Annotated in this window: 100 protein-coding genes, 1 tRNA gene, 2 pseudogenes and 3 CRISPR repeat arrays (2 of these 106 cut by a window edge); of the genes and pseudogenes, 65 read left to right on the top strand and 38 right to left on the bottom strand. The window is 63.8% G+C overall.

Annotated elements, in window-relative coordinates; genetic code table 11:
- From cas1c to ACZ5PP_RS16635, 10 genes are all read left to right on the top strand, one after another.
- Positions 1-485, top strand: the 3' end of a protein-coding gene (cas1c, locus tag ACZ5PP_RS16590; RefSeq protein WP_464826306.1) for a type I-C CRISPR-associated endonuclease Cas1c. 493 nt of this gene lie to the left of the window's left edge; only the last 485 of its 978 coding nucleotides appear in the window; its start codon lies beyond the left edge, outside the window; its stop codon occupies positions 483-485.
- A 40-nt stretch (positions 486-525) separates the two neighbouring features.
- Positions 526-843, top strand: a complete 318-nt coding sequence (gene tnpA / locus ACZ5PP_RS16595; protein WP_012584785.1) for an IS66 family insertion sequence element accessory protein TnpA — start codon at positions 526-528, stop codon at positions 841-843.
- A complete protein-coding gene (gene tnpB, locus ACZ5PP_RS16600) occupies positions 843-1,202 on the top strand; it encodes an IS66 family insertion sequence element accessory protein TnpB (protein WP_012584784.1) in 360 nt (119 codons plus the stop codon). Before tnpA (ACZ5PP_RS16595) ends, tnpB (ACZ5PP_RS16600) begins: the two co-directional genes overlap by 1 nt.
- Before the next feature lie 22 nt (positions 1,203-1,224).
- A complete protein-coding gene (tnpC, locus tag ACZ5PP_RS16605; protein WP_012584783.1) occupies positions 1,225-2,970 on the top strand; it encodes an IS66 family transposase in 1,746 nt (581 codons plus the stop codon).
- A gap of 23 nt (positions 2,971-2,993) precedes the next feature.
- On the top strand, positions 2,994-3,119 hold the full coding sequence (locus ACZ5PP_RS16610; RefSeq protein ID WP_464826307.1) for a hypothetical protein: 126 nt from the start codon (positions 2,994-2,996) through the stop codon (positions 3,117-3,119).
- Positions 3,120-3,128: 9 nt separating this feature from the next.
- Positions 3,129-3,419 carry a CRISPR-associated endonuclease Cas2 gene (gene cas2 / locus ACZ5PP_RS16615; protein WP_004299425.1) on the top strand — a complete coding sequence of 97 codons (291 nt, stop codon included), beginning with the start codon at positions 3,129-3,131 and terminating at the stop codon, positions 3,417-3,419.
- A gap of 187 nt (positions 3,420-3,606) precedes the next feature.
- Positions 3,607-5,049: a CRISPR direct-repeat array (repeat unit 32 nt; unit sequence GTCGCGCCCCCCGTGGGCGCGTGGATTGAAAC).
- Between the two features lie 394 nt (positions 5,050-5,443).
- A complete protein-coding gene (locus tag ACZ5PP_RS16620; RefSeq protein WP_464826142.1) occupies positions 5,444-5,788 on the top strand; it encodes a hypothetical protein in 345 nt (114 codons plus the stop codon).
- 98 nt (positions 5,789-5,886) lie between these two features.
- On the top strand, positions 5,887-7,338 hold the full coding sequence (locus tag ACZ5PP_RS16625; RefSeq protein WP_464826143.1) for a DDE-type integrase/transposase/recombinase: 1,452 nt from the start codon (positions 5,887-5,889) through the stop codon (positions 7,336-7,338).
- Entirely contained in the window at positions 7,335-8,180 is an 846-nt protein-coding gene (locus ACZ5PP_RS16630) for an ExeA family protein (protein ID WP_464826144.1), read from the top strand. The genes ACZ5PP_RS16625 and ACZ5PP_RS16630 overlap by 4 nt, the downstream gene beginning before the upstream one ends.
- A 20-nt stretch (positions 8,181-8,200) precedes the next feature.
- Entirely contained in the window at positions 8,201-8,428 is a 228-nt protein-coding gene (locus tag ACZ5PP_RS16635; RefSeq protein ID WP_464826145.1) for a hypothetical protein, read from the top strand.
- Positions 8,429-9,193: 765 nt separating this feature from the next.
- Positions 9,194-10,439: direct repeats of the CRISPR family, unit length 32 nt; unit sequence GTCGCGCCCCCCGTGGGCGCGTGGATTGAAAC.
- A gap of 105 nt (positions 10,440-10,544) precedes the next feature.
- Here ACZ5PP_RS16635 and istB read toward each other — a convergent pair.
- The 3 genes from istB to ACZ5PP_RS16650 all read right to left on the bottom strand — a co-directional run bounded on the left by istB (position 10,545) and on the right by ACZ5PP_RS16650 (position 15,812).
- Positions 10,545-11,333, bottom strand: a complete 789-nt coding sequence (gene istB / locus ACZ5PP_RS16640; RefSeq protein ID WP_004299423.1) for an IS21-like element helper ATPase IstB — start codon at positions 11,331-11,333, stop codon at positions 10,545-10,547.
- Positions 11,333-12,553: an IS21 family transposase gene (gene istA, locus ACZ5PP_RS16645; protein WP_043746394.1), complete on the bottom strand. Its 1,221-nt coding sequence runs from the start codon at positions 12,551-12,553 to the stop codon at positions 11,333-11,335. Before istA ends, istB begins: the two co-directional genes overlap by 1 nt.
- Positions 12,554-12,680: 127 nt before the next feature.
- A CRISPR array of direct repeats spans positions 12,681-14,652; the repeat unit is 32 nt; unit sequence GTCGCGCCCCCCGTGGGCGCGTGGATTGAAAC.
- A 143-nt stretch (positions 14,653-14,795) separates the two neighbouring features.
- On the bottom strand, positions 14,796-15,812 hold the full coding sequence (locus ACZ5PP_RS16650; RefSeq protein ID WP_464826308.1) for a nucleoid-associated protein: 1,017 nt from the start codon (positions 15,810-15,812) through the stop codon (positions 14,796-14,798).
- 268 nt (positions 15,813-16,080) lie between these two features.
- Here ACZ5PP_RS16650 and ACZ5PP_RS16655 point away from each other — a divergent pair, with 268 nt between their 5' ends.
- On the top strand, positions 16,081-17,187 hold the full coding sequence (locus ACZ5PP_RS16655; protein ID WP_043744299.1) for a glycoside hydrolase family 5 protein: 1,107 nt from the start codon (positions 16,081-16,083) through the stop codon (positions 17,185-17,187).
- On the opposite strand, the gene ACZ5PP_RS16660 is transcribed toward ACZ5PP_RS16655, so the two are convergent.
- Positions 17,173-18,981, bottom strand: a complete 1,809-nt coding sequence (locus ACZ5PP_RS16660) for an ABC transporter ATP-binding protein/permease (RefSeq protein ID WP_464826309.1) — start codon at positions 18,979-18,981, stop codon at positions 17,173-17,175. The genes ACZ5PP_RS16655 and ACZ5PP_RS16660 overlap by 15 nt on opposite strands.
- Before the next feature lie 411 nt (positions 18,982-19,392).
- Between ACZ5PP_RS16660 and ACZ5PP_RS16665 the strand changes: the two genes are divergently transcribed.
- From ACZ5PP_RS16665 to ACZ5PP_RS16690, 6 genes are all read left to right on the top strand, one after another.
- Entirely contained in the window at positions 19,393-20,628 is a 1,236-nt protein-coding gene (locus ACZ5PP_RS16665; RefSeq protein ID WP_464826310.1) for a tyrosine-type recombinase/integrase, read from the top strand.
- A gap of 109 nt (positions 20,629-20,737) precedes the next feature.
- Complete coding sequence (locus tag ACZ5PP_RS16670; RefSeq protein WP_464826311.1) at positions 20,738-21,424, top strand: hypothetical protein; 687 nt, start codon at positions 20,738-20,740, stop codon at positions 21,422-21,424.
- Between the two features lie 95 nt (positions 21,425-21,519).
- Positions 21,520-21,747 carry a helix-turn-helix domain-containing protein gene (locus ACZ5PP_RS16675; RefSeq protein ID WP_464826312.1) on the top strand — a complete coding sequence of 76 codons (228 nt, stop codon included), beginning with the start codon at positions 21,520-21,522 and terminating at the stop codon, positions 21,745-21,747.
- Between the two features lie 10 nt (positions 21,748-21,757).
- Positions 21,758-21,895, top strand: a complete 138-nt coding sequence (locus ACZ5PP_RS16680; RefSeq protein WP_464826313.1) for a hypothetical protein — start codon at positions 21,758-21,760, stop codon at positions 21,893-21,895.
- Complete coding sequence (locus ACZ5PP_RS16685; protein WP_464826314.1) at positions 21,892-24,438, top strand: DUF3987 domain-containing protein; 2,547 nt, start codon at positions 21,892-21,894, stop codon at positions 24,436-24,438. The genes ACZ5PP_RS16680 and ACZ5PP_RS16685 overlap by 4 nt, the downstream gene beginning before the upstream one ends.
- On the top strand, positions 24,435-24,947 hold the full coding sequence (locus ACZ5PP_RS16690) for a hypothetical protein (RefSeq protein WP_464826315.1): 513 nt from the start codon (positions 24,435-24,437) through the stop codon (positions 24,945-24,947). Before ACZ5PP_RS16685 ends, ACZ5PP_RS16690 begins: the two co-directional genes overlap by 4 nt.
- Positions 24,948-25,035: 88 nt before the next feature.
- Here the strand turns inward: ACZ5PP_RS16690 and ACZ5PP_RS16695 are convergent, their stop codons facing one another.
- Complete coding sequence (locus ACZ5PP_RS16695) at positions 25,036-25,389, bottom strand: terminase gpP N-terminus-related DNA-binding protein (RefSeq protein ID WP_464826316.1); 354 nt, start codon at positions 25,387-25,389, stop codon at positions 25,036-25,038.
- On the opposite strand from ACZ5PP_RS16695, the gene ACZ5PP_RS16700 reads away from it, so the two are divergent.
- Complete coding sequence (locus tag ACZ5PP_RS16700; RefSeq protein WP_464826317.1) at positions 25,388-26,521, top strand: hypothetical protein; 1,134 nt, start codon at positions 25,388-25,390, stop codon at positions 26,519-26,521. The genes ACZ5PP_RS16695 and ACZ5PP_RS16700 overlap by 2 nt on opposite strands.
- On the opposite strand, the gene ACZ5PP_RS16705 is transcribed toward ACZ5PP_RS16700, so the two are convergent.
- Positions 26,518-26,754, bottom strand: a complete 237-nt coding sequence (locus tag ACZ5PP_RS16705) for an IS66 family transposase (RefSeq protein WP_464826318.1) — start codon at positions 26,752-26,754, stop codon at positions 26,518-26,520. The genes ACZ5PP_RS16700 and ACZ5PP_RS16705 overlap by 4 nt on opposite strands.
- Positions 26,755-26,815: 61 nt before the next feature.
- Between ACZ5PP_RS16705 and ACZ5PP_RS16710 the strand changes: the two genes are divergently transcribed.
- The gene (locus ACZ5PP_RS16710) at positions 26,816-27,163 is read left to right on the top strand and encodes a hypothetical protein (RefSeq protein WP_464826319.1); all 348 of its coding nucleotides are present in this window, start codon (positions 26,816-26,818) and stop codon (positions 27,161-27,163) included.
- A gap of 138 nt (positions 27,164-27,301) precedes the next feature.
- Here ACZ5PP_RS16710 and ACZ5PP_RS16715 read toward each other — a convergent pair whose 3' ends face one another.
- The 8 genes from ACZ5PP_RS16715 to ACZ5PP_RS16750 all read right to left on the bottom strand — a co-directional run bounded on the left by ACZ5PP_RS16715 (position 27,302) and on the right by ACZ5PP_RS16750 (position 33,493).
- Positions 27,302-27,673, bottom strand: a complete 372-nt coding sequence (locus tag ACZ5PP_RS16715) for a hypothetical protein (protein WP_464826320.1) — start codon at positions 27,671-27,673, stop codon at positions 27,302-27,304.
- 71 nt (positions 27,674-27,744) lie between these two features.
- A complete protein-coding gene (locus tag ACZ5PP_RS16720; RefSeq protein WP_464826321.1) occupies positions 27,745-28,386 on the bottom strand; it encodes an HAD domain-containing protein in 642 nt (213 codons plus the stop codon).
- Positions 28,387-28,463: 77 nt separating this feature from the next.
- The gene (locus ACZ5PP_RS16725) at positions 28,464-29,159 is read right to left on the bottom strand and encodes a hypothetical protein (protein ID WP_464826322.1); all 696 of its coding nucleotides are present in this window, start codon (positions 29,157-29,159) and stop codon (positions 28,464-28,466) included.
- A 3-nt stretch (positions 29,160-29,162) separates the two neighbouring features.
- On the bottom strand, positions 29,163-29,747 hold the full coding sequence (locus ACZ5PP_RS16730; protein ID WP_464826323.1) for a hypothetical protein: 585 nt from the start codon (positions 29,745-29,747) through the stop codon (positions 29,163-29,165).
- Positions 29,734-30,534 carry a hypothetical protein gene (locus ACZ5PP_RS16735; protein ID WP_464826324.1) on the bottom strand — a complete coding sequence of 267 codons (801 nt, stop codon included), beginning with the start codon at positions 30,532-30,534 and terminating at the stop codon, positions 29,734-29,736. Before ACZ5PP_RS16735 ends, ACZ5PP_RS16730 begins: the two co-directional genes overlap by 14 nt.
- Before the next feature lie 26 nt (positions 30,535-30,560).
- Positions 30,561-32,102, bottom strand: coding sequence for a type IV secretory system conjugative DNA transfer family protein (locus tag ACZ5PP_RS16740; RefSeq protein ID WP_464826325.1), 1,542 nt, complete (start codon positions 32,100-32,102; stop codon positions 30,561-30,563).
- A 60-nt stretch (positions 32,103-32,162) separates the two neighbouring features.
- Positions 32,163-33,299 carry a hypothetical protein gene (locus ACZ5PP_RS16745; RefSeq protein WP_464826326.1) on the bottom strand — a complete coding sequence of 379 codons (1,137 nt, stop codon included), beginning with the start codon at positions 33,297-33,299 and terminating at the stop codon, positions 32,163-32,165.
- A 59-nt stretch (positions 33,300-33,358) separates the two neighbouring features.
- Positions 33,359-33,493 (bottom strand): hypothetical protein, encoded by a 135-nt coding sequence (locus ACZ5PP_RS16750; protein WP_464826327.1) that lies wholly within the window; start codon positions 33,491-33,493, stop codon positions 33,359-33,361.
- Between the two features lie 1,070 nt (positions 33,494-34,563).
- Here ACZ5PP_RS16750 and ACZ5PP_RS16755 point away from each other — a divergent pair.
- Positions 34,564-34,974, top strand: a complete 411-nt coding sequence (locus tag ACZ5PP_RS16755; RefSeq protein ID WP_464827061.1) for a very short patch repair endonuclease — start codon at positions 34,564-34,566, stop codon at positions 34,972-34,974.
- Here the strand turns inward: ACZ5PP_RS16755 and ACZ5PP_RS16760 are convergent.
- Positions 34,931-35,962, bottom strand: a complete 1,032-nt coding sequence (locus tag ACZ5PP_RS16760; protein WP_464827062.1) for a DNA cytosine methyltransferase — start codon at positions 35,960-35,962, stop codon at positions 34,931-34,933. The genes ACZ5PP_RS16755 and ACZ5PP_RS16760 overlap by 44 nt on opposite strands.
- A gap of 195 nt (positions 35,963-36,157) precedes the next feature.
- On the opposite strand from ACZ5PP_RS16760, the gene drmD reads away from it, so the two are divergent.
- The 9 genes from drmD to drmC all read left to right on the top strand — a co-directional run bounded on the left by drmD (position 36,158) and on the right by drmC (position 55,279).
- Complete coding sequence (gene drmD, locus ACZ5PP_RS16765; protein ID WP_464826328.1) at positions 36,158-39,307, top strand: DISARM system SNF2-like helicase DrmD; 3,150 nt, start codon at positions 36,158-36,160, stop codon at positions 39,305-39,307.
- Positions 39,304-40,803 carry a hypothetical protein gene (locus tag ACZ5PP_RS16770; protein ID WP_464826329.1) on the top strand — a complete coding sequence of 500 codons (1,500 nt, stop codon included), beginning with the start codon at positions 39,304-39,306 and terminating at the stop codon, positions 40,801-40,803. Before drmD ends, ACZ5PP_RS16770 begins: the two co-directional genes overlap by 4 nt.
- A gap of 42 nt (positions 40,804-40,845) precedes the next feature.
- Positions 40,846-42,168 carry an IS1182 family transposase gene (locus ACZ5PP_RS16775; RefSeq protein ID WP_004301215.1) on the top strand — a complete coding sequence of 441 codons (1,323 nt, stop codon included), beginning with the start codon at positions 40,846-40,848 and terminating at the stop codon, positions 42,166-42,168.
- Positions 42,169-42,422: 254 nt separating this feature from the next.
- Entirely contained in the window at positions 42,423-45,254 is a 2,832-nt protein-coding gene (locus ACZ5PP_RS16780) for an Eco57I restriction-modification methylase domain-containing protein (RefSeq protein ID WP_464826330.1), read from the top strand.
- A complete protein-coding gene (locus ACZ5PP_RS16785; RefSeq protein ID WP_464826331.1) occupies positions 45,251-45,484 on the top strand; it encodes a hypothetical protein in 234 nt (77 codons plus the stop codon). Before ACZ5PP_RS16780 ends, ACZ5PP_RS16785 begins: the two co-directional genes overlap by 4 nt.
- A gap of 1 nt (position 45,485) precedes the next feature.
- Complete coding sequence (locus ACZ5PP_RS16790) at positions 45,486-48,482, top strand: RNA-directed DNA polymerase (RefSeq protein ID WP_464826332.1); 2,997 nt, start codon at positions 45,486-45,488, stop codon at positions 48,480-48,482.
- 119 nt (positions 48,483-48,601) lie between these two features.
- Positions 48,602-52,654, top strand: coding sequence for a DISARM system helicase DrmA (drmA, locus tag ACZ5PP_RS16795; protein ID WP_464826333.1), 4,053 nt, complete (start codon positions 48,602-48,604; stop codon positions 52,652-52,654).
- A gap of 2 nt (positions 52,655-52,656) precedes the next feature.
- On the top strand, positions 52,657-54,516 hold the full coding sequence (drmB, locus tag ACZ5PP_RS16800) for a DrmB family protein (protein ID WP_464826334.1): 1,860 nt from the start codon (positions 52,657-52,659) through the stop codon (positions 54,514-54,516).
- A 1-nt stretch (position 54,517) separates the two neighbouring features.
- A complete protein-coding gene (gene drmC, locus ACZ5PP_RS16805) occupies positions 54,518-55,279 on the top strand; it encodes a DISARM system phospholipase D-like protein DrmC (RefSeq protein WP_464826335.1) in 762 nt (253 codons plus the stop codon).
- Between the two features lie 374 nt (positions 55,280-55,653).
- Here drmC and ACZ5PP_RS16810 read toward each other — a convergent pair whose 3' ends face one another.
- Complete coding sequence (locus ACZ5PP_RS16810) at positions 55,654-56,145, bottom strand: hypothetical protein (protein WP_464826336.1); 492 nt, start codon at positions 56,143-56,145, stop codon at positions 55,654-55,656.
- Between the two features lie 688 nt (positions 56,146-56,833).
- On the opposite strand from ACZ5PP_RS16810, the pseudogene ACZ5PP_RS16815 reads away from it, so the two are divergent.
- The 3 genes and pseudogenes from ACZ5PP_RS16815 to ACZ5PP_RS16825 form a co-directional block, all read left to right on the top strand.
- Positions 56,834-56,974 (top strand): annotated as a pseudogene (locus ACZ5PP_RS16815) (transposase family protein); the annotation flags it as partial.
- Between the two features lie 86 nt (positions 56,975-57,060).
- Positions 57,061-58,257 (top strand): RtcB family protein, encoded by a 1,197-nt coding sequence (locus ACZ5PP_RS16820; protein WP_464826337.1) that lies wholly within the window; start codon positions 57,061-57,063, stop codon positions 58,255-58,257.
- A gap of 11 nt (positions 58,258-58,268) precedes the next feature.
- Positions 58,269-58,436 (top strand): annotated as a pseudogene (locus ACZ5PP_RS16825) (NAD-dependent deacetylase); the annotation flags it as partial.
- Positions 58,437-58,592: 156 nt separating this feature from the next.
- Here the strand turns inward: ACZ5PP_RS16825 and ACZ5PP_RS16830 are convergent.
- A complete protein-coding gene (locus tag ACZ5PP_RS16830) occupies positions 58,593-59,915 on the bottom strand; it encodes an IS1182 family transposase (RefSeq protein WP_004301215.1) in 1,323 nt (440 codons plus the stop codon).
- 125 nt (positions 59,916-60,040) lie between these two features.
- Here ACZ5PP_RS16830 and ACZ5PP_RS16835 point away from each other — a divergent pair, with 125 nt between their 5' ends.
- A complete protein-coding gene (locus tag ACZ5PP_RS16835; RefSeq protein ID WP_464827063.1) occupies positions 60,041-60,667 on the top strand; it encodes an SIR2 family NAD-dependent protein deacylase in 627 nt (208 codons plus the stop codon).
- Between the two features lie 266 nt (positions 60,668-60,933).
- On the opposite strand, the gene ACZ5PP_RS16840 is transcribed toward ACZ5PP_RS16835, so the two are convergent.
- The 6 genes from ACZ5PP_RS16840 to ACZ5PP_RS16865 all read right to left on the bottom strand — a co-directional run bounded on the left by ACZ5PP_RS16840 (position 60,934) and on the right by ACZ5PP_RS16865 (position 65,267).
- A complete protein-coding gene (locus tag ACZ5PP_RS16840; RefSeq protein WP_004300513.1) occupies positions 60,934-62,295 on the bottom strand; it encodes an IS1380 family transposase in 1,362 nt (453 codons plus the stop codon).
- Positions 62,296-62,869: 574 nt separating this feature from the next.
- Positions 62,870-63,145 (bottom strand): H-NS histone family protein, encoded by a 276-nt coding sequence (locus tag ACZ5PP_RS16845; RefSeq protein ID WP_464826338.1) that lies wholly within the window; start codon positions 63,143-63,145, stop codon positions 62,870-62,872.
- Between the two features lie 73 nt (positions 63,146-63,218).
- Positions 63,219-63,608 carry a LexA family protein gene (locus tag ACZ5PP_RS16850; RefSeq protein ID WP_464826339.1) on the bottom strand — a complete coding sequence of 130 codons (390 nt, stop codon included), beginning with the start codon at positions 63,606-63,608 and terminating at the stop codon, positions 63,219-63,221.
- A gap of 116 nt (positions 63,609-63,724) precedes the next feature.
- Positions 63,725-64,570 carry a DinB/UmuC family translesion DNA polymerase gene (locus ACZ5PP_RS16855; protein ID WP_464826340.1) on the bottom strand — a complete coding sequence of 282 codons (846 nt, stop codon included), beginning with the start codon at positions 64,568-64,570 and terminating at the stop codon, positions 63,725-63,727.
- Positions 64,571-64,612: 42 nt separating this feature from the next.
- Entirely contained in the window at positions 64,613-65,014 is a 402-nt protein-coding gene (locus ACZ5PP_RS16860; protein ID WP_464826341.1) for a Y-family DNA polymerase, read from the bottom strand.
- A gap of 16 nt (positions 65,015-65,030) precedes the next feature.
- Positions 65,031-65,267, bottom strand: coding sequence for a hypothetical protein (locus ACZ5PP_RS16865; protein WP_464826342.1), 237 nt, complete (start codon positions 65,265-65,267; stop codon positions 65,031-65,033).
- 398 nt (positions 65,268-65,665) lie between these two features.
- Between ACZ5PP_RS16865 and ACZ5PP_RS16870 the strand changes: the two genes are divergently transcribed.
- On the top strand, positions 65,666-66,187 hold the full coding sequence (locus tag ACZ5PP_RS16870; protein WP_464826343.1) for a hypothetical protein: 522 nt from the start codon (positions 65,666-65,668) through the stop codon (positions 66,185-66,187).
- Between the two features lie 328 nt (positions 66,188-66,515).
- Here ACZ5PP_RS16870 and ACZ5PP_RS16875 read toward each other — a convergent pair whose 3' ends face one another.
- The 3 genes from ACZ5PP_RS16875 to ACZ5PP_RS16885 all read right to left on the bottom strand — a co-directional run bounded on the left by ACZ5PP_RS16875 (position 66,516) and on the right by ACZ5PP_RS16885 (position 69,162).
- Positions 66,516-66,959 carry a DUF411 domain-containing protein gene (locus tag ACZ5PP_RS16875; RefSeq protein WP_320368375.1) on the bottom strand — a complete coding sequence of 148 codons (444 nt, stop codon included), beginning with the start codon at positions 66,957-66,959 and terminating at the stop codon, positions 66,516-66,518.
- Positions 66,960-67,075: 116 nt separating this feature from the next.
- Complete coding sequence (locus ACZ5PP_RS16880; protein ID WP_454454867.1) at positions 67,076-68,479, bottom strand: heavy metal sensor histidine kinase; 1,404 nt, start codon at positions 68,477-68,479, stop codon at positions 67,076-67,078.
- 2 nt (positions 68,480-68,481) lie between these two features.
- On the bottom strand, positions 68,482-69,162 hold the full coding sequence (locus tag ACZ5PP_RS16885; protein WP_320368373.1) for a heavy metal response regulator transcription factor: 681 nt from the start codon (positions 69,160-69,162) through the stop codon (positions 68,482-68,484).
- 186 nt (positions 69,163-69,348) lie between these two features.
- Between ACZ5PP_RS16885 and ACZ5PP_RS16890 the strand changes: the two genes are divergently transcribed.
- From ACZ5PP_RS16890 to tnpC (ACZ5PP_RS16965), 16 genes are all read left to right on the top strand, one after another.
- Positions 69,349-69,798: a hypothetical protein gene (locus ACZ5PP_RS16890; protein ID WP_012586273.1), complete on the top strand. Its 450-nt coding sequence runs from the start codon at positions 69,349-69,351 to the stop codon at positions 69,796-69,798.
- A 371-nt stretch (positions 69,799-70,169) separates the two neighbouring features.
- The gene (locus ACZ5PP_RS16895) at positions 70,170-71,582 is read left to right on the top strand and encodes a TolC family protein (protein WP_075146731.1); all 1,413 of its coding nucleotides are present in this window, start codon (positions 70,170-70,172) and stop codon (positions 71,580-71,582) included.
- A 17-nt stretch (positions 71,583-71,599) separates the two neighbouring features.
- Positions 71,600-73,003, top strand: a complete 1,404-nt coding sequence (locus ACZ5PP_RS16900; protein ID WP_464826344.1) for a multicopper oxidase family protein — start codon at positions 71,600-71,602, stop codon at positions 73,001-73,003.
- A 73-nt stretch (positions 73,004-73,076) separates the two neighbouring features.
- Entirely contained in the window at positions 73,077-73,577 is a 501-nt protein-coding gene (locus ACZ5PP_RS16905) for a cupredoxin domain-containing protein (protein WP_464827064.1), read from the top strand.
- A gap of 102 nt (positions 73,578-73,679) precedes the next feature.
- The gene (locus ACZ5PP_RS16910) at positions 73,680-74,027 is read left to right on the top strand and encodes a copper-binding protein (protein ID WP_464826345.1); all 348 of its coding nucleotides are present in this window, start codon (positions 73,680-73,682) and stop codon (positions 74,025-74,027) included.
- Between the two features lie 194 nt (positions 74,028-74,221).
- Positions 74,222-75,469, top strand: a complete 1,248-nt coding sequence (locus ACZ5PP_RS16915) for a TolC family protein (RefSeq protein ID WP_464827065.1) — start codon at positions 74,222-74,224, stop codon at positions 75,467-75,469.
- A gap of 14 nt (positions 75,470-75,483) precedes the next feature.
- Positions 75,484-77,022: an efflux RND transporter periplasmic adaptor subunit gene (locus ACZ5PP_RS16920; RefSeq protein ID WP_464826346.1), complete on the top strand. Its 1,539-nt coding sequence runs from the start codon at positions 75,484-75,486 to the stop codon at positions 77,020-77,022.
- 16 nt (positions 77,023-77,038) lie between these two features.
- Complete coding sequence (locus tag ACZ5PP_RS16925; protein ID WP_464826347.1) at positions 77,039-80,263, top strand: efflux RND transporter permease subunit; 3,225 nt, start codon at positions 77,039-77,041, stop codon at positions 80,261-80,263.
- Between the two features lie 242 nt (positions 80,264-80,505).
- Positions 80,506-80,754 (top strand): DUF2933 domain-containing protein, encoded by a 249-nt coding sequence (locus ACZ5PP_RS16930; RefSeq protein WP_464826348.1) that lies wholly within the window; start codon positions 80,506-80,508, stop codon positions 80,752-80,754.
- Between the two features lies 1 nt (position 80,755).
- Entirely contained in the window at positions 80,756-81,151 is a 396-nt protein-coding gene (locus ACZ5PP_RS16935) for a c-type cytochrome (protein WP_464826349.1), read from the top strand.
- A 27-nt stretch (positions 81,152-81,178) separates the two neighbouring features.
- Positions 81,179-83,527 (top strand): heavy metal translocating P-type ATPase, encoded by a 2,349-nt coding sequence (locus ACZ5PP_RS16940; protein WP_464826350.1) that lies wholly within the window; start codon positions 81,179-81,181, stop codon positions 83,525-83,527.
- Positions 83,528-83,644: 117 nt separating this feature from the next.
- The gene (locus ACZ5PP_RS16945; protein ID WP_464826351.1) at positions 83,645-83,899 is read left to right on the top strand and encodes a DUF2933 domain-containing protein; all 255 of its coding nucleotides are present in this window, start codon (positions 83,645-83,647) and stop codon (positions 83,897-83,899) included.
- 17 nt (positions 83,900-83,916) lie between these two features.
- On the top strand, positions 83,917-84,546 hold the full coding sequence (locus tag ACZ5PP_RS16950; protein ID WP_012586262.1) for a methyltransferase family protein: 630 nt from the start codon (positions 83,917-83,919) through the stop codon (positions 84,544-84,546).
- A gap of 89 nt (positions 84,547-84,635) precedes the next feature.
- Positions 84,636-84,953, top strand: a complete 318-nt coding sequence (gene tnpA / locus ACZ5PP_RS16955) for an IS66 family insertion sequence element accessory protein TnpA (protein WP_012584785.1) — start codon at positions 84,636-84,638, stop codon at positions 84,951-84,953.
- Positions 84,953-85,312, top strand: a complete 360-nt coding sequence (tnpB, locus tag ACZ5PP_RS16960; protein WP_012584784.1) for an IS66 family insertion sequence element accessory protein TnpB — start codon at positions 84,953-84,955, stop codon at positions 85,310-85,312. Before tnpA (ACZ5PP_RS16955) ends, tnpB (ACZ5PP_RS16960) begins: the two co-directional genes overlap by 1 nt.
- Positions 85,313-85,334: 22 nt before the next feature.
- A complete protein-coding gene (tnpC, locus tag ACZ5PP_RS16965) occupies positions 85,335-87,080 on the top strand; it encodes an IS66 family transposase (protein ID WP_012584783.1) in 1,746 nt (581 codons plus the stop codon).
- Positions 87,081-87,340: 260 nt separating this feature from the next.
- Here the strand turns inward: tnpC (ACZ5PP_RS16965) and copK are convergent, their stop codons facing one another.
- The 3 genes from copK to ACZ5PP_RS16980 form a co-directional block, all read right to left on the bottom strand.
- Positions 87,341-87,619 (bottom strand): periplasmic Cu(I)/Cu(II)-binding protein CopK, encoded by a 279-nt coding sequence (copK, locus tag ACZ5PP_RS16970; RefSeq protein ID WP_004265708.1) that lies wholly within the window; start codon positions 87,617-87,619, stop codon positions 87,341-87,343.
- A 112-nt stretch (positions 87,620-87,731) separates the two neighbouring features.
- Complete coding sequence (locus ACZ5PP_RS16975; RefSeq protein ID WP_324545075.1) at positions 87,732-88,127, bottom strand: CzcE family metal-binding protein; 396 nt, start codon at positions 88,125-88,127, stop codon at positions 87,732-87,734.
- A gap of 458 nt (positions 88,128-88,585) precedes the next feature.
- Positions 88,586-89,221: a cation efflux transmembrane domain-containing protein gene (locus ACZ5PP_RS16980; RefSeq protein WP_454458191.1), complete on the bottom strand. Its 636-nt coding sequence runs from the start codon at positions 89,219-89,221 to the stop codon at positions 88,586-88,588.
- Between the two features lie 103 nt (positions 89,222-89,324).
- Between ACZ5PP_RS16980 and cadR the strand changes: the two genes are divergently transcribed.
- From cadR to ACZ5PP_RS17005, 5 genes are all read left to right on the top strand, one after another.
- Positions 89,325-89,759, top strand: a complete 435-nt coding sequence (gene cadR, locus ACZ5PP_RS16985; RefSeq protein ID WP_002924844.1) for a Cd(II)/Pb(II)-responsive transcriptional regulator — start codon at positions 89,325-89,327, stop codon at positions 89,757-89,759.
- Positions 89,749-90,207 (top strand): hypothetical protein, encoded by a 459-nt coding sequence (locus tag ACZ5PP_RS16990; protein WP_464826352.1) that lies wholly within the window; start codon positions 89,749-89,751, stop codon positions 90,205-90,207. Before cadR ends, ACZ5PP_RS16990 begins: the two co-directional genes overlap by 11 nt.
- 142 nt (positions 90,208-90,349) lie before the next feature.
- Positions 90,350-90,775 (top strand): disulfide bond formation protein B, encoded by a 426-nt coding sequence (locus tag ACZ5PP_RS16995; protein ID WP_225433332.1) that lies wholly within the window; start codon positions 90,350-90,352, stop codon positions 90,773-90,775.
- Positions 90,772-91,428, top strand: a complete 657-nt coding sequence (locus ACZ5PP_RS17000) for a DsbA family protein (RefSeq protein WP_454458193.1) — start codon at positions 90,772-90,774, stop codon at positions 91,426-91,428. Before ACZ5PP_RS16995 ends, ACZ5PP_RS17000 begins: the two co-directional genes overlap by 4 nt.
- A complete protein-coding gene (locus tag ACZ5PP_RS17005) occupies positions 91,425-91,763 on the top strand; it encodes a YnfA family protein (RefSeq protein ID WP_464826353.1) in 339 nt (112 codons plus the stop codon). The genes ACZ5PP_RS17000 and ACZ5PP_RS17005 overlap by 4 nt, the downstream gene beginning before the upstream one ends.
- Before the next feature lie 48 nt (positions 91,764-91,811).
- On the opposite strand, the gene ACZ5PP_RS17010 is transcribed toward ACZ5PP_RS17005, so the two are convergent.
- The 8 genes from ACZ5PP_RS17010 to ACZ5PP_RS17045 form a co-directional block, all read right to left on the bottom strand.
- Positions 91,812-92,309 carry a hypothetical protein gene (locus tag ACZ5PP_RS17010; RefSeq protein ID WP_442770987.1) on the bottom strand — a complete coding sequence of 166 codons (498 nt, stop codon included), beginning with the start codon at positions 92,307-92,309 and terminating at the stop codon, positions 91,812-91,814.
- A 122-nt stretch (positions 92,310-92,431) separates the two neighbouring features.
- Positions 92,432-92,833, bottom strand: coding sequence for an ArsR/SmtB family transcription factor (locus ACZ5PP_RS17015; protein WP_454458194.1), 402 nt, complete (start codon positions 92,831-92,833; stop codon positions 92,432-92,434).
- 164 nt (positions 92,834-92,997) lie between these two features.
- A complete protein-coding gene (locus tag ACZ5PP_RS17020) occupies positions 92,998-93,384 on the bottom strand; it encodes a hypothetical protein (protein ID WP_320368359.1) in 387 nt (128 codons plus the stop codon).
- Between the two features lie 41 nt (positions 93,385-93,425).
- Entirely contained in the window at positions 93,426-96,545 is a 3,120-nt protein-coding gene (locus tag ACZ5PP_RS17025; RefSeq protein ID WP_464826354.1) for an efflux RND transporter permease subunit, read from the bottom strand.
- A 15-nt stretch (positions 96,546-96,560) separates the two neighbouring features.
- Positions 96,561-97,673, bottom strand: a complete 1,113-nt coding sequence (locus tag ACZ5PP_RS17030; protein ID WP_002924861.1) for an efflux RND transporter periplasmic adaptor subunit — start codon at positions 97,671-97,673, stop codon at positions 96,561-96,563.
- Positions 97,670-98,233 carry a hypothetical protein gene (locus ACZ5PP_RS17035; protein WP_021249916.1) on the bottom strand — a complete coding sequence of 188 codons (564 nt, stop codon included), beginning with the start codon at positions 98,231-98,233 and terminating at the stop codon, positions 97,670-97,672. The genes ACZ5PP_RS17030 and ACZ5PP_RS17035 overlap by 4 nt, the downstream gene beginning before the upstream one ends.
- A 16-nt stretch (positions 98,234-98,249) precedes the next feature.
- Complete coding sequence (locus ACZ5PP_RS17040) at positions 98,250-99,518, bottom strand: TolC family protein (protein WP_464826355.1); 1,269 nt, start codon at positions 99,516-99,518, stop codon at positions 98,250-98,252.
- Positions 99,519-100,132: 614 nt separating this feature from the next.
- Positions 100,133-100,471 (bottom strand): DUF4148 domain-containing protein, encoded by a 339-nt coding sequence (locus tag ACZ5PP_RS17045; RefSeq protein WP_004248732.1) that lies wholly within the window; start codon positions 100,469-100,471, stop codon positions 100,133-100,135.
- A 169-nt stretch (positions 100,472-100,640) separates the two neighbouring features.
- On the opposite strand from ACZ5PP_RS17045, the gene ACZ5PP_RS17050 reads away from it, so the two are divergent.
- The 8 genes from ACZ5PP_RS17050 (at position 100,641) to ACZ5PP_RS17085 (ending at position 109,669) form a co-directional block, all read left to right on the top strand.
- Complete coding sequence (locus ACZ5PP_RS17050) at positions 100,641-101,327, top strand: heavy metal response regulator transcription factor (protein ID WP_002924878.1); 687 nt, start codon at positions 100,641-100,643, stop codon at positions 101,325-101,327.
- Positions 101,328-101,329: 2 nt separating this feature from the next.
- On the top strand, positions 101,330-102,667 hold the full coding sequence (locus tag ACZ5PP_RS17055) for a heavy metal sensor histidine kinase (RefSeq protein WP_454458197.1): 1,338 nt from the start codon (positions 101,330-101,332) through the stop codon (positions 102,665-102,667).
- Positions 102,668-102,809: 142 nt separating this feature from the next.
- Positions 102,810-103,685: a tyrosine-type recombinase/integrase gene (locus tag ACZ5PP_RS17060; protein WP_021250131.1), complete on the top strand. Its 876-nt coding sequence runs from the start codon at positions 102,810-102,812 to the stop codon at positions 103,683-103,685.
- A 7-nt stretch (positions 103,686-103,692) separates the two neighbouring features.
- Positions 103,693-104,898: an IS91 family transposase gene (locus ACZ5PP_RS17065; RefSeq protein ID WP_464826356.1), complete on the top strand. Its 1,206-nt coding sequence runs from the start codon at positions 103,693-103,695 to the stop codon at positions 104,896-104,898.
- Between the two features lie 1,114 nt (positions 104,899-106,012).
- Positions 106,013-107,092 (top strand): tetratricopeptide repeat protein, encoded by a 1,080-nt coding sequence (locus ACZ5PP_RS17070; protein ID WP_464826357.1) that lies wholly within the window; start codon positions 106,013-106,015, stop codon positions 107,090-107,092.
- Between the two features lie 19 nt (positions 107,093-107,111).
- Positions 107,112-107,642 carry a hypothetical protein gene (locus tag ACZ5PP_RS17075; protein ID WP_464826358.1) on the top strand — a complete coding sequence of 177 codons (531 nt, stop codon included), beginning with the start codon at positions 107,112-107,114 and terminating at the stop codon, positions 107,640-107,642.
- A gap of 25 nt (positions 107,643-107,667) precedes the next feature.
- The gene (locus tag ACZ5PP_RS17080; RefSeq protein WP_464826359.1) at positions 107,668-108,360 is read left to right on the top strand and encodes an SOS response-associated peptidase; all 693 of its coding nucleotides are present in this window, start codon (positions 107,668-107,670) and stop codon (positions 108,358-108,360) included.
- A gap of 340 nt (positions 108,361-108,700) precedes the next feature.
- Complete coding sequence (locus ACZ5PP_RS17085; protein WP_464826130.1) at positions 108,701-109,669, top strand: IS1595 family transposase; 969 nt, start codon at positions 108,701-108,703, stop codon at positions 109,667-109,669.
- Positions 109,670-109,823: 154 nt separating this feature from the next.
- On the opposite strand, the gene ACZ5PP_RS17090 is transcribed toward ACZ5PP_RS17085, so the two are convergent.
- A tRNA-Met gene (locus ACZ5PP_RS17090) sits at positions 109,824-109,900 on the bottom strand.
- A 176-nt stretch (positions 109,901-110,076) separates the two neighbouring features.
- On the opposite strand from ACZ5PP_RS17090, the gene ACZ5PP_RS17095 reads away from it, so the two are divergent.
- The gene (locus ACZ5PP_RS17095; RefSeq protein WP_012584684.1) at positions 110,077-110,517 is read left to right on the top strand and encodes a hypothetical protein; all 441 of its coding nucleotides are present in this window, start codon (positions 110,077-110,079) and stop codon (positions 110,515-110,517) included.
- A 58-nt stretch (positions 110,518-110,575) separates the two neighbouring features.
- Positions 110,576-111,821: the 5' portion of a tRNA (N6-isopentenyl adenosine(37)-C2)-methylthiotransferase MiaB gene (gene miaB / locus ACZ5PP_RS17100; protein WP_464826360.1), read on the top strand. Its footprint extends 119 nt past the window's final position; the window shows 1,246 of its 1,365 coding nt (coding positions 1-1,246); its start codon is at positions 110,576-110,578; the stop codon falls past the right edge of the window.

Below are 111,821 nucleotides of genomic sequence, written 5' to 3' on the forward strand. Positions count from 1 at the left end.
TGCGGGGCCTAGAAGGTGAAGCGGCCCAGGCCTATTTCGGGGTGTTCGACCATCTGATCCGCGTGCCGGACGCCGCGATGCGGTTTGCTGGACGTAGCAGGCGCCCCCCAACGGATGCGGCCAATGCCCTGCTGTCATTTCTATACACCCTACTGACACACGATTGCCGCTCGGCGCTCGAAACCGTTGGGCTGGATCCCGCCGTGGGGTTTCTACATCGTGACCGTCCCGGCCGCCCCAGCCTGGCGCTCGACCTCGTCGAGGAGTTCCGCCCCGCGTTTGCCGACCGATTGGCCCTGTCGCTGATCAACCGCAAGCAGGTTTCCGCACGGCACTTCACGCACATGGACAACGGCGCCGTACTGCTCAAGGATGATGCGCGCAAGACCGTGCTCACGGCCTATCAAGAACGCAAGCGGGAACAGCTACGCCACGCCTTTCTCGTAAGCGCTCCACGAACCCCATCCTTACGTAGCCCCCGTTGAGCCCTCATGCTTCGGCTTCCGTTTTTCGGGGAGCACGAGCATGTCGGAGCGCAGTACGTTCTGGTTGTCGCACCTGTCGGCAATCGAAGCCGAGGGCATCACCACGAAGGCGTACGCCGAGCGCGAGGGGCTGTCGCCGCAGGCGCTCTACCAGTGGCGCAAGCGCCTGGTGGCCGGTGGCCGTCGTAGCCGCGCCAAGCTTGGCGGATTCGTCCCGATCCAGATCGAACCCTCGATGACGCCCCGCGCGGGCTGCACGGTGGTGATCGACGCGCAGTTGCGGCTCGAATGCGCGATGCTGCCCGGCGTCGACTGGCTGGCCGCGCTGTCGGTGGCCCTTGCCGAGCGGGGGCGCTGATGCACCCGGGGCATTCGATCGGTGCGGTGTATCTGTACCGGCCGGCGATCGACTTTCGCAAATCCATCGGCGGACTGTCGGCACTGGTCGAGCAGGAGCTGGGGCTGAACCCGTTCGGCGACGCACTGTACCTGTTCATCAACCGTCGCCGCGACAAGCTCAAGGCGCTGTACTGGCACCGCAACGGCTTTTGCCTCTGGTACAAGCGGCTCGAAGCCGAGCGCTTCGCCTGGCCGGCGGCCGAGGCGGGCGAGCCCACCTGCGTACTGACGATGAAGGAGCTCGAATGGCTGCTTGAGGGCTTCGATCTGTGGGCGGCAAGGCCGCATAAAACGCTGCAATACCAATCAGTTACGTAGCGTGATCGGGTATAATTCCGGCATGCCGCAACGTACCGCCGCCCCTCGCTCGAACCCTTCCGTTGGCGTGTGCGCATCCGTCCTGGCCGAGCTGTTGCCCGACGATCCAGCAACGCTCAAAGCCTTGTTGCTGGCACAGCAGCGTGCCTTCGAGACGCGTGAAGCCGAACGGCAGGCAGCCTTCGAGGCCCGTGAGGCCGCACTCCAGAAAGTCTTCGATGCGCGGGAGGCTGAACGCCAAAGAGCCTTCGATGCGCGGGAGGCTGAACTGCAAAAGGCCTTCGAGGCACGCATCCTCGAGCTCTACGAGCAGCTTCGCCTGGCGCGTCGGCGCATGTTCGGGCCCAGCAGCGAATCGCACGCGGGCCAGGCCTGGCTCTTCGACGAGGCCGAGGCGCTGGCCGAGTCCGCACCCGAGGCGCTCGACACCGCAACCTTGCCGCCGCCGGCCACCGAGACGACGGGTGAGGCGTCCGCCGACACCGGCAAGAAGAAGGCGCGTGGTAAGCGCAAGCCCTTGCCCATCGAGCTGCCGCGCATCGACGTCGTCCATGACGTCCCCGAGGCCGAGCGCACCTGCGCCTGCGGCACGCCCATGGTCGAGATCGGCCAGGACGTCAGCGAACAGCTCGACATCGTCCCGATGCAGGTGCGTGTGCTGCGCCATATCCGCAAGCGCTACGGCTGCCCCGAGGGCGACCAGGCGCCGGTCACCGCCCGCGCCCCGGCGCAGGTGCTGCCCAAGAGCAACGCCAGCAACGACCTGCTGGCCTTGCTGATCGTCATCAAGTACGTCGATGGGCTGCCGCTGGCGCGTTTCGAGTACGTGCTCGCTCGCGCAGGCGTGCTTGTGCCGCGCCAGACCCTGGCGCGCTGGGTGATCGGTACCGCCCAGGCGCTGCAGCCGCTCGCCAACCTGATGCGCGACGTGCTGCTCGGGCACGACGTCATCCACATGGACGAAACCCCGGTGCAGGTGCTCAAGGAGCCTGGCCGGGCAGCCACGAGCAAGAGCCAGATGTGGGTGCAGCGCGGCGGACCGCCGGGCAAGCCGGTGGTCCTCTTCGAGTACGATCCGAGCCGCGCGCAGGCGGTGCCCTTACGCCTGCTCGAAGGCTGGAAGGGGCATCTGATGGCCGACGGGCTCGAGAGCTACGGCGCAATTGCCTTCACCGAAGGGGTGACCCGGCTCGGTTGCTGGGTGCACGCGCGACGTCGTTTCGTCGATGCCAGCAAGGTGCTGCCTGCCGGCAAGCGCGGCCGCGCCCACGAAGCGCTGGCCCTGATCGGCAAGCTCTACGCCATCGAGAAGGACGCGCGCGAACTGAACGACGCCCAGCGCCTGGCGCTACGCCAGAGCAGAAGCCGCGCCGTCATCGACGAACTGCGCCGTTGGCTCGACCAAGTGCTCCCCACCGTGCCGCCCACCTCGGTGCTCGGGGGTGCCCTGGGCTACCTGCATCGGCAGTGGCCGCGTCTGACGCGCTACCTCGAGCGCGGCGATCTGCCGATCGACAACAACCCCGCCGAAAACGCCATCCGTCCCTTCGTGGTCGGGAGAAAGGCATGGCTCTTCTCGGACACTCAGGCCGGTGCGCGTGCCAGCGCACTCCTCTACTCGCTGGTCGAAACCGCCAAGGCCAACGGCTTCGAGCCGTATCTGTGGCTGCGCCACGTGCTGCGCGCCTTGCCCACCGCGACCAACGTCGAACATTTCGAGGCCCTCCTGCCCTGGAATCTCAAGGCTGAGCAGTTGATCACGGCGTAAAGAGCCCGGGAAGGATGGGGTTCGTGGAGCGCTTACCCTTTCTCGATGAGAAGGTCGAGATCGGACTGTTCCCGGTGATCCAGGCCCAGTTGCTCGCCCGGCACCTTCGTGGCGATCTTGACGCCTATCCGCCATTTGTCTGGAAGTAGGGCAGCGTCATGATGATTCTCGTCAGCTACGACGTCAGTACGAGCAGCACAAGTGGCCAGAGGCGACTGCGTCGCCTAGCCAAGACGTGTCGCGACTACGGGCAGAGGGTGCAGTACTCGGTGTTCGAGATCGAGGTGGACTCCGCGCAGTGGACCTTTCTAAAGAATCGGCTGTGCGAACTGATCGACCCGGAGCAGGACAGCCTGCGGTTCTACTATCTCGGCAGAAACTGGCAGAACAAGGTCGAACACGTGGGCGCGAAACCTGCGCTCGATTTGAACGGCCCGTTGATACTTTGACCGTCGCCCGGTGCGAACCCCAAGCATCCTGCCCAGCCCCCGGTTGTTCGCAGCGGCAACAAACGCTTGTTGCGTATGGTGAGTGCCAAGCAAGTGGTCATTTGGTGGCCGCTTGACGTGACACGTGGCACTTGGTTCGCAGATCTGGGGTATTTTCACCGTGTCTTCAAGCGGTTGTGGAGACAGAGTCGCGCCCCCCGTGGGCGCGTGGATTGAAACGCGGCCCACACACCCGGCCCTCACTCGGCCCTGTTTGTCGCGCCCCCCGTGGGCGCGTGGATTGAAACTTCCAGCCTCTCGGAGAGCCGGCGCAGCCATTCCGTCGCGCCCCCCGTGGGCGCGTGGATTGAAACATTTCGGCGATGCCAGTCTGAACGTCTGGGAAGAGTCGCGCCCCCCGTGGGCGCGTGGATTGAAACGGTAAAGGTCATCCACCAGCCGGATAGCGTATCCATGTCGCGCCCCCCGTGGGCGCGTGGATTGAAACAGGCAATCAAATGGCTGCAACGTGCGGCCGGCGCAACCGTCGCGCCCCCCGTGGGCGCGTGGATTGAAACGCGTAAAGCTCACCGCCGACACCTCCGGGCTGCAGTCGCGCCCCCCGTGGGCGCGTGGATTGAAACGCCCCGGCGGTGCAGCTCATCAATCCGTCGTACCAGGTCGCGCCCCCCGTGGGCGCGTGGATTGAAACTCGCAACCGCTTTTCGACCCCCCGCCACGCGCTGGGTCGCGCCCCCCGTGGGCGCGTGGATTGAAACCGTTTCCGCTCCGTCCGTCCATCTATCACACCTGGGTCGCGCCCCCCGTGGGCGCGTGGATTGAAACGTCGCCCATGCGGGCAAACTCGGCACCGTTGCCGGTCGCGCCCCCCGTGGGCGCGTGGATTGAAACCGCAGACGCTGGAGCAGTACGAGGCGCTGGTGCGTCGCGCCCCCCGTGGGCGCGTGGATTGAAACCACAGCTTGCGGTAATCCCCGACCGTGCGCGGCTGTCGCGCCCCCCGTGGGCGCGTGGATTGAAACGCCTATCTCGAGAAGCTTGCCGACAAGGATCCGGTCGCGCCCCCCGTGGGCGCGTGGATTGAAACCGCGATCTGCGCGCCAAGGCCGCCAGCGATGTCGAGTCGCGCCCCCCGTGGGCGCGTGGATTGAAACCAAGCTCAACAATCATGCTTGCCGCCTCACAGCAGTCGCGCCCCCCGTGGGCGCGTGGATTGAAACTTCCGGACAGCATACCCCGTTCCGCTTTGGTGACGTGTCGCGCCCCCCGTGGGCGCGTGGATTGAAACTGCTCTTGAATGGGCATTGGATCAGACCTCGGTGAGGTCGCGCCCCCCGTGGGCGCGTGGATTGAAACGACGCCTACGCCGACCGCGTGATCGAGGCGAACAACGTCGCGCCCCCCGTGGGCGCGTGGATTGAAACTTCGATCTCGCCGGCCGCGTGACCATAGCTGCGCGCCGTCGCGCCCCCCGTGGGCGCGTGGATTGAAACCTGCAACTGATGTTGGTTGGCGAGACCCCCGTCATGTCGCGCCCCCCGTGGGCGCGTGGATTGAAACACCTAGCGCGGCGGCGGCGGCGCCGCCCTTGGCGCCCAGTCGCGCCCCCCGTGGGCGCGTGGATTGAAACGCATCCACACCAGCGCAGGATACTCGGTGAGCATGGTCATTGCTGCTGATGGCTTTTGCCGGCGGGATGGTCACGCAGCGTGATGGCGGAGGGGGGATCCCCCTCAGGGAACTTGAACAAACGAACCCCTCGGGGGAGTCTCTGGTTACCAAGCCAAGAGACCGTTCAAGTGTGCCATGTTGACCCGCAGCATTCGCAGTTTTTCCTGTTTCTGATTCGCCTCGACGAAGAGCTCGCTGCCCAGGCGCAGGGTGCAGGGTGCCCATGCGGCGGCGTGCTCCATCGTGCCAACTATCCCCGCAAGCCCCGTGGTTGCCCGACCCTCGCGATCCGCGAGGCGTTCTCGTCACGGCTGAGCTTTTGCTGCAGCCGTTGCCGCCGGCGCACGACCTCGATGTCGGTGCGCTTTCTGGGCCGGCGCGTGTATCTGGGCTTGGTAGTGGTGCTGTGTTCTGCCCGGCATGCCGGGCAGAACACAGCGGCGGCGAGGCTGTGCGAGGCGCTCGCGGTGCCGCTGCGCACGCTCACCCGCTGGCGACGGTGGTGGCGTGAGGGCTTCATGCACACGCCGCTGTGGCAGGCGATGTGCGCCCGCTTCATGCCCCCGGTGTCGCCCCAGGGGCTGCCGGGCGAACTGCTCGCACGCTTTGCCGGCGAGGCCACCGAGGCGCTGCAGCGGCTGCTGCGCTTTCTGGCGCCGCTCACGGTGCGCGCGGTCACGCTGCCCGAGGGGCGTTGAGTTCCCGCAGAGGATGCAGATCGCCACCGAACCCGAGGCTTCGTAGCCTGCACTCCCAGTGGCGCCACCCCCCGGTGCGCCCGAACCGGGAGACCCTCTTGAGCACACCGACCGATCCCCCGCAACGCGACCGCTGGGCGCGGCTGCGCTTCTCGATCATCGGCCCCTTGCTGGCCGCACCGCCCGCGCCGGGCGAGGTGCACGGTGCGCTGACCACGCTCTCCGCCCACACCTGGCGCCATCCCATCAGCGGCCAGGACGTACGCTTCGGGCTGTCGACGATCGAGCGCTGGTACTACGCCGCGCGCAGCGCCGCCGACCCGATCGCGGCGCTGCGCGACCGGCCACGCCCCCGGGGCCGCTTCGCGAGCCTGGCGCCGGGCGTCATCGACGCCCTGGTGCAGCAGTACCGCGAACACCCGGGCTGGACCGCGCAACTGCACTTCGACAATCTGCGCGCCGCGCTCTCGGGCAGCGGGCTGACCGTGCCGTCCTACCCAACGGTGCGCCGCTACCTCAAGGCCCAGGGGATGTTCCGTCAGGCGGCCCCGAAGCGCACGAGCGCGGGCGCGGTGCTCGCGCGCGACCGGCTCGAGCACCGCGAGGTGCGCAGCTTCGAGCTCGACCATGTCTCGGCGCTGTGGCACCTGGACTTCCACCACGGCGCGCGCCGCGTGCTCACCCGCGCCGGCACCTGGGAGAAGCCCTTCCTGCTGGGCATCCTGGACGATCGCTCGCGCCTGGTCTGCCACCTGCAGTGGTATCTGGACGAGAGCGCGCAGAGCCTCGTCCATGGTCTGTCCCAGGCCTTCATGAAGCGTGGGTTGCCGCGTGCGCTGATGACCGACAACGGCGCGGCCATGCTCGCCGACGAGACGGTATCGGGCCTGAACCGCCTGGGGGTGCTGCACCAGACGACGCTGCCGTACTCGCCCTACCAGAACGCCAAGCAGGAGTCGTTCTGGGGCCGCGTCGAGGGGCGGCTGATGCCCATGCTCGAGGGCGAGCCCGCGCTCACGCTGGCGCTGCTCAACCAGGCGACCCAGGCCTGGGTCGAGCAGGAATATCACCGTACCGAGCACAGCGAGATCGGCGCCACGCCGCTCGCGCGCTATCTGGTCGGCCCCAACGTGCGCCGCGACTGTCCCACCCCCACGGTGCTCGCCGACGCCTTCCGCATCGAGGCGCCACGACGCCAGCGGCGCGCCGACGGCACCGTGACCCTGCACGGGCAGCGCTTCGAGATCCCGGCGCGCTACCACGCGCTGGCCGTGGTGCACCTGCGCTACGCGCGCTGGGATCTGACCCGGGTCGATCTCGTCGATCCGCACACCGGCGCCGTGCTGTGCCCGATCACCCCGCTCGATAAATCCGCCAACGCCGAGCGTACGCGCCGGCCGCGCGCACCGAGCACGGTCGATCTGTCGCCGCTGCCGCCTGCGGGCATGGCGCCATTGCTCACTCAGTTGCTCGCCGACTACGCCGCCACCGGCTTGCCGCCAGCCTATCTGCCTGTCCCCACTTCCCCCGCCGCACAGGACCTCGCATGAACACCAAACTGCTCGCCCTCTACGGGCTCAAGTGGCACCCCTTCACGACCGAGGTGCCTACCGAGGCGATTCATGTGCCCGCGCGCCTCGAGCACTTCTGCTGGCGCATCGCGCAGGGGCTGATCGGCGAGGGTGGCTTCGCGATGATCCACGGTGACCCGGGCACCGGCAAAAGCGTGGCGCTGCGTCTGCTGGCCGAGCGCCTGGCACGGCTGCCCGATCTCACCGTCGGCGCGATCACCCATCCGCAGAGCAACCTCGCGGACTTCTATCGCGAGATGGGCGATCTTTTTGGCGTGCCGCTGCGTCCGCACAACCGCTGGGGCGGCTTCAAGGCGCTGCGCGAGGCCTGGTTCGCCCATCTGGAATCGACCCGGCGCCGCCCGGTGCTACTCATCGACGAGGCCCAGGAGATGAGCCCGGCGGTGCTCTCGGAGCTGCGCCTGATGGCCAGCGCGAAGTTCGATTCGCAAGCGCTCCTGTGCGTGGTGCTCGCCGGCGACGCGCGCCTGCCCGAGAAGCTGCGCCGCGAGGAGCTCATCCCGCTCGGTTCGCGCATCCGCACCCGGCTCGCCACCGAGGCGGCCAGTCGCGAGGAGCTGTTCGCCTGCCTGCAGCATCTGGTGAGTGCGGCGGGCAATGCCAGCCTGATGAGCACCGCCCTCATGCACACCCTGTGCGATCACGCCGTCGGCAACTACCGCATCCTCACCACGATGGCCGCCGAGCTGCTCGCGGTGGCCGCCCACCGCGACCTGCCTCAGCTCGACGAGAAGCTCTACCTCGACGTCTTTGCCCCGCCCGAGATCGTCGCCCCACGCCGTGCCTCGGCCCGGCGCTGACCCCCCACCGGAACGTCATCATGCACAACCACCCCCCGAGCGCACCGCTGTCGTGGCCCGAATTGCCCGATGAGGCGGCCGTGGCCCTTCAGGGCGTACTCCACGACTTCGTCATGCTCTTCGAGTCCCACTACCTCGGCCAGATCGAGCGCTACTACCACGAGCGATCGCGCGAGCACCTCGTCGCACCCGACTTCGTCCAGCCCGACCTGTTCCGCTCGGCCTACCCGGACGATCCACCGTTCTGAACCGTGCTCAATCGGGATAGGGGCGGCCAGATTATCTGGCCGACCCCTCCCACACCACCCGGCATGCGGGTCCGCACCGGGCGGTTGGAATAGTTGAGGTCGAGACACAGGAGCAAATTCCTGCACCCCGCCTGAAGCCGCTTGTCTTTGATCCGCCGGAAACGGTTTCTCGCTGCCTACAAGCCTTGGGTTTCACCCTTGGCAACCTATGGGCGAGCTTCGCAAAGCGAACATCTGAGACACTCCGCCTCCGAGAACCACAGGGCACCTTCTCCTGTTCCTTTGGCCCTTCGCTCCTGACAGGCAGCTACTATGGCCGCTGCTGACTCCTCGCTCCGGCTCAACACCGTTGGCCTTTCAGCCACAAGGCGAGGTCTCCCCAGGTAAGAACGCGATCCTTCCCCGCACGACCGCCGGATTTACGCCACCTCGCTTTGACCACGAGGGCTTTGCGGTTCGTTGCCCGCTCGCCCTGCTCGGCATCGCCTCATATCCGGTTCTTGTCCATCGGCCCGCGGTTTCGCTCCACGCTTCCTCCCCACACTCGGTCACCCTCATGCAGTTGCGCTTCGCTTCATTCGCCGTGGTCAGCTTGTGGGAGGACTTTCACCTCCAAGATCGCGCCCATGCTGGGCGCACAGCACAAACGCCGCCCCTCAGCGTCACCGGGCGGCGTTTCCATTCGACGGCGTGCCTCGACACGCCATCGCGCTACGTGATCATCGGAACATCAAATTGGGTGACCACACTCACTCGGCCGACGATGTCGCGCCCCCCGTGGGCGCGTGGATTGAAACGTCCAATGGCGCCGCAGCCGAGCGTCCCGCACAATCGTCGCGCCCCCCGTGGGCGCGTGGATTGAAACAACGGTCGGCGGCAGTGCGCGCAGATCATGCCGGTGTCGCGCCCCCCGTGGGCGCGTGGATTGAAACTCCGCATAGGACTGGAACGCGCGCTGCAGGTCGGGTGTCGCGCCCCCCGTGGGCGCGTGGATTGAAACCATTCCCGGCGACACGACGACCAGTACGACCAGGTCGCGCCCCCCGTGGGCGCGTGGATTGAAACGGTGACTTCTCGGAAGAGGATCTTGCGAAGGGTGTCGCGTCGCGCCCCCCGTGGGCGCGTGGATTGAAACGAGCACGGGATTTGGCGAATGACGGACGTTGCGACGGTCGCGCCCCCCGTGGGCGCGTGGATTGAAACGTGACGCTGTGGGGGTTGCTGGTATTGCCGGCGTGTCGCGCCCCCCGTGGGCGCGTGGATTGAAACCACCTGGCCGTCGACCGTGAGCTTGTAGTAGCTGAGGTCGCGCCCCCCGTGGGCGCGTGGATTGAAACTGCGCCCCCTGATCGAAGGCGCGCGCGTGGTTGAGGGTCGCGCCCCCCGTGGGCGCGTGGATTGAAACGGCCACGGTGTCGCAGTCCCAGGCTGACACATACGTCGCGCCCCCCGTGGGCGCGTGGATTGAAACGGTGATGCCGGCGGTGCGGCCGTAGGTTCGCCAGCGTCGCGCCCCCCGTGGGCGCGTGGATTGAAACCGGCGTGCTGCGTAAAAGTCGGGAAAGGGCCGGTGGTCGCGCCCCCCGTGGGCGCGTGGATTGAAACTTGAGTGCCACCAGTAGTTTTCCTCCGCGCGCTGCGTCAGGTCGCGCCCCCCGTGGGCGCGTGGATTGAAACTTGAGCGTCTCAAGCACGGGCGTGCCGAGCTTGATCGTCGCGCCCCCCGTGGGCGCGTGGATTGAAACCATGTCGGATTCGACGGGCAACCAGTCAAATTCGGTCGCGCCCCCCGTGGGCGCGTGGATTGAAACGCGCCCATCGCCAGCACGTCAGCGACGCGGCCGGGTCGCGCCCCCCGTGGGCGCGTGGATTGAAACGGCAGCGAAGTGAAATCCAGCGCCATCGTTGGTGATCGTCGCGCCCCCCGTGGGCGCGTGGATTGAAACCTGCTCGAGCTGCGCAACTGCCCGTTCGACCAGGTCGCGCCCCCCGTGGGCGCGTGGATTGAAACAAATTCAGATAGGTGAGGCTGAATCCCTTGCGGCGTCGCGCCCCCTGTCAAGCGACACGAAGATTTAACCCCCTGACGACATCTGGAATTGACCCCCTGGGTTAATCAACTCTCCGACGTGATCGGGGTGGGGGCAGCGGCCTTCTGCAGAAGGCCGCTGCGGCGCTTGTCGCGCAGCCGGTAGCTGTCGCCCCGGATCGTGATGACCTGGCTGTGATGGAGCAGCCGATCGAGGATGGCGGTGGCGGCCACCGCGTCGCCGAACACCTGCCCCCACTCGCCAACGGGCCGGTTGCTGGTGATCAGCATGCTGGCCCGCTCGTAGCGTCGCGACACCAGCTGGAAGAACAGGTGCGCAGCGGCCGGCTCGAGCGGCAGGTAGCCCAGCTCATCGATGATCAGCAGCTTGGGCTTGGAGAGCTGCAGCAGCTTCTCCTCGAGCCGTCCGTCGGCGTGCGCCTTCGTGAGCCCGGCCATCAGCGCCGCTGCCGAGGTGAAGAGCACCGTGTAGCCGCGATCCACCGCTTCGCGCCCGAGGGCGACCGCCAGGTGCGTCTTGCCTACGCCCGGCGGGCCGAGCAGCAACAAGGCCTGACCGTGCCCGATCCAGCGACCGGAGGACAGATCCCGGATCTGCCCTGGATCGATCGAGGGCTGCGCGTCGAAGTCGAAGCCTTCGAGCGTGCGCACGCACGGGAAACGGGCGAGCTTCATGCCCATCTGGATGCGTCGGGTGTCGCGCCGGGCGACCTCGCGCTCGGCCAGGAAGAGCAGCGCTTCGCGCAGTGTCATCTGCGCCCGGCTGGCTTCGTCGAGCAGGCTGTCGAGCTGGTCGCGGATCGCCGTGAGCCGCAGCCGGGTGAGCAGTTCGTCGAGTCGGTCGGCATCGATCATCACCAGCCTCCTCCGACGAGCGCTTCGTACTCGGCCAGCGGACGCAGCAGCGCATCGGTGGGCGGCGGCGCCTCGATCTGGGCCGGCGGCAGCGACCCACCCAGCAGGTGGCTGCGCTCGATGCTGCGACCGCGACTGCCGGCGAGCTCCGCATGGCGGGCGACTTCCTCGCCGGCGTACTCGACCACCACGGTGTCGGCGCTGACCACGACCGTCACCGTCTCGCCAATCAGCCGCCACGGCACGCTGTAGGCGTTGGTGTCGAGCTCGATGCAGCCCTCCGCATTGACTCGGCGCACGAGCTCGCGCACCTGCAGGAAGGGGGCGATCCCGGCAACCGGACGCAGGTGTTCACGCTCCAAGTCGAAGCGCTCAGCGGGCGTGACACCGGTCGTACCGTGGATGCGCACATCGGCCACCTCGCGCTGCCAGCGCGCCAGGTGCGCCTCCATCGCCGTCCAGCTCTCGAAAGCATGGCCGGCGATGGCGTTCTTCTTCACGTAGCCCACGCCGTTCTCGGTCTTGCCCTTGGTGCGCGCGCGAAACGGCGCGCACGCCTTGGCACGGATATCCCAGTGCCGGCAGAACGCCTCGAAGCGGCTGTTGAGTCGGACCTGGCGCGTCTGCGTGTCGTGTTTGTCGACCAGCGCCTTGGCGTTGTCGATGAGCAGCGTCTGCGGCCGTCCGCCGAAGTGGACAAACGCCGCCTCGATCCCAGCGAACCACGCACTCTGGCGCTCGTGCCGGAACGCACAGGCAAACCCCCGGCGCGAATAGCCCAGCGTCGCCACGAACAGGAACACTCGCACCGACTCGCCGCCGATCAGCACACGTGTCTGGCCGAAGTCGATCTGCATCTGTTCGCCCGGTCCGGTCTCGAAGCGGATCGTCGCACGGCGACTCGCCTCCAGTTCCTGGCGGAACCCTCGACACGCGCGCTCGACCGTGCGCAGGCTCGTCTCGATCCCCAATTCCTTGCTCAACTGCTGACGCACCACGTCGCAGTTGCCCCGGTGCTGCAGGAAACGCTCCCGCAGCCATGCGTCGTGACCGCCCAGCACGCTGGCACGCTGCGGCTGCCGGTACGCCACCGGCCCGCCCGCGTTCAGATACCGCCGCACCGTGTTGCGCGCGATGCCCAGCACCTTCGCAATCCGCTTCGCACCCCAGCCCGATTGCCCCAACCGAACGATCGTCGTGACCGCCTCCGGCTCCAACATCTCCTGCACTCCGCAAACCAGACGGCGTACAGGATTCACCTCGATGTGCTTCGTTTCCAATGATGGCCTCCTCGCGAACGAGGGGGTCAGTTCCTCGTGTCGCTAGGGGGTCAATTTACGGTGTCGCCTGACACCCCCCGTGGGCGCGTGGATTGAAACCACCTCACGACGATCCACCTCGGCGCGGGCGAACTCGTCGCGCCCCCCGTGGGCGCGTGGATTGAAACTGCAGAAATCCACCCGTAGTATTTTGACGGGCGAGTCGCGCCCCCCGTGGGCGCGTGGATTGAAACCCAGGGCAGCAGGGGGTAGCGCGGGAGGATGCGCGTCGCGCCCCCCGTGGGCGCGTGGATTGAAACACCGCAAGGTCGGCCACGCCGGAAGCGACACGCTCGTCGCGCCCCCCGTGGGCGCGTGGATTGAAACACCACGACGGACGGCACGTCGCCCTTGCCGATCGGTCGCGCCCCCCGTGGGCGCGTGGATTGAAACATCGGTGACAGCCGCAGTCGCTACGGGTACAGGACGGTCGCGCCCCCCGTGGGCGCGTGGATTGAAACGGCGACATCGGCGAATCGTGGTGGGACGAGACCGTGTCGCGCCCCCCGTGGGCGCGTGGATTGAAACCGTTGACGGTGGCGATGAGCTCGACCGGCTCGCCGTCGCGCCCCCCGTGGGCGCGTGGATTGAAACTGGATCGCGTCGAGATCAAGGAGGCAGCGTGATCGTCGCGCCCCCCGTGGGCGCGTGGATTGAAACTCGTAGGGGCAGGCCCAGAGGAGCTTGCGCAGCGCGGTCGCGCCCCCCGTGGGCGCGTGGATTGAAACTCACGGTAGACGGGACGTGACGCCTTGACAAGTGCGTCGCGCCCCCCGTGGGCGCGTGGATTGAAACCGTACGGTGAACGCGGCGGGCGTCGGGCAGGTGATCGTGTCGCGCCCCCCGTGGGCGCGTGGATTGAAACCGCCGATCATCCCGATCCAGCACGAACAGCACCTGTCGCGCCCCCCGTGGGCGCGTGGATTGAAACGACCGCCTGGGGGTGCTGCGCATGGGGCGGCTGGTCGCGCCCCCCGTGGGCGCGTGGATTGAAACTCGAGCAGGATCGGAAAGTCGCCGGTGCCCTGCGGTCGCGCCCCCCGTGGGCGCGTGGATTGAAACGGACACGGGGGCCCGGTTATGGATGACGAGCGCGGGTCGCGCCCCCCGTGGGCGCGTGGATTGAAACAAGACCGTCGACGCCCTGGTGTATGACCTCATCGCGTCGCGCCCCCCGTGGGCGCGTGGATTGAAACGCCGCGAGCTTGTCGGCCGGCGCAGTGAGCGCGTGTCGCGCCCCCCGTGGGCGCGTGGATTGAAACCCACCGCCGCCCACCGTCCGCGTAGTACGGCATCGTCGCGCCCCCCGTGGGCGCGTGGATTGAAACTGGTGCACGATGCGCTGGCCGAGCGGGTGTGCGGGTCGCGCCCCCCGTGGGCGCGTGGATTGAAACGTCGTCGAATAGTGATATCCGACAGAGAGGATCGGTCGCGCCCCCCGTGGGCGCGTGGATTGAAACGGTCAGAGATGAGGCGTCGTAGACCGAGAACAGAGGTCGCGCCCCCCGTGGGCGCGTGGATTGAAACTGCACGACGCTCTTGGCGAGCTCATCGAGGTCCATGTCGCGCCCCCCGTGGGCGCGTGGATTGAAACTTCCTTTTTGTGCGGCCGTCATGCCGCAACGCTGAGTCGCGCCCCCCGTGGGCGCGTGGATTGAAACGATACCTACACGACCGAGGACGCTCCGAGCGAGTGTCGCGCCCCCCGTGGGCGCGTGGATTGAAACAGCACGTCGAACTGGCGCTGCACGCTCACCAGGCGACGTCGCGCCCCCCGTGGGCGCGTGGATTGAAACGCCGTCGCTCGGGTCCGATTTATGACTGGCCGGATGGTCGCGCCCCCCGTGGGCGCGTGGATTGAAACAGTTCGTCGAGCGTGCAGCGGGCGGGCGCGGTGGATTGTCGCGCCCCCCGTGGGCGCGTGGATTGAAACGTAAAGAGCGAAGTCGACCCGATGCTGCGGGACGTGTCGCGCCCCCCGTGGGCGCGTGGATTGAAACCCAGAATACACAGCATAGGCGCCGACGAATGCATACTGTCGCGCCCCCCCGTGTGTCAAGCGACACGGGGATTTGACCCCCTATGCGATATCTGGGCGTGCCCCCGGATTGCGCAATTCTTCGATGTGATGGGGTAACGGGTCTTAGGCCGGGTCTTCCTCGTCCAGCATGCGCTTGAGGTAATCCGGCACGCCCGACAGCACCAGGGTGTCGGTGGCGCGGTCGTAGTGCACGGCGCCGGAATGCAGGCCGCTGCGCTCGAACTCCAGCTTCCAGTTCTCCGCGCTGGCGCTGAAGCGTACCAGCGGGCGGATGGCGCGCCGGTTGGGCACGAAGCCGGGGGCGATCTTCGTCTCCTCGGCGCGCAGCAGCGCGTCCAGGCGCTCGGGCTGTTCGGGGAAGACCTCGCGCGCGAGCTCCTCGAACACCACCGGGGCGCCGGCCTCGCCGAGGGTGTCGAGGTAGTCGTGGGCGCGTTCGAGCACGGTGTCGCGGGTGGCGGGGGCGAGGCGCTCGGTGTCGACGAAGCGGTCGAGCGTGGCGACCAGCTTCTTGGTCTCCTGCAGCGCCACCATCACGTCGCTGCAGCCGAGCACGCGCTTGAACCAGGCGCCGCCCTTGCCGCGCCCGCGCAGGAAGCCGAGGTAGCGCTCGTCGCCGCGCCGCCAGCCGGCGAGGTCGACGCGCCCGGCGGCGTGCAGCGCGGAGAAGTCCACATGGGTGCAGTCGAGCGGTGCGAGGTCGCCGCCGATCGCCACCCCGTCGCTGCTGCCGAGCAGCGCCACCCACAGGCTGTCGCCCTCGCCCTCGCGGATGCGCGCGAGCACGAGATGGCCGCCTTCTTCCAGCTCTTCCTCGTCGGCGATCGCCTGCACGCGCTCGGCGAGCTGGCGGGAGAGGGCGGTGAAGTCGAGGGTCTCGTCGACGAGGTGCTCGCGCAGCCAGCGCGCGAGCGGGAAGCGCTCCTCGTCCTCCTCGAAGCGGCCGAAGCCCTTGGCGCTGCGGCTCTCGTACTGCGCGCACAGGCGCTCGGCCAGGCGCAGCGTCGCCGCGTCGAGTGCGCAGGGCGCCTCGCGCAGCACCAGGCGCGAGGGTGCGCCGGGCTCGCGCACCAGGGCGTGGAGGATCAGATGGGTGACGACGTGTTCGACGGTGCGCATGGGGCGGGCTCGGGCGGGGCGGGGGGCGGGGGGCGGGGGGCGGGGGGCGATTCTGCCACGTGTGTCGCCGTGTCGAGTCACGATCGCGACTTGCGTCGCTCCTACGAGAATCACATTGCCGCCGCGGCGTGGGCCGGCCCGTGGGAGCGACGCAAGTCGCGAAAGGGCGGCGCACGGTGGGCGCGAGCTTTTTCACGGTCGGGCGAGGCGTTTGACTGCCAGAATGAGCCATGTCCATCACGCCCGATCCGGGCAAGGGGAGGTTCTCATGGAAACGACGCGTACCAAGCTGCGCGGGGTGAACCTGGGTAGCTGGCTGCTGCTGGAGAAGTGGATGGTGCCCAGCCTGTTCGAGGGCCTGGAGGCGACCGACGAGACCACCTGGTGCGCCGAGCTCGGTCCCGCCGCGGCCGAGCGCCTGCGCCGGCACTGGGCGAGCTTCGTGACCCGCGAGGACTTCGCCTGGATCGCCGCACGCGGCCTCAACGCGGTGCGCATCCCGATCGGGCACTGGATCTTCGGCCCCGACTACCCTTACCACCCCAAGTACGGCGCCCACCGCCACCCCTTCGTCACCGGCGGCATCGAGGTGCTCGACCGCGCCCTCGACTGGGCGCAGGAGTTCGGCCTGCGCGTGATCATCGACCTGCACGCCGCGCCCGGCTGCCAGAACGGCTTCGATAACGGCGGCATCAAGGACGTGGTGGAGTGGCATACGAAGAAGGAATACCTCGAGCACTCGCTCGCCGTGCTCGAGCGCCTGGCCGAGCGCTACCGCGCGCACCCGGCGCTGCACGGCATCGAGCTGCTCAACGAGCCGCGCTGGGACGTGCCGACCGACTACCTGAAGTCCTACTACCTCAAGGCCTACGCGCGCATCCGCAAGCACTGCGCGCCGGAGACGGTGGCAGTGGTGTTCCACGACGGCTTCCGCAGCTTCCGCGAGTACCTCGGCTTCATGCAGGCGCCGGCCTTCCGCAATGTGGTGTTCGACTATCACCGCTACCAGTGCTTCGAGCGCGGCGACATCGACATGGACATCCACGGCCACATCCGCAAGGCGGCGGTGGACTGGCGCGAGGAAGCCGACGCGATCAACGCCGAGCTCGGCCTGCCGGCGGTGTGCGGCGAGTGGAGCCTGGGGCTGGACCTGAAGGTGGTGTCGCTGTGGGCCGAGGGGCCGTTCAACCACGCCCTCGAGCACATGGACGACTTCCAGCAGGACGTGGCCAGCCGCGCCTACGGCGACAGCCAGCTGATGACCTTCGAGCGCCTGGCGGGCTGGTTCTTCTGGAGCTACAAGACCGAGACCACGCCCGCCTGGTGCTTGCGCGCGTGCGTGGAGCGCGGCTGGCTGCCCTCACGCTTCGGGTAGGGAGGGCGTTTCCGGCCGCGCCGCGGGCGCGGTCGGCGGCTGCAGGCCCGGGCGCGGGCGCTGCAGCAGCAGCCGGCGCTCGAAGAAGTGGTTCTGGCGCGCGCGCCGGCTGATCACCAGCAGGGTCGAGCTGGGCAGCTCGTGGTGCAGCAGCTCCAGGGTGTCGACCTCTTCCTTGGGCGCGAGCGCGTCGGTGGCCTCCTCGATGAAGATCCACCCCGGCTGGTGCAGGAACACGCGTGCGACGCCCAGGCGCTGCTGGATGCGCAGCGGCAGCTCGCGCCCCCAGTCCTCCTGGGTGTCGAGCTTGGGGGCCAGCCAGGCGATGCCGGCGCATTCGAGCGCACGCTCGAGCACGGCGTCGGCGTGGCGGTCGGCGTCGTCGGGATAGCTCAGCACCATGCGCAGGCTGCCCGCGGGCAGGAAGGGCTGGCGCGGCACGAACATCAGGTCGCGTCCGAGCGGCAGCCTCACCTCCCCGCTCCCCCACGGCCACAGCCCGGCCACCGCCTTGAACAGGCTCACGGTGACCGCAGGGTCGCCGCAGATCAGCACGCGCTCGCCGCGGCGCACGCGCAGGTCGAAGTCGTCGAGGAGGATCTCGCCCGACGGTGTCTGCAGGCGCAGCCGGCGCAGCTCGAGCTCGGGGTGGGGCGAGCTGCACACCGCGATGCGCTCGCGGCCGCGGCTGCGGGCTTCGGCGCGCTCGAGCGCGAGCATGTCCTCGTACAGGCTGGCGACGCGGTCGATCGAGGCGCGGCAGCGCGCCAGCTCGCCGAGGTTGTCGATCGGCCACGACAGCGCCGTGGTCAGGCGCTGGAAGGCCTGTGCCGCCTGCATCAGCACGCCCAGCGTCATCGCCCCGGCGATGTACTGCGGCGCGGCGATCAGGATGGGGAACACCGGCAGCAGGGTGCCGTAGCCGGTGGAGAAGGACACGATGCCGAGGTAGGCCAGGGTCTGCCGGTTCCAGCCCCGCCCGACGTCGTCGAACAGGCGCGCCGCCTCGCGGCGCTCGTGCGGCTCGCCGTGCATCATCGCGATCGGCTCGGCGTGCTCGCGCGCGCGCGCCAGCCCGAAGCGCAGGTTGGCCTCGACGGTCTGCAGGCGGTTGGTGGCGCGGATCAGCGGGCGACCGAGCATGAGCCCGAGCGCCGCGCCCACGCCCGCATACAGGAAGGCGGCGAGCACCATGTAGCCGTGCACCGCGATCGAGGTCCCCGGCAGCGGCGCGCTGCCCGACACGCGCAGCAGGATGTCGATGAAGCTGCCCAGGATCAGCAGCGCGAACAGCAGCGAGTGGGCGAGCGAGACCGCCACGTCGGTGGCGATGCGGATGTCCTCGGCGATGCGGCCGTCGGGGTTGTCGTGCTCGCCGGCGGTGAACTGCAGGCGGTAGAGGTGGCCATGCGCCAGCCAGTGCTCGAGCAGCAGGTCGGTGAGCCAGCGCCGCCAGTCGAGCTGCAGCCGGCGCTTGACGTGCATGTGCAGCGCGGTCACCCCCATGGTGAGCGCGAAGATCAGCACGAAGACCCCGACCAGCTTCATCAGCTCGGACAGCGCACGCTCCTCGAGCGCGTCGAAGAGGTCGCGGTTCCAGTAGCTCACCCAGATCGCCAGCCCGACCTGCGCCATCGTCAGCAGCGCCAGCGCCAGCACCGTCCCGCGCACCTGCCACTTGCGCGCACAGTTCCAGTAGCCCCCCGCCAGCAGCAGGAAGCGCCGCCCGCCGTCGCGATGGGGCGGGCGGCGGGGAGGCTGCTTGGGAAGGGTGGCGGCATGGGTGGAGGACATGGAGCAATCATGCCTCGTTACGGGGCGTTCGTCCGTGGAGGAAGACGCGGTTTGCTTGCGGACTGCAAGCGGGCGGCGAGACGGAGCGATCGTTTTGCTACGCGAGTCCCGAGCGACCCGGCTCTGCGAACCACCCGCAGAGGCTTCAGAGATGAAAAAAGCCGCTGACCCTCGCGGATCAGCGGCTTCGTATCTGGTGGTGGTGATGGGCGGAATCGAACCGCCGACCTATGGGTTATGAATCCATCGGTCGAGGCAGGTATGTGGGTTAACGGGGCATAATTTTTGTTTACGAAACATAGGCTTCTAGCCATAATCTCGTTGGTGGGGTTACACGTAAATTAACGGCTTTTTACCGAAAACGTAACCCCGGCGTAACCCCGTTGATTCGTTTTCAATTCGGACAAGATCATGGCTGACGAGGACAAGCGGTTTTCCTTCACGAAAGACCGGCTCGCGGCGCTACCGCTGCCGAACGCTGGCAAGCGCGACACCTATCACGACACCAAGACAACCGGGCTTCAACTTCGCGTGACATCTGCAGGCACGAAGACCTTTTCTGTCTATCGGCGGCTGAAGGCGGGGGAGCCCGAGCGCGTGACGCTGGGCAAGTTTCCTGCGATGACGGTAGAACAAGCGCGCAAGGCAGCGGCGCGGGTGAATGCGGAGATCGAGAGCGGCGCTAGTCCTGCGGCTACGAAGCGCGCATTCAAGGCTGAACCGACACTTTCCGAGTTCTTCGCCGAATACGGCGCTCGGCACGGTGAGAAAAAGCGCGCATGGGCTGCTGACGTTCAACGGTTCCGTGACTACCTGCAAAAGCCAATGGGTGCCAAGCGGCTGTCGGAGATCGACCGGGCCATGATTGCCAAGGTTCTGAACGACGCGGACAAGGCGGGCAAGTCCGTGGCGACGGTACGCAACATCCGGGCGCTGGCGTCGGGTGTTTTCGCCAAGGCAGCGGAGTGGGGCTATCTCGACAAGAATCCGGTGAGTTCTGTCAAGGTGGCGGGAAAGAAGGTTTGCCGCGACCGGTTTCTGAGGGCAAACGAGCTGCCGCGATTCTTCGCTGCGGTGGCCGAAGAGGAGCCCGTCATGCGCGACCTCATCCTGCTTGCGTTGCTGACCGGGGTGCGGCGCTCGAACCTCTGCGCGATGCATTGGCGTGAGCTCGATCTGTCGGCGAGCGAGTGGCACATCCCGCGCACCAAGAACGACGATCCGCAGACCGTGACGCTATGCCCGGAAGCGGTGATGATCCTCGAAGCACGCAAGGATGAGACGGGCGGTGGGTTCGTGTTCCCCGGCACCGGGCGGACTGGCCATATCGTTGAGCCGAAAAAGGCGATGGGGCGCATCATGGCGAGGGCGAATATTCCCTACGGACGTGACGTGCCGAACGGGGTGACGCTGCACGATCTGCGGCGCACTCTGGGAAGTTGGCAGGCGAGAACCGGCGCATCCCTGGCGATTATCGGCAAGAGCCTGAACCACAAGTCCGTGCAGGCGACGGCGATCTATGCCCGACTCGACCTTGATCCCGTTCGCGATTCGGTCAACACCGCAACCGCTGCCATGCTTGAGGCGGGGGGCATCAAGGATGCGGCGGATGTGGTGACGCTTCCGACCAAGCGCAGCGCGGCGTGAGGCTGATCTGTCGCGCCTATGCCGAGGCTGATCCTCGAGGCCGAAAAGCGGGTTCCCTTGCCCGGCCGGCGCGGCATTTGTTTTCAAGGGCAAGCGCAAAGGGGCGCTAATGATCGAGACAACATATATCCCGCTGGCGAAGGCCGCCGGAATCCTGGACGTCGATGCGGAAACGCTCCTGATTGCAGCGGCTGAGAGACGCATACAACTGTATTGGCTGCTGAACGCCGTGTTGAGCGCGGAGAAGGGGCTCTACGAAAAACGCGGGACACGGGAGAATGGCGACGAAGAGTTGTCCTGGTTTCCGCATGACCACGGAATCCAGCACTTCCTGTTCGTCCCGCTATTGTACAAAGACGCAGCTGAGCTTCTGAAAAATCAGACGACCAAATGGTGGGGACGAAGACTTTCGTTGATCGATGAAGACCATACGTTTTGGGCGTTGATGAACGAGGAGAAATGTGCACAGGAGCTTGGCCCGGACTGGGATCAGATATCAAGAGATATCGTGTATTTGACCGCTGCCGATGTGAAGATGCTCAAATCGGAGAGTGCGACTCCTGCCCCTGACACGATCAAGGATCCGGTCCGACCGTCGAAACCCGTCCCTCGAGACAATAACTTGGTCGCCATTATTGCTGCGCTGCTAGCCGTGTGGCCGCGACGTAAGTGGCCCAGCGCCAAAGAATTGGAAAAAGCAGCTGACTCCGTGCACGTGAGCGTCTCCGACGACACCATCCGCAAGGCGCTGGAGGCGGCGATAACTATGGCGCCAACCTTGTCTCTGCCTAAGTAGGCAACTCGACCTGCCTAATTAGGCCACAGGCACCGTGCATTTCCGCAAAGTTCGCATCCATACCGCACCCCAGCGGGATTCTTTGGATGAGAACTATGAATACTCAAAACCTTCAAAACCTGATCGCTGCCGGCGCTGATCTACTCGACGAACACGCCGCAGCGGTAATGCTCGACCTCTCCCCTGGCACCCTGAGCGTGTGGCGCTCTACCGGGCGCTACAACCTGCCGTTTCTTAAGATCGGCCGCAATGTGCGATACCGTCGTGCGGATCTTCAAATGTGGCTCGAAGCGCGTGTCCGTGCTAGCGGCGCAACGGCGTGAGGGGCGAGCCATGACCGACAAGAGAAAGAACGCCGCCAATTACGAGACGGTACCCAGCAATGAAATTCCTTGGAGCTTAGATTCGACCCGATACGGCCGTCTGCATCGGGTGGCGCAGGATGAATTGCGCCTGGAGGTGCTGGCATGAGCTACGACACCATCAACGATACCGACCGTATCTTCAGCGCACTGAGCTACATCGACGCAGCTGACCGTGACCTTTGGCTGCGCATGGGCATGGCGGTCAAATCCGAACTCGGTGAGCCAGGATTCGACACCTGGGACCCCTGGAGCCAGACTGCCCACAACTACGACGCGACCGACTCCAAGGCCGTGTGGCGCAGCATCCGCCCAGACGGTAAGGTGGGCATCGGTAGCCTGTTTTACGAAGCCAAGCAGCGTGGCTGGCAGGACAACGGCAAACGCTCCCCTCTGACCGCTGCCGAGATCGAAGAACGCCGCCGTGCTGCCGCCGAGCGAGCTGCGGCCGATGCTGCCGAGATCGAGCGTGAGCGTGCCGATACAGCGCAAAAGGCGGTGGCAATCCTCGATGCATCGAACCCGGCCAGTGCCGACAACGCCTATCTTCTGCGTAAGCGGGTTCTCCCGGCCAATACGTTGCGCGAGATTGCAGTCGCCGATGTAGCTCGCATCCTGGGCTACATACCGAAGTCCAGTGGAGAGGCCCTCGAAGGCCGATTGCTTGTCGTGCCGGTGCAGCAAGGCGACACCCTGTCCACGGTGGAGCTAATCGACGGGAAGGGCCGCAAAACCACCTTGGCGGGGCGTGGCAGCAAGGCGGGCGGGTATTGGGCCACTGGACGTCCAGTCGACGAGGTGGGCGTGCTGCTGCTGGGTGAAGGCATGGCGACAACGCTATCGGCGTCGGAGGCGACCGGGCTCCATGGGATTGCTGCGCTGGCCTCTGGCAACCTGCTGGCCGTAGCTCGGTTCATGCGCGCCCGTTACAGGTACGCGGAGATCGTGTTACTGGCCGATCTTGTGAAGGAAACGGGCCTTCCAGATCCAAGCGCGGTAAAGGCAGCGCTGGATGTGGGCGGCAAGCTCGCGATTCCGGACTTCGGGCCTGTGCGCGATCCAGGTCAAAAGGACTTCAATGACCTTCATGTTGCGCGGGGTGCAGAAGCTGTAAGGCAGGCGATAGCGAGCGCAAGCAGGCCGGTAAAAGCTGATGTTGATAAACCGATCGAGGGCGACTCCGACGCCTGGCCGCAGCCTTTGCCACTGACGACCAAGAGCGAACCTACGGCATACCCTGTCGATGCACTGCCGACTGCAATCCGTGCGGCGGTGGAGGAAGTCCAGGGCTTCGTCAAGGCACCGCTGCCACTGGTAGTGAGTTCGGCACTCGCGGCGCTTTCGCTGGCCTGTCAGACGCATATCGACGTGAAACGTGCAGATAAACTGCACGGGCCTGTCGGACTTTTCCTGCTGACCATCGCGGACAGTGGAGAGCGCAAATCGACCTGTGATGGATTCTTCAGTAAGCCAATCCGCGACTTCGAAGCGGCACAAGCCGAGGCCGCGAAACCGACGCTGAAAGACCATGCGGCTGCGCTGTCGGCATGGACTGCGAAGTGCAACGGAGTGACGGAGAAAATTCGCCAACTCGCGAGGGACAAGAAGCCGACCGCAGAGATGGAGGTGGAACTGTGTGATCTACAGCACGAGAAGCCGGAGAGTCCGCGAGTTCCGCGCATGATCTACAGTGACATCACGCCGGAGGCTCTGGGCTATCAATTGGCAAAGGTCTGGCCGTCGGCGGGCATCGTGTCGTCGGAGGCGGGGATCGTGCTGGGATCGCACGGTATGGGTCGCGACTCCGGGATGCGCAACATGGCGACGCTGAACCTGCTGTGGGATGGAGCAACGATCTCGTCGGAGCGACGGACGACAGAATCATGGTCGGCGCGTGGCGCACGACTGACGGTGGCCCTGCAAGTCCAGGAGCCGACCCTGCGGGACTTCTTTAAGCAACAAGGCACCCTGGCACGCGGCACGGGCTTTCTCGCGCGCTTCCTCTTCGCGTGGCCTGAGTCCACGCAGGGCACCCGACATTTCACTGAAGCGCCGGCTCACTGGCCAAATCTCGCTGTCTTCCACAAGCGTATTGCAGCCATTCTCGAACAGGCTGCGCCGATCAACGACGACGGGGCTCTGGAGCCTGTAGTCGTTCCGTTGTCGCCAGCAGCCAAGGATGCGTGGATCGAGTTCCACAATGCCATCGAGTCGGAGCTATCCAGCGGCGGCGAACTTTACGGCGTAAGGGACATCGCCTCAAAGAGTGCCGACAACGCGGCGCGGCTCGCGGCGCTGTTTCAGATGTTCGAGTACGGCTCCGGCGCTGTCTGTTACGACGCCTTTGCAGGGGCCAGCCGGATTGCTGCGTGGCACCTGGCCGAAGCCCGGCGATTCTTTGGCGAGCTGACCGTAGACCCCGACCTGACTGATGCGGTGCGGCTTGATGGCTGGCTGATTCAGCACTGCGGCGATAAGCACACAAACAGCCTCGGGAAAAACCATGTGCGTCAGCACGGCCCTCTGCGCAACGGTGCCAAGTTGGATGGCGCGATTCGTGAGCTTTCGGAGTTGGGGCGTGTCCGATTACTCAATGACGGAAAGCGCCTGACGATCGAAGTGAATCCGGCGCTATTGGAGGCGGTGGCATGAAGCTCTCCGATCTTATCCGGGGGCGTAAGGGGCATGTTGCGACTGCCAGTGCAGAGCCTGATGGCGATGCACTGGCAGTGGCAAAAAAAGCGCAAATAGCAGTAGCAATGGCCTCCCAAGTGCCGAGCGATGATTGCGGCACCAAGCTATCGTCGCTGATTAATATGCAGAGCAAGAACGAGGCTGCTGCTGTTCATAAACCCGGCCCCATGGAGGTAGCGCGAGCAAAAATAGCGACAGTAGCAATAGCAAACCGACCAGAACATCTGGCAGCGAAACCAGATAGGGCCTTGGAGCCAATCCCACCGAATCCGGTAGAAGAAGTTCTGTGCCAAAACGCAGTTAAGAGTTGTGTAATCTGCGTTCACTACAAACGTCCAGGTCGCTCTGATGGCTATTGCGGAGGTGGGCGCGAAGACTTGAGGGCTGCATACGGCCTTAATCATCCGCTGCGACGACTCCCTGATGACTTCGGAGCAACCTGCGTCTGCTTTGCAAGTCAGCACTGAGATCAACCACTCCACGTTCTTCAGCATTGCCAGCGGATCGGCGGCGGGCAGCTTCATCGGGTGGCTTTCTGCTCGGGAGCTAGGTTCTTCAACCCGACCGTCCAGGGCAACAGCTCATTGACAGGATTGACCGGACGTATCGGCGATGCAGACGCAGTCGGGCGGGGTTCGAGCCGATGATCTTCAAGCGCAGCTGCTCCTCTTGAACCAGCGTCAATGTTCGTCCCGAGCCATGAGGCCGACCACGTTGCCCGCCCTTGATGACGCTGTGGAGATCGTCGGCCTGGGTGCGCCGCGCCCATTTCAAAACGGTACCAACATGGACCCCACACACTTCAGCGATGTGAACCCATGTGTAGCCTTGCTTGCGCGGCACAAATGCTTGGCGACGAATGTGTTCCAGGGCTTCGGACGGGAGTTTGCGGGCATCGATCTTTTTCATGCCCGAATTATATAAAATTGCAAGATTAATAATGAGAGGTTTCGCTATGGAAGATAGATTCGAAGTTCAGAGCAAGGAAAGTGATGGGGCAAAGTGTGGGTTAGGGCTAAATTTTGATGAGCTCGTGGAGAGGGTAGGTAATGGTGATTTTTCGGAGAACTTGCCTCCAGAAGCTTGGGCTTTAAGAGGGCGCGACCCCTATTTAATGGATTCCTTCGATGTTGAAGTTACGCTTGCGCACATAGCCGTAATGCACGGCCGTTTGCCCTCAAATTTTAGTTTATGGGGGCTGGTTGATGACGATGGCTGGACGGTAGCTCACGCAGCTGCGGCGATGGGCGTACTGCCTGATGATTTTCAAGATTGGAGCTTTGCGGGCAAAGATGGAACCACTGTAGCCCATGTGGCTGCATCAGAGGGGCTGTTACCCGATCAGTTTTCAATGTGGGATCTGCGTGATCTAAAAGGGACTACAGTTGCCCACATTGCAGCAAGAAATATGATCTTGCCCTCTGGGTTCTCTCAGTGGCAACTTGCGGACAATCGAGGCCGCACTGTCGCGCATGAAGCGGCGGCACATGATTCTCTTCCCGAAGGCTGTCAAGATTGGAGACTGTCTGACCTCAATGGTTGGACTCTTGCACATGAGGCGGCTGAGGTAGGTCTTCTTCCAAGTGAATTCGATGGCTGGGACTGGGCAACGAAGTCAGGGGTTACGGTTGCACATGTAGCTACTCTCGGCAAAGTGCATCCTGCTGATTTTCCCTTCTGGAGTCTCCAGGACGTAAATGGTGATACTGTCGCGCACTCAGCTGCGCAGCATGGATCTTTGCCAACTGGATTCTCGCACTGGGATTTAGTAAACAATAAAAAAGAAACAGTAGCTCACGCTTATCTGATGGGAGCCATAGAAGGGCGACACTTTGGAGAGTTCAGCCGACGAATTGATTTTCCAGATAATTTCGAGGGTTGGGAGTGGATAACAGGCGAGGGTGTCAGCGTTATAGGACTAGCTCGCGTTTTGGAAGATGAAAGGCTCATTGCTAGGTACGAGGCTTACAGAATGGAAAATATCATTTCCAAGGAAGAGAGGGCTGTAAGTCGTCCACGGGTGGTGCGAGTGGAGATTTAAGGCAAGATGAAATCTTTGCGCCCCAGGGTGACGGTGTGGAGCGCTCGTTCGGTGGCTGTGACGTTGATCTTTATGCGTTCATCGATGGTGTGGCGCACGAGTGCGTCGCAGCGAGCGAGCGAATAGCGGATTGCGTCGGCCAGTGCCGATTTCTGCGAGAGTTGCCTGAGGGTGGCCTTGTGCCAGGCGTTTAGTGCAACCAAGACCGGGCCAGAGCGCGCTTGGTGCTCCATCCGTCGCAGTTCGGGCGGTTTGCCGCGAATCTACTCTTCCATCGCTTACAGCACGTTGCAAATGACTCGCTGGTCCTTGCTACTGCTATTCCTGCTAGTTCCGCTACCGCAAGCGATGCTGGGGGCTACCGGGAACATCGCCGTCGCCGAGCTGCCCGACAGCTTGACCATCAGAGCAGTCGAACTGCGCCCGGGTGAGCGCGATACCGCGCTGGCTGGCCCTCGGTCCAGAGAAAGCGCCCCCGGTGCGGCCGCCGACACCCAGTCACTCCCCGAAGCCGTTATGGAACGGCACCTTCAAACGCTTATCGCACCAGTTGTTGAAAAGGTAGGTGTGATGGGGCTGTGCTTCGCCGAACACTCCCGCTCGATTTGCGTGAGCGGCGTGGCCAAACTTCAGTTTCGCTGATGCTACCCTTCGCAACGGCGATTTGTCCCCACGGGGACATTTTGTGCAGCGCGGTGTCAAGGGTTCGCGCCTGCGGGGCCCAGCTGCGCGGGCCCTTGACGCTGAACCGACGGATCGTTGCTTCTATACCAACGATTTTCAATCACCCATCATGTGACAACTCGCCGTCCCGATCAGCGGCTTGAACTCTTCGAGTTTCGCGTTTGCATCGACTTCCTGCATGTACCAGGAGGTTGGCTCGCCGAAGTTTGCGGCAGCTGCGGGGCTGAGCGTGCCGATAACCATCAAGTATTTCGACTTCGGGGTGGTTTGCATCTGGCCACCGGTGATCTTTTTTGCTTCCGCCGCACTCAAGAGCTTCAGTTCGGAAACGGTGCCGCGCTCCTCATCGCTGCAGCTCGTGTCGCCGGCTCCTTGAAGCTCGAGGATCTGTTTGGCAGTTGGTGCAGCGTGCAGCGCGGTTGTCGACAAGGCGATGGTGAGGCTGAGAAGGATGGTCGTGAGTTTCATGCTCGTGGTGTGCTCCAGGTAATGGGTGAGGCCTGTGCAGACAGGCCCCGTAAAGGTTGTGTGGCTTACGGTTATGCTGCAACGGGCTCAGGTTCCGGTTCATCCTTCGGCGTCGTGTTGTTATTCATCTGCCAGAACCAGTTCTTCGGCTTGAGCTCGTCGCTGAGCTCGGTGAACCACCCCGCAATGTCAGAAGCGTCCTTGAAGCTAAGTCCGGTCTCACCATCGATCAACTGGAGCGGGAAAAAGAGACCCTCCTTGCCAGTGAACCAAGCGTAGATGTCGTCCAGGATGAGACACGGCACGTCGTTCAGGTTGTGCGTGTTGATGTAGGCCAGGATTTCCTGCAGCCGCAGACCGACAGTCGGATCCACGTGCTCGTCATCTTCTTTGAACACCGGCGTCATTCCGACCATGCGGTTCACCAGCCCTGCATTGCAGCCGCCGCCGAGCAGTTCACAACGCAGGTCCTCCACCGACTCGGCCACAGTGCGCCACGTGCTGCTGACGATGATCCTCGCATTCGGGACGTGGCGCTTCAGCGTGAATTCCAGCAAATCGGCTTGGTGGAACGCGTGCCTGTATTGGCCCATGTCTTTGGGCTTGGCCGGGTTGTACGGCCAGGCAAGTACCGTGGAACGGTCCGCGTGCAGAACGCCGTCGAAGTCCAGGAAGATGTAAACCGGTTTGGTGTAAACAGTGCTCGCTTTCATGAGTTGGTCTCCAGTGATGCAATTGTGCCGGAACAATAAAAGAACGTCAACAGGGCCTTTTTCACTGTTTTCGATTGCTACTCGCTCTTCCCCTGCTCGCCTTCCTGCGGTTGCGTGTCGGCTTCCGGGTGTTCGACCTGCTCGGGCAGGCGATGATGGAAGAGTCCACCCAGGTGGTCATCATCATCGGGATAGCTCTCGCGGCTACCCCAGTTCGCAGCGTTTCCTCCTTCACGCGTCTCCCTCTGCGCAGCGAGGGCGATGACGTAGTGATGAGGACACAGCACGCGCGGCTTACGAAGATCCTTCTGCCGCTCGCCCGGCGCGCCGCACTCCTCGCAGATGTGCCTCACGGCCTCCCTGGCCTTGTGAACCAGTGCAGACGCGGCGTACCTGAGGTGGATCCGCGTCAGCGTCTCGGGTGCGGTGGCGAACAGGCGCTCGATCTGTTCCGCTTCGTCCGGCTCCAGGTCCTGGCGGCTGCGGACGTTGGTCGCCAGCGGCGTTTCAGGCGGCAGGCTGTCGTTCCAATGCGGCCGGAGTCCGAGCTGCAGTTCCCCCGTGTCGGCGTTGATGATCGCGACATGGAGTTTCGGGCTGTTGCCGTCGCAGTTCAGAAGCCGCCTGTGGTCGGCCAGCACCTTGTTGACGGTGACGTACCAGCCGATCGGCAGGCTGTGCAGGGCCAGCAAGCGGGTGCAGGGGCCGATAAGGTCAAGGTGCGTTGCGATGAGGCTCGCGAGGTTCGTGCAGGGCTGTTTTTCGGTGTTCATGGTTCAGTCTCCAGTGTGAAAGGTGGTGTGCCAGGCGTGGTAAAGCGCGCGGGCATCGATCAGTGCGTGGTGGTGGCCGGTTGCGCCATCGGCCGGCAGGTTCGTCAGGTAGTGGTCGCGGGCACGGTTGAAAGCCTGGATTGCATCGGGCCGGTCGATCAGGTGGTGCATCAGCGCCGGCTGGATCCAGTGCTCGGCCGCCCATCGCTGCGGGTCCGGCGGCAACTGCATGAGCACGTCCCAGTCCGTCGGCCAGTCGCTGGCGAGTTGCACCGGTTGCCACGGATCCGAGCGCTGCCGTGCGATGAAGGTCTCGATCGCGGTGAGCGCGCCGGCGGCCGTGCAGACGAGCGGATCCAGCGCATGCAGTTGAGGCAGCACGGTGGTGCGGACGAAGTCGCTGCACTCCCGTGGCGTCCAGCCCTCCTCGAGCACCAGGTACAACTCGTCGCCCGTGTCACGGGCAACGAGCGCCAAGCTGATCGGCGCGCAATGCGTGCTGTCACGCTGGGTGTACTCGGTGTCGAAGAACAGAACCACCGGTGCCATGGGATCGGGGGTCGTCAGCTGGCGTTCAGGGCGTGACATCTTCGATCCGGTCGATCAGGTTCAGCGCCCAGGCTTCAAGCAGATCGGCGGCCTGGTCGAGCGCGAACATCGCTTCGAGATGCGTGCGGACGCGCGCGCGGATGCTGCTATCGCTGCGGATCGCCTTGAGGGTGCGTTCGAGCTTGCGCAGGCGTTCGGCTGCATCCTTCTGCACGAAGGCCCTTTGGCTGTTGTCGTGGCGGATGAAGTCCTTGGCCCACTCGATCCGCGCCAGCGCGCGCTGCAGCCAGGCTGCGGCTGCCGTTTCGTCGGTTCCCATGACGTGGTCGAGGAGCTGTTCGAGCATGCGCTCGTCCTCGCGGTCGAGCCGGCGGGTCAGATCCCGCGCACGTTCCGACGTGATGGCGGCGCTGCTCGTGTGCACCCGGCTGAAGTGGTAGAGCAGCGTCGTGGTGGGAGAAACCGTGCGACCGCCGATCTCACCCATCGAGAGCAGGCTTGCTGCGGCGCTGGCGCAGGTGACAAGGGCGCGGGTGTGGATCTTGCGGCCGTCACGACGCCAGCGGTCAATGCGAGCACGCATCGAGTGCATGGAGTCGACACGACCGCCATTCGATTCGATCTCGATCTCGACCTGGTCGTACTGGTAGTAGCTGAAGCTCTCGTCGATCAACTCGACGCAGCGCTGCATCGCGATGGGTTCGACCGGTGCGGCATACAGGATGCGCGCCGTGTGCGTTTCAAGGATCCGCGTCACGAGCGCGGAGCTGCTGTCCGGCCCGGTCATCACCGGGGCGGCGGTCATCGTGTGCATGGTGTTGTACATGGTGTTTTCTCCTGTTGTCCTGTTGGTTACTGCAAGCCGGGCTGAAGCTGGATCTGTTTGCGGCCCCACTTCCCGTCGGCGAGCAGGTAGTAGGCTTCGCCCGGTTTCAGCGTGGTGGCCGGCCGCACCTCGGTGACGTGCGGGCTGCCAAGCGGCGCGGCGGGCAGCAGGTTGCGCATCGCCCCCATCGTCGAGGGGTCGGTGTTGCGCATGAAGATCTTTCCGGCGGTGTTGTTGAGGATCACGCTGATCGCGCTGTTGCTGCGCCGGTCGTTGCCGATCGCGTATTCGATCGAGGCCACGGACTGGGTTGCCAGCACGCAGATCACGCGGTGCGCACGGCAGCGGTCGAGGAAGGACTGCTCGCCGGATTCCGGATCCGAGGTGATGAAGCGCTGGAACTCGTCGCACACGTAGCCGACCGGGCGCTCCTTATTCTTGCGGCAGAACGAGGCCTGGAAGAACTTGGTCTTGAGCACGCGACCGACGACGTTGGTGCTCTCGTGCGCGATAGCGCCGGGCGAGAACAGCAGCACCTTGCCGTTCTCGATCTGCTCGCGGACCGAGAGCGTGCCCTCACCGCCGCCGAACTCGAAGGGCGAGAGCTCGACCAGGCGTTGCACGTCCGGGTTGCACAGCGCCTCGAGCAGCGGATCGAGCGTCATCACCACGTAGTTGAACTGCTCGATCAGGTCGGAGGCCGAGGCATAGCGTCCGAAGGGATCCGCGATCCGGGCGGGCAGCCCCGCCTCCTGGGCGATCTTCGCGAACACGCCCTGAACCTGCTTGAGCGCGCGGTGGCTGCTGCGCGCATAGTTCAGGATGGTTTTCACGTGGCCGAAGTAGGAGAGATCTGCCTCGTTGTCGATGGCGCCGCCGGCCAGGTCGGTCAGGGCTGCGCGAGCTTCTTCCACCAGGCTCCCGTCGGGCAGCTTATCCAGAAACTGCGCTTCGGCCTGCACGAGCTCGCGCAGCATCGAGCGGCCCAGCTCAATCCAGTGTGCGTTGTGTCCGTCCGGATCCCGGTAGTAGTCGGGTGCAATGCTTTCAAGCAGTGCGAGGCGGTCGGTAATCGAGAGGTGCTGCAAGCCCTCGAAGAACACGACGCGCAGCTCCGGCGAGACCACCACGAGACGGTCCGATTCGCCGGCGGCGTCCAGCTTTTTGCGGATCCAACCGGCCAGCTCGTCTTTCGGGTCGATGACCAGCAAGGACGCACGGTCGCCGTTCGCGAGCTGGTAGGTCAGCAGCGAGTGGGTCAGCGGCTGAACGGCGCTCACCGTCTTGCCCGAGCCCGTTTCGCCCATCGTCATCCAGTGCCGACCCATGATCGCCGGCGGGATCGTGCGCATGCCGAGCCACTCGCCGGGCAACTGGAAAGCAGGCTCGCCGGCCCACTCGCGCGGCGGGGTGGGGGTCATCGGCTCACCGGGTGCCGGCCGCTGCTTGCGTGCTGCCGCCCATTTGGCGCGGAGCTGACTGGTTGCGCTGTTCGGTTGGGGATCGCTTTTCGCGTTTGCGACGTGATCCAGGAGTGCCTGGACTCCGGGTTGCAGATTCGTGTTCATAAAAAACACCTCCTTGAAAAGTATTGTTGTCGCGGAACAATAAAAAGAAATACAAAAAAATCAGCCGATCTGTTTCAGCCTGCTCGCCAGTAATGCCTTCGTGATCGCACACGTTGCTCGCCGACGCCGTTCGGTTGGCGGGTTACGCTGCGCCTGACGTAGTCGCTGCAGCCTGTAGTCCATCAGTCCGAGAACCCCGATCGACTCAGGGAGCCTGCGGACTATCTCGTTCAGTTCTGCCCGATCCTCCGGCATCGGAATCGCAAGCCAGAAGTAGTCGAAGCTGGCTGCGATCTGCGGTAGCCTCGAAAGGTCTGCCTGTGCGAGATCGGAACAGCGTGCCACTTCGATGCCGTGCAGCAGCAGCGCGACAAAGGCACGTGTGAGGGATAAATCTTCCCCGGTAACGCTCACAGCGGCGATGGCATCTGCCCGGTAGTAGGTACTAGGGTTGCGGGTCCCTTGATCCTCTAACTGGATGCGAGGCACTTGGTTGCCGAAGAAGATCTCGTAGGCATGCAGCTTTAGATCTCGGAACTCACCGCCCAGTGACAATCCCTTCAGATCGGGTTTTCCGATCCACTCTGCCCCTTCCGTGGCAAACGCTTTGAGAATCAGAGACTCATCCAGTTGACCTGCAATGCGGGTGTCGGTGGGATCGATTCGGGGAGTCGGTGTACCACGTCCCCGTGCGGTCTTACCCTTCAGCACGGGACTCAGCGCGTACCACGCGTCGCGAAGTTTGTTGCGTGAGAGGTTCCCGAAAATCGACTGCGTGGCGAGATCGAGATACACCTCTTTCGGCGCAACCCGGCCGATACGCTCGAGAAGGGAAAGCCCCTCCGGTCCGATCTTCGGCGGCTTCTCATTCAGCGCGGGGAGCGTTCCTTCTGAAGACTGGATCAGCTCTCTGAGCTCTGTCTCATAGAACTCGACCGCTTTGCGGTTGCGCCAAAGAACCGACGGATCAACGTTGAGGCGCTCGGCCAGAAGGGCGACATACTCTCCGAATGACGAGGAGCCTTGTTCTTCCCAGTATCCTGTCTGTTCGATGTCGAGCAGCAGTCTTCCCATCCGCGCCCACGACTTTTCGCGTAGGTTCGTCATCTGCTCAATCGCCGTTCCAAGCGAACCGGCAGCTGATGCGGTGACGTTGGTTGAGAGGTCGGCAGGAGTTGGGGCGGGTTCGGTGCTCATGAAGTGCTCTGGTTTATAGTATTGTTCCGGGACAAGTATGGTTTGTCAACAGGTGCCACTTAGTGTTCGTGTCGCTTGACAGCCAGCACTGGCGGCAATTGCACTCCCGGCGAGTCGTTCGCCACCAGCACGATCACCGGCCCGAACTGGGCGCGCTCGTTGACCAGCGCTTCGTCCAGATCACTGATCGTCATCGAAGGGGCTTCTTCAAAGAATGTTCAGATTCCGGCTTTTAACAACTAACTTAAACTCCCTACGGGACCATGTTTAAGTTGGCTGCAATAACTCAATGTTCACAAGGGAAAGCACCCTCAGGAAGTCACCGAACGGTGCACGTGAGGTGATTTCTGGTGCTGTTACTGCACCGAACAGTGCAAATTTGCCGACGGCGTGCAGTGTTACATCCCCAGATTCCGATAGCCGGCACTGACTGTCCTCCCGAACTGTGTTCCGTCCCCGAGAGGGCAGATTGTCCGTGAGAGGACCTTTACGCGGTTTCATACGAAATCGTGGCCAGTTGTTCGATGAGGGCGCCAAAGAATCGCCGACGGCAACAGGAAGGTTTTCGCCAATAGCCCAAAGAGCGTTAAAAAAACAGTGGCTTGTTCAACTAACTTAAACACACTACGGGGCCATGTTTAAGTTAGCTGCAATAGCCCAATGTTTACAATGGGAGACACACCAAGGAAGTCACTGAACGGTGCAATTCGGTGACTTTCGGTGCTGTTACTGCACAGCTTGCTGCATTAACAGCGTTTCCTCCAGAAGAGGAAGGTGGGCGCCTTTGTTGATTGTTTCCGGAGATCTTTCTCGACCCTGGTTGCGCCGCCGTAGTTTCCGGTACTCCTATTAATCCTGGGGCATCTCGGTATTGTTATCCCAGATTTTCACCTCGTTTTGGGTGGATAGCTATGCTTGGACGGGTGGGCGCCTATCGTTTGCGATCAGGTCTGCCAAGGGAACGCAGGTTGTCCTCGGACGCGGGGGGCGTTACATATAGGGGCGTTACATCCCTTGCAAGAGAGTGACGCGTCCGTTACAAGTAAACAACCTCCGGTCGAATGCTAGGGGAGCGCTTTGTGCTTGTGATCGGTAGTGCCGGAAAGTAACACCTTGAATTAACGTATGTAACGCCTCAATGTGGCCGCACGTCGATCTCGACTATCGGCGTTACATAGACGTGTTATGCCTGACGTTCGACTGCGCCGTGATCAATTGCAGGGAGCCCGAGGGGCACGGCATGGCAAAAACGCGCAGTGAAATCATGCGGTCGGTCCGCAGAAAAGATACCGGACCAGAGCTGGTAGTCAGGCGACTCCTACATCATCTAGGACTGCGTTTTCGACTGCATCGCAAAGACCTGCCCGGCACACCCGATGTCGTTCTACCCAGGCATCGAACGATCCTATTCGTCCACGGCTGTTATTGGCACCGACACCCGGGGTGTCCACTCAGCACGGATCCAAACACGAACAAGGCATTCTGGGTGGCAAAGTTTGCTGCCAATGCCGAGAGAGACGCTCGTAAGACCAAAGAACTGGAGGCGTTGGGTTGGCGCGTTCTCGTGGTCTGGAGCTGCGAAACACGGGACTTGGATCGTTTGGCTGCCAGGCTGGAAAGTGAATTCAGCGTTACCCGTACCGACGTACGTGACGCTTCAAGCTCTCGCCGATAACTTCGCCTAGCCTCACCGGCACAGCGTTGCCGATCATCCGTCCAATCGGTTTGAATTCGATTCGGCCGTCGGGCGGGGCGAAACGGTAGTCGCTCGGGAACGACTGCAGGATGGCGGCCTCTCGCAGCGAAATCGCTCGGTCCTGCTCGGGGTGACCGAACCTGCCGTTTCCGAACCCATAGCATAGTGTGGTCATGGTGGGAGCGGGCTCGTGCCACGACATCCGACCATACACGCTGGGGTATGTGTTCCCACTCGACTTGCGATGGCATGCCGCTCGGAGTTGTTCGGGCCATTCCTTCCAGCTTCCCCCTGGTCTGGAGTGTTTGATCCGGGCCAGGTTCGTCTCGTTCAGCGATGCGGAGCGATGAAGAGGGTCGGTGGGGCAAGCTTGGCCTGCCTCGATACGCGGGAGCCCGGCAATCGCCTCAGCGACGGTAACGGGCTTACCTTGGTGCGTCGGGGGAATCAACTCGATCGGGCCAAGACGTGAAGCCAGCAAGACATGCCTGCGTCGTTGCTGCGGCAAACCATAGTCGATGCAAGCCACCGGATTTGCCCAAATGGCGTATCCCGAACTCTTCAACTCTTCGACGAAGTCGCCATACACCTCGTGTCGGGTGACATCTGGCACGTTTTCCATCGTCACGAGTTCGGGGCGGACCTCGGAGATCAGCCGAGCAAACTGGTAGAGCAACGGCCACTTGCGGTCGTCGCGGGTGTCACGCCCCTGGTTGTATGTCGAGAATGGCTGGCATGGGGCGCAGCCTGCCAGCAACTTGACTGAACCGTTCGAATACCACTGTTTCAGCTGACTACCGCTTACGCGAGCGACGTCGGCGGCGACGAAAGAGGCGCCGATGTTGTACTCGAAAGCGTACCTGCAGGCCTCCTCGAGATCGTAGCCCGCGCGCACCCGAACGCCCGCTCTCTTGAGCCCAGCGCTCAAACCACCCGCCCCGCAGAAAAGATCCACCGCCTCGATCATCGTCACCCCTTTGTTCGCATTCTACCTGCCACTGCGGTCAAGATCGAGGAGGCAGCGAACCTTCGCCTATCGTGTCTTTATGCAACTGCGATCAAGGTAGAATCGAGCTCGAACCCGACAGCCCCGCTGGTGCTGTGTCGTGCTTCGACCGCGTGCTCGAACGTGACGCAGCTCTTAAGAACCAAGACATAAAATATGCAGACTACGGACACATTTGCAGCATCGAAGGCAGTCTTCACTCGAACCCCGCCAGAACCTGGACAGCTGGTCGAAGTCCGCCGGCGGCAGTGGGTCGTAGCCGAAGTCGCTGCTTCAAAGCTCTCCGGAGGTGTTCGTGTCGAGCACTGTGTAACGCTCTCCTCGATCGATGAAGATGGCCTGGGTGAGGAGTTGGAGGTCATCTGGGAGATCGAGCCCGGCGCACAGGTCATCGAACGTGCGGGTCTGCCTTCGATCACCGGGCAGGACGATTCAGATACGCTCGAAGCCTTCCTCGACGCCGTACGGTGGGGCGCCGCCACCAACGCCGACCGAGGCTTCCTCCAGGCGCCATTCCGGAGTGGTGTCAGCATCGAGGACTTCCAGCTCGACCCCCTGGTGCGCGCCATCGACATGGCCCGTGTGAACTTGCTCATCGCCGACGACGTCGGCTTGGGCAAGACCATTGAGGCCGGGCTGGTCATTCAGGAGATGCTGCTGCGGCACCGTGCGCGCACCGTCCTGATCATCTGCCCGGCCTCACTCCAGGAAAAATGGCGTGTCGAGATGCTGGAGAAGTTCGGTCTCGAATTCCGAATCGTCGACACCGCCTACATCAAGCAACTGCGTCGCGAGCGTGGCATCCACGCCAATCCGTGGACGTCCCACCCTCGGCTGATCGCCTCGATGGACTGGGTCAAGAGCGGTGAGGGTTTGCGTGCCATGCGGGACGTTCTTCCGGCGCATGCAGGCCATCCGCGCAAGTTCGACCTCTTGGTCGTCGATGAAGCCCACAACATCGCCCCTGCCGCCGGTGCGCATTACGCGCTGGAGAGTCAGCGCACACGCTTTGTCCGTGCGATCAGCCCGCACTTCCAGCATCGCCTGTTCCTGACCGCCACCCCGCACAACGGTTTCACGGAGTCGTTTACCTCACTGCTGGAATTGCTCGACGACCAGCGCTTCGCCCGCAACATCCTCCCCGACGAGAAGCGGCTGAGTCAGGTGATGATCCGTCGCCTGAAGAGCGATCTCGTCGACGCTGAAGGCAAGCCGCTTTACGCACAGCGCAAGCTACAGGCACTGGCGGTTCCTTATACGGCCGAGGAGCGGGAGATCCACCAAACGCTGAACGACTACTGTGCCAGCCGTGAGAAGGACGCGGAGCGGTTCGGAGGCACCTTCGGTACCTCGTTCGTCAATCAACTGCTCAAGAAGCGCCTGTTTTCGTCGCCCGCCGCGTTTGCGTCCACCCTCGAGAAGCACATCGCCACGCTGTCGAACACCATCAAGCCCAAAGTGCAGGATGCCCTGGCCGAACGGATCCTACGCAAAGCTATCCTGAAAGTGGATGAGGATTATGCTGACGATCAGGAAGTCGAGAACGCGCAGTCGGAGGCCGTCGAGGAGGCGTCGCGCCGATCCCAGCCGCTGACGCAAGAACAGCAAGGCATGCTGGCCGACTTGCGGCAATGGGCGCAGCGCGCCAAGAACCAGACCGACTCCAAGGCCAGGACCATCCTCGACTGGCTCTCGGCCAACCTCAAGCCGGGCGGTCAGTGGAATGATCGCCGGGTGATCCTCTTCACCGAGTACCGCACGACACACCAGTGGATGCACGAGATCCTCGTCAGCCACGGTTTTGGCGGCGAGCGCCTCGGCCTGCTGCATGGCGGCCTCACGCAAGATGAACGGGAACCCATCAAAGCGGCCTTCCAGGCGTCTCCCAAGGATTCCCCCGTCCGCATCCTGCTCGCCACCGATGCGGCCTCCGAAGGTATCGACCTGCAGAACCACTGTAACTGCCTCATCCATCTGGAGATCCCCTACAACCCGAACGTGATGGAGCAGCGTAACGGTCGTATCGATCGTCACGGACAACGCGAGAAAGAGGTGCTGATCTGGCACCCCGTCGACGGCGGCAGCGATGGTCTCGCCTCCGTTGGTGGCCATGGTGAGGACATCTTGCGCGCCCTACGCAAACTCGAGTCGATGCGCGCCGACATGGGCAGCGTCAACCCGGTCATTGCGCCGCAGATGTCAGGTCTCATCGAAGGTTCGGTGAAGGATCTGGACACTCGCCTTGCAGAAGCCAAGATCGCCAGTTCCCGACGCTTCGTGCGCGCCGAACGGGAACTGAAGGAGCGCGTCGCCAAACTTCACGAGAGGCTTCTCTCCACTCGGCAGGACTTCCACCTCACCCCAGACCACATCCAGATGGCGGTGAAGACCGGCCTCGCGCTGGCAGGCCGTCCCCCGTTGGAGCCCTTCACGCTCCCAGACACACCCCAGGGCACCGTATTCAGGATGCCATCTCTTTCGGGCTCGTGGGCGCGCTGCCTGGAGGGATTGCGTCACCCACATACTCAACAAATTCGCCCCGTCACCTTCGACCACGCTGTGGCCAAGGGGCGAGATGATGCCGTACTGGTCCACCTGAACCATCGATTGGTGCAGATGTGCCTGCGGCTGTTGCGTGCCGAGGTCTGGGCGCAGGACGACGTGAAGAAACTCCATCGAGTCACCGTACGCACATTGCCGGACGGCAGCATCGAAGGTCCGGCCGTGGTCGTCATCTCAAGACTGGTCGTCACGGGCGGCAACCACCATCGCCTTCATGAAGAGCTGACCGTCGCGGGCGGCTACCTGCGCGATCAGTCGTTCCGGCGCGAAGAGGGCGTCACGCGTGTCCAGCAGTGGCTGGACGAAGCACAACCGATTACCGCGAACGACGCTTTGTTCGATGCCCTCCGCGTGCGCTTCGATCGAGCCCAGCAGGCCATCCTGCAAACGGTGGACGCACGCTCAAAGGACAGACTGAAGTTCCTGGCGAACACGCTTCAGACCCGCAAGAAGCAGGAAATCGACGATATCGACACGGTTCTCGACGAACTGGAGAAGGCGATCCGGAACGAGCTCAATAAAGATCAACAGCCCGAACAGCTCACGCTCTTCACCGAGGATGAACGCACTCAACTCAGACGCGATACCGCTGCATTGGAAGCGCGCCTCGCTCGGATACCGGCAGAACGACTCCAGGAGGCTCAAGCCACCGAGACGCGCTACGCCAAGCTTCACGACCGCACCTTCCCGGTCGCAGTGATCTTTCTGGTTCCTGAGTCCGCTGCGAAAGGAGGTGCAGCATGAGCACCAACACCGTGCATCACGACTGGCTGGCGCTCATCGAGATTTCCGGCCCCTTCCTCGCCGTTCCCGTCCTCACGGAGGTTTTCCCGCAAGGTTTGGAGGAGCTCGATGGATCCAAGCGGAAACGCCTGCGCCAGGCGTATGAGGAATGGCGCGAGGCGCTTGAGACGGACGACCCCCAATTTACGGAATTGCACGCTGAGTGGATCGACGAGGTGCTGGCTCGTGGGCTGGAGCTCGATGAGAACCGCAAAGGCGACGTTCTGAAGCGTGCCGACTGGTGTGCAGCCAATCTGAAAGCAGCTCTGCCGGAGCATGGCGTGACGCTGTCTCCGGACCTCGCTGTCGTCGACGAGCAACGGTCCAACAAGCCGCTGATGCTCATCCAAACTTACGGCAACGACGTCGACCTCGATGCAACGCTGAAGTTGAACGGATGGGCGGCTACACCGGCCGATCGCATGGTTCAACTTTGCCGTTCCACCGGCTGCCGTCTTGGGCTGGTGACCAACGGCGAGCGCTGGACGCTGGTCGACGCACCTATCGGTGCCGTTACGACCTTTGCCAGCTGGTACGCCCGCATCTGGAGTCAGGAGCCCATCACCCTGCAAGCTTTCGTGCATCTGTTGGGCATTCGGCGCTTCTTCGTCGATGAATCCGAACAGTTGCCCGCGCTATTGGACCGCTCCCTGAAGTATCAGGACGAGGTCACCGACGCCCTCGGTGAGCAGGTGCGTCGTGCCGTCGAAGTGCTGATCCAGGCACTCGACAAGGCCGACCAAGATCGCGACCGCGAATTGCTGCAAGACGTGAAGGAGCCGGAGCTTTACGAAGCCGCGCTGACGGTGATGATGAGGCTGGTGTTCCTGCTTTCGGCCGAAGAGCGTGGCTTGCTGTTGCTCGGTGACGAGCGTTACGAGGCCAACTACGCGCTCTCGACGCTGCGCATGCAACTGCGCAAGGAGTCGGAGGAGATTCTCGAGCGCCGCTGGGATGCGTGGTCAAGGCTGTTGGCCATCTTCCGCGCCGTGTTCGGTGGTATCGAACACGAAAACCTGCGTCTGCCCGCGCTGGGCGGCTCGTTGTTCGACCCGGACCGATTCCCCTTCCTTGAGGGCCGCCCCAAGGGCTCAAGTTGGCGCACCGACACGGCCAAACCGTTGCCGATCGACAATCGCACCGTTTTGCTGTTGCTTGAGGCCATCCAGCAGTTCCAGGGCCGAACGCTGTCCTACCGAGCGCTGGACGTCGAACAGATTGGTTACGTCTACGAGGGTCTGCTGGAACGCACCGTCAAGCGAACTGCCGAGGTCACGCTCGAGCTCGACGGTACCAAGAATGCCAGGACCCCCTGGGCCAAGTTGGCCGAGCTGGAGTCCGCCCGGCTCGACGGCACAGAACGCCTCGCAGAATTGCTCCAGGAACGCTCCGGAAGTTCCGCCAGCCGTGTGCGCAACGACCTAGGAGTCTGCGCGGCAGAAGCCAAGCGTCGGTGAGTTAAGTCCTCGCGGGCGTTTCGGGGCCGGTAGACTGTCGAGATGACGAGCTATCTGCCCTATTGCCCGCAGCAGCAGATGCTGCTGCCCCAGGCGCTGCAGGAGTGGCTACCCGAAGGCCACTTGGCGTACTTCATCAGCGACGCGGTCGACGGGTTGGATCTGAGCGCGTTCCACGCCCGGTATGCCGGTGGCGGACCGCGCAACCAGCCGTTTCATCCGGCCATGATGGTCAAGGTGCTGCTGTATGCGTACGCCACGGGCGTGTTCAGTTCGCGCAAGATCGCGCGCAAGCTGCACGAGGATGTGGCGTTCCGGGTCCTGGCGGCAGACAACTTCCCGGCCCACCGCACGCTGAGCGACTTTCGCGCGGTCCATTTGAAGGAGCTGAGCGAGTTGTTCGTGCAGGTGGTGCGACTGGCCCGCGAGATGGGGCTGGTCAAGCTCGGGACGGTGGCCATCGACGGCACCAAGGTCAAGGCAAACGCCAGCCGCCACAAGGCGATGAGTTACGGCCATATGGTGAAGGCGGAGGCCGAGTTGAAACGGCAGATCGAGGCGCTGCTCAATCGGGCCAAGGCCGCCGACGACGCCGAGCGGAACGAGCCCGAGTGGGATGTGCCGGCCGAGATCGCGCGGCGCGAGGCGCGGCTGACGGCGATTGCTGAAGCCCGGGCGCGGCTCGAGCAGCGCCAGCGCGAGGCCGATCAGGCGCGCGGGCGCAGCGACGATGACGAGCGTCGCCCGCGCGGCGGTGACGGCAAACCGAAGGGCGGGCGCTACAAGCGCGACTTTGGAGTGCCCGAGGACAAGGCGCAGGAGAACTTCACCGATCCGGACAGCCGCATCATGAAGCGCGCCGGCGGCGGTTTCGATCCGAGCTACAACGCCCAGACGGCGGTCGACGAGACCGCCCACATCATCGTGGCGGCCGAGCTGACCAACAACGCCAGCGACGCCGGGCAACTGGCGGGGGTACTGCAGGCCGTGCGCGACAACGTCGAACACCGACCGCGCCAGGCGCTGGCCGACACCGGCTACCGCTCGGAGCAAACGTTCCGGGAACTCGACGGGTGCGGGACCGAACTGGTGGTGGCGCTGGGCCGGGAAGGTAAGCGCCGACTCGGCTTCGATCGCGAACGCAATCCGCACACCGCGCAGATGGCCGACAAGCTCGAGAGCGAGGCGGGCAAGAGCGCCTACCGAAAACGGAAATGGATCGCCGAACCGCCCAACGGCTGGATCAAGAACGTGTTGGGATTCCGGCAGTTCAGCCTGCGGGGCCTGGAGCGCGTCAAAGCGGAGTGGAAGCTCGTCTGTATGGCGCTGAACCTGCGCAGGATGAGCACATTGAGGACGGCATGACGGGAAAAGGGGGCAAACCTGTCCCCGTTGCCGTCCGGCATGCGCGCCGCGCCGTCGCAAAGCAACTTGACCACGGCCTCAGTCTCGTGCAGCACCTCGCGGTTCGCCAATCATTCTGCTAGAAAACACGCTCTGGAGTTCTGCCGCGCAGACTCCTAGCCAAACCTGCCGACGACACGCTTGCCGATCGCCTGCTCGCTGCCTGTCACGGGGACGCAGACCTACGTGATCGCATCAAGCCCTTTGCTCATCTGGTGCGCACCGATCCATGGGGCTATCCGCTGGTCTATCCCGCCGGTGCCTTCATCGTCACCACAGGCTCCGACCGCCGGGAGACCGGCACCCACTACACACCGAAGTCGCTCACCGAAACCATCGTCGCCGAAACGCTCACGCCCATCGCCTACGTCGGTCCGTCACAGGGCACGCCGCGCGCGGATTGGGTGCTGAAATCGCCCGCCGAATTGCTCAACTTGAAGATCTGCGACCCGGCGATGGGATCGGGTGCATTCCTAGTGCAAGCTTGCCGGTGGCTGGCCGATCGCCTGGTGGAGGCATGGGCGCAGGCCGAGGCGCAGGGGCACACGGTCGGCATCGACGGGCGTGTCATGGCCGCCGACGCCGACGCCGACGTCGAGGCGCAGCCGCGCGACACCGAGGCACGCACCATCGTTGCACGCCGCCTCATCGCCGAACGCTGCCTCTATGGCGTCGATCTCAACCCGCTGGCGGTCGAACTGGCCAAGCTCTCAATCTGGCTGGTGACGCTGGCGAAAGGTCGGCCCTTCGGCTTCCTTGACCACAACCTGCGTTGTGGCGACAGCCTGCTGGGCGTCCATCGGCTGGATCAGCTCACTCAGCTTTCGATGAACCCCACCGGTCAGGGTCAGCTACGCCTGTTCGGTGAGAACATCGAGCAGGCCGTGCGCGAGGCCATCGAACTGCGGCAACGGTTGCGCGAGATGACCATCCGCGACATCCACGACGTTGAGGCGATGGCACATCTGGACGCCGACGCGCGCTGCAGGCTGGCCGTGCCCGAAAGCATCGCCGATGCGTTCATCGGCGAGGTGCTCGCATCGGGCGCCGGTGCAGCGGTGTTGGAGGACTCGCTGGTGTCCCTGACCGTCCAAGCCGGGCAGGCCATTCATGGCGACCGCGACGTGCTCGCCTCGATGCACTGGAGATTTGTCGCCGCGCTCTCGACTGATCTGCCTGCCGGCAAGCCTGCGCGTCGGCCATTCCATTGGCCGTTGGAGTTTCCGGAGGTGTTCGCGCGCGAGCGAGGCGGCTTCGATGGCATGGTCGGCAATCCGCCGTTTCTGGGCGGGCAGCGCATCACCGGCGTCGCGGGCACGGCCTTCCGCGATTGGCTGGTCGCGCACATCGCCGAAGGGCGGCGCGGCTCTGCCGACCTGGTCGCCTATTTCTTCCTTCGGGCGTGGACTCTGCTGCGCGAAGGCGGCGGTTTCGGGCTGCTCGCGGTCAACACCATCGCGGAAGGCGACACGCGGCAGGTCGGGTTGGAAGCGATGGTAAGCGCTGGGGCCGTCATCCACGCGGCCTACCCGAACGAACCGTGGCCCGGAAAGGCGGCGGTAGTCACCAGTCGCGTGCATGTCCACAAAGGCGAGTGGTGGGGCGAACGCTCGCTACTTGGACGACCGGCTCCCTTCATATCGGCCTTCCTATCCGATCGTGAGGAATGGAGTCCAGAGCGTTTGAAGGCGAACGAAGGTCTTGCATATCAGGGGACAATCGCGCTCGGCATGGGCTTCGTGCTTCTGCCCGATCAGGCTCGCAGGATGCTGGATGCTGATCCGAGAAACGCCGAAGTAGTCTTCCCTTACATCAATGGCGACGACCTCAATACAGACCCCGAGCAGAAGCCGAGCCGCTGGGTAATCAATTTTTGGGATTGGCCACAAGAGAAGGCGAAGACATACACGCTGCCTTTCGAGTGGCTGGAAGAGAACGTGAAGGCGGAGCGCCTTGCCAACAAGGACAAGGGCGCTCGCGAAAAGTGGTGGCTGTTTCTCCGAGCACGATCTGAGCTTTACCACTCCATCGGCCGTGGCCGCCATTTTGAGCGCCACCCGGATGACTGGGCCTCAGATACATCTCCAATGGAACGGGTCATCGCCATCACCCGAGTCTCGAAGTTTCTTAACGCAGCGTTTCTACCGAACGATCGGATATTTACGCTTGACCTGTTTGTGTTCGCTTTGAGCGACGCCGGCAACCTTGCGCTTCTCCAGTCCTCTATTCATGATGTGTGGACTCGCAAGCAGTCTTCGACGCAGGAAACGAGGATGCGGTATACGGCTACCGACAGCTTCGAGACCATGCCACAGCCAGCCAGAAAGGACTCGCTTCACGACATCGGAACGAGCTATTCGGATTTGCGTTCATCAATAATGCAAGAGAGTGAGTTTGGCCTCACCAAGCTTTACAACCGTTTCCATACCGACACCGAACGTGATCCCCGCATCGAAGAGCTGCGGACATTGCAGCGTGAAATGGATACCGCTGTCGCACGCGCCTACGGCTGGGATGACCTTGCCCTCGAACACGGCTTCCACAAAGTGCCGTATCTACCAGAGAGCGACCGCATCCGTTTCACCATCTCGGAGGCCGCGCGCGTAGAAGTCCTGCAACGGCTGTCGGAGTTGAACCGCCAGCGATACGCGGAAGAGGTCGCACAAGGGCTGCATGGCGATACCGAGTCGCGCACCTCGACCCGAGCCCCACGCGCCAGACGCACCGCCAATGCAGCAACGGCCCAACCCTCGCTCGACTTCGATGCCATTCCCGCCAACGAGGGCCAATACCTCAATGTCGCCGAGCCGAGCGCCGGCTATCGCGCCGGCCCAGTCCACGCCATCGTCGAATATCTTTGCGCCCGTCCCGGCTGGCACGCCAAGGCCGACGTCCTCGCCACCACCGGCATCACCGATGGCCAATGGAATACCGCAATCGCAGAGCTGCTCGCCGCTGGTCGTATCGAACGTCAAGGTGAGCGGCGGGGGACGCGGTATCGCGTCCAGCCCAGTAGCGGGACCGACGATCACGAAAAGACGTCATGACTCGAATTCAAGCCGAGTCGGCGCTTGCCATGACCGCCAATCTGAAAGTCCTCGAACGCCTCGAGATCGATCCCTACAGCAACATCGTCGCTGTTCTGACTGAAGTGGTCGCCAGTGCATGGGACACGCGTGCTTGGTATGGACCTATTGCGGCCCAATGGCTAAACCACATTCCCGGATCGACGCTCGGGGACTCGCACGCCGATGTGGCGCAGTTGAAGGCATACTGAAATGACGACGCCGTCGAAAGATCCAACGATTTCGGATTTGTACCTGGCGTTTCGCCAAGCAAAAACTGCGCTGTATTTCGAGAGACGCGGTGTTGGTCTTCTAGAAATCGCCAAGTACGAGCAAAAGCTGCCCATCAACCTCAATGCGCTCAAGGCCAGGGTTGCGAGCGGCAAGTGGTTCGATGAGATCGAGATTGGTGAGATCTGGGTTGTTCCGAAGCGACAGCATGCAACCGATGATAACGCTGACGGGGTAGTTCGGATCGGTGTACCCAAAAAGGCTACAACGGCTCGCCCCTTGGACATCCAGCTTCGCTTGAGTCCGCATCCAGAGTTCGCGATCGTCGAAGTGCTCTACCTTTGGCGTTTCGGTGGCATCCTTGATGCGCTGCTGTCAAAGAAGGAGGTTCTGGGCTATCGGCTCGACCTTCGGGAGCAGCAGGTCATTCCGCATCGTCGATGGCTCTTCGAGTATTGGCCGAGGCGATACCAAGCTTTCCGCTCGGCGCCACTTGAGTCCGCGAAGACCGCGCTCAATGAAGGGGAGCCGACGTTGATCATCAGCGCCGACCTTGCGAGCTTCTACGACACCGTCGACCCGTCGTTCATGCTCAGTGAGGCGCTGCTCGCCGAACTAGAGAACCACGGCGCATCGAAGGACGATGTCGCCGAGTACAAGCGGGCCACGGCATCGTTGCTCAGGGCGTACGCACGATTTCACGAGGTAGCGTCATCTCGAGCCGCGCTGCCCATCAAGGTCGGCGTGCCGATCGGTGCGCTCACGAGCCGGGTGGTTGCGAACCTCTCCCTGGCCCCGCTGGATCGTCACATTGCCGCGCAACCCGGCATCCTCTGCTACCGCCGGTACGTCGACGATCTTGTGATCGTCGCGCATGCGCCCGAGGGGGATGAAGGTGTCGTCGCCACCATGCGCAGATTTCTGCCCGTGCTGCCAGGTGATGACGCCGTGCTTAGACTCGACGTGAACGCGCTTGATCGCGGGGGATCCGAGTTCCAATTGCAGAAGGCGAAGGTCCGCGTCCATCACCTCGCAGGCGTCCCGGGCATCGACTTCGTGGAAGCCGTCGCCTCCGACTTCGCGAAAGCCGTGAGTGAGCGTCGAGCGTTCGTCGATTCATCCACCCTCGTCGGCGACGGGGTGAGTCATCTCATCCGAGCTGGTGAGGCGGAAGGCTCTCCGTTGCGAGTATTGCGCGAGGCCGACCGCGCGCGCCTCGAACGTTTCGCTCTGTCGACGAGCCTGTCCTCTCTGGAGCGCGTGTCGAGCCTCATCGATCACGACGAAGCTCGCGTGCTCGTACGGGACAGCCTTGAGCGGGTCGGTCGGGTGCTCGATGCCGAGGACAACTGGGTCGCCGACCTCGACGTCTCCTTGCGCCTGCTAAAGCTCGCAATCAGCACTGGCGACTGGGAGTCGGCGAGAGAACTGCTTGGGCGCATGGACCGCGTGTGGGGGACGTACGAAGCGCTTCGAGCTTCGACGGCGTGTCTTCACTACCGAGGCAGGGAGATCAAGCAGGGCAATAAATCCCCGTGGACATGGCTGCGCAATTATCTTCATGAACGCCGTATCGAGGCGATCAGCTCCGCCCTTCCCATCGGCATGGACGCTGCCCAGATCGCGACGAGGTTCCCGGGCGGACTGAAGGTTAGGACGAAAGAGGTGAAGGCGACGGTTCTTCGTCGTCGTGCCGAACAGCTCGCCGCTGCCGATTTGCGCGTGCGTGATCGTGAGGACGACGCTCACTTGAACAGCCACGATGTCGACTTCGACAGAGATTGGCTCCGCGCCGATGTTAAGACAGACGCCGAGCTTTCTGCGCGCCTCGCCACGATCGACGAATTCGTTTTGCGCTGCAAGGAGTTGGGTGATCGCCCGTGGCTTATGCCCGCCGCGCAACTGTTCCTCTGCACGCGTCCGCCGTCGTACTTCGACATTGCTCGACGCTGGCTCTATCGAGTCGAGAAGGAGGGCTTCGCCCCAGACGTGTTTGAACAGCTCCTCTCGGTTGTCAACGCCGTGCGTGGTACAGAGTACAGCGATGCGGTAGGGAAGGTCATTGACCAAAGTACAGTGTCGATTGCGTCCTTCTGGGCTGAGGAGCCGCCGCTAGGCTCGGCTTCGCCGCTCGACCCACGGATCATCCTCGGCAACTTGTCGGTCAGCGACAAGGCGTGGGAGGCAGCGGCGATTCGCACTGGTCATGCGCCATACAACGCACCCTTGCTGACTCTGGAGCGTCTGCAAGGGGTAGCAAGTATTCTCGATCGCGCGACGCATGTGGCACACGGGCATGGTTCAGCGGTCCTCGTCTTACCGGAGCTGTCCCTCCCTCGACGGTGGTTCCGCTCTGTGTCGAACCACGTCGTGCGCCTCGGACGATTTGGCCTAGTCACTGGGCTTGAGTACATCCACGACCCGAAGAACGCGTACGTCAGCAACCAAGTTTTCGCGGTTCTCCCAGGCCCGTTTGCGTCGGCGGCAACCTGGCCGTGGACGAAGCGACTGCCTGCGCGCGAGGAAGGTCGACAGCTCGCGAACCTGAAGCCGCCGGTATCGTTTCCGCCGCCGCCGTCAAGCAGTCTCCCGCGCACCGTCGTGAAGTCGGCGTGGGGGGGGCTGTCGGTGCTTATCTGCAGCGAACTTATCGAAGCCCGACGTGTAGCCGATCTCCTCGGGCGCGTGGACGTAGTCCTGTGCCCCGCGTGGAACCCCGATACGTCGTCGTACGATCACTTGATCCAGTCCGTGGGGTTCCAACTTCACTCCATCATCGCGATTGCAAACAACGGCCACTACTCGGATTGCCGAGCATGGGCTCCGCGATCGGCACGATGGAAGCGCGATCTGTGCAGGCTCATTGAGCGCGATGTTGATGATGTCGTGTTCGTCGACATCCCGCTCGCCGAACTCGTCTCGTTCCACAGGGGTGACTCCGTGGAAGGCTGGCGCCCGTTGCCACCGGACTGGCTATGAAAGAGCAAAAGCTTTGTTTAGAGGATTGGAGGGGCTGGAGTATGGCGACGAACAAAAAAACCAACCGCAAGAAACTCGCACCAGCGGTGCGAGGACCCGCCGTGACGAAGGACTAGGATATGAATGAGACACCCGTGGGCGACGCCAATGCATGGATCTCCATTGATCGCGATCTCGGCACCGATCGCAGGCTCGCGCCGTACATCCTGGTTCTGGAGGGTGACCAGTCCCTCTACCCGGCCATCGCGGAGGACGACTGGGTTCTGGTCCTGAACCCAGCTGGCGACATTACCCGTGTCGGGCGTGTATTGCGTGTCCGTTCCGATCTCGCAACCACTACGCTCTATTTCGACCGAGTGCTGTCGACTGACGAAAACGTTTCGATCGGCCTCATCGCACTCACACCGCCGTCCTCTGGAAGCGTCGGTCGGGTCCAGTGGACGGATTTTGTCGAGGCCCTGCCCAAGGCTCTGAACAAGACCATCGCCGATGTGCCATCGATAGGCTCCGACGCCAGATCTCTTCGATACCAGCAAGAACTCGCCTATATTCGTGAACTGCTGCAACTGGCAGTGATGGACGACCTGCTCGGCCCGGCTGGCGGTCCTCATGAGCGAATCGTCGATATGGGTGTTCGTGATCGCTATCTGGTGGGCAAGCTCGCCCCGCGTGAGGCGGCACAAGGTGGCATCGAAGGGCTCGAAGGGCCACTGGCGAACGAAGACGCAGAAGAGCCCACCGACCCTAAGGCTCCCGGGCAGCATGAACCCGGTGCGGAGTTCGGCACGGTGACGGGGCGTGTCGAGCCCGAATCCGATGCGGCAGACGAGATTGACGCGGCCAGCAATCAGTCGCTGGTGCCGAGCAGCCTCGGCATGACCTTCTGTGTGGATGGTGATGCGGATCGGATCGAAGTCGAGGTGCGGTGGGGTCGCTACGAGCGCAGAAACGATCACGAGATCTTCCGCACTCGCAAGAACAAGGAGACTGGGGCCGAGGAGCAGACCAAGGCCAAGGTCTGGCAGCGCATCCCCTGCGGGGGCAAGCTGGTGCTGCCACTAACCGAGGGCGTGATCCCCCATCAAGCGCCGGACAAGAACTATCCCGAGGTGCGGGTGCAAGGCTCCGTGCGTGCCAAGAATGCGAATGGCGACCGCCTGGTGACGCTGTTCCTGGTCAATGCACAGGAAGAACCCGAGACCAACCGCGACACGGCGTGGGTGTTCCAGCCCGAACTGATCGTTCGCTCGGAGGCAGAAGCCACCAAACGCGCCATCTTCCGTCGCCGGCCCGTGCTGCAGTCAGGCGCCACGGGATCGGAGACCGAGGACACAAAAGAACGTCTCTCTTTGGAGATGATCTACCGCAACCGTGTGGAATTCGCCGTAGGTCATGGGGTCGCCGTCCATGCCGAAACGGCGGATGACGTGACGCTGGCCACCGAGGTGCGTACCGCCGTCATGCCGCAGTACGAGGTGCAGGTCACCGAGACACCGGGTCTCGATGCCACCGACCGGCCGGCAATGAAGGAAATGGTGAGCAGTGGTCTGCTCGACATGCAGCGCCTTGCCAGCCTGGATGTCGCCCCCTTGGTCGAGGCCCTGAATCTGCTGACCAAGGATTACGCAGCGTGGATCGAAGAGCAGCGGGCTCGGCTCGGCGTCGATGTGCTCGGCTACGAAGCGCAGGCTCGACAGGCGATGGATCGATGCCAGGAGATTCAAGCGCGTCTACAGCAGGGAATCGACACGCTAAAAAGCGACGAAAAGGCCTTAGCTGCCTTCCGATTTGCGAACCGCGCCATGGCCACGCAGCGCGTGCGCAGCCAATACGCTCTCGAAGTCCGGCGGGGCAGGGACGTCACCGTCGAGCAGTTCGACGTGCTGAAGAACCGCAGTTGGCGCCCGTTCCAGTTGGCCTTCCTGTTGCTGTCGATCCCATCGCTGGCCGACCCGACGCACCTGGATCGTGTGCAGCCCATCGACGCCTATGCCGACTTGCTCTGGTTCCCCACCGGGGGCGGCAAGACCGAGGCCTATCTGGGCGTCGCCGCCTTCACCATGGCCATTCGGCGCATGCAGGGCAAGCTGGGCGGATACGACGGCTCGCGCGGTCTGGCCGTCATCATGCGTTACACGCTGCGCCTGCTGACATTGCAGCAGTTCCAACGTGCCACGGCCCTGATCTGTGCGATGGAAATCCTCCGGCGTGAAGCACTGGCCAAGGGTGACGAATCGCTGGGCACCGAACCCTTCACCATCGGCCTGTGGGTCGGTAACAAGGTGACGCCAGGGACGACCGAGGACAGCCATCGAGCGATCGAGGACATCCGCAACCCCGGCAAGTACAACGCCGGGGCGGCGTCTCCCGCGCAACTGACCAGTTGCCCCTGGTGTGGCTCGGAAGTCGCTCCAGGGCGCGACGTGGAGGTCGACAAGGGCCGTGGGCGCACCTTCGTCTACTGCGGCGACAAGAAGGGCCGCTGCGACTTCTCGAAGGGCAAGTCCAGCAAGCTCCCTCACCCGGGCATCCCGGTGCTCGTCGTGGACGAGGAGATCTACCACCGCCCCCCGACGATGATGATCGCCACCGTGGACAAGTTCGCCATGATGGCGTGGCGGGGCCAGGTGCGCACGCTGTTCGGTCGGGTGGGCCAGGAATGCGAACGACACGGCCTGCTTTGGCAGGGAGCAGTCTGCAATGGCAACCACCAGGCCGGCAGGGGACTCAGCGCGACCAAGGTCAAGAACATCAGCCCGATTCGACCACCGGACCTGATCATCCAGGACGAGTTTCACCTGATTAGCGGACCGCTCGGCACCATGGTCGGCTTGTACGAGACGGCCGTGGACGAGCTGTGCGGCTGGAAACTCGGCGAGCACATGGTCAAGCCGAAGATCATCGCGTCGACCGCCACGGTGCGTAAGGCCCGCGAGCAAGTGAACAACGTCTTCATGCGGCGCGTATCGGTGTTCCCGCCACACGGTCTGGACGTGGAAGACAACTACTTCTCGGTGCAACGACCCATCGAGGACAAGCCGGGACGGCGCTATCTGGGCGTCTGCTCTCCTGGAAGTTCACGACCTGCGATGCTGATCCGCGTCTACACGGCATTCCTGACCGCTGCTCAGGCTCTGTTCGATCGCTTCGGCGAACCGGCAGATCCGTACATGACCATGGTCGGCTACTTCAACTCATTGCGAGAGCTGGGGGGCATGAAGCGCTTGGCCGAGGACGACGTGCAGACACGCTCATACCGGGTGCAAATGAGCATGGTCGAGCGGCCCGCGCTGGCACAACGCAGCGTCAGCAACATCCGCGAGCTGACCTCACGAGTCTCCAGTCAGGACATCCCGAAGTACCTCGACAATCTCGAGGTGAAGTTCAAGGCTGAGTTCGATGCCGCAGCCGGCAAGTACGTGACCAGGTGGCAAGAAGGCGACACCCGGGCAATCGATGTCGTTCTGGCAACCAACATGCTGTCGGTCGGTGTCGACGTCAATCGGTTGGGGCTGATGGCCGTCAACGGGCAGCCCAAGGGCACTGCGGAGTACATCCAGGCCACCAGCCGGGTCGGTCGTTCCTTCCCGGGCTTGGTCTGCACCGTACTTACGTGGGCACGGCCACGCGACCTCTCGCACTACGAAACCTTCGAGCACTACCACTCCACCTTCTACAAGCACGTCGAAGCGCAGTCGGTTACGCCTTTCTCGCCCCGCGCGATGGATCGTGGCTTGACCGGATCGCTGTTGAGCTTGATGCGGTTGGAGAACGATGTGTTCAGTCCCAACGAGGGGGCCGGCGAGCTCGACAAATCGGACCGCTCAGAGATCACCGAAGCCATCGACGTGTTGGTCAAACGAGCGTGGAACGTCAGCGAACTATCCTCCACCAAGAGCCTGGCCGAGCGGGAGCTAAAGGAACGTGCGGACGAATGGGCCAAAGAGGTCAGCGTCCCGGGGCGAACGCTGGCATATGAAAAACGCGGGCCGAATGCGGCTACGACCAAGAATTTGATCGAAGCACCCGGCATCAAACCATGGGACAACTGGACCGTGCCCATGTCGATGCGCGAGGTGGAGCCTGGCGTGCGCTTGATCATGAATACCACCCACATTTCGGACGATCACGACTGGAAGCCTCGTCTCGCAACGACGAAGGATGAGGATTGAAGATGACGACGAGCAATAAGACTCCAGTCGGAGAAGTGAGGCCCAGTCAGTTGCTCTGGACCTACGGGCCAGGGGCGTTGATCGATCTGCCCAGTTTGTCGGTGGTGACACTCGGTATCGATCGTTGGGAGAAGGATCGTTGCCAGCCGATCCAAGAAGCTAGACTGCTGGCCGCCGTGAGGAAGGTGCTGGGGGGACAGGTTGAGAGCCTGCGGATGCCGCCCTTCCAGAAAAGCGAACTCGTCGACCCCTGGTCGGCCGAGGCCAACATCGGCGTTCCTGTCCGGCCATTCCCGCGCTGGATGCGCTGCGTGAAATGCGGTCTGCTGTCCCCCTTCGACGCTGGGCTGTTCGAGATCAAAGAGCATCGCTTCAGACCTGAGCGAACTCGGTTCGTCCATAAAGGATGTCGGGGTTCGAAGGGCGATCAACCCGCCAAGGACGCCGATGCCGTACCGGCACGTTTCCTGTTGGCCTGCCGTGACGGCCACCTGGACGACTTCCCTTGGCATTACTTCGTCCACGGCGGCAACAGCTCGTGCAAGGGCACGCTGCGCTTCTTTGAGAGCGGCGCCTCGTTGCAGACCGAGAACCTGTGGGTGAAATGCGATGCGTGTGGTGCTTCAAGGAGTATGGCGCACGCTTTCGGCAAGGCCGGAAAAGAGAATTTGCCGGCTTGCCGAGGGCGACACCCCCACCTCGACCACTTCGACAACGAGTGTGACGAAGAGGCTCGGGCGGTTCTGTTGGGCGCCACGAACAGTTGGTTCCCGATCACCCTCTCTGCGCTGGCGATCCCTCAAACCAAGGACCCGCTCGGTCAACTGGTTCAGGATGGTTGGGGATTTTTCGAAGATCTCGACTCCGAAGCCGAAGTGTCGGTGACGGTGAAGACCTTGAAGAAGACCGGGGCGCTACTAGGGATCGACAAGTATCCGGCGGCGTCGATCTGGTCGGCCATCGAGGCACACCGTAGTGGTGGCGGACAGGAGGCCGTGGGTGAAGCCGACATAAAGGGCCCCGAATGGGACGTGCTGACAGAGGCTAATCCGCCCACGGACTACCCGCACTTCATGAGCAAGAAGGTCGGCACGCCACCAGCTTTTGCGAAGTACATCAGCAGAGTGCTCCTTCTGGAGCGACTGCGCGAGGTCAATGCCTTGCTCGGTTTCACTCGCGTGGAGGCACCCGAAGAAACAGGTGACCCGAATGAGCGGCCTCAGATGGCCAACCTCTCACGAAGCAAACCTGATTGGATTCCCGCGAACCAGGTACATGGTGAGGGTATTTTCATCCAGTTCGATGAACGGGCGCTCGCCGCCTGGGAAGCACTGCCTGCTGTCGCACAGGTCGACAAGATGCTCCGGGGCGGCCATAGGGGATGGCGAAACTCGCGTCATCTCGACCCTAATGAGGGCTACCCCGGCATTCGCTACGCCATGCTCCACACGCTTTCGCACCTATTGATCCGGGAACTGGCGCTGGAGTGCGGGTACAACGCTGCGAGTATTCGTGAGCGCATCTATGCCGACACCTCGGGCGATACCCCTCAGGCTGGTATCCTCATCTACACAGCGGCGGCAGACTCCGATGGGACGTTGGGGGGGCTCGTCGATCTCGGCAAACCGGAGAACTTCGGGCGCCTGCTGGAACAGGCCTTGAATCGCTCGAAGATTTGCTCGTCAGACCCTCTCTGCTCGGAGCACGACCCGGAGAAGGACCGCTCCCTGCATGCCGCAGCTTGTCACGCTTGCAGCTTGGTAGCGGAGACGTCCTGCGAACGAGGCAATCGCTACCTGGATCGCTCACTACTGGTTCCGACCCTGGAGCGCGTCGGCGCGGGTTTCTTCCAGGGTTTGTGACATGGAAGAACTCCTCGATGCCGTCGCGGCCGTGGCTTCTAGGCTGCCACCCGAGAAGCTTCGAGCGATCGCAAACCGACTTCGCGGGACCGATCCCGACAAGGCCGTAGGCGCACTTTCGGGCGTTCTGAACACGCCCGCTTCCGCTGCAGTTGTGGATCGGCTCGTCGATACTTGGCGTGCTCACGACGTAAGCCCCGATGAACTTGCGTCGATGCTGCTGGCCGCTGGGTATGTCCTCACCCAGGTCATGAGACGGCAATCGACCGAGCTCGTCTGGACAGGACCGACGACCCCCATCGTTTCGGCACGTCGAACGGAGCAGGCGCTTCTGCAAGTCATCAACGCTGCCGAGCACACGCTCTTCATGACGAGCTTCGTGGCCTACGACGTCTCGACCATCGTCCGAGCGCTCAATGCTGCAGCTGATCGTGGGGTAATGGTCTCGATGCTGCTCGAGTTGTCTCAGGAACACGGCGGCAGTCTCGACTTCGACGTGATCGGCAAGATGAGAACGCTCGTTTCTGGGGCACAACTATATGCTTGGCGTGACAAGACGGAGCCCTTTTCAGAAGGACGCGTCCACGCCAAGGTCGCCGTCGCCGACGGCAGAGTGTGTTTTATCACCAGCGCCAACCTGACAGGTTACGCGATGGATCGGAACATGGAGGCAGGAGTCCTCATCACGGGTGGCCATATCCCCCGACTGTTGAACGACCATTTGCAGGCCCTGGTGACGCTCAACGTAATTGCACCCGTTTGAGGCTCTGGGACGGCATTCCGTTAGGCGCTTGGAATCCCCCGGCTTCTGATCGTTGTCACCCTGGTCGATCAGTCTGGGGAAGCACTCTTTTTCCCTCAAGACATCGCGTAGCCGCATTGTTCGAGTCCTTAGGATTGAAGGCTCTCGGGCTTGTCGAGATCGCTGGTCACTTACCCAATGCGTCAGGCTGCCGGTCCTCGCGAATGTGCCCTCGCGACGAGGGTGGGTTTGAAGTCTACTGAGAGGGGCCAATCGCGTCGCAGCTTTCTCGTCGCGATCGGCGGCGCTTCGTGAACATGAGACTTCTGTGTGACTTCAAGATTGGCCGGGCCTTTCTATCGTCGATCGTACTTTCATCAACAGCAGCCCACTATTTACAAATATTGTGCATCGGTAATGCCTTTGTGCAGCTCATTTCCAGACAGACCTTCTGCCGCTGCAGCGTACGCCATAGCTGCTTGCAGTCCAGAAACGTTAAAGAAGTCGATCTCATCGTCGTCGTACTCGTTGACCAAATCTCCTAGCGCATCTTTTGCAGCGGCGAGCGCCTCGCGACGTGTCTTGCCTACACCAAACGGAAGATCTCCAAAAATGCAAACGACCGCGCTGCTTGGGCAATCGATCTCGGGTAAATTCAGCGCGCGCCCCATCTCATATCCGTCATCACGGTGCTGCATTGCATAGCGAGCCGCGAATCCGCTCAGTTCGAAATATTCGACATTCTCGCTGTTGAATTTTTCGCCTCTTGACTTGAACCATGCTCGCGCCTGGCGAAGAGCTGCCTCCTTCGATCGGCCTGCGCTGTAGTTGCAGTCGCCAATGGCTACGATGAAGGCCTTTGAGGCCTGGGTTTTTTTCGGTTCCATACTGCTTTCCTGTTTTGATGTTGGTTGGATGTGAGTTCTTTCCGCTGCGACCGATTGGAATGTGTTTGTCGTGTCGCAGATGCAAATATAAGGATAAAAATTTAAAACACAATAGGGTTTTCTAAACTTGTAAATTTCCTGATTTGAAATATACGGCCCAGCTCAGGCTTGGTGTCTGCGAATTTCACGACAATTTTTATTTGTATTTGATGGCTTTTTGCATCAGCTGTAGGGCATCAAGAGATGGAGTTGAGAGAGTTCCCGCGCTTTGAGTATGTGTGGCGTGGATACAACGGCACGATTGGGTGCGAGGTGCGAGGAGCGAGGTGTGCGGCGCGCGCGGGACGGAGCGAACACCCTTCCCTGCGGAAGCCACTGAAAGTTGTTTTTTCGTGCGTGCGGTGCTGTAAAAGCACCGTATGGCGACATCATTTCGCAGCATGATGCGATTTCGTTGCCCTGGTGAGTTGTTTCATCAGCTATGCCCGAGTCTTCAGCATTGCTGGTTATCGGGTGAAATGCTCTACGAGGCCAGGGCCATCGCACTCGAATGACATGGCCTTTTTGAGTTTTTCCAAAAAAGTCGTTCACGTTCAATAGGTTATGCAGCCATCTTGTGAACCCTCTCGAAAACGCGTCTACTCTCGTCTTTTGGGCGATGGAAATGCGCGGAGCGGGAGTCAGTCTGATGGAGAAGCTCAGTGAGCTTGAAGATCCTCGCCAGCCGAGTAACGGCACCCGCCACGACTTCCGGGAGATCCTGGTGATCGCGGTGTGCGCCATGCTCTCGGACGCCGACAGCTTCGAGGACATCGCGCTGTGGGGTCGGCTCTTTGCGCTCCAGGACGGGGCGTCGGCGCTCGAACAGTCGGGTGTCGGCGTTGGATAGAGGCAGGGAAACGTAAGGGAGCAGCCATGCCCGTGAAGACCGTCCTCGACGGCAGCGCCGTACCGGTCAGGATCTGGACCGACGACATCGATGAAGGCTCGAAGGCGCAGCTCGCCAACATCGCGAGCCTGCCCTTCATCCACCACCACGTGGCCGCGATGCCCGACGTGCATCTGGGCATCGGCGCGACCATCGGCTCGGTCATCGCCACCCATCAGGCGATCATCCCGGCGGCGGTGGGTGTCGACATCGGCTGCGGCATGGTCGCCGCGCGGCTGTCGCTCACCGCCAACGACATCGACGAGAAGCGGCTGAAGAAGGTGTTCGATCAGATCAGCCGCGACGTGCCGGTCGGCCGCGACCAGCACGCGGACGGCCGGGTGCTGGTCGATGCAGTGCGCCCCTTCGAGCCCGGCCTCAAGGCCCTGACCGAGCGCCATCCGCAGTTGCTCAAGGCCTTCGGCAAGTTCTCGAAGTGGGCGAACCAGATGGGCACGCTAGGGGGCGGCAACCACTTCATCGAGGTCTGCCTGGACGAGCACGAGCAAGTCTGGGTGATGCTGCACTCGGGCAGCCGGGGCATCGGTAACGCCATCGCGACGTACTTCATCGAGCTGGCGAGAAAGGACATGGCGCGCCACATGATCCACCTGCCCGATCGCGACCTGGCCTACTTTGCCGAAGGCAGCGAGCACTTCGCCGATTACGTCGAGGCGGTGCACTGGGCGCAGGAGTACGCGATGGCCAACCGCCAGGCGATGCTCGATCTCGTGCTCGCGGGGCTGGCGCGCCACTTGCCGCCATTTACGGTCACCACCGAGGCGGTGAACTGCCACCACAACTACGTCGCCCGCGAGCACCACTTCGGCGCCGACGTGTGGGTGACGCGCAAGGGCGCGATCCGTGCGGGGAAGGGCGAACTCGGCGTCGTCCCCGGCAGCATGGGCGCGCGCAGCTATATCGTGCGCGGCAAGGGCAACCCGGAGAGTTTCTGCTCCAGCGCCCACGGCGCTGGCCGGCGCATGAGCCGCACGGCGGCGACCAAGCGCTTCACGGACGCCGACCTCGCACGCCAGACCGAAGGGGTGATCTGCCGCAAGGACAAGGGTGTGGTCGACGAGATCCCCGGGGCGTACAAGGACATCGATGAAGTGATGGCCAACCAGCGCGATCTGACCGAGATCCTGCATTCCCTGAAGCAGGTGGTGTGCGTGAAGGGGTAGACGGGGTGAACATGGACGGGTCGGCTCAGCGCTTCATGAGGTGCGCAACCCTGATTGAGCAGGCAGAGGGCCTTCTGATTACTGCCGGTGCCGGTCTAGGCGTTGATTCGGGCTTACCAGATTTTCGTGGTAATGAGGGCTTCTGGCGCGCCTATCCAGCCTTGAGGCACGCACAGCTAGGAGTCTGCGCGGCAGAACTCCAGAGCGTGTTTTCTAGCAGAATGATTGGCGAACCGCGAGGTGCTGCACGAGACTGAGGCCGTGGTCAAGTTGCTTTGCGACGGCGCGGCGCGCATGCCGGACGGCAACGGGGACAGGTTTGCCCCCTTTTCCCGTCATGCCGTCCTCAATGTGCTCATCCTGCGCAGGTTCAGCGCCATACAGACGAGCTTCCACTCCGCTTTGACGCGCTCCAGGCCCCGCAGGCTGAACTGCCGGAATCCCAACACGTTCTTGATCCAGCCGTTGGGCGGTTCGGCGATCCATTTCCGTTTTCGGTAGGCGCTCTTGCCCGCCTCGCTCTCGAGCTTGTCGGCCATCTGCGCGGTGTGCGGATTGCGTTCGCGATCGAAGCCGAGTCGGCGCTTACCTTCCCGGCCCAGCGCCACCACCAGTTCGGTCCCGCACCCGTCGAGTTCCCGGAACGTTTGCTCCGAGCGGTAGCCGGTGTCGGCCAGCGCCTGGCGCGGTCGGTGTTCGACGTTGTCGCGCACGGCCTGCAGTACCCCCGCCAGTTGCCCGGCGTCGCTGGCGTTGTTGGTCAGCTCGGCCGCCACGATGATGTGGGCGGTCTCGTCGACCGCCGTCTGGGCGTTGTAGCTCGGATCGAAACCGCCGCCGGCGCGCTTCATGATGCGGCTGTCCGGATCGGTGAAGTTCTCCTGCGCCTTGTCCTCGGGCACTCCAAAGTCGCGCTTGTAGCGCCCGCCCTTCGGTTTGCCGTCACCGCCGCGCGGGCGACGCTCGTCATCGTCGCTGCGCCCGCGCGCCTGATCGGCCTCGCGCTGGCGCTGCTCGAGCCGCGCCCGGGCTTCAGCAATCGCCGTCAGCCGCGCCTCGCGCCGCGCGATCTCGGCCGGCACATCCCACTCGGGCTCGTTCCGCTCGGCGTCGTCGGCGGCCTTGGCCCGATTGAGCAGCGCCTCGATCTGCCGTTTCAACTCGGCCTCCGCCTTCACCATATGGCCGTAACTCATCGCCTTGTGGCGGCTGGCGTTTGCCTTGACCTTGGTGCCGTCGATGGCCACCGTCCCGAGCTTGACCAGCCCCATCTCGCGGGCCAGTCGCACCACCTGCACGAACAACTCGCTCAGCTCCTTCAAATGGACCGCGCGAAAGTCGCTCAGCGTGCGGTGGGCCGGGAAGTTGTCTGCCGCCAGGACCCGGAACGCCACATCCTCGTGCAGCTTGCGCGCGATCTTGCGCGAACTGAACACGCCCGTGGCGTACGCATACAGCAGCACCTTGACCATCATGGCCGGATGAAACGGCTGGTTGCGCGGTCCGCCACCGGCATACCGGGCGTGGAACGCGCTCAGATCCAACCCGTCGACCGCGTCGCTGATGAAGTACGCCAAGTGGCCTTCGGGTAGCCACTCCTGCAGCGCCTGGGGCAGCAGCATCTGCTGCTGCGGGCAATAGGGCAGATAGCTCGTCATCTCGACAGTCTACCGGCCCCGAAACGCCCGCGAGGACTTAACTCACCGACGCTTGGCTTCTGCCGCGCAGACTCCTAGGCTTTCAGGACATCGCTTGCCCTGACGCTTTTCGAACGCGCCCACGACTGGCCTGGGGCTTTTATGGGCATCGGCTGAATCTCTATCGGCAGACGGTTCCCGGGCCAGCGATTCAAATCCTCAGGGCGATCGCAAATCGCGTTCCGGATGGCGCTTTCGTTTTCACCAGCAACGTTGACGGGCAGTTTCAGAAGGCCGGATTCACTCCGGGACAACTTGTCGAATGTCATGGATCAATCCATAGGATGCAGTGCCTGGAGGGCTGCATGGGCGACGTGTGGCCTGCAGATTCGTGGGAGCCAGAGGTCGATGAGCGTGCCTGCATGCTGTTGAATGACCCGCCGCTGTGCCCACATTGTGGTGGCGTTGCTCGTCCTGCGGTCCTGATGTTCGGCGATAGTGAGTGGATCGATCACGGTCGGAGCTTGCAGCTTGCTCGGCTGCAGGGGTGGCGTCGCAAAGTTGAGCTGCTGCTGGTTATCGAGATTGGTGCTGGTACGACCATTCCGTCCGTGCGTCTTTTTAGCGAGGGGCAGGATGCGCCGATCATCCGGATTAACCCAGACGAGGCCAAGACTGCTGCCGACCGGGGCGTTTCGCTGGCCATGAGAGGCGTTCAGGCGATGCAGGGAATCGCGTCGGCGCTCATCGAGAGGGGTTTTTTCGATCGATGAGCACCTTGCCTAGAGAGAAGTAGACCTGAATCCGTGTTCTCTACAGCGCATACCCGCTCCGCGAGCCCCAGCGCATGATTCTTCTGCTGCCTGACTCCCAATCTCAGCTCACCGCAGCCCCGAGCGCCGTCCTTTCATGGCCCGGAGCGCCGGCGAGCCGGGCTTCCGGCGGGTGCGCTATGTCATTTCCCTTCTCCCGCGCGGCCGTCGCCCTTCCGCCGCAGCGAAATGGCCTCGATTCGGAGAATTCGGCCGCCGGATTTGCATCACGGCGAAGCCACCGCGCACAGTCGCGCCTGCACCGTGGTGAACACCTTCACATGCGCGGCCACGCCGCGCCCGAAGTCCAGCACCAGGCGCCGGGCGTGTTCGACGAACTTCGCCGCGCGGTACATCACCTCCTGCAGCACCGTCTTGATGCGCCGGCGCTTGGCCGGGTGGCGGATCGGCGAGAGCTCGCCGGCCAGCCCGAGCTGGCCGATCAGGCGCAGGCAGTTGTAGGCGAATGCGGCCAGATGCACGACCGCGTCGTTGGTGTCGAACTTACCCGAGGGCAGGCGCTCGAGGTCCAGGTCGGTCTTGATCTCGGAGTGGAACTGCTCGTGCGTGCCGTGGTGCTTGTAGAGCTCGATCACCTCGGCCATCGCCCCATCGAGGCTGGTCCACCAGCCTTCGATCTCGATCTCGGGCGCCAGCAGGTGCTGGCCCTTCTTGTCGATGGTGCGCTCGGTCACCCGCACCACCAGGCGCAGCGTGCGCTTGGCCTTCTTCCAGGCACGATCGATCTTCAGGTCCAGCAGCCCCACCCGCTTGCCCACGCGCGCTTCTTCGAACGCACCGGCGGCCTCGGCCCGATCCACCCAGGCGGTCTTGTCCTGGCGGCGCGGGTTCCACTTGGTGAGGTAATCGAACGAACGCCCGAGTTCGGCCCAGCGATCGCGCTCGTCGGCCAGCGCGAACAGCAGCCGCGCGCTATCGAAGCCGCTATCGGCGCGCCACAGCAGCTTCGCATCGGCGGCGCACACCCGGCGCAGGCGCGGGAGCGCGCGCTCGAAGAAATACTCCGTCTCCAGCGCCGAGTGGTGCGAACCCGCGCGCAGTTCCAGGCCGAGGTTCCAGCCCTCGTTGCCCAGGTACAGCGCGATCGGCGTGTAGCCGTCGACACCCTGGTAGGTGCGGCTGACCGCTTCCTTCTTGGTGTCGGAGTTGTCCATCACGAAGGTGTCCAGGTCGGCGCAGACGTAGCCCTTGTGCGCCGTGATCGGCGCCTCGGTGCGCTCGAGCAGGCGCAGGCTCAGCTCGTCGGTCAGCTCGCGCAGCTCGGCCGCGCGGGCATCGAGCCGTTGGCGCATCCACACGCTGCCGGGCACCTTGGCGAGCCCGAGCGCTTCCTTGAAGAAGCGGTCGCCGCGAAACGGCTCGATCGCCTCGAAGTCGCTCTTGCCCAGGCTCAGCAGCCCGACCACCGACTTGACCAGATCCGAGCTCAGCATGCCCTGCGACACTGGCAGCCTCGGGTCGATCACCGCCTGAACCTGTGCCGCCTGGCAGCACTGCCCGATCAGCGCCAGGCCCGAGTACGAGGTCAGGTTGAGCTTGGCGGATTGCTTGACTTCGAAGCGCGGCATGGTCGGTTGGGTGAATGAGTCGGATGCGTAATTGTACAATTACATCAATGCGTTAGGCTGGATTTCCGGCTAAACGAACACGGATTCAGGGTAGACATTCTGCGAACTAGCCACCTGCCTCGTGCGTTGCACCGTCGCCAAAGGAGACCTAAAAAAGGAAAACTTATGCTCGTTGCCATCATCGGGGGCATCGTCGGCTCGGTGTACGAGTTCCGCAAACGCCCTCGAAGGTCTTCGAAACCTTCTTTCACCCGAACGCGTTTTATACGGATGACGCCATCGCACGGTCGCGGTAGCCGACGCGCTGGTGAATGATCGCCATCCAGCGCTGGCCCTGAAAGACTGGGATCGGCGCAACTTGGACAACGGCGGTCGGGGCTAGCGCTTTGCGATGTGGCTGGTCTCCGATGAACTCGTCCCATATGGCGTGCCATGTTGAAAGAGCAGTATCGCGCGGTTGGTATAGGTTCTGAATCAAACGGCACGCAAATAGAAAAAAGGCCGGCGCACTCAATCATGAGTGACCGGCCTTCTGTCGGGCTAACGCCTCAGCCTGAGTGCTTCATGCGCTTCTTCAAACCGCAAAATCCTCGCGGTTCTTGCCTTCGAGCCAGCGCGGAGCGCGACCACGGCCGGTCCAAGTTTCGCCCGTTTCCGCGTTGCGGTACTTGATCGCCACTGCTTTTCCACTGGATTTCTGCTTGCCGAAGAGCTCGTCAACGGTCAGGTCAAACGTTTCGACCAAGCTGCGCGCATTCTGCAGGGCATCCGCACGCTCCGCCTTCTTGAGTTGAGCGATCTGCTGTTCGAGAGCTTCTTTTTGAGCCAGGAGTTCTTGAAGCGAAGTCATTATTCTCTCGTGGTAATTCTGGAAAGGGGTAGCTCCATTTCTGGAGTCGAGCGAGAGAATAACACGCCTTTCTTTAAGCTGGAATGCGTTTGAACTTTCCGATGACGATCCCCCAGACTTCCAGCTCGCTTTCAGTCTTCAACGCTAATGGCGGGTATTTCGGATTTCCCGCCAGAAGCATCACACGGCCATCCCTTATAGAGAGCCTCTTTACGAGTCTCTCTCCGTTCACAAAGGCCACCACGATGTGACCGTTTGCGGGTTCAACGCTCCGGTCGACAACGAGAATATCGCCCTCGAAAATGTCTGCTTCTTCCATCGAATCGCCTTTGACGGTGAAGAAGAAGGTCGAAACAGGGTTGCGGACGAGGTACTCATTGATGTCCAGGCGCTTCTGCGCATAGTCCTCTGCCGGTGATGGAAAACCTGCGGAAACAGGCGTCGCCCCGATCGTGATAAACATGCTTGGGGCGCCGAGCACCGCCCAGGAGAGGTCTTCGTTGATACAGCGAGGGCTACCAGGCACTGTTTTTCTTGTCCTCTGGGTTGATTATGGAGACGCCTTGTGCAGGCTGTACCTCAGACGGCGAAAGCGGTGGGCAGGTCGCTCCAGGATGTCGTGTAGGCGGGAGAAAGTCGCTCGCGCCGCATTTGCCATCCGGCCCGGTGGCCGGCGGCAGATGCTCTTACCATCCCGCGTCCCCATTTCCGGTTGATCTCATCCATCACCTGCATGGCGGCCTGTCGGCGTGCATCCTGGGCCGGGAGACCGAACAGGTCGGCCTGCCGCGCCGTTGTGGATCGAAGTTCGAACAGCATGATCCCGGTTTTGTGGTAAGCGAACCCAGGTCGGAATATGTCGTCCAGAATCCGGTGAGCCATTGCGATCAGGTGCAGGGTGTCGCTCGTCGGCGTGCCAAGGGGCAGGGTGACCGTGCGTTGGTATTGAGGTTCGGCGGGCTTGAAAGGGTTGGTACGGATCATCACTGTGAGGGCGCCCGCTTCGTCGCCCTGAGAGCGGAGCTTTTCGGCGGCACGGCTCACGTGGTGAGCGAGAGCTTCGCGAAGGTCTTCAATATCGACAACGAGGCTGCCGAACGATCGGCTGGCCATAATCTGCTGCTTCGGTGGCGTGACCGCCTCGAGCGACAGACAAGAGGCGCCGTTCAGTTCTCGCACGGTACGGGACAAGACTACGGAGAACTGCTCACGGATCCAGTCCGGATCGGACCGGCGCAACGCTTCCACTGTTTCGATTCCCATCTCGGACAACCGAGTTGCGATCCGGCGGCCCACACCCCAGACCTCGTCGACCGGGGTTTCCGAGAAAAGGCGTGCTCGTGTGGAGTCGTCGAGCGACTCCAGATCACACACGCCCTTAAAGGCTGGCTGCTTCTTCGCGAAATGATTTGCGAGCTTGGCCAAGGTCTTGGTGGGCCCGATCCCGACGCACACGGGCAACCCGACTCAGCGCGCGATACGTTGTCGGATCTCCTGCGCGTAGGTCACGAGATCAAGATGCCGGAATCCGCTCAGATCGAGGAAGGACTCGTCGATGCTGTAGACCTCGAGGTCCGGCGTGAAGGCACTCAAAACCTCCACGACCCGGTTGCTCATGTCCGCATACAGCGCGTAGTTCGAGGACAACGCAACCACCCCCAGCGATTCGGCGGTCGCCGCGATCTTGAACCAGGGCACGCCCATCCCGACCCCGAGCGCCTTCGCCTCGGCCGACCTGGCAACCACGCAGCCGTCGTTGTTAGAGAGCACCACTAATGGCCTTCCGGCCAGCTTCGGTGCGAACAGCTTTTCGCATGAGGCGTAGAAGTTGTTGCAGTCCACGAGGGCAAAGCGGTGCTCTTCGGCCATCGCATTTCCCGGGCGATCAGGCGTGCAGGGGTTCGACTGCAGGGGCTACGTCGACACCCTTGGAGGTGGCGGCGGTCGGTCGGACACCCAGTACGAGGGTTTCTGCCGCCTCATCTGTCATCAGCAAAGTGTGATCGCACTCCGGGCAGATGCGCCAGGTGTGTTGGCCGTCAGAGGCGAACTCATAGCGTGCCTGGGCGACAGGGGTGTGGCAGAACGGGCAGATCTGGTGGGAGTGAGGGGCGAGTTTCATGATGTTCTCCACTTGAAAGTGTGTTTTTATACAGTTTTTGGAGAGCAGCAAGGAGCCAGCGGTTCGAGAGCCAAGGGTAGGGGCTACCGCGCACCTTTTGGGGTACGAGAAACCATGACATGGCGACGAGATTCGATGTGGCGCTGGCGATGACCAGCCAGGCCCACGCTTGCCAGATCCACAAGGGCGCCGAGAATTTGGTCCGGGTGGTGCTCGCCTTACATCACCCATCCAGTGGCTGTGGCCACGCTGGTGCAGCGGTTTGGTTGCACCGAGGATCAGGTGGTCGAGGCTTTGCTGCACGATGTGCCCGAGGAGGAGGGTGGTGCAGGAGTGGTCTGAGCCGATCCGCGCAGCGTTCGGCGACAAGGTGTCCGCGATGGTTCAGGTTTCAACCGATGACCTCCCGGACGCCCAGCCTGGCGTGGGCGCAAGGAGCGCTATCTTTAGTATCCGAGGAAGGCAGAGGGGGAGGCGGGATCCTCGTTTCCACCTGCGATAAGCTCGCCAACCTGCTGGCGATCCTGTTCGATCTCACGGAAATCGAAGAAGCTGCGTGGGCGCGTACAGGAGGGAAGGTTGGTTCGCTCGGGTACGACAGCGAGCTTGTGTCGCTGTTTTCCGCGAAGGTGCCTGAGCCACTCGATGAGGCATTGAAGCGAGATTTGGCTGCGGTACTGGAGCGTGTGCCCCCAGCCGAGACTTGTGAGTTCGTCGGAGACTCAGTCTTCGTGGTCCGTGTCTTCTTTATCACTTTCGCCGACGACTGCGTCCACGCCAGCGGCAGCGACGTCGACAGTGGTATCTACCGCGCTCGCGGTAATGCTGACGGCGGTCGCACTTACGGATACCGCAGCCCCGGCAACGGTGACGAAGGCGCATCCGTGACGCCCGAGGGCCACGAGCGAGGGCAAGGATGATTCGGAACGACAGAGGCAATGCCTTGGTGCTGCGATTCTCATGTGCGTGACGTTGTTGCACCATGCCGTGTCCTTGGGGGTGGGAGCGGGCGGCTGGTAGGCAGCCGCAGGCACTCAGAGCGACCTCCGCCTGATCGCCAATGGCGGGTAAGGGGAGTTCCTTTCGAACTCACACATTCGGCCACTTGCTGCCACACATGGTAGTAGCCGAGTCGTCATTCGAGCGACCGGTGAGCTCCGGAACTAGCCCTAGAGCGAGCTGAGGCCAGCGTGATTCGTAGGATTGCCGGCACTGCGCTCTTAAAGCCGATACTCACCAGCTTTGCCGTCAGTGTCGGGCAAAAACCGTCGCGCTTCCGTCAAGCCCGACCAGAAGCGTCTCATAGGGTTGCGGGGTCGAGGTCTCCATTCCCGGCGACCCCTGCGGCATGCCCGGCGTAGCCAGTCCGATGGCCTTTGGGGACTCGGAGAGGAGTCGTCGGATGTCGTCCGCAGGGACGTGCCCCTCGACGGAGTAGGAGCCGACCTTGGCCGTGTGACACGAGCCGTATTGGTCCGGCATGCCCAGTGCCTTGCGGGCTGCGGGGACATTGTCGACGTCTTTCGTCACGACATCGAAGCCGTTCTTTCTCAGGTGCTCGGCCCATTTCCCGCAGCACCCGCAGTAAGCGCTCTTGTAGACCTCCACACGTACGGGCCCCTGCGCAAACGCTGCGCCGCTCATGATCATCAGGCTTGCCAAGAGCCCGCCGAGCAAAGTCTTCGTCTTCATGTTCGTCTTCCGGTTGATGGCGTCGAGGCACAGTTTGGCACTTCGAGCCCAACGGGAAGCTGACCTCAAAATTACATTTCCGTCAGACAGTCTGGGCCCCGGTCGACTTCGCCGAATCAGGAAGGCGATGAGGCTTCGTGGCGAGGCAAGGTGATCGTGAAGCAGGTGACACCTTCAGCGGAGTGCGCAGTGATTTGCCCACCGTGGGCCTGGACGATGGAACGCGTGATCGCAAGTCCGAGCCCTGCGCCTTCACCGCGAGACTCGCGCTGGGCGCTACCGCGATGGAAGCGTTCGAAAATCCGTTCGATCTGATCGGCGGGTATCGGGTCGCCGACATTGCAAACGGCGAGACGGACGCCGGCTGCGTCCGCGTCGACCCTGATCGTGATCTGTCCATTTTTCGGTGTGTGACGAAGCGCATTCGAAATCAGGTTCGACAAGGCGCGCCGCAGCATCAGGCGATCACCCTGAACGCTCGCTTGGCCTTGGCGCACGATGCGGACTTGGCCCTCTTCGGCCAAGGCTTCGTAGAAATCGATCAGCGCATCCGCCTCGCGGGCCAGGTCGATCGCCTCGCCCGCGTGCGCGAGGGTGTTCTCCTCGGCCTTGGCGAGAAACAGCATGTCGCTGACCATGCGTGCGATGCGCTCGTATTCCTCGAGGTTCGACGCCAGGATGTCCTGATATTCGTCGATGGTGCGTGGCCGCGACAGCGCGACCTGGGTCTGGGTCATCAGGTTCGAGATCGGCGTACGCAGTTCGTGGGCAATGTCCGCCGAATAGTCACCGAGGCGCTGGAAAGCGGCTTCGAGCCGAGCGAGCATGCCATTGAAGGCTTCGACGTGGTCGCGCACTTCCAGCGGCGCATCATCGATGGCGAGTCGCTCGCCGAGTTGCCGTGCCGACAGCCTACGGGCGGTTTCGGTGACCCGGCGCAGAGGGGCGAGGCCCCGGTGCGCCGCAAACCAGCCGAATAGCGCCGCCGCCAATGCCGCCACGACGACGCCCGCCCACGTCGCATTTCGTACCGATGCGAGGAAATGGACGTGATGCGACAGATCGAGTGCGACCAGCGCCTCGATCGTTTGCTCCTTTGACCCAAGGCTCGGTAGCGTGATGCTGGCCTCAAGCCCTCGATGTGGGCGCTCGTCGACCGTCCAGTCAGTCAGCCCACCCGAAATGCGCTCGCCTGCCCGCTGAGCAGCGGTGAAATGCTCGGGATGGATGATGTACAGGACGCGTCCCTCGCCGTCGCGAAACAGGACACCGACACTTTCATGGCCAACGAAGGAGCGTTCGAGCGCCTCAATGCGTTCCGGTCGCCTCCCTGTCACGCCAGCACTCTGCAGGGCGTTGCGGATGAGCGTGACTTTGCCCTGCAACTCGTGCATGTCCAGCTCCTGGAAATGCATGTCCAACATGCGCCCAAAGAGCATCGCTGCCAGCACAAGCAGGCTCGCAGCGAGGACGGCAAATAGTGTTGCCAGTCGCGCCGTGAGCGAGTGAATGCGGATCATCGTCAGATCGGCTCCATCGCCTCGAGCACGTAGCCCATACCCCGCACGGTGTGGATCAGCTTCGGCTCAAAGGGGTCGTCGACCTTTACGCGCAACCTGCGCACGGCAACTTCGATCACGTTCGTGTCGCTGTCGAAGTTCATATCCCACACCTGCGAAGCGATGAGTGAGCGGGGCAATACTTCACCCTTGCGTCGCAGGAGCAGTTCAAGCAAGGCAAACTCCTTGGCGGTCAGATCGATGCGCTGCCCGCATCGGTTCACCCGGCGGCGAAGCAAATCGAGCTCCAGGTTCGCTGAGCGCAGGGTCTCCGGTTCGTGGTTTCTTCCCCTGCGCAGCAGCGTGCGAACGCGCGCGAGAAACTCGGAAAACGCGAAGGGCTTGACCAGGTAATCGTCGGCGCCGAGCTCAAGACCACGGACCCGATCCTCAACTTGGTCACGGGCAGTCAGGAACAACACGGGGGTCTCACGACTGCTGCGACGCAGTGTTTGCAGGATGCCCCAGCCGTCCAGCGACGGAAGCATCACATCCAGCACGATGAGGTCGTAATCGCCATTGAGTGCGAGGTGGAGCCCATCGAGGCCATCTCTTGCAAGGTCGACGACGAACCCGGCTTCGGTGAGCCCCTGGCGGAGGTAGTCGCCGGTCTTCACTTCGTCTTCGACGATCAGAATTTTCATTGTTTCGCTCCTACGCGCTTCGTGCTGCCTGTGCCCGATTTTGCGCCCGGGGTGCTGGATAACCCCCGGGCTTACAGAAATGTAATTTCCAGGTCAGGCCAACGACAGGCAGGCGGGCGCAAGATGCTCTGCGTGGCACAGCGTTCCGTACCGCGACGGAACCCCGCGACCAATGGGAGATCGATCATGAAACTGCGTTTGTACCGTCTCGCCGGGCTCATGCCCGTCGTCGCTCTGGCTGCAGCCTTGCATGGCAGTCCGGTCGTCGCGCAGACGACCGATCCGGTGCAGGCCTGGCCGCCCGCAGCGAGTGTCCCCGCGCTTCAGGAACGTATGAAGTCGATCCGTGCCGAGACCAACCCGGAACGTCGCATGGCCCTGATGGAAGAGCAGGTCAAGGCCCTGGAGGCTGCATCGCAGGGCACGCCCACTGGTTGCCCGATGATGGGGGGGCAGATGGGGGCTGGTCCGATGATGAAGGGTGGTGGTCCTGGACCCGGGGCTGGACCCATGGGCGGCATGATGATGGATCCCAAGCTCATGCAGGAGCACATGAAGATGATGCAAGAGCACATGGGCATGATGCAGAACATGATGAAGATGCATCCGGCCGCCAAGCCGGCGATGCCCAACTGAGCATCGGGACGCGGAGCGGCGACCTCGTCGATCGCCCCGCGTCCGATTCATCACAAGACCAACAAAGAGACATTCCCCATGCAGAGACGAATCATCCACCTCGGTGGAGGATTGGCCGTCGCCGTGGCGCTCGTGTCGGGCGCGCAGGCCGAGCCCTCCTCTCCGTCTAATCCCGCTGACCACGCGCCTGCCGCGACCCAGTCTGGGTCACCCAAGCCACAGCGCGTGCCGGCGTATCGCTCGCCCCTGAACGAATATCGGCCCTACCGTGTCGATGAGCCCTTGCGGTCGTGGAAGGATGCCAACGACGAGGCTGGACGTCTCGGCGGGCACATGGGCCACCTCACGCCGACTTCGAAAGGGGGCGAGCGATGAGAGCCAGTCTCCCCATATCCTTGCTGGCCGCCACCGTGCTGACCGGGTGCGCCAGCGTTGCGATCGATGAGAACTTCGCTGAGGTCGAGCGCTTTGCGCGCGAGCAGACGGGTAGCGAGGTGCGCTGGCTGCGCTCGGACCCTGAGCGCGAGGCGATGCGCGCCGAGGTCGATCGCCTGCTCGCACAGCCGCTGGCGATCGACGACGCGGTGCGCATCGCGCTGGGCTACAGCCCGGCGTTCCAGTCCCTGCTGGCGGAAGCCGCCGTGGCCTCGGCGGATGCGACCGGTTCGGCCCGCATCGGCAATCCGGTGTTCACCTTCGAGCGGTTGTTTCGCTCGGGCGCCGAGGGGCGCGAACTCGACATCGGCCGTTCGCTCGGCATCTCGCTGTTCGACCTGCTGTTTCTGCCCGCGCGGCTGGAGCAGGCCGAGTTCCGCCAGCAGCAGACCCGGCTGCAGTCCTCGATTGCGCTGTTGAGCACCGTCACTGAAGTGCGCCAGGCCTGGGTCGATGCGGTCGCGGCGCGACAGGTCGCGCGCTACCGCGAGGAGGTGGCCACGGCCGCCGGGACCGCTGCCGAGCTCGCCCGTCGGATGCAGGCCACCGGCAACTTCAGCCGCCTGCAGCGCGCGCGCGAACAGGCGCTCGCCGCCGAGGAAACGGCCAACCTGATCCGCGCCCGCCAGAACGCCACCGCCGCACGCGAAACCCTGATCCAGCGTCTGGGCCTCACTCCGAGCCAGGCGCAGGCGCTGCGTCTGCCCGATCAGTTGCCGGCCTTGCCCGAGGCGCCGATGGACGAAGCCACCGCCGGTGCGGCGTTGCTGGAGAACCGGCTCGACGTGCGCATCGCCCGCACCGATCTCGACCGGACGGCGAAGAGCCTGGGCCTCACGCGGGTCACCAGCGTCGTCAATGGCCTGCATGTGGCCGGCGTGCGCAACAGCGAGACCGGCGAATCGACCCAGCGCGGCTTCGAGCTCGAGCTGCCCTTGCCGCTGTTCGACCTCGGCGACGCGGCGCGCGCCGGCGGCGAGGCCCGCTATCTCGCGGCCTTCAATCGCACGCTCGAGCTTGCCAGTAACGCCAGCTCCCAGGTCCGGGTAGCCTACGAGGGCTATCGCAGTGCATACGATCTCGCGCGCCACTACCGCAACGAGGTGGTCCCGCTGCGTCAGAACATCACCGAAGAGTCGGTGCTCCAGTACAACGGGATGCTGATCGGCGTGTTCGAGCTGCTTGCCGCCGCGCGCGCGCAGTCGGCGAGCGTGGTGCAGGCGATCGAGGCCGAACGCGACTTCTGGCGCGCCGAGGCTGGGCTCAAGGCCAGCCTGCTCGGCCAGCCGATCGCGCCGCTCAGCCTTCAATCAAGCGCATCACCGGCGCAAGCCGGTGGTGGCCACTGACCTATCCGGAGACGATCATGACCACCCGACGCAGCTTTCTCGCCGGGGCAGGCCTGCTGGCCGCTGCCGGAACCGTCAACCGCGCCGCGCTCGCGGCGCTGCCCGAGCCCGTGATCCAGACCAGCGCCGTAACGGCGGCCCCACTGTCGCCACCAGACGGACGCCCCTACGACCCGGTCGTCACCTTGAACGGCTGGACCGCCCCCTGGCGCATGCGCAACGGCGTGAAGGAGTTCCACCTCGTCGCCGAGCCGGTCGAGCGCGAGATCGCCCCCGGCATGGTGGCGCGGCTGTGGGGCTACAACGGCCAGTCGCCCGGGCCGACGATCGAGGTCGTCGAGGGCGACCGCGTGCGCATCTTCGTCACCAACCGCCTGCCCGAGCACACCACCATCCACTGGCACGGCCAGCGCCTGCCCAATGGAATGGACGGCGTCGGCGGCCTCAACCAGCCGCAGATCCCGCCGGGCAAGACCTTCGTGTACGAGTTCGTCGCCCGCCGCCCTGGCACCTTCATGTACCACCCGCACGCCGACGAGATGGTGCAGATGGCAATGGGCATGATGGGCTTCTGGGTCACGCATCCGCGCGAGCCGCACCCGAACATCGCACGCGTCGACCGCGACTTCTGCTTCTTGCTCAACGCCTACGACATCGAGCCGGGCAGCTATGTGCCCAAGATCAACACCATGCTCGAGTTCAACCTGTGGACCTGGAACAGCCGCGCCTTCCCCGGCATCGACTCGCTCAACGTCAGGAAGGGCGACCGCGTGCGGGTGCGCATCGGCAACCTGACCATGACCAACCACCCGATCCACATTCACGGCCACGAGTTCGAGGTTACCGGCACCGACGGCGGGCCGACGCGGCCGGAGTCGCGCTGGCCCGAGGTCACCACCGACGTCGCCGTCGGCCAGATGCGCCAGATCGAGTTCATCGCCGACGAGGAGGGCGATTGGGCGATGCACTGCCACAAGTCGCACCACACCATGAACGCGATGGGGCACGACGTGCCGACCATGATCGGCGTCGACCATCGCGGCCTGGTCGAGGGCATCCAGAAGCTGGTGCCCGATTACATGCTGATGGGCGAGCGCGGCATGGCCGACATGGGCGAGATGGAGATGCCCCTGCCCGACAACACCCTGCCGATGATGACCGGGCAGGGGCCGTTCGGCGCCGTCGAGATGGGCGGCATGTTCACCGTGCTCAAGGTGCGCCGCGAGCAGCAGCGGGGCGACTACCGCGACCCGGGCTGGTTCCGGCATCCCAAGGGGACGGTGGCCTACGAGTGGGCGGGCGCAGCGTTGCCTGAACCCGCTCGCAACGATGTAGCGGGCTCCTCGAGCATGCCGCGTACAGGGGGCGGACAGTCTGTCGAGATGACCGTACGCAAACCCAACGGCCATCAAGGTCATTGAAACCGAACGCCGTGCAATCGGCGCAAACCCCAGCACAAATGAAGTCTCACCCAACAGAGAGATGGAGATCCCCATGAAAAGTCGTCGTCGATTTCTGGCTACCAGCCTCGCCGCCGGTGTGCTGGCCGTTCACCGCAACGCGTTTGCCCATGGCAAGGCCGAGCATGCCGACAAGGCCGCGTCCGACACCCCCAAGGAGCAGCAGCAATGGGGAATTGCTGGCGATAAGAAAGCCGTGTCGAGAACGATCGCCATCGTGATGACCGACGCAATGCGCTTCGTGCCTGACCGCATCGAGGTGCGCCTGGGCGAGACGATCCGCTTCACCCACGAGAATCGCGGCGCGGTGATGCACGAGATGGTGGTCGGCACGCCGGCGACGCTGGCCGAACATGCCGAGCTGATGCAGCGCTTCCCCGGGATGGAACATGACGAGCCCTGGATGGCCCACGTCGCGCCGGGTGGGCGCGGCGAGATGGTCTGGCACTTCAACCGCGCCGGGGACTTCCAGTTCGCCTGCCTGATTCCGGGCCACTTCCAGGCCGGCATGATCGGCACGATCAAGGTTGGCTGACAGAAATGTAATCCGTGCGTCAGCGTCCTGTCGGTGATGGCTTCGCATAATCGTGCTGACTTTCGAATTCACACAGAATTTCAACCCTTGGAGAAGCCCATCATGAAGAAGACCCTCATCACCACTGCGCTCCTGGCCCTGCTGGGTGGTACGGCCCCGGTGGCGTTCGCGCAGGCCGATCACGCTGCCCATCACGATGGTGCCAGCGCCCCGGCCGAGACCGATGCCAAGTTGGCCGAGGGCACGGTCAAGAAGATCGACAAATCCGCCGGCAAGCTCACCATCGCGCACGGCCCGCTCGAGTCGCTCGGCATGCCGGCGATGACCATGGTGTTCCGCGCGGCCGAGCCGGGCCTGCTCGATCAGGTCAAGGTGGGCGACAAGATCCGCTTCGCGGTCGAGAAAGTCGGCGGTGCGCTGACCGTGACGTCTCTCGAAGCTGTTCAGTGACGCTCACCTCGCAGGTGCGTCGCGTTCCACTCTGACCAGCCCGCCGTGGGGATGCTCCACTGAGTGGCTGAACGACGAGGCGGGTGGCGAAGGGCCTGCGCATGCACTTCACCGCCTGCCGGAATCGTTTCTCGATGAAATCCCCGTTCGCAGTACCCTCATCTCACCTGCTACGTCCTGCAGCGCTTGCACTGGTGGTCGCGCTCACGCTGGGAAGTGGCAGTGCCTGGACACAGGGTTCGCCCGACACTCCAACGCTCGGCTCGAGCCCCCAGGCGCTGATTGAATATGCGCGCCACAGCAACCCCGGCTTTGCCGCTGCCCGCGCGGAAGCGTCCGCAGCGCAGGAGCGCGTGACGCCCGCCGGTGCGCTGCCCGACCCGACGTTCGAGGTCGAGCTGATGGACGCCACCAACACCATGAGCGGGCGCTCGGCGTCGTTGCTGCCCGGCCAGGTGGGCGAGACCCGCTACCGCATCACCCAGCCGCTACCCGGGTGGGGCAAGCGCGAGCTGGCGGTGAAGGCCGCCGAAGCCCAGGCGACCCAGGCTGATGCGATGCGCGATACCTCCTGGGCTGAGCTCGCGGCAAAGATCGAGACGCTGTGGTTGCGCTACTACGCCGCCGACCGCGAACTCGTCCTCAACCGCGAGGGCTTGACCTTGCTGAAAAGCCTGGAGGAGCTCAGCCTCACGCGTTACGAGTTGGGTCTGCTGCCGCAGCAGGCGGTTTTGCGCATGCAGCGTGAGATCACTGCCCAGCGCCTCGCGCTCGTGGAGGTCGAACAGCGGCGCAAGGGCCTGGCAGCGGGGCTCAACGGCCTGCTCGGCCGGGCGCATGATGCGCCACTCGCCGCACCCGCAGATCCAGTCCCCTTGCCCGAGCAGCTGGAGGCTGGCGCCCTTTTTGAGGCGGCGGCGAGCGCTAATCCGGAAGTGAATGCCGCGACCTACGGCATCGATGTGGCGCGTGCCGAGCGCGAACGAACGTATCAGGAACGCTTGCCGGACTTCGCTGTTGGCGTGCGCAACAACCGTCCTGATGAAGGTAAGTCGTCCTGGGACGTGATGTTCGAGGTGATGATCCCGCTGCAACAGTCCAGCCGTCGCGCCAAGGAGCGCGAAGCCGAATACATGCTGATGGCGGCCGAGGCGCGGCGGGAGGATGCCAAGGCGCGCGCATCCGGCGAACTGGGTATCGCCTGGTCGATGTACGCGCAGGGCCGCGAGACCTTGCGCCTGCTCGAACATACGCTGCTGCCGCAGGCCCAGGCCACCCGGGATGCAAGTCAGGCCGCGCTCAGCAGCGGCAAGGTCGACTTCGACAGCGTGATCGAAGCCGAGCGCCAGCTCATCGACATCCGGACTCAACGCTTGAAGACCGAGCTCGACACGCGCCTGGCGCTGACAGAAATCAAGAAACTGACAGGGGATCTGAAGTGAGCTCAGCCGTTCGAATGACGGCGATCGCTGCGGGCGTGGCGATTGCCATAGGTGCGGGGTACTGGATTGCGCACCTGCAAAATGCTGGAAATCCAGTTCCGCTGATCAGCGAAAGCCAGGCGCAAAGCGATAGCGCAGCCCCGGCCGACGGCGAACGCAAGATCCTCTACTACCGCAACCCGATGGGCCTGCCCGACACCTCGCCCGTGCCGAAGAAGGATTCGATGGGCATGGACTACATCCCCGTCTATGCCGACGACCAGCCGGACGACAGTGGCGCAGTGGTGGTCAGCCCCGCGCGCATCCAGACCCTGGGGGTGAAGACTGCCGAGGTTGAACTGCGCGCCGTGGATTCGGCGGTGCGCGCGAGCGGCCGGATTGAGCTCGACGAGCGCAGGCAGGTGGTGGTGGCACCGCGCTTCGAGGGCTGGATCGAGCGCCTGCATGTGAATGCGGTCGGCGACCCGGTGAAGAAGGGCCAGCCACTGTTCACCGCCTACAGCCCGGAACTGCAATCCACCGGCGAGGAACTGCGCATTGCCGAGCGCCTGGCCAGCCAGAACGCGGCCCATGATCCGCTGGCGAGCGAATCCGCCCGTCGGCTGGCCGAGGCGACCCGTGCGCGCCTGCGCAACCTGCAGGTGGCCGGCCAGGCCGGCGCGCGCCAGGTGTTCCACGCCCCGGCGAGCGGCGTGGTGCTGGAGAAGGAGGCCATCGAAGGCGGACGCTTCATGCCGGGCGAGGCACTGTTCCGCATCGCAGACCTGTCGAAGGTGTGGATCATCGCCGACGTCTTCGAGCAGGATCTCGCCCGCGTGCAGGTCGGCCAGAGCGCGCAGGTGACGCTCGAGGCCTATCCCGGTCGCGGCTTCGCGGCGCGGGTCGATTACCTCTATCCAACCCTCGACGCCGCCACGCGCAGCACCCGCGTGCGTCTGGAACTGGACAATCCGGAGGGCCTGTTGCGCCCAGGCATGTTCGCCCAGATCGCGCTGGCGGCAGGTGATGCCACCCCGAGGGTCGCCGTGCCGACCTCGGCGATCATCGACGATGGCGAACGGCGGGTCGTGCTGATTGCGCTCGGCGAAGGCCGCTTCAAGCCGCAGCCAGTGAAGCTCGGCCAGCGCGGCCGGGATGTGGTCGAGGTGCTCGACGGCGTGACTGCGGGTGATCGCGTGGTGGTTTCGGCCAACTTCCTGATCGACTCGGAGAGCCAGCTCAAGGCGGCACTCTCCAACCTGGTTGAGCCCGATGCCCGCGATCAGGCTCAAGCGAGCCCGACCCGTTACGAAGCGCAAGGGACGTTCGATGCGCTCGACGCCGAAGGCGGCAGCGTGACGATGACTCATGGCGAGATCCCGGCCCTCCAGTGGCCGGCGATGACCATGGACTTCAAGCTTGCCGATCCGGCGTTGGTGAAGGACATCGCCCCAGGCTCGGCGGTGCGTTTCGTCTTCGAGGCGGGTGAGCCCGGGGAGTACATCATCACGGGCATCGAGCCGGCTGCGAGTAGCGCGGCGGCTCCAGCCGCCGCCGGCCATGCGGGGCACTGAGATGGACGCCCCTGTGATGGAACCTTCAAACGCTGTGCCCACCGACACGGCAGCGAGGCCGGCTGCGCCCGGCCTGCTCGATCGCGTCATCGACTGGTCGGCGCACAACGTCTTCCTGGTGCTGCTCGCCACGCTGTTCCTGATCGGCGGCGGCGTGTATGCGGTCAAGCACACCCCGCTCGACGCGCTGCCCGACCTGTCCGACGTGCAGGTGATCGTCTACACCGATTACCCCGGCCAGGCGCCGCAGGTGGTCGAGGACCAGGTCACCTATCCGCTCACCACCTCGATGCTGGCGGTGCCGCGCGCGAAGGTGGTGCGCGGCTTCTCGATGTTCGGTGCGTCCTACGTGTATGTGATCTTCGAGGACGGCACCGACATCTACTGGGCGCGCTCGCGCGTGCTCGAGTACCTGAGTTCGGCCGCCGGCCGCCTGCCGCAGGGCGTGGCGCCGCAGATCGGGCCGGACGCGACCGGCGTGGGCTGGGTCTACCAATATGCCGTGCTCGGCAAGGACATGAGCCTGGCCGACACGCGCAGCCTGCAGGACTGGTACGTGCGCTACCAGCTCACCAAGGCGCAGGGCGTGTCCGAGGTCGCCAGCATCGGCGGCTTCGTGCGCGAGTACCAGGTCACCGTCGATCCGCTGCGCCTCGCGGGCTACGGCATCACGCTCGACCAGGTCACGCAGGCGATCCGCGCCTCCAACCGCGACGTCGGCGGGCGGGTGGTGGAGCTCGCCGAGAAGGAATACATGGTGCGCGGCAGGGGTTACCTGCAAAGCGTGCAGGACATCGCCGACATCGTGCTGAAGGCCGAGCGCGGCACCCCGGTGCGCGTGGGCGACGTCGCCCGCGTCGAGCTGGTGCCGGCCGAGCGGCGCGGTATCGCCGAGCTCGACGGCGAGGGCGAGGTGGCGTCCGGCATCGTCATGGCACGCTTCGGCCAGAACGCGCTCGACGTGATCGCCAACGTCAAGGCCAAGATCGCCGAGATCACGCCCGGGCTGCCGGCGGGCGCCGAGATCGTGCCGGTCTATGACCGCTCCGAGCTCATCGAGCGCGCGATCGGCAACCTCAAGTGGACGCTGCTCGAGGAGAGCCTGATCGTCGCCGCCGTGTGCGTGATCTTCCTGCTGCATGTGCGCAGCGCGCTGGTGGCCATCATCACGCTGCCGCTCGGCATCCTGTTCGCCTTCATCGCCATGCGTTCGCTCGGCCTGGGCTCGAACATCATGAGCCTAGGCGGGATCGCGATCGCGATCGGAGCGATGGTGGATGCGGCGATCGTGATGATCGAGAACGCGCACAAGCACATCGAGCGCCTGCCCGAGGGCGCCACCCAGCCGCAGCGCGCAGCGGCGATCGTGCTCGCCTGCAAGGAGGTCGGGCCGGCGCTGTTCTTCTCGCTGCTGATCATCACCGTGTCCTTCCTGCCGGTGTTCGCGCTCGAAGGCCAGGAGGGCCGGCTGTTCTCGCCGCTCGCCTTCACCAAGACCTTCGCCATGGCCGGCGCCGCGCTGCTGTCGGTGACCCTGGTGCCGGTGCTGATGCTGTTCTTCGTGCGCGGGCGCATCCTGCCCGAGGCGAAGAACCCGGTGAACCGGCTGCTGATCTGGCTGTACCGGCCGATCATCCAGGGCGTGCTGCGCTTCAAGCTGGTGACGCTGCTGCTGGCGGTGCTGGCGATGGCCGCCACGATCGTGCCCGCGCGCCAGATCGGCTCGGAGTTCATGCCGACGCTCAACGAAGGCACGCTGTTCTACATGCCGGCGGCGCTGCCGGGCATGTCGGTCACCGAAGCGGGCCACTTGCTCGCCACCACCAACCGCATCATCAAGACCTTCCCCGAGGTGGAGTCGGTCTATGGCAAGGCCGGCCGCGCCAACACCGCGACCGACCCGGCACCGCTCGAGATGTTCGAGACGGTGATCAACCTGAAGCCGCAGGACCAGTGGCGGCCCGGGGTAACCACCGACACGCTGATTGCGGAAATGGACGCCGCGCTCAAGTTCCCCGGTCTCGCCAACTCGTGGACCATGCCGATCAAGGCCCGCATCGACATGTTGAGCACCGGCATCCGCACCCCGGTGGGGGTGAAGGTGTTCGGCAAGGACCTGGAGACACTGGAGAAGGTCGCACAGGCGGTGGAAGCGGCGGTGCGCAAGGTGCCGGGCGCGAGCAGCGCCTACGCCGAGCGCGTGGCCGGTGGCTACTACGTGGACATCGTGCCACGCCGCGACCAGCTCGCGCGTTACGGGCTCACCATCGACATGGTGCAGGACGTGATCGCCACCGCGCTCGGCGGCGAGATGGTGACGACCACGGTCGAGGGCCTCGAGCGCTACGGCGTGTCGGTACGCTATGCGCGCGGCTTGCGCGACGACCCGGCGCGGCTCGCGTCCGACGTCTTCGTGCCGACGATGAACGGCCCGATCCCGCTCGGCCAGGTGGCCGAGGTCAAGCTGACGCGTGGCGCCCCGGGCATCCGCACCGAGAACGCGCTGCTGGCGGCCTACGTGTATGTCGACACCCGCGAGGCCGACCTCGGCGCCTTCGTCAAGCGCGCGCAGCAGGCGGTGGCCGAGGAAGTCGCATTCCCGCAGGGCTACTACGCCACCTGGAGCGGCCAGTTCGAGAACATGGAGCGCGCCAAGGAGAAGATGAAGATCGTGGTGCCGGTGACGCTGGCACTCATTTTCGTACTGCTGTACCTCAACTTCCGGCGGCTCACCGAGACGCTGATCGTGATGCTGTCGGTGCCTTTCGCGCTGGTGGGCGGGGTGTGGCTGATGTGGTGGCTGGGCTACCAGATGAGCGTGGCGGTGGCGGTGGGCTTCATCGCCCTCGCCGGGGTGGCGGCGGAGACGGGCGTGATCATGCTGATCTACCTCGACCATGCGTGGAAGGCCGTTTGCGAGCGCAGGCAGGCCGAAGGCCGCGAGGCGGGTGTCGCCGATCTCTACGAGGCGATCATGGAAGGCGCGGTGGAGCGCGTGCGGCCGAAGATGATGACCGTGGTCGCGATCATGGCCGGCCTGTTGCCGATCATGTGGAGCACCGGTACCGGCGCCGAGGTCATGAGCCGCATTGCCGCGCCGATGGTGGGCGGCATGGTGTCCTCGACGGTACTAACGCTGGCGGTGATTCCGGCGCTGTATGCGCTGGTCAAGCAGTGGGAGTTGCGCCGCAGCGCCAAGACAGCACCCGCGCAGGCGCTGGTCACGGTGTCGAATTTGTAATGCACCGGTCAGCGGCGCGACAGCATCGGGGGCGTAGCCTGTTTCCAAGGCCCCGTTCCCGAGGCCGCCGCTGAACGTGACGAGGAGCATTGCGATGCTTGCCTGGCTGAAATCCCTCTGGCAATCCTTCAAGAATTGGTGTCGCGAGAACGAGCGAGCCCACCGGGATGCCCCGCTCTCGCCGTGCTGCTCGAAGCCGCCCGCAGCCGTTCACCGTTCGCCGACCCGCAAGGTATGAAGCCATGAACACGAAGCCTGCTCATGATCCTGGACACCCTCGATCTGTCGCCTGGTATCGCTCCCCCGGCGTCATCGCTGGCCTGATGCTGGCGGCGATCGCACTGTTCTTCCTGCTGCGCGAACACTGGGCGCATGTGTCGGGCAACTGGGTGTATCTGATCCTGTTGCTGTGTCCCCTGATGCACTTGTTTGGCCATGGCGGACATCACGGCGGGTACCGCAGCAACGACACCGATTCGGAGAAGCGCTGAGATGTCGATGACAGGGGCGCGCCTTGGTCGTGGCGTCGTCATCGCGGCGCTTTCGGGCGTCTTGATTTCGAGCGCAGCGGCGCAAGGCTGGAAGATCCCGCAGCCCTCTCCGGGGCTGATGCCCAATCCGGCGCAAGGAAAGGGACTCTACGCACAGCACTGTGCCGCTTGCCATGGGACCGACCTCAAGGGCTCGGACAAGGGGCCGCCCATGCTCCATAAGGTCTACGAAGCCAGTCATCACGCCGATATCGCCTTTCAGTTGGCGGTAGCGAACGGTGTGCGCGCCCACCACTGGCAGTTCGGCGACATGGCACCTGTTCCCGGCTTGACGCCGGATGAGGTCGCTCATGTCACGGCATTCATCCGTGGTGAACAGCGCAAGGTCGGCATTTGATAACAACAATCGCCGGGGAGAGGCATCATGACCCACGAGCATTCGCAGGGCGGCCATTCTGGCCACAACCATCACCACGATCATGCATCACCAGGCCAGGATACCGATCCGGTCTGCGGCATGACCGTAAAGCCCGACTCGCCGTATCGGGTCATTCACGCCGGACACGAATACCGATTCTGCAGTGCGAAGTGCCAAGGCAGGTTCGAGACCGATCCGGGGCGGTATCTGGCACCGGAGACAAGTCAGCCTTCAACGGAGCCCGCACCGGTGCCCGGCACGGAGTACACCTGCCCGATGCATCCGGAGATCCGCCAGATCGGGCCCGGTACCTGCCCGAAATGCGGCATGACGCTCGAGCCGGTGATGCCGGGTCTTGAAGATGAGGACAATCCCGAGCTCGCCGATTTCCGCCGCCGCTTCTGGTGGACCCTGCCGCTGACGGTGATCGTCACCGCGATCGCCATGTCCGGTGGGTTCTTCGATCCGATGCTGGGTGCGGCGCGCCCCTGGGTCGAGCTGGCCCTGGCGACACCGGTCGTGCTCTGGTCCGGTTGGCCGTTCTTCGTGCGCTGCGCCCAATCGATCGGCAACCGCAGCCCGAACATGTGGACGCTGATTGGACTGGGAGTTGGGGCCGCCTATCTGTACAGCGTCGTCGCCACGTTTGCGCCGGAGGTGTTTCCGGATTCGTTCCGGATGGGCGAACACGTCGCGGTGTACTTCGAAGCAGCAGCGGTGATCATCTCGCTGACGCTGCTCGGCCAGGTGCTGGAGCTCAAGGCGCGCTCGGAGACGGGCGCCGCGATCAAGGCGCTGCTCGGCCTCGCGCCCAAGACCGCGCGGCGCATTCGCGCGGATGGCACCGAAGAGGACATCCCGCTGACCCACGTCCATCCCGGCGACCGGTTGCGCATCCGTCCGGGCGAAAAGGTGCCGGTCGATGGTTCCGTTGCCGAAGGCGAAAGCGCGGTCGATGAATCGATGCTGACCGGCGAGCCGATCCCGGTCACCAAGCGCCCCGGCGACAAGGTGATCGGCGCGACGCTCAACACCAGTGGGGCGCTGGTCATGGTCGCCGAGAAGATCGGCGCACAGACCATGCTGTCGCAGATCGTGCAGATGGTCGCGCAGGCCCAGCGCTCGCGCGCGCCGATGCAACGCCTGGCGGATGTCGTCGCGGGCTGGTTCGTCATCGTCGTCGTGCTCATCGCCCTCACCACGTTCGTGGTGTGGGGGCTCTTCGGACCCCAGCCGAGCTGGGCCTATGGCCTCATCAACGCGGTGGCGGTGCTGATCATCGCCTGCCCCTGCGCACTGGGCCTAGCCACGCCGATGTCGGTGATGGTGGCGACCGGCAAGGCCGCCACCCAGGGCGTGCTGTTTCGCGATGCGGCGGCGATCGAGTCGCTGCGCAAGGTCGACACCCTGATCGTCGACAAGACCGGCACCCTGACCGAAGGACGCCCCGCCTTCCATAGTGTGGTGGCGGCGCCGGGCGGGACGGAGGCCGACGTGCTTCGCATCGCAGCCAGCCTCGATCAGGGTAGCGAGCACCCACTCGCCCAGGCCATCGTGAGCGAGGCTCGCGAGCGCGGTCTCGCGCTCAGCACACCGGACACCTTCGAATCCTCTTCCGGCATCGGCGTGCGCGGCACCGTCGATGGCCAACGTGTGGTTCTGGGGAATACCGCCCTGATGGACGATGAGCGCATCGATTGGCGCGGGCTCGCGGAGCGCGCCGAGGCTCTGCGCCTCGAGGGCGCAAGCGTGATGTACCTCGCCGCAGACGGCGTGCTCGTCGGCCTCATCGCCGTTGCCGATCCGATCAAGGCCTCGACCCCCGAAGCGCTCGATGCGCTGCGGGCAAGCGGGCTCCGGATCATCATGGCCACGGGCGATGGTCTCACGACGGCGCGCGCGGTCGGCGCCCGCCTGGGCATCGACGAGGTCTATGGCGAAGTGAAGCCCGCCGACAAGAATGAGCTCGTCGGCAAACTGCAGGCCGAGGGGCGCATCGTCGCCATGGCCGGCGATGGCATCAACGACGCGCCGGCGCTCGCGCGCGCGAATGTGGGTATCGCGATGGGCACCGGGACCGACGTCGCGATGAACAGTGCCCATCTGACTTTGGTCAAGGGTGATCTCCGGGGCATCGCCACCGCACGCCGCATCTCCGTCGCCACCGTGCGCAACATGCACCAGAACCTCGTATTCGCCTTCCTGTACAACGCAGCGGGTGTGCCGATCGCAGCCGGGGTGCTCTATCCAGCGTTCGGCCTGTTGTTGTCGCCCCTGATCGCCGCCCTGGCGATGAGCTTCAGCTCGGCGTCCGTGGTCGGCAACGCGTTGCGCCTCGGACGGAAAAGGGTCTGATCGTCCTCAATCCGCCCGCACGGAAAGCTCGGCAGACGAACTGCGTGACGGGTTCTTCGTTCGTTGGGAGGCATGCCGGCGTCGGCATGCCGATGTTTGCGCACAAGGAACTGCCTCATGAAAGCCGAGACTGAAGTCGAGCCGGTACCACCGGAGCGGGCTGAATCAAGTTCAAGGGTTCGCCGCGTATTTCTGGTCTTCGTCGTACTGGCTGCCGTTCTCCTTATCGCCGAGCACCGGCTCCATGTGCTCGGCTACCTACCGTGGCTCATCTTGCTTGCGTGCCCTCTGATGCACGTCTTCATGCATCGCGGTCACGGCCACAAGAGAAAACGAACGCCGGCTGAAGACCAAGGTAACCATGATGCGTGATGCCACGGGAGATCGAGATGAGTGAGACGTCGAGTTACGGCTTGTGGTCACTGGTTATCATCAACTCGCTGTTCTTCATCGCCTTCGCATTCAGCTTCACGCGTCCCCGCACAAGCCAGGACTGGCGATCCTTGGGCGCTTACTCGGCCTTCATCCTCGCGCTCTTCACCGAGATGTACGGCTTTCCGTTGACGATCTACCTGCTCTCGGGGTGGCTGTCTTCGAAATTTCCGGGAATCGATTTTTTTGCCCACGACTCGGGGCACCTCTTGGAGGTGATGTTCGGATGGAGCAGTAACCCGCACTTCGGCCCGTTTCACCTCTTGAGCACGGTGTTCATCGTCGGTGGCTTCTGGCTCTTGGCAAAGGCCTGGCCCGTACTCCTCGAGGCTCAGCGCACCCGCCGCGTCGCCGACAGTGGCCCGTACGCACGCATTCGACACCCGCAATACGTCGCTTTCGTTCTGGTCATGTTCGGCTTTTTGCTGCAATGGCCGACCTTGATCACGCTGATCATGTTCCCGGTTCTGTTGATCGTGTACGCCAGGCTCGCCCGCCGGGAAGAACTCGATGCGATCGAGGCATTCGGTGATGCCTATCGCTCATACCGCGACCGCACGCCGGCGTTCATTCCTCGCCTGCGGTAGTTCGACGGTAAGCGCTCCACGAACCCCATCCTTACGTAGCCCCCGTTGAGCCCTCATGCTTCGGCTTCCGTTTTTCGGGGAGCACGAGCATGTCGGAGCGCAGTACGTTCTGGTTGTCGCACCTGTCGGCAATCGAAGCCGAGGGCATCACCACGAAGGCGTACGCCGAGCGCGAGGGGCTGTCGCCGCAGGCGCTCTACCAGTGGCGCAAGCGCCTGGTGGCCGGTGGCCGTCGTAGCCGCGCCAAGCTTGGCGGATTCGTCCCGATCCAGATCGAACCCTCGATGACGCCCCGCGCGGGCTGCACGGTGGTGATCGACGCGCAGTTGCGGCTCGAATGCGCGATGCTGCCCGGCGTCGACTGGCTGGCCGCGCTGTCGGTGGCCCTTGCCGAGCGGGGGCGCTGATGCACCCGGGGCATTCGATCGGTGCGGTGTATCTGTACCGGCCGGCGATCGACTTTCGCAAATCCATCGGCGGACTGTCGGCACTGGTCGAGCAGGAGCTGGGGCTGAACCCGTTCGGCGACGCACTGTACCTGTTCATCAACCGTCGCCGCGACAAGCTCAAGGCGCTGTACTGGCACCGCAACGGCTTTTGCCTCTGGTACAAGCGGCTCGAAGCCGAGCGCTTCGCCTGGCCGGCGGCCGAGGCGGGCGAGCCCACCTGCGTACTGACGATGAAGGAGCTCGAATGGCTGCTTGAGGGCTTCGATCTGTGGGCGGCAAGGCCGCATAAAACGCTGCAATACCAATCAGTTACGTAGCGTGATCGGGTATAATTCCGGCATGCCGCAACGTACCGCCGCCCCTCGCTCGAACCCTTCCGTTGGCGTGTGCGCATCCGTCCTGGCCGAGCTGTTGCCCGACGATCCAGCAACGCTCAAAGCCTTGTTGCTGGCACAGCAGCGTGCCTTCGAGACGCGTGAAGCCGAACGGCAGGCAGCCTTCGAGGCCCGTGAGGCCGCACTCCAGAAAGTCTTCGATGCGCGGGAGGCTGAACGCCAAAGAGCCTTCGATGCGCGGGAGGCTGAACTGCAAAAGGCCTTCGAGGCACGCATCCTCGAGCTCTACGAGCAGCTTCGCCTGGCGCGTCGGCGCATGTTCGGGCCCAGCAGCGAATCGCACGCGGGCCAGGCCTGGCTCTTCGACGAGGCCGAGGCGCTGGCCGAGTCCGCACCCGAGGCGCTCGACACCGCAACCTTGCCGCCGCCGGCCACCGAGACGACGGGTGAGGCGTCCGCCGACACCGGCAAGAAGAAGGCGCGTGGTAAGCGCAAGCCCTTGCCCATCGAGCTGCCGCGCATCGACGTCGTCCATGACGTCCCCGAGGCCGAGCGCACCTGCGCCTGCGGCACGCCCATGGTCGAGATCGGCCAGGACGTCAGCGAACAGCTCGACATCGTCCCGATGCAGGTGCGTGTGCTGCGCCATATCCGCAAGCGCTACGGCTGCCCCGAGGGCGACCAGGCGCCGGTCACCGCCCGCGCCCCGGCGCAGGTGCTGCCCAAGAGCAACGCCAGCAACGACCTGCTGGCCTTGCTGATCGTCATCAAGTACGTCGATGGGCTGCCGCTGGCGCGTTTCGAGTACGTGCTCGCTCGCGCAGGCGTGCTTGTGCCGCGCCAGACCCTGGCGCGCTGGGTGATCGGTACCGCCCAGGCGCTGCAGCCGCTCGCCAACCTGATGCGCGACGTGCTGCTCGGGCACGACGTCATCCACATGGACGAAACCCCGGTGCAGGTGCTCAAGGAGCCTGGCCGGGCAGCCACGAGCAAGAGCCAGATGTGGGTGCAGCGCGGCGGACCGCCGGGCAAGCCGGTGGTCCTCTTCGAGTACGATCCGAGCCGCGCGCAGGCGGTGCCCTTACGCCTGCTCGAAGGCTGGAAGGGGCATCTGATGGCCGACGGGCTCGAGAGCTACGGCGCAATTGCCTTCACCGAAGGGGTGACCCGGCTCGGTTGCTGGGTGCACGCGCGACGTCGTTTCGTCGATGCCAGCAAGGTGCTGCCTGCCGGCAAGCGCGGCCGCGCCCACGAAGCGCTGGCCCTGATCGGCAAGCTCTACGCCATCGAGAAGGACGCGCGCGAACTGAACGACGCCCAGCGCCTGGCGCTACGCCAGAGCAGAAGCCGCGCCGTCATCGACGAACTGCGCCGTTGGCTCGACCAAGTGCTCCCCACCGTGCCGCCCACCTCGGTGCTCGGGGGTGCCCTGGGCTACCTGCATCGGCAGTGGCCGCGTCTGACGCGCTACCTCGAGCGCGGCGATCTGCCGATCGACAACAACCCCGCCGAAAACGCCATCCGTCCCTTCGTGGTCGGGAGAAAGGCATGGCTCTTCTCGGACACTCAGGCCGGTGCGCGTGCCAGCGCACTCCTCTACTCGCTGGTCGAAACCGCCAAGGCCAACGGCTTCGAGCCGTATCTGTGGCTGCGCCACGTGCTGCGCGCCTTGCCCACCGCGACCAACGTCGAACATTTCGAGGCCCTCCTGCCCTGGAATCTCAAGGCTGAGCAGTTGATCACGGCGTAAAGAGCCCGGGAAGGATGGGGTTCGTGGAGCGCTTACGTTCGACGGATCGTTTGGTCCAGAGCGCCGCTTGCGAAGTAGAGGGAGATGCCGACGCGCAGATTCCTCATTGCCTGCAAGCAAGGCGCCTTTGAGTTTGGGGCACCATGCATGCGCGCGGGGCAGAGTGAGTTTGATCAATCAAACCCGCCGATCCTGAAAAAGGTCGACAGAAAAGCCCCCGGGATCGACACCGGGGGCAAGTTCATCCTGAAACGTGCGAATCAGTTACGGGTGTCGTGGCGAAGGATGCTGTCGAGACGCATGACCTCGTCGCCGTGCATCATGATCTTCTGTCCATCCTTGGTCTCCATCACTTCGCCGTGTTTCATCCTCACCGCACGGCCCATCTTGTCCTCCATGCCCATTTTCCCATCCTTGAAGATGTAGACCGTCGAGCCATCCTTCATGGGGATGGACTTTTCGACCCGCTCGACATCGACCGCGAAGGCCGATGTGGTGGCAATCCCAAGTGCCGCGACCATCAGTGCTTTCTTCAACATGCTCGTCTCCTTGAATCAACTACAAATAATTGCTGAACATTGCATCAGGCCTCTTCCATAGAAGATTGCCCGATGCCTTACCCGCCTTGGTTCCTGGGGAAGCTTGGTGCTATCAGGAGCCGCTGCGGTAAAGGGGGCTTTCTTCGAGATAGACAGTCACCTTGTCGCCCCCTTGGACCACCTTCGAAAGCGGAAAGCTGTTTGTGCCGAGGGTGTCGAAGGTCCAGTTGATCGTCTTGTCACCGACCTTCAGGGCAACCGTCTCGAGCCGCGTGACGTTGATGTAGCGCGTGTCCGCATTGACGATCACGGTGCGGGAGGGTGTGGCGTTGCTCGCGTAGCCATACGTGGCCAGCTCTCGCTCGGTCGGGCTTGAAGCGCGTGCCTGGACATGCTCGAGCCAGTGCAACGTACCGCGTTTGGAATAGTCTTCGTGTGCGAACGCAGCGGAAGATCCAAGGCTGCTGATGGCCGAGACGGCGAGGACGGCGATGATCGACTTTTTCATGATGGGCTCCTTGTCCAGATTGGCTGCTCATGCTTGAGCAACCATGGACTCGATCATAGGAGCCAGCGACTGACAGGGCAGTGACCCTGCAATTACGTTTAAGTCATAAGAATGAAAGGGTACGGTCAGGGTTGGCGGGCCGGGTTTCGTCAGTCCAAGGCCTTGACCGAACGGCAGACGCGTGAACGAAGCACCAATTTCACGTCCCCCAACATGTCATGCGAGGTGACGGCTTCACTCGGTTACTTGCCGTTCGCACCACGAAGAGCCCGACGGCTGGATTGGGTCGGGTTGAGACGGTAGTAGTCGGTTTGCAGCGTTCCCCCGCACCCCTTAGAAGGAGCTGGAGGTCTCTGTCCGGCCATCAGCTGCCCGTCCTCCTCTCCACAATCCTGCCATCCTGATGGCCGCTGGGCCTCGAAACCTGTCATTGCCTCAAGCACGTCGCTCCGCTGTCCTCATCCCTTCTGATGGACTTGTCGTGCGTCGCCGATGTCGCGCCGGGCGTGAGCGACGATGACAAGCCCCGACCACAGCGCGAGCCCGGACATCACTAGTGCAACGACAAGGTCCGGCAATGCGCTTCCGGTACCGAAGACGCCTGCTGCCGCCAGAATCACCGCGAGATTGCCGATCGCATCGTTGCGGCTGCACAGCCACACCGAACGCATGTTCGCGTCGCCCGAGCGAAAGCGATACAACAGCATCGCCACCCCTGCGTTGGCGAGCAGTGCGAGCATGCCGACCACGCCCATCGTAATCGGTTCAGGCGTCACGCCGTGCTGGAAGGCCCACAGGGCGCGTGCCATTACAACGGCGCCGAAAAGCACCATCGCCACGCCCTTGAGCAAGGCCGCGCGTGCCCGCCATATCAATCCCCACGACAGCACCGTCAGCGACAGCGCATAGTTGGCGGCATCACCTGCGAAATCGAGGGCGTCGGCCCACAGGGCGACCGAACCGACTGCAAGGCCGGCGACGAATTCGACCAGGAACATCGCCGCATTCACGATCAATGCAATCCACAGTGCTTGGCGGAAGCGCGGGCTCGCTGCGCTGGCTTCGCAGGTGGAGTGGGAACAACAGCCGGCCATGGTTTTCTCCTTAACGTGGGCGAGGGGTGCATCACACACCCTGTAGCCACTACAGGGTCAAGCGGTTAAGCTGTTGGGCGGTCGCAATGAGGAGATGCAGGCGATGAAGATCGGTGAATTGGCCAAGGCCGCGCACGTCGAGGTCGAAACCATCCGCTACTACGAACGGATCGGTCTGCTCCCGGCGCCTTCCCGCAGCCCCAATGGATATCGGGCCTACGCGGGTGGGCACCTTGAGCGCCTCGCGTTCATCCGCCACTGCCGGGCACTGGACATTGCCTTGGTCGACGTCGCGCAACTGCTGCGCTTCGTGGACGACCCCACAACCGACTGTGCTGAGGTCGACGCGTTGATCGACTCCCAACTCACCCGTGTCCGCGCGCGTCTCGACACCCTGCAAATGCTCGAGCGCCAACTCGTCGCCCTGCGCAGCCAGTGCGGTGCCCCCGATCGTGCGGCGCAATGCGGCATCCTGCATGAGCTCGAGGCGCCGACGCGGGGGGATGTCTGTGTGTGCCACGATGAGCATGCGCAATGATCTGCGGTTCGGTGGCGGAGTGACCACAATGTGGGGTGCCAGCGCTCCGGTACGTTCATGGTCGCGATATGCGCCGTCAGCCAACAGGCTGGGGTTAAAATCGTCGCCCATGCACCGTTGGCTTGCCATTTTCTTCCTGCTGCTCGTTCCGCTTCAGTTCGCGTCGGCGGGCCTGGAGGCGTACTGCTTGGAATCGGCCGGTTTCGCGACCAGCCACGGCGACCACCATCCACATACCTGTCAGGTGGATGAAGGCGATGAAGGGATGAAAGGGCAGCTTCACGCCGACTGCGGTTTCTGCCAGATCCTGGCGAGCGCTGCACTGCTCGATGCGGGTCGTCTGCCATTGACAGGACTGGGCCATGTCCTCGTCGACGCCGGGCGGGACTTCAACGCGTCTGCGCTGGTCACCGAGCCTGAACGCCCCAAGTGGCGCCTCGCTGCCTGAGCGGCAGCCCACCCCTGTCTTCCCCTCTTCTTCGAGTGCGCGCCGCACGGTAGCGGCGGTTTGCTCCATTGCGGACGTCCGGGCACTGCCTATGGCGTCCGCCCCTCCCGAAGCCTGGGAACCAACCCTCGAGATCGACTCGATGCACGACAAACGAACCCAATGGTGGTGGCTGATGGCCGCCTGGGCCGTGGCTCTGGTATCCACGCTGGGCGCGCTCTTCATCGGTGAAGTGATGGGCATGACGCCCTGCGTGCTGTGCTGGTACCAGCGGATCGCCATGTTCCCGCTCGCCCTCATTCTGGGCATGGCCGTGTTCGCCGAGGACCGGCGCGGTGCGGTGTATGCACTCCCATTCGCGCTCGCTGGTCTCGCGCTGGCCGCCTATCACAGCGCACTGATCGCCGGCTGGGTGCCACAGTGGTGGGTGCCGTGCGGCACTGGCCCCTCGTGCAGCCAGCAAGCCCTGGTCATCCTTGGCGACATCCAGATTCCCTGGCTATCGCTGGCGGCCTTCCTCGCCATCGCCGCCGCCTTGACGATTTATCTGATAAGGACCCGTAAATGAACACACGAAAACTCCTGGCACTCGCCGTGTTGCTGATCCTCGGCCTGGCCTTTTACTTCGGTATGGATGCCTATCGCGACCGCACACAGGCCGAGCAGGACACGCGCGTCGCTGTGGAAGGAAGCCGCCTCGTGCGGATGCATACCCCGATCATCGGGCCGCAGAACGCGCCGGTCACCATCGTCGAGTTCTTCGATCCCGCCTGCGAGACCTGCCGCGCCTTCTATCCGATCGTCAAGCAGATCATGGCCCAGCATCCGGACAAGGTCCGGCTTGCGCTGCGCTATGCGCCCTTCCATCACGGCTCGGACCAGGTGGTGAAACTGATCGAGGCTGCGCGCAAGCAGGGACTCTACACCCCGGTGCTCGAGGCGCTGCTGGCCACGCAACCGGAGTGGGCCGACCACGCGGCGCCCAACATCGGCATCGCCTTCGAAGCAGCCGCCCGCGCCGGCCTGGACATGGGACGCGCCCGGCAGGACATGGAGACGCCCGAGATCCAGGCCGTGCTCGCGCAGGACATCGAGGATCTGACCGCGTTGCAGGTCAGCAAGACGCCGACCTTCTTCGTCAATGGACGCAGCCTGCCGAGCTTCGGCCCCGAGCCGCTGGCACGCCTGGTGGCGGAGGAAGTGGGGAAAGTGCAGCCGTGATCGATCTGTTCAAGCTCGCCGGCCTGTTCGCCTTGACGGCCGTGGCCGAGATCGTCGGCTGCTATCTGCCCTGGCTCGTGTTGAAGCAGGGCCGGAGTGCCTGGCTGCTCGTGCCCGCAGCGCTGTCGCTCGCCGCCTTCGCCTGGCTGCTGACGCTGCATCCGACTGCAGCCGGGCGAACCTATGCCGGTTACGGCGGCATGTACATCGCGGTCGCGTTGGTGTGGCTTCGCGTCGTGGATGGCGTTGCGCTGACCCGCTGGGATGTCGCGGGCGCCGGCGTCGCGCTGGTCGGCATGGCCATCATTGCGCTGCAACCGGCCGCCTCTCCCTGAAAGTATCATTGTTGCTTCTCGGGGCGCTCTGGCGACCGCAAACACCGCTCACCTCATCCACATGTACTGCTGGTGTCGCATCATGTGGTCCATCATCATCTGCTGCATCGGCATGTATTGATCCATCATGTACTGGCGCTGCCTTTGTTGCTCGGGCGTAAGCTTCGAGTAGTAGCCGCCCATATGGCCCCATCCCATCATTGGGCCCATCGTCATTCCGGGCCCCATCCCCGGGCCGCCCATGCAGCAGCCCATGCCGCCGCCCGGCCCCCACATGCCGTGCATCAGCTGCATGTTGTTCTGCATCGTGGCCCAGTGCTCCTGGAGTAGTTTTTGCCGCGCTTCGGGATCCTGAGTCTGGTTGATCTTGTCCATCTGCTCTTGCATCTTCTTCATGTTCTCCTGCGCCTGCGCCATCCGCTTGTCGAACTCCTGCACGTTGGGCGGCTCGAGGTTCGCTTGGGCACCAGACGCCGGCTGGGCGAGAGCGGGCATGGACGAAAGTACAACGGCGGACAACGCGGCTGCCAGGATCGTGTTCTTCATCTCGATTCTCCTATGTCACAAGCGGAGGCCATGACGGTCTTGTTACGACGGACCGATGACCACTGGGGATTGCGCCCGGGGACGGGCAGCGGGGGGAAACGGCGCGCATCGGCGATTGATGTTCATCTGGCCCCCGTCGCTAAGTCAGAAGTCTGGATGCCCACCCGGCAACGGCCGTCTTCGCGCAAGCAGATGCGCTCGCGGAATCGTGCAAGATCACCCGAGAAGACATCATCTTCATCGGGTACCGAGCGAATCAGATCGGACAGGGGCCCCATCGTCGGCGAGCCGGTTACCAGCCGATGGTAGAGCCAGCGGCCATCCTTGATTGTGGTCAGAAGGCCAGCCTGACGCAGCGTTTTCAGGTGGCGAGAGAGCTTGTATTGCAGCTCTTGGAGGCTGTCCACCAATTCGCACAGACAGATCTCTTCGCCAGTATCTACGAGCAGACGCATGATGCGAATGCGGGTGCGGTCGGCCAAGGCTTGGAAGACTTCTTCGGGTTTGACGGTGATGAGATGCATAGTTGCATCATAGTGCAAGCGTGCAGAACCGCTGAGCCGTCTGCGCCGCGAACAACATCTGCGGGGCAGGCCGCTGGTTAACTCACAACAGTGCTTTCATCTTGCTACCGCCGAGCGCCTGAGGTGACCGCCTGCGCGCCGTTGCCGCAGGCGGTCGGGCGGAGTCACTTCAGTGTGAAGCGTGCCGTGGTGGAAGGCTTGCCCGGAAGGGTGACAACCGCGACCAGCTTGGTGCCGGCGCCGACCTTGAAGCTACCCTTGGCTTCGAGTCGATCACCTGCAGGCTTGAGTTCGACATCTTGCTTGTTTGCGCCAGACAGCAGCGTGAGCTTGGCACTGCCGTTTGCCACATCAACAGGCTTGCCGTGATCGCGAAGGTGCAACTGGATCACCTCGGGCTTGGCAACGAGTTCGAGATCGAGATCTTTGACCTCGACCACCACGCCTCCATGCATCGATTCATGCTCGTGAGCATGGTCATGCTTGTCGGCTGCAAAGGTGGGGCCCACAGACACGAGAGCAGCGAGGGCGACGACTTTTGAGAACTTCATGGGTTTTCCTTTCTGGTTTGCATGAGGCGGGTTAAGCAGCGTCAGAATGCTTCGGCGTTTCGATCGTCGAGCAGACTCTCTGCATCGCGGCGGCCGAAGAGCCAGAACATTGCAGGGGTAAGGAAGGTATCCAGCAGGGTCGAACTGATGAGGCCCGAGAAGATCACCACGGCCACCGGATGCAGAATCTCGGTACCCGGGCGCTCGGCCTCGAACAGCAGCGGTGCAAGCGCAAACGCGGTTACCAGTGCGGTCATCAGCACCGGCGACAGGCGCTCGATCGAGCCCCGCAGGATCATCGTGTGGTCGAAGCTCTCGCCCTCGATACGCATCAGGTTGAGGTAATGACTCACCTTGAGGATGCCGTTTCGCACCGAAATACCTGCAAGCGTGATGAAGCCGACGAGTGCAGCCACCGACAACGGCTGACCGGAGATCCACAGTCCAATCACCGCCCCGACCAGTGCGAGCGGAATGTTCGCCATGATGAGCGCCGAGAGTCGAACCGACTTGTAGCGGCTGTAGAGCACGACGAACATCAGCACGAGTGAGACGATCGAAAGCAACCCGACCAAACGGGATGCCTCTTCCTGAGCTTGGAACTGCCCGCCGAGGGTGATGAAGTAGCCCTCGGGCAACTTAAGGTCGGCCACGACGGCGCGGATGTCCTCGACGACCTCCGATAGCGGACGCTGCTGCGCATTGGCCGAGAGCACGATGCGGCGCTTACCGTCGTCCCGGCTCACTTGGTTCGGACCGTCACCATCCTCGATCGACGCCAGCTTCGACAAGGGCACATGTCCGGTCGGCGTTTCGATCAGGATCTGAGCCAGCCCGTCGACCGAGCGCGCCGTTTCCGGTAGGCGAACGACCAATGCGAACCGTCGACCACCCTCGACGATCTGGGTGACCTTCTCGCCCTCGACGAGGTTTTGCAGCGCGGCCAGAATCTGCGGTGCCGGCACCCCGTAACGGGCAGCGGCCGCATAGTCGATCCGCACCTTGATCTGCGGCGCGAGCACTTGCTTCTCGATCTCCAGGTCGGCGAGCCCCGGAATGGCGGCAAGCCGCGTTCGCAATACGTCAGCCTGACCGCGCAGGGTGTCGAGATCCTCGCCGAAGATCTTGATCGCAATCTGCGAGCGCACGCCCGACAGCATGTGGTCGATGCGATGTGAGATCGGTTGCCCGATCGCGATCGCAGCTGGCAGATTGACCAGTCGCGACCGGATGTCTGCGGTGATCTCACCCATTGAGCGGCTCAGCTCACCGGCGGGTTTCAGCCCCACATCGAGCTCGCTGACGTGGACACCTTCCGCATGCTCATCAAGCTCGGCCCGCCCGCTTCGGCGCCCGACGTGCGTCACTTCGGGAACCTGTTTCACGAGCACTTCCGCTTGCTGCGCGAGCACGGTCGACTCCGCCAGGGTAACGCCCGGGTTGAGCCGCATGCCGATCAGCAAGGTGCCTTCGTTGAACGGCGGCAGAAAGGTCGTGGGGAAGAACGGTACCGCAGCGGCAGCAATTGCCACCGCAACCGCACCCGCTGTGACGGCCGCCCTGGGGTGCTCGAGCACCCCCTGCAACGCCCCGCGATAACGTGCCTTGAGCCAGGCGAGCAAGCGCGTGTCACCGTGATCGAGGGACTTCATCCGGGGAAGCAGGTAAAAGGACAGCACCGGCGTCACGGTCACCGAGACGACCAACGAGGCGAGCGTGGAGACGATGAACGCCACGCCGAGCGGCACGAACAGCCGCCCCTCCATGCCAGGCAGCGCGAACAGCGGCAAGAACACCAGCACGATGATGATCGTCGCGTAAAGGATGGCCGAGCGCACTTCCATCGTTGCGCGCGCCACGAGTTCGATCGGGTGAAGCCGATGGTCGTGATGCTTTGCGCGGTCCTCCTTCAATCGGCGCAGCACGTTCTCTACGCCCACAACCGCATCGTCGACCAAGCCGCCAATCGCAATCGCGAGACCACCAAGGGTCATCGTGTTGATCGACTGCCCGAAATACTTGAAGACCAACGCCGTCATGAAGATGGACACCGGAATCGCGGTGAGCGCGATGATCGTCGGGCGCAGGGTGCCGAGAAAAAAGAAGAGGATTGCCGCAACGAACACCGATGCGCCAATCAGCTTACCCTTGAGCGTGCTGATCGATGCCTCGATGAAAGTCGCCTGCCGGAAGGTCACCTCCGGCGCATCCATCCCGGCCGGGAGCGATATCTTCATCTCTTCGAGCGCGGTTTCGATCGAGCGAGTCAGGTGAATGGTGTCCGCCGTAGGCTGCTTCTGAATGCCGAGGATGACGGCCGGCTTGCCCTCGAAGCCCGCATCCCCCCGTTTGGGCGCCGCTGCGAAGGTCACGGATGCGATCTGACGCAGCAGGATCGGCTGGCCATCTCGCGCAGTGATCGCGAGGTTCTTCAGATCCTCCAGGCTCGAGGTCCGACCGAGATGGCGGATGAGATATTCGCGCCCGTTCAGTTCGAGAAAGCCCCCCGAGGTGTTCGAGGAGAAGCCTCGAATCGCCCCTTCCAACTGCTCCAACGAAACACCGAGCTCAGCCATACGGCGGGTGTCGGGCTGAACCTGGAACTGCCGCACCTCCCCGCCAATCGGGATGACTTGCGCGATGCCGGCGATCGCCATCAGGCGCGGACGAAGAACCCAGTCCGCATACTCTCGGACCTGCATCGGCGAGATCTTCGCCGTGTCGATCGGGATCGCGATCTGCATGATCTCGCCCATGACCGAGCTGATCGGCCCCATGCGCGGAATCACGTCTTCAGGCAACCCTTCCTCCATGGCTGAGAGGCGTTCCGACACCATCTGCCGGGCGCGGAAAATCTCGGTACTCCAGTCGAAGGTCACGTAGATGAAGGACAGCCCCGAGCTCGAGGTAGAGCGCACTGACTCCACGCCGGGCAAACCATTCATGGTGGTCTCGAGCGGAAAGGTGATGAGTTGCTCGACCTCCTCCGCCGCCATGCCGCCGGCTTCGGTCATGATCGTGACCGTCGGCTTGTTGAGATCCGGAAATACGTCCACGGGTGTTCGCGAAAGCGTGAACGCACCGTAGGCCATCAGTACCAGGCTGGCGATAATCACCAGCAGCCGGTTACCAAGGCTGTTGTCGAGTAGCCACTTGAACATCGGATAGACTCCCGGTCAGCGGATCTGGTTGATCAGCGTGGCGGCACGGGAGGCGACCCGCTCGCCGGCTTCGAGGCCGGACGTCACCGCAATGTTCACGCCGTCCAGCGGCGCGATCGTGACGGTCCGGGACTCGAAACGTTCGGGCGCCGTCTTTACCCAGACGATGGTTTGGTTTGCCGAATTCTTCAGCACCGATGCTGCGGGAACGCTTACACCCTGCTGCGTGCTGCGCGACTGGACGAAGACCTCGACCGGCTGCCCCACGGCAAGAAAGGCCAGCGCTTCCCCTTCGGCTGCAAAGGTGAGCGGCAAGGCCTGCTCGCGCAGGCTGCGGGCGGCGCCGATGAAGGTGAGCGGGATCCGCTGGTCGCCGACCGCAAGACTTGCAGAGGCGACATCCGCCGCTATTTCTGGATCATAGGAGAGCGCCTCGACACGCAGCCGCTTCGGGTCGACGATCTCGAACACGAGCTCGCGCGCATCGACCACTTGGCCTGACACGGCGTTAGTCGATGCGATCACACCGCTGACGGGTGCGGTCAGGACATCACGGGCATTGAGGCCACCACCGATCGCTTTCGATCTGGCCCTCAGGCTGGCAAGCTCGCTTTCGGCCGCCTCGATCTCCTTGCGCGGTACCGTGTCGGCGAGTTCCTTCAGACGCGCAAGGCGCTTTTCCACAAGGGCCCTGGCCGCGTGCAGCTCGGCCAATTGCGCCATCTGGTTAGACCGCTCGATCTGGTCCGTCGAAGGACTAACGTAAGCCAGCACGTCCCCCTTCTTCACGGCCTGACCGACGCTTGGCAACCCCTGCGGGCCCGCCTCCAGGCGCCCAGCCACCATGGCCTGCACCTTTCCGCCGGCATTTGGGTCCATGACCACCTTGCCGGCCAGCGCGGTGGTACGCGGCAATTCGCCGGCTTCCGTAACCAACGTGCGAACACCGATCTGGCGTTGTGCCGGCTTTGGCAGAAAGACACTGCCATCGGCTTGCCGTTGTGGCCCATTGCCTCCTGCCACAACTGGACCTTCATCGCCATGATCATGGCCTTCGCCAGCAAAGGCATTCCACGAGGCACTGGCCGATACCAGCGCCAGCGCAGCAAACAGTACGCTCAGCTTCATGCGGCACCTCCAGTCGAGCGATTACGCGAATTCCCCTTGCGAAGCACAACCCAGCCGATGAGGCCTAGCACAAGCCCCCCCGCGCCTGCCCCAATTGCGTAGGGTTTCATGTCCAATTCGGCAACCTCTTCGTGCGCCTCGGCGGCGGTCTCATGCAAGTCGAGCTCACCAGCGAGCAAATCGGCGTCCTGACCGGCAATCACCGTTGCCGTGACAGAGACGACACCCGGCTTGAGCGTCTCCTCGAGCGTGGCCTCGAACTCACCGTCGGCATGGGGCGTGAGCGCAACGGCCTTCCCATCGAGTTCCAGATCGACCTTTGCGTCCTTGACCGGACTGTTGTCAGCGAAGTGGTCAAGATAGACGGTGACGTTCTTGCCATTCACTACGCCGACCAGCTCGAAGAGTTCCGAGACGGCGGTAAATCGCGGCAATGCCGGGCCCGCCGTGGTCGCGGGCGCTTCTCCATGGTCGTGTCCGTCACCGGCCAGCGTTTGCGGGGCAAGCCCGACAAGCACGGCAGCGAGGCTCCATGCCGCGAGGGTATGAGTGGATTTCATTTGGGGATCCTGTTATTCATTCGGGAAGCAGGCCCAACGCTTGGCGCTGGGCCGAGATGGCGGCTGCCAGATCAATACGCGCGCGCGCGCGCTCGCGCTCAGCTTCGGCCGCCTCGAATTCGATGCGCAGACGGGTCGGCAGATCGGCCTCACCGAGGCGGAACGCCTTCTCGAAGAAGCCGCGTGAAGCCTGTGCGAGGTCGGAGCGCCGTTCAGCAGCGGCGACCTGCTGCCGTCTCAATTCGACGCGCTGGTGCGCCATCTCTGTTTCGGCCAGCAGACGTTCGAGTTCGATCTGGAGTTGCGCCTCGGCCTCGATGGCCTCTGCATTGGCGCTTGCAACGCGGGACCGGCTGCGCGAACCGGAACCAAGCGGAATGCGCAAGCCCAGCGTGACCGTCTGTTCCCAGGATTCACCCGATGCGCCGCGTTCGCGGGTGGTCGTGACACTCAACTCCGGATTCGCGCGGCCCTGAACGCTGGCAAGGGTCATCGTGCGCCGCGCAACATCGACCCGATCACGCAGCTCGGCCACTGCAGGGTGCGCCGTCTCAAGAATCTGTGTCGGTGTCGCAGCGGAGGGGACGGGCTCCGGCGCAGACATCCCGCTGGATGAGCGTTCTGGCCCGATTCCAGTGAGCGTGCGCAACTGCTGTGCAGCATCTGCAAGGGCGCTTTCTGCCTCGGCGACGGCGGCTTCAGCTGTAGCTTGCACACCGTCGGCCTGATGCTGATCTGCGCGCGCCAGATCACCCGCCTTGATGCGCTTGGCCACGTCGGCGGCCAGTTCGCGGGCGTTCTCGAGACCCGCCCTCGCCAGCGTCACATCTACGCGCGCGCGTTGCCAATCCCAATATGCTGTGCGTACCGCTGCAGCGGTGCGCAACTGCGCGCCGCGAGCCCGGCTCGCCGTGGCAGCTATTTCGGCAGTGGCGAGGGCTGCAGTGCTCGAACGTTCGCCCGACAGCCAGATCGGAACCGCGATGCCGACCTCGTACTCACGGCTCCCGCGATTGCTGTCCAACTGATCGGTTTTTCCGGCTACCTCTAGGGCGGGCGGTTCGACAAACCAACTGTCGGCACTGTCGCGGCGCGCTTGCGCCGCTTCCTGTTGAGTCGTGAGCGACAGCGCTTCAGGCTGGCGTGCCCATGCTGCCTCGAAAGCGTGCTTGAGGGATAGGGCGGTACTTGGAGCCGGGGGGGCGGGCTGCTGCGCCCAGGCACCATTGACGGCAAGGCCGAGCATTAGCCCAGGCAGCCATTTGAGACGAAGTTGCTGAAACATCCAATTCTCCGTTGATGTAAAGACACGGGGAATCGGCAGAGGGCGATCGGACCGATCGCAATGGACGCATGACGCTACCGCTCAAAGCGGTAGGAACATCAAGAGGGAATGAAGGCGACCGCCCTGCCGATCAGGCTGGGCGGGCCCATTTAGGGCGTTCGGGCTCTGCGGGATGCTCCGCAAGTGAGCACCCAGGTGTGACGCCGATGGGGAGGGATGCCTGATGCTGTGTGAATAGCGCGCTGGACTCACTCGTTACTGCTGAAGAGCCCACCACCTGGCACGATGCGCAGTCTGTGTGTGCGCCCTTCGTCAAGCCCCCTTTTTCCTTGCCTTTTGCATCTTCGGTGTGACGATGCGCGTGATGACCAAAATGATTGGCTGCGGCACCGGATTCGTGCGCGCAGTAATCGCCCACCGCCGCCCAACTCAGTTGGGCAGGCAGCAGGATCAAGAGGAAAATCGCAAGCCAACGACGCATGGCGCGGATTCTATCAATAAGGATTTGCTATCGTCGACAGCGACGGTACCAATGGGCAGACCAAACGGCGCTTTACGAGAACCTGCTGGGCGAAACGCCTGGACGGCCCGACGTCTCGCGCCGATAGGTGGCTTCAGGAGCCACTGTACAGTTCATTCATGTACGCGCGCTCTGTCGGGGTCATGTCGACCAGCTCCTTGAGGACTTCTGCACGGGTCTTGCCGGGTCCGGAAGCACGCGAGGGCACCGCGAGGCCACGCTGCAGGTAGAAATAGCTGCCATCGGCCTTTGCCTGTTCGAGCTCGCGCAACACCTCGGCGCGGGTTTTCGTGCTCGTGGAGTGATCCGGATGGAACGTGAACCCCTGCTCGCCGGGAGCGGGATGCCACAGCGAGCTGGCTTGCGCAGCCGCAGGAACGACAAGGACGGCAGCAAGAAGCGAAAAAAGGGCAGTGGTGCGGGTTTTCGACATGACAAGACTCCTTCGTTCAACGTGAGAGGTGGCGTTCGGCATAAGCCGCTTGGCGTCGCCTTGCACCGAACACGTCGCGGACTTTAAGGGTCCATCCTCGTCGAATCGCGAACTGCCAGATTACGATTTCGTAATGTGATGGTTTCGGCATCTCCGCGATAATCGCTGCATGAAGATTCTGGTTGTGGAAGACGAGCCCAAGCTCGCCGAATACCTACGCAGGGCGCTCACCGAAAGCAATTACATCGTGGATGTCGCGCACAGCGGCACGGATGGCCGCTATCTCGCGACCGAAGGGCATTACGACCTCGTCCTCCTCGACGTCATGCTTCCGGGGCTGGATGGCTATGCCGTCTTGCAAGAACTGCGTCGGGGCAAACACGTACCCGTCCTGATGCTGACCGCGCGGGACGAGGTCGAGGATCGGGTCAGAGGCCTGCAGGCGGGTGCCGACGATTACCTGGTGAAGCCGTTTGCTCTGTCCGAGTTGCTCGCTCGCGTGCAGGCCTTGTTGCGGCGCGGTGCCTTGCGCTCGGATAGCCAGGATTCAACGGTGCTCCGTTTGGCGGACCTCGAACTCGACCTGGTTCGACGCAAGGCGTCACGATCCGGGCAGCGCCTCGACCTGACCGCCAAGGAGTTCACGTTGCTGACGTTGCTGCTGCGCCGGCAAGGGCAGGTCCTTTCCCGTACCGCGCTCGCAGCGCAGGTGTGGGACATGAATTTCGACAGCAATACGAACGTGGTCGAAGTTGCGGTGCGCCGGTTGCGCGGCAAGATCGACGACGCTTTCGAGAAGAAGTTGTTGCATACCGTGCGCGGCATGGGATACGTCCTTGAGGACCGGAAGCCCTGAGAATGCGCAATCCGCGTTCGCTTAGCCGCTGGTTATCGTGGTGGCTCGCCGTGCTGGCCTCGCTGGGGCTCGGCTTGGTCTGCTCGATCGTTTACGTGGGCGCGAGTCTAAATCTCTCCAACAAGCAGACGGACGAACTGCGGCACAAGCGGGACATAGTGCGCCATCTCGTCGGCGAGATCGCAACGCGGGACGCGTTGCCGAGCCTGCGTCACAAGCTCGACGACTTCTTTGTGGGCCATGCCAACCTCGAGTTACGGCTGATCCAGGGATCTGACGCTCTTCTGTACGCAACTCCGGCGCGTTCAAGCCCCGGCGCAATCCTGCGGCGGGATGAGTTCGAAATCTCCGTGCCATGGTCGCCCACAACCATGCTGCGCGCCGAATTGATGCTCGACAGCAGCGCCGACGCGCTGCTTTTGGAGCAGTTGGCCTGGACGCTACTCGCGAGCGCCCTTGGTGGAGCGGCGGCCATCTCAGTGGGCGGCGCATGGCTCGTTCGTAGAGCGCTCTTGCCTGTTCGCGACCTGGCTCGACAAGCAGCGGCCCTAAGCCCGGAAAGCGTTGGACAGCCGCTTGACGGCTCCGCCCAGGCACAGGAGCTTCAGCCGTTGGTCACACAATTCAACGCGCTCCTGGTTCGATTGAACCGCGCATATCAACAACTGGAAGGGTTCAACGCCGATGTCGCTCACGAGCTGCGCACACCGCTGGCGACCTTGATTGGTGAGACCGAGCTAGCTCTGAGTCGTCAGCGCGATGTCGCCGAACTGCGCGATGTGCTCGGATCGAACCTCGAGGATCTTCAACTTTTAGCGGGGCTGGTCAATGACATGTTGTTCTTGTCCCGGGCCGATCGCGGGGAGCGCGCCCGTCGCCACCGTGTGGATAGCCTGGCCGAACTGGTGTCCGAGGTCATCGAATTCCACGAAGCGTCAATGCAGGAGGCCGGCGTGACTGCGCGCTTACGCGGTGACGGCATGGGCACAGTCGATGCTGGGTTGGTTAGGCGTGCGCTCTCGAACCTGCTCGCCAATGCGACCCGTTTTGCAGAGCGCGGATCGGTGATCGAGATCGATATCAAGCAGGACGCAGATGGCCGCATTTGCCTGTCTGTCAGCAACACGGGCCCTGTCATCCCCCCGGAGCATTTGCCTCGTCTATTCGACCGCTTTTATCGGGTTGATGGGGCCCGCGAACATCGCGACCATAACCACGGGCTCGGCTTGGCGATCGTAGCTGCGATCGCGCGAATGCATGGCGGCGCCACCTTTGTGCGGTCAGCTGCCGGAACGACGAGCGTTGGCCTTACCATGACCGTTATGGATAGCTGTTCATAACGGCCATCGGACTAAACCGCTCGCGCGGTAGGGGTGTGCTGAACCGCTCGTGACGAGCATCGAAGTTCGTGGTTTCCATCGGCAGCGGGCTTGCCATGGTGGGAGATGAGGCAATCGGCCTCATTTTCGACAGGAGCAAGCCATGGACACCCCGACTCGTCCCGTCAGCCCCTTGCGCCAGCGCATGCTCGACGACATGCGGATGCGCAAGCTCACCCCCAAGACGCAGAGTGCGTACATCCGTGCGGTGTGCCGGTTCACGCGCTATCTGGGGCGCGCGCCCGATAGCGCCACGGTGGAGGACCTGCGCAACTACCAGTTGCACCTGGTCGATACCGGCACCTCGCCGATGTCGCTCAACGCCGCCATCAGCGGGCTGAAGTTCTTCTTCGATATCACGCTTCAACGCGGCGAGTTGATGGCACGAATGCAGCCGGTCCGGCTGCCGCAGCGCTTGCCGGTGGTGCTCAGCCGCGAGGAGGTCGCGCGCCTGATCGCCGCCTGCAACAATCTCAAGCACCAGACGGCGCTGTCGCTCGCCTACGCGACCGGACTGCGAGCGAGCGAAGTGGTCTCGCTCAAGGTCAGCGACGTCGACAGCGGGCGCATGACCCTGCGGGTCGAGCAAGGCAAAGGCCGCAAGGATCGCTACGCGATGCTCTCGCCCCTGCTGCTGGAGCGGTTGCGCGTGTGGTGGCGGGTCGCCCGGGCGCAGGGCAAGATGCTCGATGGCGGCTGGTTGTTCCCGGGCCTCAACCCGATCGAGTCACTGAGCCCGCGTCAGCTCAATCGCGCTGTTCAGGCCGCCGCCCTGGCGGCCGGCATCGACAAGCGGGTGTCGATGCACACGCTTCGCCACTGCTTCGCGACCCACCTGCTCGAGCAGAAGGTCGACATCCGCATCATCCAGGCGCTGCTCGGCCACAAGAAACTCGACACCACGGTGATCTACACGCAGGTCGCCACCGACCTGCTGCGCGAGGTCGTCAGTCCGCTGGAGATGCTGCAGCCGGCGTAGGCGCATCGTGGTCCGCTCCGCACTGGAGGTCGCGGACATCTTCCGCGCCTTCGGGCCGGCGTGGCGTCTCGCCCAGCACGGCCACTTGAGCCTCGGGCAGTTGAAGGTCATGTCGGCCATCGAACAGTGCCGCACTGCGGCGCTGGGTGGGCATGTGCTGCGCTGTGAGGCCTGCGAGCAGATCGACATCAGCTACAACTCGTGCCGCAACCGGCACTGCCCGAAGTGTCAGGCGCGGGCTGCCCAGCGTTGGCTCGAGGCCCGGCAGGCGGACCTGCTGCCGGTCGAGTATTACCACGTGGTCTTCACGCTGCCGGCGCCGATCAGCGCGTTCGCCTACACGAACAAGGCGCTCGTCTATCGGCTGCTGTTCGAGGTCGCCGCCGAGACGCTGCTCACCATCGCTGCCGATCCGAAGCACCTCGGCGCGACGATCGGCGCCACGCTCGTGCTGCACACGTGGGGTTCGGCGATGACGCACCACCCGCACGTGCACGGCATCGTCCCCGGGGGCGGCCTGTCGGCCGACGGGCAACGCTGGATTGCCTGCAGGCATGGCTTCTTCTTGCCGGTCCGCGTGCTCTCGCGGCTGTTCCGGCGGCGTTTCCTGGAAGAGCTGGCGAAGGCGCATCGCGCCGGGGCGCTGCGCTTCTTCGGCGAGTTCGCCCCGCTGGCACAAATGGCCGCGTTCCTGCGCTGGCTCGCGCCGCTGCGCACGAGCGAATGGGTCGTCTATGCCAAGCGGCCCTTCGCCGGCCCCGAGGCGGTGCTCGCCTACCTGTCGCGCTACACCCATCGGGTGGCGATCTCGAACCGTCGCCTGGTGTCGCTCGACGCCGGCAGCGTCTCCTTCCGCTGGAAGGACTACCGCGCCAAGGGGCGCACCCGCCACAAGACGATGACGCTCACTGCCGAGGAGTTCATGCGCCGCTTCCTGTTGCACGTGTTGCCATGCGGCTTTCACCGCATCCGGCACTACGGATTGCTCGCCAACGCAGGACGGCGGCAGCACCTAGCGCATGCGCGCGAGCTGCTCGTCGCGACGCCGCCAGACGATCCACGCGCCATCGCGGTGGAGCCAGCCGCCGCGCTGTCGACCACGCCCACCGCCGGCTTCGTGTGTCGCTGCTGTGGATCGGTGATGCGCGTCATCGAGACCTTTGCTCGGGGTGCGACGATCCGGGCGCCGCCACTCCATGGGGCGACCTCATGACCGGGCATCGCGTCCACGCCCGCAGCCTTCCGCCAGCACCCGTTCGGACGGGCCTGGTCGAAACCCGCTGCGCCCGCCACGCGCCTTCGCATCACATGTCGCGCTGCACTGACGCCGCCCATGCCACCGAGGGCGGGCAACGGCTTCACGCAACACGCCGCACATGGCGCAGCACCATGCACATCGCGTACCTGCGCGGTCGGGCGGCGCTCAAATGCCCATAGCGCTGCGCCCCGATTGAACGGCCTCGCCTCGTTTCGCGGTTTCCTCCCCCGGGCTTTGTCCAACGCCTGCCCACCGACCTGGGGCGGATCTTCATCGCCGCGAGGCAGGGGCAGGCGTCGAACAAAGCTGAACAGTAGCGGCCCGTGGCCTATGTGCGTTGGGCTGCCTGCTTCACACAGAGACCTGCCACAGGACCAGCTACGCCATGAGTGTCTCTTGTGGGTCGGAAGTTCGAGTATCAGGATTGAGAGGCTGCCGTTCGCCGTCGCCTGACGGACGAACGACACGTGTGCGGCACCTTGCGGCCTGACTTCATGCGTCAGGCGTTCGCTGCTGAGGCCCATCGGAAGCCATGCATTCAAGCCTGGGGTCCAAGACGACTACCGAGAACCCCGCCTGACCGGGGAACCTGTCGATCCATTGCACCTCTGCTCAGGGCCTCGAAGCAAGGACGTCTGGCCGTGGCGATAAGGGGTTTGAGTCCAGGCTCCTTTGCCATGAGTAGCTGGCCCCGGTCCAACAGCTTGCACCCAGGCCCTGCTGGTCCTGGGTGCAAGATCGGCAGGTGCTTGACAAAGCACAAACCCATTCGCCGCGCGTGCCTCGGGTCGCCTCGGCATCTCAAGTCATCTGATTAGTCCCGGCGGCCAAACGCGTCGTTCTTGGTGGCCTGCTTGTCCCCAGTCGCTGGGGAAAGGGATGTGGGAGATCCTGTGGATAAGCGATGGCAGCCCAGGCGGGACGGCTGTTTTACAAGCTTGCCTATTCTTGTGGCAGTTACCCTGTGGATGAGGTGGAGGGCTGGAACGAGGGTGGTCGGGCCGGAATGCTTGGCCCTCCTGTGCGACAATCCGCCACCGAGTTCCCGTCGCCTGTTGATTGAATCGTCATGACCACCCCCCAAGCCCCCGAAATCTTCCAGATCCCGCTCGACGACCTCGACCCAGCGGGCCTGCCGCCGCGCGGCACGGCCGAGTTCGAGCAGGCGGTGATCGGGCGCTACGCGCTCGACTACGCGGCGCGCGGCTGGCAGGCCGTGGTGGCGGTCGATGATGCGTTCGTGCGCGTGGTCGCGGTCCCCGAGCGCGGGGTCGAACCCAAGGCCTACGTGCTGGGGCTGCTGCAAAACGGCTTCCTGGAGGATGCGCTGCCGGTGCTCGAGGCGCTCGACGGCATGCTCGACGACGCCGAGCTCGCCTACAGCCACGGGCTGTGTTTGTCCGAACTGGGGCGACCGGCAGAGGCGGTCGCCCCGCTGCAGCGGGCGGTCGAACTCGACCCCACGCACGCGAACGCGTTCATCGCGCTCGGGGTAGCGTTCGCGCGGACCGGACGCGCCGATGAGGCGGCCGACGCGCTACGCGACGCGGTCAAGGTCGAGCCCGAGAACGCCTTCGCCAAGCGCAACCTGGCGGCGGTGCTGATGCGGTCCGGACGGGCGGCCGAGGCGCTGCCGTTCTTCCGCCAGGCGGCCAGCCTGGCGCCGGCGGATCCGGGGGCGCAGCTCGGGCTCGCGCAGTGCCTGGAGGCGCTCGGGCCGTCGCACGTGAAGGAAGCGGCCGAGCAGTACAAGGCGGTGGTCAAGCGCTTCCCCGATCACCAGGCCGGCGAGATGGCCGAGGAGGCGCTCACGCGCATCGGGCAGGACGAGATGCGCGCGGCGGTCGACGGCGGGCTGCGCATGGACGCGGTGATGTACATGCAGGCGGCGCTCGATCGCTTCGCCAAGCTCGACCAGGCGAAGGTCGGGCAGATCGTGATGGAGATCGCGCTGCTCGGCCGCAACGGGCTCGAGATCAACAAGCCGGCGGTGCGCTACACGCTGCAGAACCTCGAAGGCGAGTTCTCCGGTCTGGCGCTGCTGGCATACATGCACGTGGGCTTTCGGATGTTCGACGCCAAGGGCGACGCCGGGACCGGGCTCGATCGCGAGTACGAGGCGGCGGTGAAGATGCGCCGCGAGCGTTGAACCCGGCGAGGATCCCGACATGAGCCAGCTCCCCGAACGCTACCAGGCGGCGATCGCGCCGCTGATCAACAAGGCGCGCGAGTTCCTCGAGAAGGGCGAGGAGCTCGCAGCGATGGCCTTCGTCGGCAACTTCACCACCGGGGCGACGATCCCCACGGCGCTCGTCATGCGCTCGCCGGCCGACAAGGACGCAGCGGCGCGCGCGGTGAAGATGCTCGCCGAGCAGCTCGACGCCGACTTCGTCTTCGTGCTGATGGAGGCCTACAGCCTGCGCGCCGACAAGGTCGCCCGCTACGAGGAGATCATCGACGAGTACGGCTCGCTGGCCGACTGCCCGGCGAGCTGGCGGATCGACGTGGTGAGCCTGTCGCTCGAGACCCGCCACGGCGTGTGGGTCGCCCAGGTGCCGATCAAGCCGAAGGGCATCAGCAAGAAGAAGCGCACGATCGGGGAGCCCGAGTTCCGGCATTACACCGAGGTGGAGGGGCGGTTCACGGATCTGCTGCCGGTGAAGGAAGGCGAGGGCGGGCCTTCCGGCACCCTGCACTGAGGCCGCCGGGGAGGAGGGCGCGCGCATGTGCGGTCGTTACGCCCTCTACGGTCCGGTCTCGCGCCTGCGCGAGGCCTTCGACGCGGTGCCCGAAGGTTTCGAGTTCGAGCCGCGCTGGAACGCGGCGCCGATGCAGTGGCTGCCGGTGGTTCGGCAGCGGTCGAACGGCGAGCGGGTGATTCACCGCCTGCGCTGGGGCCTCGTGCCGTCCTGGGCGAAGGACGAGACAATCGCCACCAGGTTGATCAACGCGCGCGGCGAGTCGGTCGCCGAGAAGCCGTCGTTCAGGGCGGCGTTCCGTCGCCGGCGCTGCATCGTGCCGGCGAACGGGTTCTACGAGTGGCAGCAGCTCAGTGACCAGCAGGGCGGCGGCAAGCAGCCGTTCTACATCCATCCGGTCGCGGGCGAGTTCTTCGCGCTGGCGGGGCTGTGGGAGCGCTGGACGAGGCCGGCCGACGGCGAGGAGCTCGACACGTTCACGATCGTCACCACCGAGGCCAACGCGGCGATGCGGCCGCTGCACGATCGCATGCCGGTGATCCTGGCGCCGGGGGATTACTGGGCGTGGTTGAACGGGGCAACTGCAGCCGACCAGGTGCAGGCGCTGGTGAGGCCGTGTCCCGAGGCGGCGCTGGCGGTGTATCCGGTGGGCAGGGCGGTGGGCAATGTCAGAAACGAGGGGGCGGGGCTGATCGAGCCGTCTTCAACCCGAGGCTGATGGAAACCCTGTGGATCAAGGTTGCCCAAGTATTCAAGTTGACCTTCGTCCAATCGAAAAGATGGGCTGGAGGTCACGTCTGAGAGATGGGTTGAAGGAGCCTTCGCCAGTCAGGTTTTCGATCATCACGCCGCTCGATCACATCAGCGGTGAATGCCATCAGAGGCGGTGACCGTGCTCAGCGGGGGCGTTGAACCACGTCCGCTGACATTCACCTGCTACATCAACAACCCGACACCGGCCCCGAGCCGGCATTGTTTTTGGCTCTGTCACCGGTAAGTATTGAACGACCGCCACATAAACTGTATATTTTTACAGTTTTCGAGTTTAGGAGGCGGAGATGAAGACGGTGGCGTTCGAACAGGTTTTGAAGCAGCTGGCCGGACTTTCTCATCGGCAGCGGAGTCGGCTTGCCGAGGCGTTGAAGCATGTTGGGCACGACACGCAGGCGGCCGAGCTTATCCAAACTCACTTTGAGTCAGCACCTCAGTGTCCACACTGCACGCATGAGCAGGTCCATCGGTACGGTCACGCCGATGGCCTTCAACGTTACCGCTGCTGCGCCTGCGCCAAGACCTTTAACGCGCTGACCGGCACGCCGCTGGCGCGGCTGCGGCACAAGCCCAAGTGGCTGTCGTTTGTGCAGCAGATCCTTGCTTCCCTGACCGTTCGCCAGGCGGCCCGCGAAACCGGTGTTCATCGCAACACCAGTTTCCGGTGGCGCCACCGCTTCCTCGCCTGGGTCAAGGACGACCGGCCTGGGCGTTTGCACGGCATCACCGAGGCCGACGAAACTTACTTTCTCGAATCCAACAAGGGCGCTCGCAACCTCCCGCGCCCCGCTCGCAAGCGAGGCGGAGCAGCGAGCAAGCGCGGCCTATCGAAGGAGCAGGTCTGCGTTCTCGTGGCCCGGGACCGTACCGGCCAAACGCTTGATTTCGTGACTGGCAAAGGGCCCGTCAGCAAGGCCCAGCTACGCAAATGCCTGCCACCCGTGCTCGACGAGGACGTTCTGCTCGTCAGCGATGCCAATGCCAGTTATCGCTACTTTGCCCAGGAAGCGGGCATCAGCCATGAGTCGGTCAATCTGTCGGCCGGCATGCGTGTCAAAGGCGCGTTTCATGTCCAGAACGTGAATGCCTACCACGGTCGGCTGCGCCAATGGATTGACCGCTTTCACGGCGTCGCCACCCACTACCTACCCAACTATCTCGGCTGGCGACGGGCAATCGACACTGGCCGGCTGAAAACCCCGCACGCCCTGCTCCTCGCGGCCGTCGGTGTATTTCCACAGGTAACGGTGACATAGCCTTGTTTTTTGCATGGTGAGTGGTGGTTCCACGGGGCTACGCAGCGAGGTGCCACACGTCGCGCAAGATGGACTGGGTGCTGGAAACGTAACCCCGGCGTAACCCCGGCCAAAAACGAAAAGGGCCTGCATCGCTGCAGGCCCTTGAATTTGTTGGTGGTGATGGGCGGAATCGAACCGCCGACCTATGGGTTATGAATCCATCGCTCTAACCGTCTGAGCTACATCACCAACAGAGCGAGCGAATATAGCGGGTCTGCGGCGGGGTCGTCAAGCGTCAGCGCGCCCGAAGAGGACCTTCTGCGGATGGGGCCATGCCGGTTGCGCGTGCGCCGCGGCACCGGGGCAGGGCGGCCATGCGCGCGCAGTAGGCTCCGCAAGTGCGTGCAGGGGCTAGGGTTCTGCCAGTGGAACGCTTGATTTATAAGGCTTTTGCATTGACATCCCCGGGGCGATGGACGATCATCGGCGCCCTGTTCCCTACCGTTCCGGATCTTTCCGGCCCGTCCTTGCGCCCGCATTTCCTCTCCGTCCTGCTGGCCGGTCTCTCCGGCCTCGCGTCGTCCGTGGCCTTTGCTGCCTTGCCGCGGCCGATTCCCGACGACGCGGCGCGGGTGAAGATGACGTTTTCCTCGGCCAGCGTGGTGCAGGTCAAGGATGCCACGCTGCAACTCAGCCCCGGCGCGCAGATCCGCGATACCCACAACCGCATCGTGCTGCCCTCGCATGTGTCTGGCGAGTACGTGGTGCGCATGCTGGTCGACCGCAACGGCCAGGTGCATCGGGTGTGGATCCTCACCCCGGAAGAGGCTGCGGCGCCGATGCCCAAGGCGCCGTCCCGGCCTTGATGGATGCCGCGATGCCCGCCCGACCTGCCGCAAGGCCTTGCCTGACATTCCCTGATAGATGAAGAAACTCTACATCCGCACCTTCGGGTGCCAGATGAACGAGTACGACTCCGACAAGATGGCGGACGTGCTCGGCGCTCACGAAGAACTGGTCAAGACCGACAACCCGGAAGAGGCCGACGTGATCCTCTTCAACACCTGTTCGGTGCGCGAGAAGGCGCAGGAGCGGGTGTTCCACGATCTCGGCCGCGTGCGTCTGCTCAAGCAGAAGAAGCCCGGGCTGATCATCGGTGTGGGCGGCTGCGTGGCCAGCCAGGAAGGCGAGGCCATCGTCAAGCGCGCGCCCTATGTGGACGTGGTGTTCGGCCCGCAGACCCTGCACCGCCTGCCGAGCCTGATCGCGGCGCGCAAGCAGAGCGGGCGCTCGCAGGTGGATATCTCCTTCCCCGAGATCGAGAAGTTCGACGCCATGCCGCCGGCGCGCGTCGAGGGCGCGAGCGCCTTCGTGTCGATCATGGAAGGCTGCTCGAAGTACTGCACCTTCTGCGTCGTGCCCTATACCCGCGGTGACGAGGTGTCGCGCCCGCTCGAGGACGTGCTCGCCGAGATCGCCGGTCTCGCGGCACAGGGCGTCAAGGAGGTGACGCTGCTCGGCCAGAACGTCAACGCCTGGCGCGGCGTGCTCTCGCGCGAGGACGGCGAGCAGGGCACCGACGTTGGTGATTTCGCCTTCCTTCTGGAATGCGTGGCCGAGATCCCCGGCATCGAGCGTATCCGCTACACCACCTCGCACCCACGCGAGATGACGCAGCGTCTGATCGACTGCTACGCGAAGCTTCCCAAGCTGGTGTCGCAGTTGCACCTGCCGGTGCAGTCGGGCTCGGACCGCGTGCTGGCGGCGATGAAGCGCGGCTACTCGGTGCTCGAGTTCAAGTCCGTGGTGCGCAAGCTGCGTGCGGCGCGGCCGGATCTTTCCTTGACCTCCGACTTCATCGTCGGCTTCCCCGGCGAGACCGAGGAGGACTTCGAGAAGACCATGAAGCTGATCGACGACGTCGGCTTCGACGGCTCCTTCAGCTTCGTCTACAGCTCGCGTCCCGGCACCCCGGCCGCCGACCTCGAAGACCCGGTGGCGCAGGAGACCAAGCTCGCCTGGCTCGCCCGCCTGCAGAAGCGCATCGACGAGCAGTACCAGGCCAACAGCGAGGCCATGGTCGGCACGGTGCAGCGCATCCTGGTCGAGGGCGCGGCGAAGAAGAACGCCGAGGCCGAGATGATGGGCCGCAGCGACAACAACCGCGTGG

Source organism: Thauera sp. DNT-1, assembly GCF_055393985.1.

What these genes read in the sequence shown, in the direction of transcription:
- tnpA (WP_012584785.1), top strand. Translation starts at nt 526, where the DNA reads ATGTCGGAGCGCAGTACGTTCTGGTTGTCGCACCTGTCGGCAATCGAA.
- tnpB (WP_012584784.1), top strand. Translation starts at nt 843, where the DNA reads ATGCACCCGGGGCATTCGATCGGTGCGGTGTATCTGTACCGGCCGGCG.
- tnpC (WP_012584783.1), top strand. Translation starts at nt 1,225, where the DNA reads ATGCCGCAACGTACCGCCGCCCCTCGCTCGAACCCTTCCGTTGGCGTG.
- cas2 (WP_004299425.1), top strand. Translation starts at nt 3,129, where the DNA reads ATGATGATTCTCGTCAGCTACGACGTCAGTACGAGCAGCACAAGTGGC.
- ACZ5PP_RS16620 (WP_464826142.1), top strand. Translation starts at nt 5,444, where the DNA reads ATGTCGGTGCGCTTTCTGGGCCGGCGCGTGTATCTGGGCTTGGTAGTG.
- ACZ5PP_RS16630 (WP_464826144.1), top strand. Translation starts at nt 7,335, where the DNA reads ATGAACACCAAACTGCTCGCCCTCTACGGGCTCAAGTGGCACCCCTTC.
- ACZ5PP_RS16635 (WP_464826145.1), top strand. Translation starts at nt 8,201, where the DNA reads ATGCACAACCACCCCCCGAGCGCACCGCTGTCGTGGCCCGAATTGCCC.
- istB (WP_004299423.1), bottom strand. Translation starts at nt 11,333, where the DNA reads ATGATCGATGCCGACCGACTCGACGAACTGCTCACCCGGCTGCGGCTC.
- istA (WP_043746394.1), bottom strand. Translation starts at nt 12,553, where the DNA reads ATGTTGGAGCCGGAGGCGGTCACGACGATCGTTCGGTTGGGGCAATCG.
- ACZ5PP_RS16650 (WP_464826308.1), bottom strand. Translation starts at nt 15,812, where the DNA reads ATGCGCACCGTCGAACACGTCGTCACCCATCTGATCCTCCACGCCCTG.
- ACZ5PP_RS16655 (WP_043744299.1), top strand. Translation starts at nt 16,081, where the DNA reads ATGGAAACGACGCGTACCAAGCTGCGCGGGGTGAACCTGGGTAGCTGG.
- ACZ5PP_RS16660 (WP_464826309.1), bottom strand. Translation starts at nt 18,981, where the DNA reads ATGTCCTCCACCCATGCCGCCACCCTTCCCAAGCAGCCTCCCCGCCGC.
- ACZ5PP_RS16665 (WP_464826310.1), top strand. Translation starts at nt 19,393, where the DNA reads ATGGCTGACGAGGACAAGCGGTTTTCCTTCACGAAAGACCGGCTCGCG.
- ACZ5PP_RS16670 (WP_464826311.1), top strand. Translation starts at nt 20,738, where the DNA reads ATGATCGAGACAACATATATCCCGCTGGCGAAGGCCGCCGGAATCCTG.
- ACZ5PP_RS16675 (WP_464826312.1), top strand. Translation starts at nt 21,520, where the DNA reads ATGAATACTCAAAACCTTCAAAACCTGATCGCTGCCGGCGCTGATCTA.
- ACZ5PP_RS16680 (WP_464826313.1), top strand. Translation starts at nt 21,758, where the DNA reads ATGACCGACAAGAGAAAGAACGCCGCCAATTACGAGACGGTACCCAGC.
- ACZ5PP_RS16685 (WP_464826314.1), top strand. Translation starts at nt 21,892, where the DNA reads ATGAGCTACGACACCATCAACGATACCGACCGTATCTTCAGCGCACTG.
- ACZ5PP_RS16690 (WP_464826315.1), top strand. Translation starts at nt 24,435, where the DNA reads ATGAAGCTCTCCGATCTTATCCGGGGGCGTAAGGGGCATGTTGCGACT.
- ACZ5PP_RS16700 (WP_464826317.1), top strand. Translation starts at nt 25,388, where the DNA reads ATGCCCGAATTATATAAAATTGCAAGATTAATAATGAGAGGTTTCGCT.
- ACZ5PP_RS16695 (WP_464826316.1), bottom strand. Translation starts at nt 25,389, where the DNA reads ATGAAAAAGATCGATGCCCGCAAACTCCCGTCCGAAGCCCTGGAACAC.
- ACZ5PP_RS16705 (WP_464826318.1), bottom strand. Translation starts at nt 26,754, where the DNA reads ATGGAGCACCAAGCGCGCTCTGGCCCGGTCTTGGTTGCACTAAACGCC.
- ACZ5PP_RS16710 (WP_464826319.1), top strand. Translation starts at nt 26,816, where the DNA reads ATGACTCGCTGGTCCTTGCTACTGCTATTCCTGCTAGTTCCGCTACCG.
- ACZ5PP_RS16715 (WP_464826320.1), bottom strand. Translation starts at nt 27,673, where the DNA reads ATGAAACTCACGACCATCCTTCTCAGCCTCACCATCGCCTTGTCGACA.
- ACZ5PP_RS16720 (WP_464826321.1), bottom strand. Translation starts at nt 28,386, where the DNA reads ATGAAAGCGAGCACTGTTTACACCAAACCGGTTTACATCTTCCTGGAC.
- ACZ5PP_RS16725 (WP_464826322.1), bottom strand. Translation starts at nt 29,159, where the DNA reads ATGAACACCGAAAAACAGCCCTGCACGAACCTCGCGAGCCTCATCGCA.
- ACZ5PP_RS16730 (WP_464826323.1), bottom strand. Translation starts at nt 29,747, where the DNA reads ATGTCACGCCCTGAACGCCAGCTGACGACCCCCGATCCCATGGCACCG.
- ACZ5PP_RS16735 (WP_464826324.1), bottom strand. Translation starts at nt 30,534, where the DNA reads ATGTACAACACCATGCACACGATGACCGCCGCCCCGGTGATGACCGGG.
- ACZ5PP_RS16740 (WP_464826325.1), bottom strand. Translation starts at nt 32,102, where the DNA reads ATGAACACGAATCTGCAACCCGGAGTCCAGGCACTCCTGGATCACGTC.
- ACZ5PP_RS16745 (WP_464826326.1), bottom strand. Translation starts at nt 33,299, where the DNA reads ATGAGCACCGAACCCGCCCCAACTCCTGCCGACCTCTCAACCAACGTC.
- ACZ5PP_RS16750 (WP_464826327.1), bottom strand. Translation starts at nt 33,493, where the DNA reads ATGACGATCAGTGATCTGGACGAAGCGCTGGTCAACGAGCGCGCCCAG.
- ACZ5PP_RS16755 (WP_464827061.1), top strand. Translation starts at nt 34,564, where the DNA reads ATGCGGTCGGTCCGCAGAAAAGATACCGGACCAGAGCTGGTAGTCAGG.
- ACZ5PP_RS16760 (WP_464827062.1), bottom strand. Translation starts at nt 35,962, where the DNA reads ATGATCGAGGCGGTGGATCTTTTCTGCGGGGCGGGTGGTTTGAGCGCT.
- drmD (WP_464826328.1), top strand. Translation starts at nt 36,158, where the DNA reads ATGCAGACTACGGACACATTTGCAGCATCGAAGGCAGTCTTCACTCGA.
- ACZ5PP_RS16770 (WP_464826329.1), top strand. Translation starts at nt 39,304, where the DNA reads ATGAGCACCAACACCGTGCATCACGACTGGCTGGCGCTCATCGAGATT.
- ACZ5PP_RS16775 (WP_004301215.1), top strand. Translation starts at nt 40,846, where the DNA reads ATGACGAGCTATCTGCCCTATTGCCCGCAGCAGCAGATGCTGCTGCCC.
- ACZ5PP_RS16785 (WP_464826331.1), top strand. Translation starts at nt 45,251, where the DNA reads ATGACTCGAATTCAAGCCGAGTCGGCGCTTGCCATGACCGCCAATCTG.
- ACZ5PP_RS16790 (WP_464826332.1), top strand. Translation starts at nt 45,486, where the DNA reads ATGACGACGCCGTCGAAAGATCCAACGATTTCGGATTTGTACCTGGCG.
- drmA (WP_464826333.1), top strand. Translation starts at nt 48,602, where the DNA reads ATGAATGAGACACCCGTGGGCGACGCCAATGCATGGATCTCCATTGAT.
- drmB (WP_464826334.1), top strand. Translation starts at nt 52,657, where the DNA reads ATGACGACGAGCAATAAGACTCCAGTCGGAGAAGTGAGGCCCAGTCAG.
- drmC (WP_464826335.1), top strand. Translation starts at nt 54,518, where the DNA reads ATGGAAGAACTCCTCGATGCCGTCGCGGCCGTGGCTTCTAGGCTGCCA.
- ACZ5PP_RS16810 (WP_464826336.1), bottom strand. Translation starts at nt 56,145, where the DNA reads ATGGAACCGAAAAAAACCCAGGCCTCAAAGGCCTTCATCGTAGCCATT.
- ACZ5PP_RS16820 (WP_464826337.1), top strand. Translation starts at nt 57,061, where the DNA reads ATGCCCGTGAAGACCGTCCTCGACGGCAGCGCCGTACCGGTCAGGATC.
- ACZ5PP_RS16830 (WP_004301215.1), bottom strand. Translation starts at nt 59,915, where the DNA reads ATGACGAGCTATCTGCCCTATTGCCCGCAGCAGCAGATGCTGCTGCCC.
- ACZ5PP_RS16840 (WP_004300513.1), bottom strand. Translation starts at nt 62,295, where the DNA reads ATGCCGCGCTTCGAAGTCAAGCAATCCGCCAAGCTCAACCTGACCTCG.
- ACZ5PP_RS16845 (WP_464826338.1), bottom strand. Translation starts at nt 63,145, where the DNA reads ATGACTTCGCTTCAAGAACTCCTGGCTCAAAAAGAAGCTCTCGAACAG.
- ACZ5PP_RS16850 (WP_464826339.1), bottom strand. Translation starts at nt 63,608, where the DNA reads ATGTTTATCACGATCGGGGCGACGCCTGTTTCCGCAGGTTTTCCATCA.
- ACZ5PP_RS16860 (WP_464826341.1), bottom strand. Translation starts at nt 65,014, where the DNA reads ATGGCCGAAGAGCACCGCTTTGCCCTCGTGGACTGCAACAACTTCTAC.
- ACZ5PP_RS16865 (WP_464826342.1), bottom strand. Translation starts at nt 65,267, where the DNA reads ATGAAACTCGCCCCTCACTCCCACCAGATCTGCCCGTTCTGCCACACC.
- ACZ5PP_RS16870 (WP_464826343.1), top strand. Translation starts at nt 65,666, where the DNA reads ATGACCTCCCGGACGCCCAGCCTGGCGTGGGCGCAAGGAGCGCTATCT.
- ACZ5PP_RS16875 (WP_320368375.1), bottom strand. Translation starts at nt 66,959, where the DNA reads ATGAAGACGAAGACTTTGCTCGGCGGGCTCTTGGCAAGCCTGATGATC.
- ACZ5PP_RS16880 (WP_454454867.1), bottom strand. Translation starts at nt 68,479, where the DNA reads ATGATCCGCATTCACTCGCTCACGGCGCGACTGGCAACACTATTTGCC.
- ACZ5PP_RS16885 (WP_320368373.1), bottom strand. Translation starts at nt 69,162, where the DNA reads ATGAAAATTCTGATCGTCGAAGACGAAGTGAAGACCGGCGACTACCTC.
- ACZ5PP_RS16890 (WP_012586273.1), top strand. Translation starts at nt 69,349, where the DNA reads ATGAAACTGCGTTTGTACCGTCTCGCCGGGCTCATGCCCGTCGTCGCT.
- ACZ5PP_RS16895 (WP_075146731.1), top strand. Translation starts at nt 70,170, where the DNA reads ATGAGAGCCAGTCTCCCCATATCCTTGCTGGCCGCCACCGTGCTGACC.
- ACZ5PP_RS16900 (WP_464826344.1), top strand. Translation starts at nt 71,600, where the DNA reads ATGACCACCCGACGCAGCTTTCTCGCCGGGGCAGGCCTGCTGGCCGCT.
- ACZ5PP_RS16905 (WP_464827064.1), top strand. Translation starts at nt 73,077, where the DNA reads ATGAAAAGTCGTCGTCGATTTCTGGCTACCAGCCTCGCCGCCGGTGTG.
- ACZ5PP_RS16910 (WP_464826345.1), top strand. Translation starts at nt 73,680, where the DNA reads ATGAAGAAGACCCTCATCACCACTGCGCTCCTGGCCCTGCTGGGTGGT.
- ACZ5PP_RS16920 (WP_464826346.1), top strand. Translation starts at nt 75,484, where the DNA reads ATGACGGCGATCGCTGCGGGCGTGGCGATTGCCATAGGTGCGGGGTAC.
- ACZ5PP_RS16925 (WP_464826347.1), top strand. Translation starts at nt 77,039, where the DNA reads ATGGAACCTTCAAACGCTGTGCCCACCGACACGGCAGCGAGGCCGGCT.
- ACZ5PP_RS16930 (WP_464826348.1), top strand. Translation starts at nt 80,506, where the DNA reads ATGAACACGAAGCCTGCTCATGATCCTGGACACCCTCGATCTGTCGCC.
- ACZ5PP_RS16935 (WP_464826349.1), top strand. Translation starts at nt 80,756, where the DNA reads ATGTCGATGACAGGGGCGCGCCTTGGTCGTGGCGTCGTCATCGCGGCG.
- ACZ5PP_RS16940 (WP_464826350.1), top strand. Translation starts at nt 81,179, where the DNA reads ATGACCCACGAGCATTCGCAGGGCGGCCATTCTGGCCACAACCATCAC.
- ACZ5PP_RS16945 (WP_464826351.1), top strand. Translation starts at nt 83,645, where the DNA reads ATGAAAGCCGAGACTGAAGTCGAGCCGGTACCACCGGAGCGGGCTGAA.
- ACZ5PP_RS16950 (WP_012586262.1), top strand. Translation starts at nt 83,917, where the DNA reads ATGAGTGAGACGTCGAGTTACGGCTTGTGGTCACTGGTTATCATCAAC.
- tnpA (WP_012584785.1), top strand. Translation starts at nt 84,636, where the DNA reads ATGTCGGAGCGCAGTACGTTCTGGTTGTCGCACCTGTCGGCAATCGAA.
- tnpB (WP_012584784.1), top strand. Translation starts at nt 84,953, where the DNA reads ATGCACCCGGGGCATTCGATCGGTGCGGTGTATCTGTACCGGCCGGCG.
- tnpC (WP_012584783.1), top strand. Translation starts at nt 85,335, where the DNA reads ATGCCGCAACGTACCGCCGCCCCTCGCTCGAACCCTTCCGTTGGCGTG.
- copK (WP_004265708.1), bottom strand. Translation starts at nt 87,619, where the DNA reads ATGTTGAAGAAAGCACTGATGGTCGCGGCACTTGGGATTGCCACCACA.
- ACZ5PP_RS16975 (WP_324545075.1), bottom strand. Translation starts at nt 88,127, where the DNA reads ATGAAAAAGTCGATCATCGCCGTCCTCGCCGTCTCGGCCATCAGCAGC.
- ACZ5PP_RS16980 (WP_454458191.1), bottom strand. Translation starts at nt 89,221, where the DNA reads ATGGCCGGCTGTTGTTCCCACTCCACCTGCGAAGCCAGCGCAGCGAGC.
- cadR (WP_002924844.1), top strand. Translation starts at nt 89,325, where the DNA reads ATGAAGATCGGTGAATTGGCCAAGGCCGCGCACGTCGAGGTCGAAACC.
- ACZ5PP_RS16990 (WP_464826352.1), top strand. Translation starts at nt 89,749, where the DNA reads ATGCGCAATGATCTGCGGTTCGGTGGCGGAGTGACCACAATGTGGGGT.
- ACZ5PP_RS16995 (WP_225433332.1), top strand. Translation starts at nt 90,350, where the DNA reads ATGCACGACAAACGAACCCAATGGTGGTGGCTGATGGCCGCCTGGGCC.
- ACZ5PP_RS17000 (WP_454458193.1), top strand. Translation starts at nt 90,772, where the DNA reads ATGAACACACGAAAACTCCTGGCACTCGCCGTGTTGCTGATCCTCGGC.
- ACZ5PP_RS17010 (WP_442770987.1), bottom strand. Translation starts at nt 92,309, where the DNA reads ATGAAGAACACGATCCTGGCAGCCGCGTTGTCCGCCGTTGTACTTTCG.
- ACZ5PP_RS17015 (WP_454458194.1), bottom strand. Translation starts at nt 92,833, where the DNA reads ATGCATCTCATCACCGTCAAACCCGAAGAAGTCTTCCAAGCCTTGGCC.
- ACZ5PP_RS17020 (WP_320368359.1), bottom strand. Translation starts at nt 93,384, where the DNA reads ATGAAGTTCTCAAAAGTCGTCGCCCTCGCTGCTCTCGTGTCTGTGGGC.
- ACZ5PP_RS17025 (WP_464826354.1), bottom strand. Translation starts at nt 96,545, where the DNA reads ATGTTCAAGTGGCTACTCGACAACAGCCTTGGTAACCGGCTGCTGGTG.
- ACZ5PP_RS17030 (WP_002924861.1), bottom strand. Translation starts at nt 97,673, where the DNA reads ATGAAGCTGAGCGTACTGTTTGCTGCGCTGGCGCTGGTATCGGCCAGT.
- ACZ5PP_RS17035 (WP_021249916.1), bottom strand. Translation starts at nt 98,233, where the DNA reads ATGAAATCCACTCATACCCTCGCGGCATGGAGCCTCGCTGCCGTGCTT.
- ACZ5PP_RS17040 (WP_464826355.1), bottom strand. Translation starts at nt 99,518, where the DNA reads ATGTTTCAGCAACTTCGTCTCAAATGGCTGCCTGGGCTAATGCTCGGC.
- ACZ5PP_RS17045 (WP_004248732.1), bottom strand. Translation starts at nt 100,471, where the DNA reads ATGTCGAAAACCCGCACCACTGCCCTTTTTTCGCTTCTTGCTGCCGTC.
- ACZ5PP_RS17050 (WP_002924878.1), top strand. Translation starts at nt 100,641, where the DNA reads ATGAAGATTCTGGTTGTGGAAGACGAGCCCAAGCTCGCCGAATACCTA.
- ACZ5PP_RS17055 (WP_454458197.1), top strand. Translation starts at nt 101,330, where the DNA reads ATGCGCAATCCGCGTTCGCTTAGCCGCTGGTTATCGTGGTGGCTCGCC.
- ACZ5PP_RS17060 (WP_021250131.1), top strand. Translation starts at nt 102,810, where the DNA reads ATGGACACCCCGACTCGTCCCGTCAGCCCCTTGCGCCAGCGCATGCTC.
- ACZ5PP_RS17070 (WP_464826357.1), top strand. Translation starts at nt 106,013, where the DNA reads ATGACCACCCCCCAAGCCCCCGAAATCTTCCAGATCCCGCTCGACGAC.
- ACZ5PP_RS17075 (WP_464826358.1), top strand. Translation starts at nt 107,112, where the DNA reads ATGAGCCAGCTCCCCGAACGCTACCAGGCGGCGATCGCGCCGCTGATC.
- ACZ5PP_RS17080 (WP_464826359.1), top strand. Translation starts at nt 107,668, where the DNA reads ATGTGCGGTCGTTACGCCCTCTACGGTCCGGTCTCGCGCCTGCGCGAG.
- ACZ5PP_RS17085 (WP_464826130.1), top strand. Translation starts at nt 108,701, where the DNA reads ATGAAGACGGTGGCGTTCGAACAGGTTTTGAAGCAGCTGGCCGGACTT.